Genomic DNA, 115,343 nt, shown 5'->3' with positions numbered 1-115,343 from the left:
CTGCACTATTATCGGCAGGGTTGGCTTATCACCTGCAAGAGAGCGAAGACGTGATCAAGCATGCAACACGTGCACTTGAGATCTCACGCCAGGTAGAGAATATGCGCCTTTCACAACGCTCATACCACTTACTCTCTTTGGGTTATGAACAAGCAGGTCGCCCACAACAAGCGTTGGCAAATCTTAAACAGTACAACAGTCTTGTCTCTTTAGAGCAGCAAAAACTTAACCGTGTTGGCGAAGATGCGTTCCGCCAACAGAAAGAGTTTGCAGAACAAACCCTGCACTACGCAGGCCAAGCGCAAGAGTTAGAGAAATACAAACTGGAACATCGTAAGTTCCAAAAGATATCGTTCGCCCTATTCCTGTTCAGCATTGTCTTGTTCTTCTTTGTGCTGCGCAGAGGCTACATAATTCAAACCTTGGCCAAAGAAGTGGACTCGCTGCGCACCGATCTCTTTACGCACTCACGTTCAAAACTTCCAAACCTTAGAATGCTCAATGCCAAGCTCTCAAATTCACTGGAACAAACCAGCCAAACCTTTGAACAATGGCAGCTTGGCGAATTGATTCATGAACCACTGAACGACCGTTTGCGCTTCGTGATGATCGACTTGCCGTTCCTACGCAATATGTACACGCAGAACGGTTACAAAGCCGGTCTAGAGCTCGAAGATGCGTTCGGTGAGTTCCTAAAATCTAAGCTTGAAGGTCCAGCTCGTGTCTATCACTTCTCGGATGCGAACCTTCTTTATATCGAGCCAAACGCGGACCGTGATTCATCGCCTGAGGCCATGTTTAGAAAGATTCAATCTTGGGTGAATGACTTCGAAACCGAACGCAATATCAACCGAACGATCCGTATGGGTATCGCTGACTATCCGTTTTTACCACGTGCTTACACCGCCATTAACGATCAAGAGCTGCTCGACGTATTATTAATGTCGACCAATCTAGCTCGTGAGATCAGTCTCAAAGAGCGCAGTAGCCAATGGGTCTATCTAAAAGCTATCGATAATGCGCCAGCAGCAAGCCTTGCAACTGGTAACATAAGAGAAGCGTGTAAACATGCGATTAATCAAGGGTTAATAAAAATACAATCGTCGTACCAGAATGAGGACAACATCAAAAAAATGCTAAAAGATGACTGATTTGCGAGCGGTTAAGAGCGGCAAGTCGTGACCTTATTTTTAGTTTTGTTATTATCGATGTAACGGAATTTCATCAAAATGATCGAGATCGATCTACGCGGCGCTAATTTATACATCTATGGGCATTCTTGAAAAAGACATTCAGGCGCAACTCCACCAGCTGAAATCTCAGTTGGAGCAGGTACGTTTGACGCAAAGAGACACCTCGTTCAAATTTATTAGAGAACAAAAAGTTCTAAAGCGTATCGTCACATCTTTAAGTGATGCATGTGTTGGCAGTAACAGCCATTTAGATGAAAACCTCATTGCCCTTAGGGAAGAGCTAGAAAAGCAAAAAGACATTAGCTCGATGATCCCAAAGTTGGCAGTATTAGAAAGGATGCTTAAGCAGAAAACGTTGGCTATGGATAAACAGAACGGGTATCTGGACGATAGCATTAAGCACAGTGGGGAAACGCTACAGCGCATAACTGGCCTTCCAGCACAGCTAAAACGCGACCTACGAAACTTACTTAGCTTCTCCGAATGCAATGGCAGTCAGAAAGTTGACCATGCCATGAAACTTCTCGGTATTTATGAGCGTGCCATAAAGATTATGGCGAACAACTCACGCACGCATTTTGCTGACGCTGCATACTCTCCGGAACAAGAGCTCCTTTCCGACCTATCAAACGAATTACAACATCTGATCACTGAACTCGACTTCGAGGGTGAATCCGGTGATCTGCTGACCGATATTCGAGCGAAGCTACTGCTTGGTGTTTCCACACAAAACCTTCTTGAGCTGACACTTCAGATCCTCAAACTGGTTATTGAAGGCACTAACTTAGAACGTAAGAAATCTGAACAATTCATCGATCAGCTTAATTCTTCTCTAGCGTCCAGCATCAAAACGGCAGATCAAAATGCCGACCAAAGTCAAAGCTACTTTGAGCACCGCCAAGGCCTTAACTCTGAGTTAAGCGAACTTGTCACTAGAAGCCAAAGCTCGGTAGATAAAGCAAAGAATATTGATAGTTTAAAGCTGTCGATTAATCCACTACTTAGTGAGATCGCCTCTCTTTCGGAAAGGCTGAACCACGCTGAGCAAAAAGAACAAGCTCTTATAGAGAGAATGAGTTATGGAAAGACTCAGTTAGACTCACTCTATGAGGTCACTCAAGATTACCGTAAGCGTTTGGAAGATCAGGCTCAGCGCATGCTGCTTGACCCTCTGACTAAGGTTTACAACCGTACTGCTTTTACTGATCGCTTAGAGCTTGAGTATCGCCGCTGGATCCGCGCGCAACACTCACTGCGCGTAGTGCTGCTAGACATCGACAACTTCAAAGCGATCAACGATAGCTTTGGTTATACCGCGGGCGACAAAGCACTTAAGATCATCGCAAGAACCATCACCAAAGAAGCAGGCACTACGGATACTGTGGCTCGTTTTTCAGGTGAAGAGTTTGTGTTATTGCTACCAGAACAAACCGATGAATACTGCCATCAGGTGATTCAGAATATTCAAACTCAAGTAAGCCGCTTACCTTTTAAGTTCCGCGACCAACAGATCACGATTACTTTATGCGCGGCAAGTACTTCGTTTAAAGAGTCAGACACACCTGAAGAAGTGTTAGAGCGACTCAATACAACGCTAAATAAAGCAAAACAACGTGGTAACAACCAGCTTGTTTGGCACTAAGCCAACTGTAGATTTAATTTATTTCATTTTTTCAAATACTTATCACATACCATTTCTCTAAATGTTTGCTAAGCTAATGATTAACATTCGCTTAACAAGCATTCTTGGCAAGCAACGCTGTCGTATCCGTTTCGTCTGGTTAACTCTCTCCTATCTTTAACCAAACACTTTCAACGTTTGCTTCTCACTCTCGAGCCAGAGGGTCACTTCAACGTCCCCTGCTCTTTTCAAAAAGGAGGCACTATGATCACTCATATCAGCCCTGCCGGTAGCATGGATTTACTCTCTCAACTTGAGGTTGAGCGTCTTAAGAAAACCGCGTCTAGTGATCTGTACCAACTGTATCGTAACTGTACATTAGCGGTACTAAACTCGGGTAGCCACACCGACAACTCCAAAGAGTTGCTCGACAAATATCTATCATTTGATGTTGAGGTGGTACGACGAGAACGTGGTATCAAGCTCGAACTGAGTAACCCACCAGAGCATGCCTTTGTCGATGGTGAAATCATCAAAGGTATTCAAGAACACCTGTTTTCAGTGCTGCGTGACATTGTTTACGTCAACATGCACCTCGCAGATAACCAGAGGCTCAATTTAACTAATGCCACTCACATTACTAACCTTGTGTTTGGTATTTTGAGAAATGCAGGTGCGCTGACTCCGGGTATCGAACCTAACCTCATCGTATGTTGGGGTGGCCACTCTATCAATGCCAGTGAATACCAATACACTCGTGAAGTGGGGAATGAATTAGGCCTTCGTGAACTGAACATCTGTACCGGTTGTGGTCCGGGTGCGATGGAAGGCCCAATGAAAGGTGCTGCGATTGGTCACGCTAAGCAGCGTTACACCGATCATCGTTATCTGGGGCTGACCGAACCTTCAATCATTGCGGCAGAGCCACCAAACCCTATCGTGAATGAGCTAGTAATCATGCCAGACATCGAGAAGCGTCTTGAGGCGTTTGTTCGTATGGCACATGGCATCATTATTTTCCCAGGAGGCCCCGGCACAGCCGAAGAGTTGCTGTACATCTTAGGGATCATGATGCACCCGAACAACGCCGAGCAACCAATGCCGATTGTCTTAACCGGCTCGAAAGAGAGTGAAGCCTACTTCCGCTCAATCGATAAGTTCATCGGTGAAACTCTAGGGCCTGATGCACAGAAGCATTATGAAATTGTGATTGATGACCCAGCACGCGCTGCGAAAATCATGAAGCAGGCGATGCCAGATGTGCGCTCCCACCGTAAAGAGACCGGCGATGCCTACAGCTACAACTGGTCACTGCATATTGAACCAGAGTTCCAACTGCCATTCGACCCTACACACGAGTCTATGGCGGCGCTTGATCTTCATATGGATCAGAAAACAGAGAGCCTTGCGGCGAATCTACGTAAAGCGTTCTCAGGCATTGTGGCTGGTAACGTCAAAGCTGAGGGGATTTTGGAGATAGAGAAGCACGGCCCATTCATTATCGATGGTGACAAAGAGCTCATGACCAAAATGGACCAACTGCTGAATGACTTTGTTGAACAGCATAGAATGAAGCTACCGGGCGGTACCGACTACGTGCCTTGCTATAAAATAGCACCGAACGATTAGGCACACTCGTTCATTGATAACTAAACAAGTGATGACTAACAACTGATAACCAATTGGCAGACAAAAGTTAATCCGGTTATGACGTTTACATCACCAACGTTTCAACTCACCAACTGATACGTTACTATAAGGGGCTAGCAGCCCCTTTTTTATTGCCAATTTAGTGGAAACTTATGTCTATCCATCTTGTTATTATCGATGCCTTGAACCTCATCCGACGCGTGCACTCTGTTCAGCCGGATCCAACCGATATAGCAAGAACCATCACCACGACAACTCGCACTCTCAATAAGATTCTGACGGAATCAAAACCTACCCACATCATCGCGGTATTTGATCACCATTTACAAGATCGCGGTTGGCGCGCAAAAGTACTTCCCGCTTATAAGCAGAACCGAAAGCCGATGCCAGAGCCATTAATGAAAGGTCTTGATGCTATCCAACAAGCTTGGTGGGAGTTAGGCATTGATTCACTGTTATCTGATGGCGATGAAGCCGATGATCTAGTCGCAACACTGGCAAAGAAAGTGGCTGACCACGGAGAAACCGTCACCATAATCTCGACAGACAAAGGGTATTGCCAGCTGCTATCACCCACTCTGCAGATCCGTGATTACTTCCAGCACCGTTGGTTAGACAAACCCTTTATCGAAGCTGAGTTTGGCGTTAAACCTGAACAACTCGCCGATTACTGGGGGTTAACAGGCGTAAGCTCTAGTCAAGTACCGGGAATTCCGGGTGTCGGGCCAAAAGCAGCCAAAGAGATATTAACTACTTACCCAGATATTGAAGCAGCATACCAAGCGGAAGATCTACCGAAAAAGTATCGTAAGAAGTTCGACGAACACATCGAATCAGCTCGTGTGTGTAAGCAAGTATCGGCTCTCAAAACTGATATTGACCTTGGATTCAATCTGCAAGACATTCGTTACGAAGCGAACGCTTAAGTCCTGTGAGTCGACGGTATTGATATAAAAAATGCTCCTTAAAGGAGCATTTTTATCACTGAATCATCAACGCTAATATTAGTGCGGTGAGATGTTTGAGAGTGCCTGAATGTGAACCGTGATCTCTTCGCGATCGTGGTAAAGGTGCTTAGCCTGCATCTTGAACTTCACTTTATTCTCAATAAGGAACACTTTTAGGTTCTCGATATCTTGCAGTACTTCATCGTAACGGCCTTTCATTGGCAGTTTAAGGTTGAACAACGCTTCTTTCGCCCAGCCTTTGATGATCCACTCACCCATAAGGTGTGCAACGCGAGCTGGTTTCTCAACCATGTCACAAATAATCCAAGTGACGTTCTTACGGTCTGGTTCGAACTTAAAGCCATCCACCATGTGGTGCTTAATTTGACCCGTTTCCATTAGGCTGTCTGCCATCATGCCGTTATCAACACAGTGAACGAACATCGAGCGCTTAACCAATTGGTAAGTCCAGCCACCTGGACATGCACCTAAATCAACACCCCACATACCTGGAGCCAGACGCTCGTCCCACTCATCACGAGGGATGAATACGTGGAACGCTTCCTCTAGTTTCAATGTAGAGCGGCTTGGTGCATCTGATGGGAATTTCAGACGAGGGATACCCATAAAGAACTGTGAGTTATTGGTTGGGTAAGAGTAACCAACAAAACAGTGACCTGGTGCGATGAAACATAAATGAAGCACAGGCTTCTTAGTGTTATCTTTCGCGGTCATCAAGCCTTTACCACGCATAGCTTGACGCATCGGCACAGTAAACTTACGGCAGAACTTCAAAAGCTCTTTTGCTTCGTTGGTGTCTGGCGTTTCAATACGGATATCACCACAACGAGGGAAGCCTTCTTTCTCAGAAAGCGCCTCAAGAATTGGCGAGATACGGTCATCGGTTGGCAGGTCTTTGATTTCAACAGCCACTGCTAGCATTTGACGAGCAAAGATCAGTGATTGGAAATCGATCTCTTTGATCAACTTGTCCGCTTCACCTGCTTGGTAACATTCAAACAATACAAAGCCTGTATTGTTCTTTAAGCGAGGAAAACCAAACACTTCCAGTTGTGTTGCCTTGTCTTGAATTTCGCCAGCACATTCTTTTTCAAAACCAGAGCGACAATAAAGTAGTACGTGTTTCACTGAGTTACCTCTTTTATATTCAAAGCAGCGAAGGAGAAGACTCCCCAACCAATGATAAATAGTAGACCACCAAACGGAGTGATAGGGCCAAACCATTTTATTCCTGTCAGTGCCAGCGCATACAGGCTGCCACTAAAACAAAGGATGCCGATGATAAAGCAAATTGCCGCAATGAAAAAATATTTTTGTGATTTAGCGCCAAGTTTCATCTGTAGCAGAGCGCCACACGCCAATATCGCCAGAGTATGGATAAACTGGTACTGAACACCTGTTTCAAACACGCCTAGTAGATATTCAGGCAAGATAGCTTTCAAACCGTGAGCGGCGAAGGCGCCAAGCATTACAGCAATCGCGCCAGAGATGCCGGCAAAGGTAAGTAGGTACTTACTTTTCATTGAGCACCTCTTTGATAAACGCTGACAACTTCTCAACGGTTACGGTAATATTCTGCTGCTCTGTGTGACCAGAACTCTTACGAGGCTTGAAGCTATGGTCTCCATCGGGAATAAACTCGACTCGAATAGAATCAGATAAGTCGAAGTCGGCAAACTCTTCACGCTTACCAAAGGTATCACGCTCACCTTGTAAAATGAGGCACGGCTTTGCTAGCTCAGCCAGATGCTCACCTTTGTACTTCTCTGGTTTACCTGGTGGATGGAACGGAAAACCTAAACACGCCATTGCTGCCACTTTATCAACTTCAGACAAATGGCTCGCCATGCGCCCTCCCATCGACTTACCACCAATCACAAGCTTATCGGCATCAACTTGCTCAATAACCTCTTGGTAGGCTTCAAGTAGCTTAGGGGCTCTGTCAGGTGGACGACGCTTCCCATCTTCAGCACGCTTGACCATGTAAGGGAAATTAAAACGAATCACTCGTATCCCTTTAAAGGCCAATCCTTTTGCTACCGACTGCATGAATTCATGATCCATGCCTGCACCCGCGCCGTGAGCGAAGATAAAGGTGATGGGATTGTCTTCTCCATCAATGATGATGTTATTCATCCAGCAAATCCTCTTGTTCACTTTGCGCTTTTGCTAGCATCCAATCACGGAAGGTCGCGATACGGCCCATGTCGGCTTGTTTCTCATGACAAACCACATAGAAGGCGTTCTTACTCACCAACACTTCATCAAAAGGTGCTATCAAACGACCCGCTTCGATTTCAGGTTGTGCCAACACGTTGTTACCCAGAGCAATACCCTGCCCGTGAGCGGCCGCCTGCAACACCATAGTTGAGTGACTAAAGATAGGACCGTGATTAACATTAACCCCATCGATACCATTTTGTTTAGCGAACTGTTTCCAATCCTTTCGAGAGGTATCATGCAATAGAGTATGGCATGCCAAATCGCTGAGAGATTCTAATGGCTTAGCGCCCAACAGCACGGAAGGTGAGCACAGAGGGATCAAGTATTCTTGATAAAGCTTATCTGCTCTAAGCCCTGACCAATTACCTCGACCATAGTAAATAGCCACGTCGACATCATCGGTCAGCGAACCTTCATCCATATCTACCGCTTTGATCCTTACATCAATATCAGGTTCTTGCTGATTAAAGTCAGCAAGCCTTGGTACCAACCATTGAATAGCAAAGCTCGGCGGTAAGCTGATGGTCAATGCGCCCTTTTCACTTCGCTCAAGCACTTTATCCGTCGCTTCTGCCAATGATGTGAAAATATCTTTGATGTCTAAGAAGTAGCTTTGACCTTCTTCAGTCAGCAACAAAGAGCGGTTTCTTCGGCGAAACAGCTTCAAAGATAAGAACTCTTCAAGCGCTTTAATCTGATGACTGACCGCAGCTTGAGTAACAAACAACTCTTCTGCGGCACGCGTAAAACTCAAGTGTCGAGCAGCAGCTTCAAACACTCTTAACGAGTTTAATGGGGGTAATCGACGAGACATAGTTACTCTCTAAATAAGCATTAGTTTTTTTTATCTGAAACATTATAATTTGTCCATTGCCTAGCGGCCAGAGAAATTCTATATTTCATCCCGCAGCAGCTAGCCTGAACGGCTTGATTCTCTCTAGAATCAATTGGTTTAGCTCCTGCGATGTTGTGTTTGCAAACTCGTTCTTTTCGAGTTGGGTAGAGTTCTACCAAATGTTTTGTTGCAGTTTATACTGAAACGAGGCATGTACTTCCTGTATTTATTTTGACCTGTCTGTCAAATTTGTTTACACCGCCTTATGGGCGGTGTTTTTTTATGCCCAAAGAAATGTAACAACAAGTTTATCAATAGCTGTGCTAATTAATCTTTATTATTTTTCATCGCTAATCACAGAATCAGACACCCACTCAAATAATCAACTGAACACATACAAATAGCACCATTGAGTTGCACTAAAAAGTAACAGAATACTTCAAGATACTCACACTTCTTCGGTCAATTATAAGTCTCTTTAAAGACAACTATTTCTATAAATCACAACATCCAAGTTGAATATAAAGATAGTACGCTCGAATGCACGCCTCTGTCTGACTACTGTAAACCATTAAAAATAGAAAATAAAAAAGCCGCTTACTTTTCAGTAAGCGGCTTTGCAAAATGCTTAACGGTTGGTCAATACACCACTATGGGCGGTAAACCTTAACGTTATGGAAGCCTTGCTCTTGTAGGTAAAGTGCCTGTAGACGGCTCATTACACCACGGTCACAGTACAGCAAGTACTCTTTCGCTTGGTCTAGATCGCCAAACTGAGTAGAAAGCTTGAAGAATGGGATGTGTTTAATTTCAACACCCTCAATCTCTAGCGGGCTTTCGTCTTCTTCTTCTGGGCTACGGATATCAAGAACGATAGCGTGCTCAGCCACAGCTTGAACCTGTTCAACTTCAGGTGCTTGCTCTTGGCTCTCTTTCTCGATGTCACGGATATCCATAACACGAGCGTTCTCGATCACTTGATCCAGCACTTCAAAGTTAAACTTAGCTTCTTCTGCTTCTAGTTTGCCTTTCTTCGCTTTCACTGTTGGCTTCCTAGAGATAACACCACAGTACTCAGGCATTACTTTAGCGAAGTCTTCAGTACCGATGGTACGAGATAGATCGATGATGTCTTCTTTGTCCCAGTTGATAAGCGGGCGAAGAATCAAAGTATCGGTCACGTTATCGATGTGACGAAGGTTCGTTAGTGTTTGGCTAGAAACCTGACCGAGTGCTTCACCCGTTACCAGAGCTTCAATACCGAAACGTTCAGCAACCATACCACCAGCACGCATGAACATACGCTTAAGAACAACACCCATTTGGCCGTCTTCTACGTTCTCAAGGATTTCAGCAACCACAGGTTCAAAATCGACAGAGATGAACTTCACCTTTGCAGATGAGCCGTATTTATTCCATAGGTAGTGAGCCACTTGTTTTACGCCAATCTCGTGCGCAGGGCCACCAAGGTTGAAGAAACAGTAGTGAACTTTAGAACCACGTTTGATGTGCAGGTAGCTTGAAACACCAGAGTCAAAACCGCCAGAGATCAAACTTAGCAGATCTTCTTGCGTACCTAGAGGGAAACCACCTAGGCCTTTGTGACGAGCTAGAACTTGGTTCAGTTTGTCGTTCGCGACTTCAACTTTAACCGTTACTTCTGGATCTTTCAGCTTAACGCGAGCCGACTCAACCGCTTGGTTTAGACCGCCGCCTACGTAGCGTTCAAGTTCAATAGAAGTAAAGTCATGCTTACCACGACGCTTAGCACGTACAGAGAAAGTCTTGCCTTCAATTTCAGCACGGCTGCGTTCTAGTACTTGCTCGTAAATATCGTGTAAGTCTTTGAACTCAGACTGTTGAACTTCAAGAGAGTGGTGAATACCTGGAGTGTGAGTCAAAGCCTCTAACACTTCTGTGTAGTACTGGTCACTCTCAGACGTCACTTCGATATGGTCGCGACGGTTGAATACCGCAACACTTTCACAGCGACGCTGAATAACGTTACGAATGTTGCACTCTAGAATCCTTGTGAAGCGCTTACGCACCGATTCACTTTTTACAAAAATTTCCGGATGGGGCTTAACAATAAATTTCATAGTACTTTCACAACATTAATGTTCAAATTTTGAAAACGCTCATCGCTAAGTAAATTAAGAGAATTTACACAGCACTTGAAGCAAGAATAGATCATATCTAAATCTAAGGGCGCGAATTATACATGAGAAAGTAAGACAAGGAAAAGAGTGCTTGCTTTGGCACCAGTAATAAATACACACCTTATTAAAAATAGCATGCTTAGCCGCTGTCGTAGCCTTAGAGACAAACCAACTGCACGTCACTCCAACAAAAAGCCCAACCTTATATAAGGTTGGGCTTTTGATGCTATCTGAATACTACCGTGTGTATCTATCAGCTATTTATTAAAAGCTATTCATTGATAACAGGCACTTCGTCACTATAAAGCGGCTCACCCTGCATGATGCTGATTTCAACACGGCGGTTAAGGCTACGTTGCCATTCAGTATCATTCGGCTCTACAGGCTCTGTATCGGCCATGCCACGTACTCTCAAGCGTTGATGAGAGAATCCACGAACCTTTTCCATCTCTTGAGCAACAGACACCGCTCGCTGTGATGACAAATCCCAATTAGAGCGATACAGCTCAGAATCAAGACGTTGGTTATCGGTGTGCCCAGAAATTCGAACAATACCCGGAACATCTTTCACTAACTCAGCCACTTGTCTTACCAATGGGCGGAACTTAGGTTGTAAGAAAGCAGAACCTGATGGGAATGCACCTTTTTCACGGATTCGAATTACAATCTGCTGGCCAAGGTTTTCCACCTCAATCGCGCCTTGGTCGATCTCTCGTTCCAACGCTTTCTTGATGCTTTCCATCAAGGTTTCCATCTCTTGCGATTGAGCTTCAGCTTGTTGTTGCTGTTGGTCTGACTCAGAGTTTTGATTGTCGTGAGTCGATACCTCTGGCGACTTTCCTCCGGTCATCTTACCTTGGTCACGCATCGTACCGCCCGCTCGATCAGATTCACCTTCATGAAACTCAAGCGTTTGCTGCGTAATATCAATAGTCTGCTGCATGATCACATCAATCGGTGTCGGCTCTGGGCGACCAGGGCGAAACTCTTGTGCAATGATGCTGGTGCCTTTAGGAATATCTTTCACTTCCAAGCGGTTTTGTACACCAAACGCGAATTTCATCGAGCCAGCGATCTGTTTGAACTTCAGTACGTCCATCTCTGAGAATGAGAGTAGCAGTACGAAGAAACACATCAGCAGTGACATCAAGTCAGCAAATGTCCCCATCCATTGAGGTAACCCCGGAGGAGGACATTTACATGGATTATCTTCATCCATCTTCAACTCCTCTTACGCAGGTTCACCATCAATCGTGCGCTTACCTTCGTTTAGGTAGCTCTTGAGGTAACCATCAATAACTCGTGGGTTTTGACCATCTTGAATAGCCAATACACCGTCCATAACTAGGCGACGGTTCAGTGTCTCTTGGTCACGACGCAGTGCAAGCTTGTCTGCAATTGGGAAGAACACCATATTAGAAAGAATCGCACCGTATAGGGTTGTCAAAAGTGCTACCGCCATCGCAGGACCGATCGCTTTTGGATCATCCATGTTCGAAAGCATCGCAACCAAACCAACCAAGGTACCAATCATACCCATCGCGGGTGCTACATCACCAAATGCAGAGAACACTTTCGCGCCCTGTTCGTGACGTTCTGTAGTTAATGCAATGTCTTTTTGCAGTGCAGCACGCACCACATCACCATCATGGCCATCCACTAATAAGTCGATGCCCTTTTGCATGAAGCTGTTGCTGATTTCCATCTCTTCCAGAGCTAAGAAGCCACCTTTACGAGCTGCGTCCGCCATCTCAACAACTTTTGCGATCAGATCTTCAGGCTCGTCGGCCTTAAACATAAAGGCTTTGCCTGCGATTTTAGTCGCACCAAAGAACTGTCCCATGGTGAACTTCATTAGAACAACAAAGGTTGAACCACCAACTACGATCAAAATGGATGTCGTGTCATAGAACATCCCGAGGCTTCCACCTAGGATCATTGCCATGATTACAAAGGCAAATCCACCAATCAAACCTATTAGGGTTGCTAAATCCACTGAGCACTCCTCATGCTTTTTTGTAGCTCTATGTCGACGATAATCTTTGTATCGGCAAGACTATAAGATCTTTTAGTAAATTCTTGGCCTAAGTATCACACTTTTCGTTTTTGAATCACAACTATTGGCTTACTTTGGACTTATACGTAGCGCATAAACTCGATAAAGCTAAGGTTATTCGACCAAAGTGAGTTGAAGCCCCTTAAAAACGAACTTTCTAGCAAAATTTCTTGGTTACATTTGACCATCTCAGCGGCCTAGGGTAACGTTCGTTCATCTTTCCAAACGCAGATTTATTATGGCTACTAAGAAACCTGAAAATATGAGCTTTGAAGCAGCAATCGAAGAGCTTGATGGCTTGGTTGATCAACTAGAAAACGGTGATCTAGCTTTAGATGATGCGCTTAAAAAGTTCGAACGAGGCATCTCCCTCGCTCGTGCCGGTCAAAGCAAACTAAACGATGCTGAACAGCGTGTTAGCATCCTACTGCAAAATGATGAAAACGCAGAACTTAGTGACTTTAACCCACAACCAGAATAACGAATTGTATGAGATCCCCTATGATCGAGACTTTATTGTCTTATCAAGCACGTAATAACGAGCAACTGAACCTTTGGCTTGATCGCCTGCCACACCAAAATCAGAACCTAATCAACGCGATGCGTTATGGGTTACTTTTAGGCGGCAAACGCGCACGTCCATTTCTTGTCTACATTACAGGGGAAATGCTCGGCTGCACCGCTGAAGAACTCGACACTCCAGCATCTGCAATCGAATGTATTCATGCCTACTCTCTGATTCACGACGACCTTCCAGCAATGGACGACGATGAACTGCGTCGTGGCCATCAGACTTGTCACATCAAATACGATGAAGCAACGGCAATTTTAACTGGCGATGCTCTACAAACTCTCGCGTTTACTATACTTGCGGAAGGTACATTAAGTGCTGACGGTGAAAGCAATCGCGTTCGAATGATTCAACGCCTAGCCGAAGCCTCTGGTGCGCAAGGTATGTGTATTGGACAAGCACTTGATATTGAAGCTGAAAACCGCTCTGTCACACTAGCAGAACTGGAAGAAGTTCACCGCAATAAAACGGGTGCTCTAATGAAGTGTGCGATTCGTTTAGGTGCACTTGCTGCTGGTGAAAAAGCGTTGGAAGTGATGCCTCAATTAGATAAGTACGCCGATGCCATTGGATTAGCATTCCAGGTTAAAGATGATATTTTAGATATCACTAGCGATACTGAAACTTTGGGTAAACCACAGGGTTCTGACCAAGAATTGAACAAAAGCACCTATCCTTCTTTGTTAGGTTTAGAGGGCGCTCAAGAAAAAGCGCAAACTCTGCTACAGGAAGCGCTTCAAGCTTTGGCTGCAATCCCATACAATACCCAGTTACTCGAAGAGTTCGCCCGATACGTCATCGAGCGCAAGAACTAAGACAATAAGCGCGCATTACCTATGACTCTTGATATATCAAAGTACCCAACTCTTGCTTTAGCTGATAAGCCAGAGGATTTGCGTCTCCTCCCGAAAGAGACGCTTACACAGCTTTGTGATGAATTACGTACCTATCTTCTTAACTCAGTGAGCCAATCAAGTGGTCACTTAGCGTCAGGCTTAGGTACAGTAGAGCTAACAGTGGCTCTGCACTACGTGTACAACACACCTTTTGACCAGTTGGTTTGGGATGTTGGCCACCAAGCATATCCACATAAAATTCTTACAGGTCGTCGCGACCGCTTATCGACTATCCGCCAAAAAGATGGACTGCACCCATTCCCATGGCGTGAAGAGAGCGAATACGACACTCTTTCTGTTGGTCACTCTTCAACATCGATCAGTGCTGCACTTGGTATGGCTATCAGTGCGAAGAAAGAAGGCAAGAACCGTAAAGTTGTGAGTGTGATTGGTGATGGCGCGATTACTGCGGGCATGGCATTTGAAGCCATGAACCACGCGGGCGATATACACAATGACATGTTGGTTATCCTGAACGATAACGAGATGTCGATCTCTGAAAACGTAGGTGCGCTAAATAACCACCTAGCTCAAGTTCTTTCTGGCAGTCTTTACACGTCAATTCGTGAGGGTGGCAAGAAAGTGCTATCAGGCGTTCCGCCGATTAAAGAGTTGGTTCGTCGTACAGAAGAGCATCTAAAAGGCATGGTTGTCCCTGGCACCATGTTCGAAGAGTTAGGCTTCAATTACATTGGTCCAATTGATGGTCACGATGTCAATGAGCTGATTAAAACACTGAAGAACATGAGAGACCTAAAAGGCCCTCAGTTCCTGCATATCATGACTAAGAAAGGCAAAGGCTACGAGCCAGCTGAGAAAGATCCAATCGGTTACCACGGCGTACCGAAATTCGATCCAGCGCACTCAAGTCTGCCGAAGAGCACCAGCTCGAAACCAACTTTCTCTAAGATATTTGGTGACTTCTTATGTGATATGGCCGCACAAGATCCTAAGCTAATGGCGATCACGCCTGCAATGCGTGAAGGCTCTGGCATGGTGCGTTTCTCTAAAGAGTACCCAGAACAGTACTTTGACGTAGCGATTGCTGAGCAGCATGCTGTGACGCTAGCAACAGGTATGGCGATTGCCGGTGATAAGCCGATTGTGGCTATCTACTCGACATTCCTACAGCGTGGCTACGATCAACTGATCCACGATGTGGCTATCATGGACTTACCAGTGATGTTCGCAATTGACCGAGCAGGTCTTGTTGGTGCTGATGGTCAAACACACCAAGGCGCGTTCGATTTAAGCTTCATGCGCTGCATTCCAAATATGGTGATCATGGCGCCAAGCGATGAAAACGAATGTCGCCAAATGCTTTACACAGGCCACCAGCACACAGGTCCTAGTGCCGTACGTTATCCTCGCGGTAATGGTATGGGTACTGAGATTCAAAGTGAGTTTACCGCGCTTGAGATTGGTAAAGGTCGTATCGTTCGCGAAAGCAAAAAAGCAAAAGATGGCTCAAAAGTCGCTATCCTAAGCTTCGGTACTTTCCTTGAGAACGCACTCCAAACTGCTGAAGCTATCGATGCGACAGTTGCAGATATGCGCTTTGTGAAGCCTCTAGATGAAGCACTGATTAAACAGCTTATCGCTGACCACGATGTACTTGTGACTATCGAAGAGAATGCGATTGCAGGTGGTGCTGGCGCGGGTGTGATCGAGTTCTTGATGCAAGAGAAACAGCTAATGCCTGTATTGAACCTTGGTCTACCAGACAAGTTTATTGCTCAAGGTACTCAAGGCGAACTGCATGAAGAGCTTGGCTTAGATGCGAAAGGGATTGAGAAGTCTATTTCTGACTACCTTGCTAAGTAGCCTTAATCCGTAAGCTCGTAAGCTCGTAAGCTCGTAAGCTCGTAAGCTCGTAAGCAATAAAAACAAAAAAGGTTGGCCCTAGGGTCAACCTTTTTAGTTTCTGCTAATTAGCTTAATGTATCGCGAACTAAACCTTAATCGTTCAGCCAGCTTAAACTAACCAACCTGCGAAATGTGCTACGGCATACAGCGAAATCGCCGCCATAATACCCGCCACGATATCATCAATCATGATACCTAGGCCGCCATGAACTCGCGCATCTAACCAACCAATCGGCCATGGTTTTACCATGTCAAAGAAGCGGAAAAGCACAAAACCAGTCAAAAGCCATTTCCAGTCATCGGCAGGGATATTCAGCATAGGCACTAAGCTCATGGTGATCCAAAAGCCCGCGAACTCATCCCACACGATAGAGCCGTGATCATGTACGCCCATATCATCAGACGTCACTTGGCAGATTTTAATACCAATAATGCAGCTTACTACCACAACGGCAACATAAGCAGGAAAAGGCAACTGAACTAACAGCAGGTACAACGGAATTGACGCCAACGTGCCCATTGTACCGGGAATAATCGGCGATAAGCCACTACCAAAACCTGTTGCCAATAAGTGCCAAGGGTTTTTAAGAGAAATAAGAGAAAGTGGGTTTGTCATCAATTAACCTTAAAGTGATCGTAACCAGTTAAGTTCCATCTTAGTGGTTCACCATTATTGTGTAATTCAAAATATTCTACAGGTCTTATCTGGCCAATGCAGGTGACTTTTGTACCTGTGTGCGACAAAGCACTTTCCAACGACCCTTTATTCTCTTCAGGCACAGTAAAGCACAGTTCGTACTCTTCACCACTGGTAAGCGCATACTGCTGAGCTGAAGCGATATCAGGGGCGAACTGGCGTAGTTCTGAAGAGATAGGCAGAGTGCTTACATCAATACTCGCCCCTACCTGAGAGCGCTTAAGGATATGTTTTAGATCAGCAATAACGCCATCTGAGATATCAATAGCCGATGAAGCAAGATTCACGAGCGCTTGACCTGCGAGAACTCGTGGAGCACTAATGTAATGCCTCTCTTCAAGCTCTCTTGCATAAGGCTTAGCGTTGTTTGCCTCTGGGTCTAGCAACACCTCTAGGCCAGCCTTGCTATCGCCTAGATTACCTGTCACGTAAATCCAATCTCCGACTTTGGCACCGTCTCTACGTAGCGCTTTCCCTTCCGGCACAAAACCTTGCACCGTCAATGTCAGGCTTAATGGCCCTTTCGTTGTGTCGCCACCAATTAACTGAATACCAAAGTAATCTGCGAGCTTAAAAAAGGCGTCACAGAAGGGAGCAAGCCATGCCTCATCCACCTCTGGCATAGTTAAAGCAAACGACACCCAAGCAGGCGTAGCCCCCATAGCAGCAAGGTCACTGATGTTGGAAGCCAAAGCCTTGTGTGCCACCCAAGCCGGATTCGCTTCAGCTAAAAAATGAGTACCAGCCACTAAGGTGTCCGTGCTGATCGCTATCTCAACATTGCCCGGCGCTTTTACCAAAGCACAATCATCGCCAGCAGCCAGAAGAACGTCTTTACGTTGTGGTTGTCGATTTACAAAATATTTTTCAATCAGGTTAAATTCGCCAGACATCACATGCCCTATCTTTGGTATTACAGAAATTGAGTTACAAAAAAGGCCAGCATAAAAGCTGACCTTTAGATTCAATATACGAACGTCTTATTTCTTACGAACGTGCGGTGCAGCTTTATCAAGCACACCGTTAACAAACTTATGGCTGTCTTCTGCTGCAAATACTTTTGCAAGCTCGATAGCTTCGTTGATAACCACTTTGTATGGTACATCTTCGCGACGAGTCATCTCGTACATAGCTAAACGTAGAAGCGCTAGTTCCATCAGATCCAGATCTTGCATAGGGCGAGATACGAATGGACGAAGCTTGCTATCAAGTTCCATGTGGCTAAGAGCAACACCAGTTAGTAGGTCGCGGAAGTATGCAACGTCTGTTTCTGGCATAGCAAGAGCAGGCTCTGCAGCATGATGCTCTTCTTCATCATACTTACCACCAGATAAGAACTGTTCTTCAACGGTAGCAATATTTTCTTTAGTAATTTGCCAAGAATAAATTGCTTGTAGAGCAAATTGACGTGCGTTACGACGTGCGGCTGGTTTCACACTGGCCCCCATTAGGAATCGATTTCAGAAAGAACGTTGATCATCTCAAGTGCGCTAAGTGCTGCTTCTGCACCCTTATTACCAGCCTTGGTTCCTGCGCGTTCAATAGCTTGATCGATCGTATCAACAGTAAGGACACCAAACGCTACTGGAAGAGAGTATTCCAGAGACACTTGTGCCAAACCTTTATTACATTCACTACAAACATAGTCAAAGTGAGGTGTACCGCCACGAATTACTGTACCAAGAGATACAATCGCATCGAACTTGCCTGTTTTTGCAACGCGCTGCGCTACAAGTGGAAGTTCAACTGCACCAGGGCAACGAACAACTGTGATGTTGTCTTCGCTTACTTGTCCATGACGCTTTAAAGTATCGATTGCACCAGAAAGTAAACTTTCGTTAATAAAACTGTTGAAACGAGCAATAACGATAGCAATTTTTGCATTTGGCGCTGGGAAGCCACCCTCGATCACTTTCATAAGCCTTCCTTTAACTATTTTCATCAAGTGAGAATCGCCGGATTCTAGCACAAAACTGTGAGCAATATCTAATGGTAATTTAGAAGAACAGACACCGGCAATGTAAAGATGATAATGCAGCGCTGCTCCCAACCATATTGGAACAGCGAGTAGCCAAGTTTGTGTATTGAACACGTTTTGAGTCGAACTTGGCTACTTTGCTCTTTTAGCAAGATTTATCACCAAAAGAGCCACTGAAATCATCGGTAAATTATGTTGCTACAAACGGAGAAACATCTGCTCGTTAACACATGATTTATTCGCAAACATACTCAACAACGTTAAGACCAAAACCACCCAATGCGTGGTAACGCTTAGTGCTCGAAGAAAGCAGACGCATATCGTGCACGCCTAGGTCTTGAAGAATCTGAGAACCGACCCCAACACGACGAGAAGTACCTTGCTTCTTAGCCATGGTTGGTTGCTCGTTTTTATCTTGCGCTTCGAATGTCTTCACTTTGTGAATCAAAGAATCAGAAGACTCTTCGTTGCCAAGAATAACCAACACGCCGCCTTCGTCACCAATGCGCTTCATCGCTTTATCTAGTGACCAGCTACGCTCTGTACCACGATCTGAGTGAAGCAAATCAGTGAACGTATCATGCAAGTGAACACGCACCAAAGGAGCACCTTCAGTTAAGCTGCCTTTTTGCATTGCATAGTGGATCTGGTTATCAATTGTGTCGCGGTAAGTCACAAGCTCAAAATCACCAAACTCTGTTGGTAAATGACATTGTGCAACGCGCTCAATCGTTGTCTCTGTGTTGTTACGGTATTCAATCAAGTCAGCAATAGTACCTAGCTTGATGTCATGCTTTTCTGCGAACACTTCAAGGTCTGGGCGACGCGCCATAGTGCCGTCGTCATTCAGGATCTCAACGATAACAGATGCTGGCTCACAGCCTGCTAGACGAGCTAAATCACAACCCGCTTCAGTATGACCTGCGCGAGTTAATACGCCGCCTTCTTGAGCCGTCAATGGGAAGATGTGACCCGGTTGAACAAGATCAGCCGCTTTCGCATCTTTCGCCACAGCCGCTTGAACCGTCACCGCGCGGTCTGATGCAGAGATCCCCGTCGTTACGCCCTCTGCTGCTTCAATCGAAACCGTAAAGTTAGTGGTGTATTGAGCATTGTTGTCTTGAACCATAGGCGCAAGACCCATGCGATTTGAACGCTCTTTTGTTAGCGTAAGACAGATTAAACCACGGCCGTACATTGCCATGAAGTTAATCGCTTCTGGCGTAACATGTTCTGCTGCCATAATCAGATCGCCTTCGTTTTCGCGATCTTCATCATCCATCAGGATAACCATTTTTCCTAGGCGAATGTCTTCAATAATTTCTTGAGGAGTACTAATTGGCATTGTTCTATATCCTTTGAAATGGTTCTGCTTCCTAGAACCGACACTATTTAAACCTGATGATATTGCTTCGCTTTACAAAGTCTCGCTTAACGCACTTTGTACAAACTGTTAGGCAAAACCATTCTGCTGTAAGAATTCCATCGTTAATCGAGATTCAGGCTCAGACTCTTGTTGCTGACCTTGTAGTAAACGCTCCATGTAACGCGCTAATACATCGACTTCTAGATTCACTTTACGACCGACATTGAATTGATCAATGGTCGTTTCTGAAGAAGTATGAGGAACGATAGTCAGCTTAAAGGCATTCTTGCGTAAATCGTTCACCGTAAGACTGATACCATCGACCGTTATTGAACCTTTTTGAGCCACGTACTTTGAAATTTCTGCTGGCATTTCTACCCAAAACTCAATCGCTCGACCGACTTGGTTACGTTCAACAATCTCACCCACGCCATCAACATGACCCGATACAATATGACCACCGAAACGCGTGGTCGGGAGCATTGCTTTCTCAAGGTTTACCTTATCGCCCGCTTGGTAATCCACAAAACCCGTTTTTTTCAGGGTCTCAAGCGAAAGGTCTGCACTGTAGCTGTGGTCGTTAAATTCAACGACCGTCAAACACACACCATTGGTTGCGATACTGTCGCCTAACTGAACGTCAGCCATATCAAGCTTGCCAACGTTAACCGTTACGGTGATGTCTTCTCCGCGGGGAGTGATTGCACTCAATGTACCTACGGCTTCTACAATTCCTGTAAACATTTTAAAACTCTTTTTGTTGTCAACGACACGTATGTAGTGAGCGGATTTATTTCCACTATGGTTTCGTTACTATGGGGTTCGCTACTATTGGTTTCGCAACGATACGGATATCCACACCAACCTGTCGAACATCTTTAATTTCTAAGTCAATAACGTCAGACATTGAAGTGAGCCCTAATGCGCCCATCAAACCTCGTCCGTCACTGCCCATTAGTTTAGGTGCTAAATAGAGAATTAGCTCATCCACTAGCTGCTCTTCAATCAAGCTTTTGGCCAATGTAGCGCCCGCTTCGACCCAAATATGGTCGATATGATTCGCAGGTAATTGACGCATTAGATCGTGCAAATCGAGCTGACCTGCATCTGTGGTTCCGACTTCAATATCTGCAGACGCTTCAGCCACTCTTAACACTGGTGTTGGCGACTGATATAACTTGAGTTCAGGACGCAATTGGTTTTGACGATCAAGAATCACGCGAACAGGCTGACGAAGTTCATCTTCAGCGTAATGAGCTTGTGCACTACTTGGCAACTCTGCCCAACGAACATTCAACGACGCGTTGTCTTCTATCACCGTCTGGCTGGTTGATAACACCGCGCCTGATTTAGCTCGGTAGTTCTGAACATCACGACGCGCTGCTGGCGATGTTATCCACTGGCTTTGACCATTTTCCAATGCCGTTTGGCCATCAAGGCTAGCAGCCATTTTTAACTGAACAAAAGGCATGCCGGTTTGCATACGCTTGATAAATGCAGGGTTCAAGTCGAGAGCGTCTTGCTCTAGCAAACCGATTTCAACCTCAATACCCGCATCGCGTAGCATTTTGATACCACGACCTGCGACTTTTGGGTTTGGGTCCTGCATGGCACAAATTACTTTTGAAACTTGAGCCTTAATCAAACCTTCAGCACAAGGTGGCGTTCGACCGTAATGAGAACAAGGTTCTAGCGTGACATAAGCTGTTGCACCTTTTGCCTTATCACCGGCTATTCGCATGGCATGCACTTCAGCATGAGGTTCGCCTGCTTTTGCATGAAAACCTTCACCAACGATCTGACCATCGGCTTGTACAATGACACAACCCACATTCGGATTTGGCGCAGTGGTATAAATGCCGCGTTTCGCTAATTGAATAGCACGCGACATCATTTGAAAATCTAGGGGAGTAAAATTAGACATGATTGAGGAGTTAATCCTCTAATTTAGCGATTTCTTCGCCAAACTCTCGAATGTCTTCAAAGCTACGGTAAACAGAGGCAAAACGGATGTATGCCACTTTATCCAATTCTTTCAATTGGCCCATCACAAGATTACCGATCATCTCGCTTGGTACTTCACGCTCACCAGTTGCACGGAGTTGTGACTTAATCGTACTGATCGCAAGTTCAATTGCGTCAGCACTCACTGGGCGTTTTTCTAGGGCGCGCTGAACACCACCGACCATTTTATCTTCGTTAAATGGTTCGCGGTTTCCATTCGACTTAATTACTTTAGGCATCACAAGTTCTGCCGATTCGAACGTAGTAAAACGTTCGCTACATGCAAGGCATTGACGGCGACGACGAACCTGATGGCCATCGGCTACCAGTCTTGAATCGATTACTTTAGTGTCGTTCTCTGAACAAAAAGGACAATGCATATCACCTCCAAATAATTGAATATCAGTGTAACGGAATTGCCAAACGTTAGGAAAGAAAAAGGGCCAATTAAGGCCCTTTTGTGTGGTGATTCATTGATTATTGCTACTCGATCGCCATTTCAAAAATGAGCTGAGGAGTAAAATTAACGACCAGCGTTAACCACGAACTAAATAGTTCGCTTTACCTACCCACTTATAACTTGTCAGCTCTTCTAAGCCCATAGGGCCGCGAGCATGCAATTTCTGAGTAGACACTGCAACTTCAGCGCCTAAACCAAACTGTGCGCCATCAGTGAAACGTGTTGATGCATTTACATAAACAGCCGCAGAACCGACTGAGTTAATAAAGCGCTCAGAACTTTCTAGGCTGTTAGTCATGATTGCGTCTGAGTGACTCGCGTTGTGTACGCGCATGTGGTCGATCGCTTCTGCAACGTCTGCAACTACTTTTACGCCTAGCGTGTAGCTTAGCCATTCAGTGTCAAAGTCGCCTTCAACTGCATCACGTTGATCTTCAAAACCTGTAAGCAATGATTTTGCACTCGCGTCAGCAACCAAGGTTACTTTGCCCGCCAAACGCTGTTTCAGCTTAGTTAGGAAAGCTTCAGCTACTGCTTCATGAACAAGCAAAGTATCTAGAGAGTTACATGCAGATGGACGTTGTACCTTTGAGTTTTCGACAACATCTACAGACTTTTCAAGGTCTGCGCTTTCATCAACAAAGATATGGCTGATACCAAAACCACCGATAATTACAGGGATAGTGCTGTTCTCTTTACACATCTTGTGCAAGCCAGCGCCACCACGCGGAATGATCATATCTACGTAGTCATCTAGCTTAAGCAATTGAGAGACAAGTTCACGATCCGGTTTCTCGATGTACTGAACAGAAGCCGCTGGAAGTTCCGCTTTCTCTAGTGCAGATTGGATAACTTTAACCAATTCCATGTTCGAGAAAAACGTCTCTTTACCACCGCGTAGAATGCTTGCATTACCGGTCTTCAAACACAGTGCTGCAATATCGATGGTTACGTTCGGACGCGCTTCATAGATAACACCCACCACACCAAGTGGTACACGTCGGCGCGACAGTGACATACCGTTTTCCAATACCTTGCTGTCAATTTCGCTGCCCACAGGATCGTTAAGGCTGATCACGTTACGCACATCGTTAGCAATGCCGCTTAAGCGCTCTTCATTCAGAAGCAGGCGGTCAAGCAGTGCGTCAGTTAAACCGGCTTCACGGCCAAGTTCGATGTCTTTTGCGTTCGCTTCTAGAATATCTGCCGCGTTTGCTTCTAACTCATCAGCGATGATCGCCAATGCCTTGTTCTTTTGCGCCGTTGATGCGGTCGCTAGGTGAAAAGCAGCGTCTTTTGCTGCGATGCCCATGTTAGTTAAATCCACGTTTAACTCTCCCTAAATTCTGCTGTCTTTGGATGTAAAAAGGCGATTCGCGATGTCTAAACTCGCTGCTCATCGCCTTATCATCACGAGCTATTCTTGGATTACAACCAGGTCGTCACGGTGAATGACTTCTGACCCGTAGTCGTAACCAAGGATGGCACCAATATCTTTACTATGCTTGCCTGCAATTTTTGCTAGGTCTTGGCTTGAGTAGCTAGCGATACCACGCGCGACTACTTTGCCTTTGCTGTCTGTAACTTGGGTGACTTCGCCACGAGAGAATTCGCCTTTCACTCGAACAACCCCTTTCGCCAACAAGCTACTGCCCTTGGTGTTGACTGCGTTGACTGCGCCGTCGTCGACCACGATGTCACCGGCAGAAGCTGGGCCCGCTAAAATCCAACGTTTACGGTTTTCAAGCGCTTCGGCTAAAGGCAAGAAACGTGTGCCTTGTGGGTTGTCGCTCAAAGAGTCGAACACCACGTTTTCAGCACTGCCTGCTGCAATAATAACTTCAATACCGGCACGACGAGCAATATCCGCCGCCTGCAGTTTTGTTGCCATGCCGCCAGTACCCAACGTTGTACCGCTGCCGCCTGCGATCTTGCGCAGTGTGTCATCAATCGTTTTCACTTCTTTGATGAGCTCAGCATTCGGATCTTTACGAGGGTCTGCCGTAAACAGGCCTTTTTGGTCAGTTAGCAGCAAAAGCTTATCAGCACCGCACAAAATACCCACTAGGGCGGACAAGTTATCATTGTCGCCAACTTTAATTTCGTTGGTTGCTACTGCGTCATTTTCGTTTACTACCGGAATAATATCGTGCTCAACGAGTGCGTTGATCGTGTCACGGGCATTCAGAAAACGCTCGCGATCATCCAGATCAGCACGAGTCAGTAGCATCTGGCCAATCTTAAGGCCATAGATAGCAAATAAAGACTCCCAAACTTGAATCAACTGGCTTTGCCCAACTGCCGCAAGCAACTGTTTGCTCGCCATTGAGTTGGGAAGTGCGGGGTAACCAAGGTGCTCACGTCCTGCTGCAATTGCGCCAGACGAAACCATAACCACAGAGTGGCCTTGTTTTTTTAATTCAGCACATTGACGAACCAGCTCAACCATATGAGCACGGTCTAATGCCAATGTTCCACCAGTTAAGACACTGGTACCCAGTTTAACAACGACAGTTTTACGCTGCGCTGTTGTCCCGCTTTGATGATTTGTTGTCATGAAGTCTTTTATGGATAAAACAAATAAGAGGTGATGTTTTAGCAATCAACAGGGGAATTCACAAGCAGAAAAGGTGCGAAATCGCACCTTTTTGCTTTATATAGAAGAGTAACCTTTAAAATCAGACGAATTCGACAGACTCTTCGTCTAATTGGATGCTGATTTCAAACTTACTTTGAAGTTCATCAACCAGTTTTTTGTGGAAGGCTTCTTGAGTTCGAGAGACCTCAGCGACCGCCTTTTTAGGTAACGGTAGAGAATCCCAGTTGCCTTCGATGTTGTACTTGCCGATATTGTATTTAGCCGAATATCCCTCGTCCGACTTGTCCAATTCCAGCCACCAGCCCCAAAACTCACGTTCTTCTGGTGATTTTTTATCGTTTACACATACAGACAAGCAATCAAAGATATAGTGGCCTTCTTCTGATTGCGGCTCCCTCAAGTAAGGCCCAATAGCCTTTAAAACATTCAACAAGCGGTAATGCGTAGGTTGTTGTGTCACTTCTGACATATTGAATCTCCATTTTCAATGTTAAGAATGACGTTACTCAGACTGTTATACGTAGAAACTACGCAATTGGATTTTATAAATTATCTCTGAGTATCAGGTACTTAGTTTGTACGCTTTTCATGCTTAACTAATTTAGGAGAAATGTCATCTAAATAATTCATCCTCAAGCCACTTTATCGCCAATTCGAGGGATTGCTCATAACCTTGTGTAATTGACTTAGCTTTGATTTTCTTTGCTTTTCCGTAATCACTGTAAATAGCAACCAGTTGATTATCCATTGGTGGTGAAACAGGGTCGCCCTCCAAAGCCAATGCCAGGATAGGAACACTGGTTTTACTGTTTGATAGCAAACCTTGAACTTTGAGTGACCACGCCATCAACTGCCCAGAAAGACTGTTAATATCAACCGCCCCTTTACCAAGACGCGAGGCCAACACATCTAAATGCATCTTAGGCATCTGTTTCAGTTTGTCGGTATGAACAAAGATATCGTGAATTGGCGCGCCTAATGAGATACACGCTTTAACCTTGTGCTGTTCAAGGAACGATAGTCTCACCATCGCATTGCCGCCGAAACGAAAGCCAAACAAGCCGACTTTGTGGTGATCGACCCATGGGATATTAGGTAATTCATTCAGCACAGCTTGGTGAAGACAAGACGAATCTTCCGTTAACGGCCAATGTGCACTGTGCCCTATCGACGGCATATCTACCGTTAACATGGCAATGTTCTTTGGTGCCAAGTAATCCCTAAATAGGCGCCACATATCGGTTTGTAAGCTATCTAGACCCGCGCTGACAATCACAACCGGTTGTGGTTTGTCAGTTTTGGTTAGATGCAAGTTCGCTTTGATCTTCTTGTTTTGATATGGAATATCAATCTGCTTAACGATCAACTTGGTGTGCTTAATCGCTTCAGAATAAGCTGCGTTTGCTAACACTTGAGCCTGAGCCGCCAAATTGTCGTTCTTGAGGTGTGGGTAACCCGCAATGCTGAAACATAACGATGCTGAAAACAGCTCTTCAGCCATTTCTTCACCGTTCTTTTCATTAGAACGATTTTGATGCTGCATACCTAGCTTGGTCCATTCGTATGCCCAGTTACCACTGCGGTAACCCATCACCGTATCAAGCCACTCATCGGTTGTACGAGAGTTATCTGATGACGCGATTCGAGCCAATACTGCTTCTTGTTCAATAGGATTAACGCCTTGCCATACCCACTGAAGACGTCTTAGGTTTCGATACCATGATGAGTTTTGCTGTTCACGCTTCTCATCCAGTAACGCTTCAGAGCTTGGCATGTATTGTGTCAGCATTGAGGTCTCTTTCGCCTGCTTGTGCTTAACAAACAAAGTTTCCGAAAGGTTCGAGCTCGTTTCTTCTGGTTCAGACATTGGCATACTTAATAAGAAATGGTTGTCACTAATAATATAAAAAAAAATGACCCTATAAAGGGTCATTTCTCAAAAAACTAAGTTTACACTTATTTTGACTTGCGATTTACTGGCTCAACGTAGCTTAGGCTAGTATCCCAAGGTTGCTCAATCCATGTGTCTTGAGCGATATCAACGATGTACTCGTCTAGCAAATCAGCACCAGATGGCTTTGCACATACAGCGATCAGTTTCGCTTTAGGGTACATCTCGCGAAGTTTGCGTGCAGTGTCACCACTATCAACAAGGTCTTCAACGATTAGGAAGCCTTCGCCATCACCTTCAGGTGCTTTAACTACTGTCATATCACGTTGGTGATCGTGGTCGTAGCTAGAAATACAAATCGTATCTACGTGACGAATACCTAGCTCACGAGCCAAGATTGCACCAGGAACCAAACCACCACGGCTTACTGCCCAGATGCCTTTCCACTGCTCTGCTGGCATTTGCTTTTCAGCTAGTTGACGGCAGTAAGTCTGCATGTTGTCCCAAGTGATAACGAATTTGTTGCTCATAGTATAAAACCTAATAATTTTGTCATGTTATTAGAGGCTATCTCAAACATAGCCTCTTCAGCGATTAAGCAGAAATCTAGACGATTAAGCGAAAATGTATTTAAGAATAAAGATAACCGACATTACCCACACAGCAGGTGAAACATCGCGACCTTTACCACTTAGCAGCTTAATTGCAGCGTAAGCGATGAAACCTAGTGAGATACCCTCAGCGATAGAGTACGTCAGCGGCATTAGCAGACATGTTACCACGACTGGTGCTGCTTCCGTAAGATCACGCCAATCAATGCCAACTAGGCCAGACATCATCAGAATTGCTACATAGAAAAGCGCGCCTGATGTTGCGTAAGCCGGAATCATACCTGCTAGTGGCGAGAAGAAAAGAGCCAGTAGGAATAAGATACCAACAACAACCGCTGTTAGACCTGTACGGCCACCTTCAGCGACACCCGCAACACTCTCAACATAAGAAGTAGTATTTGATGTACCTAGCAGAGCACCAATAGACGTTGCTGTTGAGTCAGCAAGCAGTGCTTTGTTTAAGCGAGGTAGTTTGCCGTCTTCTTTGATTAGGTTTGCTTTCGTTGCAACACCCACCAAAGTACCTGCTGTATCGAATAAATCGACGAACAAGAATGCGAATACCACTGAAATCATGCCGATTTCAAATACAGCAGAGAAATCAAGCTGCATGAATGTAGGAGCAAGGCTTGGTGGTGTAGACATGATGCCACCGTATTGAACGTCACCAATAACAATGCCAAGAGCTGTGATAGCTAGAATCGCAATCATTACTGCGCCTTTCACGCCACGGTGAACAAGAGCAATCGTTAGGAAGAAACCAAGTGAGCCTAGGATAGGAGCAATCGCGGTAATGTCGCCCAGTGAAACTTTAGTTGCTGGGTTAGAAACAACGATGCCCGCATTGCTCAGTGCAATAAATGCTAAGAAAAGACCGATACCCGCAGAGATACCAACACGCAGAGACATAGGGATTGAATTGATAATCCATTCACGGATCTTAAAGACACTTAAGAAGATGAAGATTACGCCTGATACGAAAACCGCTGCCAAAGCAACTTGCCACGTATAACCCATACCCATAACAACTGCGTAAGTGAAGAAGGCGTTCAAACCCATACCTGGTGCTTGAGCGATTGGGTAGTTAGCAACAAAGCCCATGATGAAACAGCCAATAGCTGCCGCTAAACAGGTTGCTACAAATACAGCGCCATGGTCCATACCAGCATCAGCTAGAATCATTGGGTTTACAAAAATGATGTAAGCCATTGTTAGGAAGGTTGTTAGACCTGCGATGATTTCAGTGCGCACATTGGTGCCGTTTTCACTGAGTTTGAATAGCTTTTCGAACATTATCGAATCCTATAAGGGTAAAAGTAAACGGTTGCGTAATCGATTGGCTGTGGATTATAAAGTTATCAAATAACAAATTCCAGATAGAATTAAGGCTCTAATCGATATTTATCAGAATGCCGTATGAAACAAAGCGATTAAAAATGAAAGGTTTGGTAGAAAATAGTAATTAAAAACAAACATTTAATGGCAAAACATCCAATGGAATTAATTGGTTGTTTTTTCTACCACCGGTTATTTTGGTAGATAATCTAGCCATTAAATTCTGAATTCAAACCCACAATAGTTATGTATTTTTCAACAGGATCAGTAATAAGGCGCAAATTGATATTTCGGCGTTTAAAAAACAACCATGCAGAACAGCGGGGAAAGTGACAAGCTAAAACGGTTTGGAAAAGTAGCAGGCAAAAAAAACGCCACTCAAAACTGAGTGGCGGTAGAATCTGTCAACCAAAAGGGTTGTAAAAGAATTCCAATATATAGGGGTGAACAAAACTGTTCGAGTTACATGCTTACGGTATTAGTAACCAAAGCTTGTAGGGTATGCAAAGTTGCTAGTGTAAACAGAGCTGTTAATCCAGAACATTGCAGATGGTAAACCTTTCATAACTATCACCTTAATAAATCAATAAAAAACGAATTTGATTTCTCGGTTCCTTGGAGGCGATAAAACGGACTCATCCTTTGAGCATTTACTCTTCATCTCAGAAGTTGGTTATTAATATACCTTAAAGAAAAAAGATTACAAGTATTTTTTGCTATAGGTCACACTTTTGGTTATTTGCGGTTATTTTGCAAACTTATTTCTGTAATTAAATTACAAAACAGATTTAAACAAACGTTTGCTTGCGTCATTTATAAGCATCAAGGCGCTTAACTATGATCAGGTAGACAAGATCGCTTTCAAAATTTGAGGTATTTGAGGTTTAGAACCGCTACTCGTCAAAACGCTCAAGTGGTATGCTGTTGCCATCAAAACAGACCCATATTTTAGATTTTTGTTCTAGATTTCTACCAATACAAAACCTAAATATATGGTTATTAAATAAAAAAGGAGTCATCCGTGTCTGAATTCCATTCTGAGATCAGTAAATTATCCCCTGCCCCTATTTGGCAGTTCTTCGATAAGATTTGCTCAATCCCACACCCTTCTAAGCATGAAGAAGAGCTTGCTCAATACATTATTGCTTGGGCAACAGAGCAAGGCCTAGATGTACGTCGCGACCCTACGGGCAACGTATTCATCAAGAAGCCAGCAACACCGGGTATGGAAAACAAAAAAGGTGTGGTGCTACAAGCTCACATCGATATGGTTCCACAAAAGAACGAAGACACCGTTCATGACTTCACTAAAGATCCAATTCAACCATACATCGATGGTGAATGGGTTACAGCAAAAGGCACAACGCTTGGCGCTGATAACGGCATGGGCATGGCTTCTTGTTTGGCAGTTCTTGCTTCAAACGAAATCAAGCACGGCCCTATCGAAGTTCTACTAACAGTAGATGAAGAAGCAGGCATGACTGGTGCTTTTGGTCTTGAAGCGGGTTGGTTAGAAGGTGACATTCTTCTTAACACCGATTCAGAGCAAGAAGGCGAAGTGTACATGGGTTGTGCTGGCGGTATCGACGGTGCAATGACATTTGAAATTGCACGTAACGCGATTCCAGCTGACTTCGTAACACGTAAGCTAACGCTAAAAGGCCTAAAAGGCGGTCACTCTGGTTGCGACATCCACACAGGTCGTGCAAACGCAAACAAACTGCTTGCTCGCTTCCTAGCGGGTCACGCTAAAGAGCTAGACCTACGCATCGTCGAATTCAAAGGTGGTAGCCTTCGTAACGCAATCCCTCGTGAAGGTTTCGTGACGGTTGCTGTTCCTGCTGCAAACCAAGAAAAACTGGCTTCACTGTACAACTATTACACAGAGCTTCTTTCAACAGAGCTAGGAAAAGTAGAAGACAGCATCGTGACTTTCAACGAAGAAGCTTCTGTAGAAATGGGCGCACTTGCATCAGCAGACCAAGCTCGCTTTATTGCAGCACTTAACGCATGTCCAAACGGCGTGATTCGTATGAGTGACGAGATTGAAGGTGTTGTTGAAACGTCTCTAAACGTGGGTGTTATCACGACAGAAGAGAACTCAATCACAGTACTTTGCCTGATCCGTTCTCTTATCGACTCTGGCCGTAGCCAAGTTGAAAGCATGCTTCATTCTGTCGCTGAGCTAGCAGGCGCGAACATCGAATTCTCTGGCGCTTACCCAGGTTGGAAGCCAGACGCTGATTCAGAAATCATGCACATCTTCCGCGACATGTACGAAGGTATCTACGGTCACAAGCCAAACATCATGGTTATCCATGCTGGTCTTGAGTGTGGTCTATTCAAAGAACCTTACCCGAACATGGATATGGTTTCTTTCGGCCCAACGATCAAGTTCCCTCACTCTCCAGATGAGAAAGTGAAGATCGACACCGTTGAGCTATTCTGGAACCAAATGGTTGCACTGCTTGAAGCAATCCCAGAAAAAGCATAATTCAAACTATTATGTTTTCGATAGATAGGGTTTCGCGGTAAACACTATCCATCGGCACAAAATAAAACAGGTACTCAATGAGTACCTGTTTTTGTATCTAATCTTTGTAATCGACTATTTGTGACGAAAGAAGCAATTAAGCGCGTGAAGCCGCGTAGCTCTCTAGCTCATCAATTGACGTTTGTGCTACCACTTCGCCATCGATGAAGTACGTCACCATCTCGCCATCACGAACACCGATTAATGTTGCGCGCTCACCAGATTGGTAAGTAATGTCCATTTGGATAGTGTTTTCATCAATTTGTTGCATTTGACCTTTCTCGATCATATCTGCACTTGTGATTGGTCCTACAGGCGCTTCAGTCAGTGACGGATCAAGTTGGTGGTTGATATCAAGGTAGGTATCAACTTTAGTATCAAAGATATGCGGTGCACCTGTTAGTGGGTTGCTACCCGTCCAAAACTCTAACGAGTTGAATACCAAGTAATCGGCAGCAACCGTTAAGCCGTAAGCTGGAGCTAACAGTAAGTTTAAGCCGCCACGAGCGTAACGGTTATCAACGGCTTTAAGGTTAAACTTCATTAGGTAACCCGTTACTGCGTTGCTACCAACACAGCCAAATAAAGCAACAGATACCACTGCAAGTGCTACAACTTTTGAAATTGTTTTTTTCATTTTTATCTCGATATTTAAATTTGGCCGCCAGAAAATGGCGATGGATAATAGCAAGTACAAAAACCACAATTATCAGAGTTAAATCAATAAATTGTCAGAAATATTGCAAAGTTCTAGCGAGTTCCAAACCGGCTATTATCAATTGAAACCCATTCCCCACACCTCTCAACAAAAAAGTTTTGTCGTCACCGTAAAGCGATTGATTCGTACTAAAAATCAACGATTGCTACATTCCGTGTTAACGAATTATCATCATGTTGAGAACAACCTAAATGGCAAGACTAAAACCTAATCAACCATTCGAATTACTTGGTTATACTGTTCAGCCAGGACAACGAATGGAGATTGAACTGCAAGCTGCTCAGCTTTACACACACTCTCCACTTTCGATCCCAATTGAAATTATTCACGGTCGCCAAGCAGGCCCAACACTGATGGTTAATGCGGCGATCCACGGCGATGAGCTAAACGGTGTTGAGATTGCACGACAACTAACGAATGCGATTGATCCAAAGAAACTGAAAGGGACACTGATTGTTGTGCCTATCGTTAACGTGTTTGGCTTTATCCATAAGTCTCGTTACCTGCCAGACCGTCGCGATCTAAACCGTTGCTTCCCTGGCAGTGAGAAAGGTTCGCTAACGTCACGTATCGCTCACACCTTCTTCGAGAACGTAGCGAAACACTGTGATTACATCTTAGACCTACACACGGGCGCGATTCACCGCACCAATCTGCCACAGATTCGTGCGAACCTATCAAACCCAGAAACACTGCGCATCGCAAAAGCGTTCGCAACACCAGTGATCATTGACTCACCACTGCGTGACGGTTCACTGCGTAGCGAAGCAGAAAAACTTGGTATTCCAGTATTAACTTACGAAGGTGGTGAAGCGCTGCGTTTTGATCACCTAGCGATTCGTGCGGGTTACCTTGGCGTGCATCAAGTGATGAAAGAAATTGGCATGCTGCGCCCTAACCGTAAAAAGTTGCCAGAGCCAGTATTGAGCAAATCCACCAGCTGGATCCGCGCCGAATCAGACGGTATTTTGCGCAACATGGTAAGGCTGGGCGAACAAGTTGAAGCAGGACAAACCCTTGCTTACATCAGCTCTCCATTGGGTCACCAAGAAGGCCAAGTGATCACAACCAAAGGCGGTATCGTGATTGGTCAGCAAACTCTACCTTTGGTAAACGAAGGTGATGCTGTGTTCCACATTGCTTACTTTAAGCAAGATGATGAAGAAGTAGGACAATCAGTAGAAAGCTACATTGAAGAAGTAGCGGAAGACGATTGGCTAACTGCGCTGAACAACTGATCAGGTAATGCTTATAGTTTAAGAGCTCAACGTTAGAAGCTAACAGCCAAAACGGTCGCTCTTAAACACAATAAAACAGAACTCCACAAACTAAAAAGCCCCAATATACTTTTCACTAAAAAGAGAAAAGCGATATCGGGGCTTTTTTTTACAAATCCCTTATCTTACAACTAAAGGACTCATAACTTAATCATGCACTGAATTACTCAGCGTCTTCTTGCTCTTCTGCACGAGCTTTAGCGCGTGCTTCACGTGCTTGCTCAGCTTTAAGCTCTTTAGTGTGACGTAGTTCGTCACGCTCTTTACGCTGCTCTGATTTACGCTCGTTACGTTCAGCTTGGTTAGCGATGAAAGATGCTAGCTCTTTCTCTGCCCACTCTTGTGCTAGAGCTTCAGTTTCGAAACCAGATTCACGCTTAGATACTGTCGTGCTGCGAGACGTTACTTGACGAGTAATCTCTGCACACCAACCGTTGCGTTTTTCTGTAAGGCGGATATCAAATTTTTTGTTCTTAGACATGTTCTATTTTTCCTAAGGGAGATCATTAAGGGATCGGTCAACTTTGATAACTCCATCTAAGTGAGCATCTTTTAACACCATCCCTTGGTAAGCGCGGTATTAGAGCACAAATCAATGAATATTGCTGCAAATATTTGCAGCGGATCACACTCCAATGCTGCAAATCGTTTGCGCTTGATTTCAATTCGTTCTTCACTCTCGATTCGTCATCAACTAATGCTCTTTTTTATCAACAGCAATGAAATGAACTAAGCTCAAACAGAGATAAATGAAAGAGGTAACCTGCAATCTCGGGTTACAGATTCTATTTCCTCACCTACTCCGCCCATAATTAGAATAGCTAAGGAGTTGCTATGGATAGCTTCATCAAAAATTTACCTAAGGTTGAACTGCACTTACACATAGAAGGTACGTTAGAACCAGAGTTAATGTTCCAACTCGCCAAGCGCAACAACATCTCGATTCCCTTTGAGACCCCTGACCAAGTTCGAGATGCCTACCAGTTCCACAATCTTCAGTCCTTTCTCGACATCTATTATCAAGGCGCAAACGTGCTGATCCATGAGCAGGATTTTTACGACCTGACTTGGGCGTATCTATTGAAGTGCCGACAAGATAATGTGGTTCACACTGAGATATTCTTCGATCCTCAAACCCACACTGAACGTGGTATTGCCTTTGAGACAATCATTGGTGGGATTACTCGAGCTTTGAATCAAGCGGAGCAAGAACTTGGTATCAGCAGCCAACTGATCATGTGCTTTCTACGTCACCTTGATGAAGACAGTGCTTTCGAAACACTCAAACAAGCTCTTCCCTATAAAGATAAAATCATTGCCGTTGGGCTCGATTCATCAGAACAGGGCAATCCGCCAGAGAAGTTTAAACATGTGTTCCAAGAAGCGATCAACCAAGGGTTCCTGACCGTAGCTCACGCAGGAGAAGAAGGCCCTGCACAAAATATTATCGACGCCTTGAGTTTGTTAGGCATTACCCGAATTGATCATGGTGTCCGCTGTGTTGAAGATGAAGAACTAATGGAACAGCTAATAGTTAAACGTACCCCACTGACGGTCTGCCCGCTATCGAATACCAAGCTCAAGGTCTTTGAGACCATGCAAAAACACAACATCGTCGAGTTGCTGAGAAAAGGGCTGTGCGTCACCATCAATTCCGATGATCCGGCTTACTTCGGCGGTTATATGAATGATAACTTCCTCGCCGTCGCTAATGCTCATCCACTGACGAAAAACGAATTAGCACAATTCAGTGTTAATGCCATCGAAGCCAGTTTCATCTCGCCTCACGCCAAAGAAGAGTTCATAACACGGGTACGCCAATATCTTGCTGCAAATACTTAATGAATGAATGATTAATTGAGAACTGTATTTTTCAACACGATCAAAAAAGGGAAGCTCAGAGCTTCCCTTCCAGTATTAGTCGATAACCAATTGGCTTAGCCCGGATGACCATCCACTCTTGGCGTTAACAGCATCATGCCGAACTTCCAGATAAATAGCCCGAATGCTAACGTCCATAAACCCGCACTGATGTTGACCATCTCAAATAAATACGCAGGGAAGAAAGTCACACCTAAGCTACGAACGAGCGCCGCGATAAAAATAGCCGAGAACGCTAAAGCCATACTTGGCCCTTTATAGATAGCACGGCCGGTATGCCCCATAGTCACACGGGTAATCATCGCGAGAATTAATCCACTCAAACCACCAATCGCAAACAAGTGCAGCATGTTGTGGCTCGCGAACGGGTTGTCTAATAACCCTCGTAGTAGCAAGCTTAGAGGGATACATAGGTAAGCCGCATGCAATGACCACACCAAGGGTTCAGATAACGTTGTCCAAGGTTTCCAGCGGATAAAGCGTACCAACTGAGCCACACCAGCAAACACCATCAGCTCATTACCGACTTGAGCAAAGGTCAATGGGAAGAAGCTCAATACAAATAAGCCAACCAAAGGTAGATTTGCTAGCCATTCCAACCAAACCAAGGGTTGTGCTTTCTCAAAATCAAAGCGACGAGCAGTGAAGAACGGAATCACTCGTCCACCCATTACTGACAGCAACAAGGTAAACCACCACAACATGGCCTGCCAAACTGCAGACGATGGGAATGGAGGCATTCCTTTAATCGTTGCGTAACTCGCGAAGTTGGCCACGATAGCCAGTATAAACAATGGGACAAAGAACAGGTTCTTCCAGCCTTTCGACTTCACGACTCGGAAACCAATTTCGTAAGCGGCAAAGATTAAGAACAGCGCCTCAATCGATGAGATCAGCCATAACGGAGCTGGGGTCCAAAACAGAATACGAGGTGCCAACCATAAGCCAACAAGAGCTGCCAACCGATAGTGCTTGGTTCCGTTGACTCCCGTCCACGTTTGTACCGCCGTTAACACAAAGCCGACCACAATCGCCATTGAGAAACCAAATAACATCTCATGCACGTGCCACCAAAGCGCCGGCACTTTTAGCATTTCTGGCTGACCGTTTTGGAACATGATGACCCAAGCCACAATCGCGATCACGGCATAGAGACTGCCTAAAAAGAAGAAAGGTCTAAAACCTAAGCGAAGATATGCAGGAATCGCATCTTCTACACTTTTATCTGTGATATTTAACAAACTCGTTCCTCATTTCAGATAACGGCCAAGAATGGCTTATATGGAATTGGTATAAATAGCCAAATTCATGATGCAGTCATGATAACTGCAGTATTGCTTTCGACAATGCACGAAACGCGCCAACCAAGGAAACCTTTTAAAAACAACAAACAACAAGCTTTTCCAAACCAAAAACGTGTCAATTAAACACAACGCAAAGAGTCAATTTAACTCTTAAGTGTATAAAAATAAAAACGGCTGACTTTTGATGAAACGGCACATATAGTAAGACTAGACTTAAATGGAACAACTCAGACAAGGAATGCGATGTATATTTTTGGTTATGGTAGCTTGATCAACTCATCTTCACGCCAGCTTACCGGTCAGACTGGGCAAGCGATCCCTGCGATTGTTCATGGCTTAATTCGCCACTGGAGTAAGATCGATGACAGCTATGTGTTATCCCCTTTGATCGTCAATCTTGGCGAGGGACAAGTGAATGGTGTTTTGCTTGAGGTGGATGATATTGCACTGGCTGAGTTTGATCGCCGTGAGCGTGGCTATCACCGAATCGAGTTAAAGGCTTCACAGATAGAAAGCCAAAATGAATTCAAACAAGATCAACCCATCTGGGTTTACATCAAAGACGAGATTGAAGCACCTTGCGAAAACAGCCCTATCGTTCAAACCTATGTCGACACAGTATTGGCAGGATGTTTAGAGGTGTCTGAAAGCTTTGCGGCGCACTTTGTTAAACATACCCAAGGCTGGCATCATCCATTAGAGAATGATCGCCACCAGCCTAAATACGGCAACCTTGCTGGGGTTTCTGATCATCACCACAGTGTGATTGATGGCTTGATACTGACCGTACGCAGCTAGTGATGTACACGCTCATTGATCAACATATCTCATTGATCTAAAAGCTGGCTAATTTAGGTTGGTGAACACATTGCCTCACCAACCTAAAGCGAGCTTAAACGACACGAATACCCGCAGGCATCGCACGTTCTGGTGTCAGTAATACACTTTCAGATTCATCTTCTGTTTCTGCACATAGCAACATACACTCAGAAGTGTGGCCTCTCATCTTCGCCTTCGCTAGATTACACAAAACAACAACCTGTTTACCCATCAACTCTTCTTCTGTGTAGTAAGGTACTAGGCTGGTCACCGTTTGTAGCGTCTTCTCACCAACGTCCACTTGCACGATGTACAGCTTGTCTGCGTTTTCATGACGCACAACCTCAATGATCTTACCCACACGCATTTCTAACTTAGCAAAGTCACCATAAGAGACAGTATCCATTTCTCACTTCCTATATTGATTTATTTTCACCTATTAAATCTTTTACTAAAATTAAGTGAAATGTAAATGTTTACACTAGCATTAAGCCTAATAATTACAAGCGGTAAAGATCTCATTAATGGAAGTAAAATGAGAGTTTCATTGCCTTACAATCATTGTCGGTGTTAAATAGATGCAGCAATGTATAGAGGTTAAAAATGGCAACAATTAAAGATGTAGCAAAGGAAGCTGGTGTTTCTGTTGCAACCGTATCTCGAGTGATCAACAAATCTCCCAAGGCGAGTGCAAGCTCGGTCGAGTCTGTAACTAAAGCGATGTCTAAACTCGGCTACCGCCCGAATGCCAATGCTCGTGCGCTGGTTAGTCAAAGTACGAACACAGTTGGTGTATTGGTCGGTGACATCTCGGATCCCTTTTTTGGCACGCTGGTTAAAGCGGTCGATAATGTCGCTCGTGAGAACGGGAAGCATATCCTTGTCGGTAATGGCTCTCACGATCGTGAAGAAGAGAGACAAGCGATTGAGTTGCTGATTAATAGCCGTTGCGACGCCTTGGTCATTCACTCAAAAGGCCTGACAGACGAAGAGCTGATTGCCTATGCAAAAGAAGTCAAAGGCTTAGTACTGATCAACCGTTATATTGCTGAGATTGCCAACCGTTGTATTTTCTTGGACAACAAGAAAGGCGCGTATCTTGCGACTGAATACCTGATCCGCCATGGCCATAAGAACATTGCCTGTATCGCCTCATCGCATAGCATTGAAGATGCCGATGAGCGTATCCAAGGTTACTTAGCGGCACTCTCAGATTATAAAATCGAGTTATCTGATAGCTATATTGAATATTCAGCGCCCACCAGTGACGGTGGCGAATACGCCATGACCAACCTTCTGACTAAGTCACTGCCAATCACAGGCATTGTGGCGTACAACGATTACATGGCAGCAGGTGCTTTATCAGTCCTTGATGAAAACGGTATTCAAGCGCCGGACAAAATGTCGATCATCGGTTTCGATGATGGCTTGATTGCACGCTATGTTCATCCAAAGCTAACCACTATTCGCTACCCGATTCAGATGATGGCAGAGAAAGCGACACGACTCGCGTTGCACTTGGCCAAGGGTGAAAACACCTCAACCGAACCAATGATGTTCTCTCCGACTCTAGTGCGCCGTAATTCGGTAGAGAAAGTCTAAGTTCTAGTCTACTCACCAAGCAATAAACAAAAAAAGCCCTAACAGAATCGCTTCTGTTAGGGCTTTCCTACCTTACTCGGAGACTCAACAATCGCGCGTAATAAACCGCACTCTTGTTGAGCGCCACTTTTGCTCATCCCCCAAGAACAACGCGATAATTCACATCGTCCTATTCACAAGCAAAAGAATTTGGCGTAACCGCTTTGAGCTAGAGCGTACTAGTTTGAAGAATCCCCCGAAAATTCAAACTGGTAACAGGTACTGTAGTTATATTCTTGTTCAGGCTTGAGAATACAACTGTCCTGCTTCCACTCTGGGTGGTTAGGAGAGTCAGGTAAGAACTGGGTTTCTAGCGCCAAACCAGCGTAGTCTTCATAGCTGCCACCACTTCGGTTTGGTGTACCACCAAGCCAATTTCCGGTGTACAACTGCATCGCAGGTTTGGTTGAAAATACTTTTAGTGTCACTAATGCATCTGGTGACGTTACGGTAGCGGCGCATTGAGTGCGCTTGCAGCCGTCAGACAATAAGAAAGAGTGGTCGTAGCCCTTTGCTGCTTTCTGCTGCTCATCACCTAACAAGCGCTCTGAGATCATCATAGGCTGATTGAAGTCGAAGCTGGTCGATTTCACCGATTTCAAGTTACCTAACGGAATACCTACCGAGTTCGTCGGTAAAAACTGATTAGCATTGATGCTCACAATGTGTGACAAACAATCGTGTCCGGCTTCTGCGCCAAGTAGATTGAAGTATGCGTGATTCGTTAGGTTGACCACGGTCGGCTTGTCGGTGGTTGCAGAGTAATTAATCGAAACTCGATTGTCTTCGGTGATGTCATAACGCACCGACACATTCAAATTGCCCGGGAATCCTTGGTCGCCATCAGCAGACTCAAGAGTAAACACCACGGATGTTTCGGTTTGCTCGGTAATATTCCAACGACGTTTATCAAAACCATCAGGACCACCATGTAAGGTATTGCCTGCTTGGTTGGTTTCCAGCTTGTAGCTCTGGCCGTCAATTTTGAAACGACCATTGGCAATGCGGTTAGCATAACGGCCAACGGTTGTGCCCATATAACTAGCTTGTTTCTCGAAGTTCTGCATTGAGTTAACACCCAACAAAACTTCTCTTTGATTTCCCTTTACTGGCAGGATACAGCTCAACCATGTTGCACCAATATCCATGAATGTGACTTGCATACCATGCGTATTTGATAGCGTCACTAACTGAGCGGACTGGCCATCATAAGCTGGAGTTTGCGTCATGGATTGATGTAGGTTTTGCTCTTGTGTCATTCTAAATTCCTTCTAGTGCCAGTAAAAAGCCTCTACCTAAAGTAAAGGCTTTAGCATTTGGCCTACTATGATCTTTTTGCTTAGTAGGCCTTATCTTTAAAACGCTAAATTGCGAAGCCGTTAGATTACTTCAACTAAGCCAGCTCCGTCTTTCGCTTGGCACACATAAATAGATTCTTTTAGGCCCGTCGCCGCTTGATATTTCTGCTCAACGGTTGTTTTAATTTCATCAACCAATGCAGGTGGAACCAATGCCACAATACAACCACCGAAACCGCCGCCAGTCATACGCACGCCACCTTGGTCACCGATCACTTCTTTGACCATATCAACCAGCGTATCAATCTCTTTCACTGTAATTTCAAAATCATCACGCATTGATGCATGAGACTCAGCCATCAGTTCACCCATACGCTTCATGTCGTGAGTACGCAGAGCTTGTGCCGCTTCAACGGTACGGTCATTTTCAGTAATCACGTGACGAGCACGTTTCGCGACCATTTCATCTAACTCAGACTCTTTCGCTTGGAACTGCTCAATAGTCACGTCACGAAGTGCTGGAACACCAAAGATACGTGCCGCTTCTTCACACTGTTCACGACGAGTGTTGTACTCACTGTCAACCAAACCACGTTTCTTGTTCGAGTTGATGATAACCACAGCCATATCTTCAGGCATCGAAACCGCTTGAGTTTCTAAGCTACGACAGTCCAAAAGCATCGCGTGGTTTGCGCGACCTTCTGCAGAGATCATTTGGTCCATGATGCCACAGTTACAACCAACGAACTCGTTTTCAGCCTGCTGACCATTAAGCGCAACTTCAGCTTGGCTGATTTCTAGGTTGTAAAGCACCTTGAATGTTTGGCCAATAACCACTTCCAGTGCCGCAGAAGAACTTAAACCCGCACCTTGAGGCACGTTGCCCGTTACAGAGATGTCTGCACCTGTGAATTCAAAGCCACGACCTTTCAGGCACTTCACCACACCACGAATGTAGTTAGCCCACATCTTGTCTTGTTGGAATGTGATCTCTTGAGTTAGGTCGAATTCATCCACTGCATTGCCGTAGTCCACAGATACTACGCGTACGATGTTGTCGTCACGTTTAGCCGCTGCAACAACCGTTTGATAGTTAATGGCACACGGTAGAACAAAACCATCATTGTAGTCAGTGTGCTCGCCAATCAGGTTCACACGACCTGGCGCTTGAATAATATGAGTCGCTTGGTAACCAAGGACTTGCTCAAAAGATGCTTTCACGTTTTGGATTAGGTCAGACATAAGTAAACTCTCTGGTTAAACTCTTTGTTCAATTGGTTATGGCCCCTTTTACGGCACCACTTTAATTCTTTTAGATTCCCTATCTGGTTCGCACCTCAAGGTAGAGAATGACAACATCAGCTTCTAATCTAGCAAGCTTCTAAGTCCTTAAGCTCCTAACTTATAGGCCTCTCACCTGTCGTCATTCCAGAATTGAGGGACGAGATATCAGGAATCTCGCTCGTTATCTAAGAACCCGCGTATTACTGCTCTTTATAGTGAACGTCACTCAAATCACGTAGACGCTGCGCCGCTTGTTCTGCGGTTAAATCACGCTGAGATTCAGCCAACATTTCGTAGCCCACCATGAACTTACGAACCGACGCACTGCGTAACAGTGGCGGGTAGAACAGAGCATGCAGCTGCCAGTGATCGATGTCAGTGCCTTCTTCAAAGAACGGCGCGTAGTGCCAGCCCATCGAGTAAGGAAATGAGCATTGGAACAAGTTATCGTAACGACTGGTCAGCTTCTTAATCGCAAGCGCTAAATCGTCACGCTGCTCGTCAGTTAATTCACTCATACGACGGATGTGTGTTTTTGGTAACAGCATGGTTTCAAATGGCCACGCCGCCCAGTAAGGAACTACAGCAATCCAGTGTTCCGTTTCAACGACAGTGCGTGAACCGTCTTTCATTTCGGCTTCAACGTAATCCACTAACAGGTTTGAACCTTGTTGCTCAAAGTACTCTTTCAGTAGCTTTTCTTTACGTTCAATCTCGTTTGGCAGAAAGCTGTTCGCCCAAATTTGACCGTGCGGGTGTGGTTGAGAACAGCCCATGGTCTCGCCTTTGTTTTCAAACGCTTGAACCCAAAGGTAGTCTTTACCTAGTTCTTCAATCTGTTCATTCCATGTATCAATCACACCACGGATTTTGTTTATTGGTAACTCTGGCAACGTTTTGCTGTGGTCCGGAGAAAAACAGATCACGCGGCTCAACCCACGTACACCTTGAGTCTTGAATAGAGGGTTATCAGACTCTGGAGCGTCAGGTGAATCAGGCATCAACGCCGCGAAATCATTACTGAATACATAAGTGCCGTCATAATCTGGGTTTTCATCCCCCGAGATACGTGTGTTGGTTGGGCACAAGAAACACTCTTTCTCATACGCAGGAAGCTGCGCTGTCGATGGTTTTTCATCTTGGCCACTCCAAGGACGCTTTGCTCGGTGCGGTGATACTAAGATCCACTGACCCGTTAATGGGTTATAACGACGGTGCGGATGGTCTACTGGGTTAAATTCAACTTTTGACATACTTAGATTACTCTCAAATTTTGTGTCTTGGTCAATTCACCAAGATGAATAATTCTTCTACAAGGAGATTCCCTATCACGCTCGTTCCTCGCTGTAGGGAATGACGTGCAATCTCGTTATGCTAATAGTGCAAAGGCAACCGCTTCGTAGCCTTGTGCTCATTCGTCATTCCAGAATCGAGGTACGAGATATCTGGAATCTCTCTTTTCTCATCTCTTATCTCTGCATTCCCCATGAAATTGGAGTTGCAGTTAGGTAGCTTCAATTACGCAGGCTAGTAGCCATTCGGGTTCTTCGACTGCCAATTCCACGTATCTGCCGTCATCTCCATCACGCTACGTGTCGCTTTCCAACCAAGCTCACGTTCAGCCTTTTCAGTGCTTGCCCAACATGCGGCAATATCGCCAGCACGACGCGGGCACAACTCGTAAGGAATCTGCTTGCCCGATGCTTCAGCAAAGGCTTGCAGCATTTCTAGAACACTCGAACCTTTACCTGTACCCAGGTTGTAAATATGTAGGCCAGCCTTTTCGCCAACCGCTTTTAATGCCGCTACGTGGCCATCCGCTAAATCCATTACATGAATATAGTCACGAACGCCTGTTCCATCCGGTGTTGGGTAATCGTTTCCAAAAACAGCCAGCTTTTCGCGGCGACCAACAGCAACTTGAGCAATAAATGGCATCAGGTTGTTTGGGATACCTTGCGGGTCTTCACCCATAGTGCCTGATGGATGTGCACCTACTGGGTTAAAGTAACGCAGTAAAGTTACGCTCCAATCGTTCTCCGCGTTGAACAGGTCGCTTAAGCACTCTTCAACCATATATTTGCTGCGACCATAAGGATTGGTAGTAGCGCCAGTTGGTGAAGCTTCAGTAATTGGCACCACTTCTGGATCACCGTAAACGGTAGCCGAAGAGCTAAATACGATGCTTTTCACACCCGCTTTCTTCATGCTTCGAGCTAACACAAGTGAACCATTAACGTTGTTATCGTAGTATTCCAAAGGCTTAGCCACTGACTCGCCAACCGCTTTCAGGCCTGCAAAATGAATCACAGCTTGGATATCATGCTTGGCAAACACGCTATCTAAAAATGATTGTTCACGAATGTCGCCAAGATAAAAAGTTGGTCGCTTACCAGTCAACACTTCAATTCGCTCCAGCACTAGCTCTTTGCTGTTGCAGAGGTTATCAACAATGATCGGCTCCATACCTGCCTGTATCATTTGAATGCATGTATGACTTCCGATGTAACCCATGCCGCCCGTAACCAGTACTTTCACAATCAACCTCTCTTTGTCGTCATCCGTGGGCTAACTCGAACTGATATTCAGCCCAGTAGCACCGTATGACAGAAATAGTAGCAGCCATTTTGCCTATAATTCTGTGATCAAAACCACGAAGTGTAAACGTTTACACTAACTTTAATCATTGGAACTGCTCATGACATAGAGATAATGTATAACCATCAACTTCTAATTCATTGAATTTTAATAAGATAATTATAGATAGTTAGATTTGAGACATCATAGGGGAGTTGAGAATTTATTTTACTAAAAGTTAATGCAATGACTTCCAGTTTGATTACAATAGGTCTGTAAAATAAAGAGGTGCATTGCTTTTTACTAAATACCAATGTCAAAGCAGCGCAATGTTCCAATAACAGGAAGTGATTATGGCAACGTTAAAAGATATCGCGACTGAAGCAAATGTATCATTAGCTACAGTTTCAAGGGTTCTCAATGAAGATCCAACATTAAGCGTCAAGGAAGAGACCAAAAGGCGTATCTTTGAAATTGCAGAGAAGTTGGAATACAAAACCAGCAGCTCACGAAAAACCGTTAGCAGTAAAAAACAAAACCATCACTTCCTAGCACTGTATAACTACAAGCAAGAAGCTGAGGTTAACGACCCTTACTACCTATCGATTCGCCACGGGATTGAAACCCAATGTGAAAAGATGGAAGTTAAGCTAACTAACTGTTATGAAAGCAACATACAAATAAGTTCAGCGCCGATCACCGGTGTTTTGCTGGTAGGAAGAATGACACCAGAGGTTATCGAGCAAGCTAAAAAGCTGAGCGATAATATCTGTTATGTCGATTTCACCGATCACTCAGAACCTTATGACTCTGTCGATATCGACCTGGCTTTGATCAGTAAAGAGATCACCAACTTCTTTATCAACCAAGGCTATCAACGTATCGGCTTTATTGGTGGGCAAGACGACATCAATACCCCTGATATTCGCGAAGTAGCCTTTGCTGAATACGGTAGCCTCAAGAACGTTGTTAGTGAGCAAGACATCTACCGAGGTGACTTCTCTAGCTCTTCAGGTTATAAGCTTGCAAAACAAATGCTAGCCACGGGCGACTACCCTAAAGCCCTGTTTATTGCGTCAGATTCCATCGCAATTGGCGTTTTACGAGCAGTTCATGAGCATGGATTAAACATTCCTGAAGATATTGCGCTTATTAGTGTAAACGACATCCCAACAGCTAAATTTACCTTCCCATCTTTATCAACGGTTCGTATTCACTCTGAACTAATGGGAATTCAAGGCGTTAACCTGCTAATTGAGAAAGTACGCGACGGCCGCACTATCCCACTGCGCGTCTATGTACCAAGCAAACTCAAGCTGCGCAACACAACAAAATAATCATATATATCAAATAGATAAATAAAGGCTACCTTTATTAAAGGTGGCCTTTTTTGTGCCCATCACATACATCAATCTCCACATATATCCCTCTTTAACCTACTGCATAAATCAGCCAATAGCATTCTTTTAAGTGGATCACACAGCACCGTAAAAAGAGCACAAAAAACGTGATGAAGTTAAAGTAAAACGTTTTCACCAATTTCATTTAGTAAAACTTTTACTAATAATTACCTCAGTCCAAAAATACTCGTATTCACTACGACCCAATTACGCATAAGAACGTCGGTCAGCAAACTACATTTAGACCGAGAGAGAGGCAACGTGAACAACTGGGAAAACTTCCTGAACTTACATGAGAATCGTATGGCACCGCGTGCATACTTCTTCTCGTACGCATCAGAAAAAAATGCAAAAACGTTTCAGCGTGAACTGAGCAGCCACTTCCAACTATTGAGTGGCCAATGGAATTTCAGCTATTTCACCAACCCACTATTGGTTCCTGAAGAGTTCTACTCTCAGGAAATGAGCGACTGGGGCAACATCACGGTGCCAAACATGTGGCAAATGGAAGGCCACGGCGATCTTCAATACACAGATGAAGGTTTCCCATTCCCAATTGATGTACCTTTCGTACCATCAGACAACCCGACAGGTGCTTACCAACGCTCTTTCTTCCTTGGCGAAAGCTGGGACGAGAAACAAACCATCATCAAATTTGATGGTGTTGAAACTTACTTCGAAGTTTACGTAAACGGCGAATATGTAGGTTTCAGCAAAGGTAGCCGCCTAACCGCTGAGTTCGATATCTCTAGCCAGGTAAAAGCAGGCAACAACCTACTTTCTATTCGTGTGATGCAGTGGGCCGACTCAACTTACATTGAAGACCAAGACATGTGGTGGACTGGCGGTATCTTCCGTGATGTTTACCTTATTGGTAAAGAACAGTTGCACGTTCAAGATTTGACGGTTCGCACTGACTTCGATGACGCTTACCAGAGCGCTACCCTATCGTGCAAAGTGGAACTAGAAAACCTAGCAGCAGCGGCAAACGCAACCCTTGAGTACGCATTGCTTGATGGCAGCCAAGTTATCTCGCAAGGCTCAGTAGATAACCTCACTGTCGACGGCAATGTAGATACTCAATTCTCTATTGATGTGGTTAACCCAGTTCAATGGAACGCTGAAAACCCATACCTTTACCAACTATTGCTAACGCTAAAAGACTCTGACGGCAAAGTGCTGGAAGTGATTCCGCAACGTGTTGGTTTCCGTGATATTAAAGTTCGCGATGGTCTGTTCTACATCAACAACAAATACGTAATGCTGCATGGTGTTAACCGTCATGACAACGACCACCTAAAAGGCCGTGCTGTCGGCATGGATCGCGTAGAGAAAGATCTAGTGTTGATGAAACAACACAACATCAACTCAGTACGTACTGCGCACTACCCTAACGACCCACGCTTCTACGAACTATGTGATATCTACGGCCTATTCGTGATGGGTGAAACCGATGTCGAAACACATGGCTTTGCTAACGTTGGCGATCTAAGCCGCATCACGAACGATGCTGCATGGGAGGCGGTGTTTGTTGAGCGTATCGAACGTCATATTCACGCTCAGAAGAACCACCCTTCAATCATCATGTGGTCGCTAGGTAACGAGTCAGGCTACGGCTGTAACATTCGCTCTATGTACGATGCAGCAAAAGCGATTGATGACACCCGCTTAGTTCACTACGAAGAAGACCGTGATGCTGAAGTGGTCGACATCATTTCAACCATGTACTCACGTGCTCAATTGATGAATGCCTTCGGCGAGTTCCCACACGAAAAACCACGCATTATCTGTGAATACGCACATGCGATGGGTAACGGCCCGGGCGGTTTAACCGAATACCAAAACGTGTTCTACAAGCATGATGCCATTCAAGGTCACTATGTTTGGGAATGGTGTGACCACGGCATTCTAGCGCGTGATGAAGCGGGTACAGAGTTCTACAAGTATGGCGGTGACTACGGTGACTACCCGAATAACTACAACTTCTGTATGGATGGCTTGATCTACCCAGACCAAACACCTGGTCCAGGCTTAAAAGAGTACAAACAAGTGATTGCCCCTGTGAAGCTTCGTGATTTCGATGCTCAAACTGGCACCTTCACCGTTGATAACAAGCTGTGGTTCTCAAACATTGATGACTACACCATCACTGCGGAAATCCGCGCTGAAGGTGAAACCATTGCAGTGCAACACATCAAGGTTGAAGAGCTAGCTGAAAACTCTAGCCGTGAACTGACACTTAACTTGCCACAACTTGATGAGCGCGAGGTATTTGTAAACTTTACTGTGCGCAAAGACTCTCGCACGCCTTACAGCGAAGCGAACCACGACATCGCGTTTTACCAGTTCCAAGTGAAAGAGAACACTGCACAACTAGAAGCCTTCACGAACAACAATGCAACAGCACTGAATGTTGAAGAGTCTCGTCTCGCTTACCTAATCAAAGGCCATAACTTTGCACTGAACTTCTCGAAAGTGAACGGCAAGCTGACGTCATGGTTGGTCAATGGCGAAGAGATGATTAAGTCAGAGCCACGAATCAACTTCTTCAAGCCAATGATCGATAACCATAAGCAAGAGCACGATGGTTACTGGGAGCCTGCACACCTACAGATCATGCAGGAGCACTTCCGCACGCTTAACGTTGAACAGCTAAATGGCAAGGTAGAGATCACCACCACCAGCATCATTGCTCCACCAGTATTTGATTTCGGTATGCGCTGTGAATATCGCTACCAGATCAGTGCAGAAGGTCAGCTAAACGTTGAACTGAGCGGCGCACGCTACGGTGATTACCCACACGTGATTCCAGTAATTGGCTTCGACATGGGCATCAATGGTGACTTCGACCAAGTTCAATACTACGGCCGCGGCCCTGAAGAGAACTACCAAGACAGCAAGCAAGCCAACATGATTGATGTGTACCAATCAACCGTTGCAGACATGTTCGAGAACTACCCGTTCCCACAAAACAACGGCAACCGCCAACACGTTCGTTGGGCTGCGCTTTCAAGCCGCGCTGGCAATGGTATTGCTGTGAAACCGCAGCAGGAAATTAACTTCAGCGCATGGTTCTACACCAACCAAAACCTGCATCAAGCGCAGCACACGGTTGAGCTAGAGAAGAGCGGTTACATCACGCTAAACCTAGATCACCAAGTGATGGGCTTGGGCTCAAACTCTTGGGGCAGTGAAGTGCTCGACTCTTACCGTGTTTACATGGATGAGTTCCGCTACGGCCTAACGCTAGTGCCATTCAAAGCGGGCGACTGCAACGCACAGGCATTGGTTAATCATAACTTTGGTGACGAGTTCTTCACGGCGAATACGCCAACAACTCAACCACAACAGAACGAGGCATAAGCGATGATCGTTTTAGACAACCTAGAGCAATTTAAAGTCGTTTACCGCGACGGTCGTAAATGGCAACGCTGTGTAGAAGCGATTGAAAACATCGGCAACATCAAAGATGGCGTGATGTATTCCATTGGTGACTCACTGGCTTACATGATTGAAGACGGCGTGGCTCGTAACACAGAAAACTTCACCGGCAACCGTCGTTACTTTGATGTGCACTACTACCTAGAAGGTCGCGAAACGGTTGAGTTCGCAGCGAAATCAGAGCTAGAACAAATCCAAGCTTACAGCGATGAAACCGACCGTGAACACCTAATGGGTAACGGAGAGACTCGCGAGTTAGTGGAAGGCCAAGTGGCGATCTTTGATAACAGCAAAGCGTACCGCTTCCATGGTGATAACCGAGTTCGCAAAGTGGTGCTGAAAGTGACCATTGAAGACGGTTACTTCCTCAATAAATAGCCAAGTTTGAGCTACCGAAAGTAGCAACAACAAAATCTATTCCCAGTGTGCACTGAGGCTTGCCGTTCAAGGCTCAGTCACACTGTAAACGCCTTTATGCTTCTTCCCTACAAGGAAGCTTAAAGATATAACGACTATAATTACGTGACCCTTGGAGGACACTATGTCTGAATCTGTACGCGGTAAGTTAGGCAAATTTGCCCTACTCTCCATGACATTTGCAGCGGTATTTAACGTTCGCAACATCGTAAACAACAACATCGAATTGGGACTAAGTTCTGCTCCTATCTTTTTGCTTGCGACCCTTATTTACTTCATTCCATTCGTGTTCATCATTGCTGAATTCGTATCGGCAAATAAAAATTCTGAGTCAGGCATGTATGACTGGCTTAAAAAACCATTAGGAACAAAAGCGGCCTACCTAGGTTCGTTCCTTTACTGGTTCGTAAACCTTTTCTGGTTTGTATCGCTACTACCCAACGTTATCGCCTACGCATCGTATGCGATGTTGGGCTATGAATATGCCTTCTCACCAGTCGTCACATCGGCTATATCGATTGCTCTATTTGCAGCAGCGACTCATATCTCAACCAAAGGCGCGAGCTGGTTAGGTAAGATTGCAGAGATCGTGGCATACGGTGTATTTGCTCTGTTCGCAATTTACGTTATCGGTGCTCTGATGGCACTGGGCGGAAACCATGAGCCAGTAGAACCAATCACACTAGAAGCAATGACACCGACCATCAACTGGGCAACGCTGGGTATCATGTGTTGGATCTTCCAAGCAGCCGGTGGTGCAGAAACCGCAGCGGCATACCTAAACGATGTGAAAGGTGGTCATAAATCTTTCATCAAGGTAATTATTGGTGCAGGTATCGCGATCGGCGCAATGTACGCAGTTGGTTCTCTATTGGTAAACGTATTCGTTGCACGTGATGAACTGACTTACGCCGGCGGCATGGTTGAAATCTTCACAGGTATGGCGAACTACTTCGACATTTCACAATCTCTAACAGGTCGCTTCGTTGGTATCGTGCTGTTCGTTGCCATGTTCGGCTCGATGATGATGTGGACTGCGGCTCCGGTAAAGATTCACTTCTCTGAAATTCCTAAAGGTGTTTACGGCGAGAAGACAACAGAGCTCAACGAACACGGCGTGCCAGTACGTGCAGCTTGGTGGCAGTTCGCGTTTGTATTCGTGATGCTTGTGGTTAACGGCTTCGGCTCTGAGTCTGTACAAGACATGATGAACACAGCAATTAACCTAACGGCAGGGACCGCAATGCTTCCGCCTATCTTCATCATGGTGGCTTACTTTGTGTTCCGCTTGAAGCATGACGACACGCCGCGTGATTTCCGTATGGGTACACGAGTTCAAGGTATGGCTGTGGTTTCTGTGCTAATCGGTATCTTCGTTGTGAGCATGACGGCGTCTGCATTCCCAACAGGTGTTGATCTCGTTCAAGCCTTCTTTATCAACGTATTCATGACCGCAGTATTCTCAGGTATCGCTTGGTGGTGGATTTCTCGCTTCGAAAAAAAGCAGGCAGGTAAAGACGCAAAGCTAGAAACGGCTAAGCAATCGTAACATTCAGCACTCGCTCAAATTTTAAAAGCGCCTATCAAGGCGCTTTTTTTGTTTTAAATCAGGCAATTAAATAACAAATCGAAAAATAAAAACGGTATTTCGTCAAGGCTTCAGTTCACGAAAAACACCAATTAACAGGTAATAAAACTCGAATAAAAACCAAGGTAAAACATTAACTAAATTTATTTACTCAAGGTCACATATTTGATCAATTTCGATTAACTTCCCGCCGCTTAATCTTTAATCTTCTTGCTGAAGAGACAAACTAACTCATATAAAAAAGCGACACAAAGCCCCTACAAGCCTTATAAATCGTCGATTATGAAACAAGCAATCTCTTCAATGAACTTCTTAATCTCTAACTCTTTGTTTTGGTAATAAATTTACTGAAAACAAAGAGACAAAGTATTAATAAGTCCGATCGTAAATCTATAAAAACAACAATGAGCCAACCCTGACAAAACAAAGCGGGTGTTTGCCAAACCAACATAACAATAAAAGTGCGGCCTAGAGCTTCCCTCTCTAGGACCAAGTTATAACGATCATCAACGTGATTCACCGGAGAACATCATGTCCGAAAATAAACGCAGTACGATAGGCAAATTTGCCCTACTGTCTATGACCTTCGCGGCGGTATATAGCTTCAATAACATCATTAATAACAACATCGAGATCGGCCTTTCTTCGGCTCCGATGTTCTTTCTAGCAACCATCTTTTACTTTGTGCCATTTTGTTTGATCGTTGCAGAGTTTGTGTCACTGAATAAAGACTCTGAAGCGGGTGTTTATTCTTGGGTTAAAAGCTCGCTAGGCGGTCGCTGGGCGTTTATATCGGCTTACACATACTGGTTTGTTAACCTGTTCTTCTTCACCTCTCTGCTACCTAGAATCATCGCTTATGCGTCGTATGCGTTCTTAGGTTTTGAATACATATTCACGCCAATGACCACCGCAATTCTAAGTACCATTTTGTTTGCGGTCGCGACTCATATTTCTAACAACGGCGCGAAATTACTGGGCCCTATCACATCACTAACATCATCACTGATGCTGCTACTAACGATGTCTTACATCTTGCTATCTGGTGGTGCTTTGGTAGGCGGTATCGAGCCAGCAGACCCAATCACCATCGAAGCCATGACACCAAGTTTTAACTGGGCGTTCCTTGGTGTAATCACTTGGATCTTCATGGCGGCAGGCGGTGCAGAATCGGTCGCGGTTTACGTTAACGACATCAAAGGCGGTCACAAGTCTTTCGTTAAAGTGATCATCATCGCGGGTATCTTCATCGGTGCGCTTTACTCGGTAGGGTCTGTGTTAGCGAACGTATTTGTTGCTCGTGAAGAGCTTAAATTTACAGGCGGCTCTGTTCAGGTATTTGAAGGACTAGCAAGACACTTTGGACTGTCTGAAATCTTGATGAACCGTTTCGTGGGTGTGGTTTCATTCACGGCAATGTTGGGCTCTCTACTGATGTGGACGGCGACACCGGTTAAGATCTTCTTCTCTGAAATCCCTAAAGGCATCTTTGGCGAGAAGACTATCGCGCTTAACAAACAAGGTGTACCAGAGCGTGCAGCTTGGGTTCAGTTCTTCATCGTGATTCCATTAATGTTCATCCCAACATTGGCATCTGACACAGTACAAGATCTGATGAGCACCATCATCAATATGACTGCAGCAGCTTCTATGCTACCGCCACTGTTTATTATGATCGCGTATCTTCACCTGCGCGTGAAACTGGATCATCTACCTCGTGATTTCCGCATGGGTTCTCGCCGAGTTGGTATCACTGCGGTTTCGATTCTTATCGCGATTTTCACCGTTGGTTTCTTTGCATCAACCTTCCCGACTGGCGCAGACATCATGACCATCATCTTCTACAACGTGGGTGGGATAGTAATCTTCCTTGGCTACGCATGGTGGAAATACGGTCAATACGAGAAAAGCTTATCTCCAGAAGAGAAGAAACTAGAAGCAAAGCCGGAAACTGCTAACGCCTAGTGTTCTCCTTACCTTGGTCTTAATCTTGATTTGAACTCTCTTAGGCACTCACTATTTGGCGAGTGCCTTTTTATTCGCTTCCCTTTTTTCTTATCGCTGCGCCTTACATCCTATTTACCGAGTTACTCCTTTCATCAAAATTAGATTCACAACACCGATATATCCCTTGCCTGATATTTGTTTATACATTCAACTAAAACTCAAAACAAATTGTAAGTAAACTTTTACTAAAAATAGATCACACTTTTAAGCTTATTTAATTTTAAACACAAAAATAATCATTAATATTGGTTTTGCGATCGTAAGTGACCTGACCATATACGCCTTGAAGAGCACCCCATATTAGAAGTCAGAACTGCTTACGAAGCTTCATTTATAACCCCGACACAGAAGTGAACAAAATGAAAAGTAGTTTTACTAAAAAGACTCTTATTACAAGTTGTATTCTTGCTGCCCTTACGGCTAATGCGCACGCTGATGAAACCGCGGCTAACCACAGCGACACTCAGCCCCCTAAAACAGAATCAGAAACGCTGTTTAACTTTTACGGAGAGCTTGGCCTTGGTGGCCACGTAGCGCTAGAAGGTGATGATAAAGGCCGTTATGCAGACGGCACTTACATCGAAGCAGGTTTAGCTATCGAGCACGGCAATTGGTTTGGTCTTGCTTACATGGAAGGTTGGACAGTGCAAGCCGACGACGAAGGTAATGCATGGGCAACTGGCCATGGTTGGGGCGGCTTTGAAGGCGGTTTTAACCGTTTTTACGCTGGCTACCGCACCGATGCCAAAACTGAATTTATTGTCGGCCGTATGGACTCATCCCTTGATGACGTTCAATGGTGGGGAGACCCAACCGTCGAGTACGGCTACGTGATCTCAAATACACGCGACGTCAATGTTGGTGTGAAGTTCCAAAACCTAGAAGGCAAGCTTCGCTACAGTGTTTCATTCGCGCCAGAGTCTGACTTCTCTGAAGATGATGCTCTCGTTCACTTCGGTAAATACGATAGCTTCGCAGACCAATGGAAAGACAAGAACGCCATGGTCAATGGTTACCTCCAATACGATCTGACTGACGATTTAACCCTAATGGGTGGTGGTGAAGTTCGTAACAACGATGGCGGTGAACTATTGCTATTTGGTGCCGAGTATAAAAATGTTGCTGCTAGAGTTTGGCATGACACGAACAAAGGCAATCAGAATAACGAACAAACTGGTGAGGAAAATGGAACCGAAACAGGCTTTCAAGCCAGTGGTTGGTATGAAGCAGCACAAGGCATTTACCTATCGGCAGCCTACAACTATGCGAATAACGAAATTGACAGTGCTAAAAATAAAGTCACCTCTTACATCAATGCCGGCGTTTGGTACGAATACGGCAACGGCGCGTTTGCGACAGCTTTCGACAGCCGCTTTGGCGTAGGCAGCGACACTGAAATCGGCGACGCGCAAGTGTTCGCAATGCAATACTTCTACTGGTAATAACAGGAACTCATCATGAAACTGAATAAATCATTCGCAGCTCTCGCTATCGGCGCAGCACTTGTTGTTACTGGCTGTACATCAAACTCATTCTCAGGCTCTGACACAGAGCAACTGCAAGCAAACGAATTTAAGAACGTTATCGACCGTACAGGTTCGCCAGAATACATGCGAGATTACGACTTCGATGACCACCAGCGCTTCAACCCATTCTTCGACTTAGGTGCATGGCACGGTCACTTGCTGCCAGACACAACGGAAGGAATGGGCGGATTCCCAGGTACAGCACTACTTACCGAAGAATACATTAACTTCATGGCAGATAACTTTGACCGCCTAAGCGTGTTCAAAGATGGCAAAGAAGTCGCATTCACCATGGAAGCTTACAGCCTACCGGGCGCATTGGTTCAGACACTAAAATCTGACAATGTGACAGTAGAAATGACGATGCGTTTTGCTTCAAACCGTACCTCTCTGCTAGAAACCAAAATCACTACCAACTCACCGGTTGAATTGGTGTGGGATGGTAAGCTACTGGAAAAGACCCACGCGAAAGAAGGCGTGGCGCAAACCGACAAAACCATCGCTGAAACTTACCCTGAGTATGACCGTCAAATCGTCGCAACCGACGATGGCCTGAAAGTCACCTTTGGTAAGGTACGTTCAACGTGGGATCTGCTGACCTCAGGTGAGTCTGAGTACCAAGTTCACAAATCAATTCCAACGCAAACTACAGTTGATGGTTTAGCATTTACTTCAACGGCAAACATTGAAGCATCGACGACTATCTACACCACATACTCGCATGTTCTGACGGCCGAAGAAGCACAAGCGGAACAGCCTGAAATCAAAAAGATCATGGCAAACCCTACCGACTTCTTAGCGGCATCAGCAGAGCGTTGGGAAGGCTACCTAAAGATGGGTTTAACCAACCCGAACGCAACACCAGAACAAGAACGTGTTGCGGTAAAAGCGATGGAAACCCTAAACGGTAACTGGCGTGGCGCTGCAGGTGCGATGGAGTTTGATTCAGTGACACCATCAGTGACTGCACGTTGGTTCTCAGGCAACCAAACTTGGCCGTGGGATACATGGAAACAAGCTTACGCAATGGCGCACTTCAACCCAGACGTAGCGAAAGACAACATCCGTGCAATGTTCGCCTACCAAATTCAAGCAGACGATACAGTTCGCCCTTGGGATGAAGGTTACGTGCCAGATCTATTGGCTTACAACCTAAGCCCAGAACGTGGCGGCGACGGCGGTAACTGGAATGAACGTAATACCAAACCGAGCTTAGCAGCATGGGCGGTAATGGAAGTTTATAAGACCACCAGCGACGAAGCTTGGCTAGAAGAGATGTATCCAAAGCTAGTGGCATACCACGATTGGTGGCTACGTAACCGTGATAACAACGGCAACGGTGTTCCAGAATATGGAGCAGCGCGTGATAAAGCACACAACACACCTGAAGGTGAAATGTACTTCACTGTGGTTCGTGGCGACAAACATGAAACAGTCGTAGGTCAAGCAGCACTCGATAAAGTCGTGGCTGAAGGTAATTACGATTACATCGAAAGCCCGGCTCAAACCGCCGCATCTTGGGAGTCAGGTCGTGACGATGCAGCCGCCTTTGGTTTTATCGATAAAGATCAGCTAGACGCGTATGTCGCAAATGGCGGAAAGCGCAGTGATTGGGACGTTGAATTCGCTCAAAACCGCGCGGAAGACGGCACACTACTGGGCTACTCACTGCTGCAAGAGTCTGTTGACCAAGCAAGCTACATGTACAGCGATAACAAGTACCTAGCGGAAATGGCTGACATTCTGGGTAAAGACGCTGAAGCAAAAGAGTTCCGCGAAAAGGCGGAGCACCTATCGAACTACATCAATACCTGTATGTTCGATGAAGGCACTAACTTCTTCTACGACATTCGCATTGAAGATAAACCACTAGCCAACGGCTGTGCGGGTAAACCGATAGTAGAACGTGGCAAAGGCCCTGAGGGTTGGTCACCGCTGTTCAATGGCGCAGCAACGCAAGATCACGCTGATGCGGTTGTCTCTGTGATGAAAGATACAGGAGAGTTCAACACTTACGTTCCACTGGGGACTGCGGCGCTTTCTAGCCCAGCATTTGGCCCAGATATTTACTGGCGTGGACGTGTGTGGGTAGACCAATTCTACTTCGGCCTAAAAGGCATGGACAGCTATGGCTACCGTGATGACGCGATTGAAATGGCAGGCGCTTTCTTCGACCACGCTGATGGCTTGGTGCAAGACGGCCCTATCCGTGAGAACTACAATCCATTGAACGGTGAGCAGCAAGGTGCGCCAAACTTCTCTTGGAGTGCAGCTCACTTGTACATGCTTTACAACGATTTCTTTACTGACGCGGAGTAAATCAAATCTATACCTGTCTTCTGAAATTCAATGAAAATGTAACCTCATAAATTTCAGGTTTTGGCACTCAGTATCTCACTGAGTGCCTTTTTTATGGTTGGAGCAAAAAAAATTAACAAACAAGCACTTAGACTATTTGGCCTATCATGATCCTTTTACTCAACTTGCTGCACGTTAACCATTCTCACCACAATAGAAACGCACTCGGTAATGGTAGTGATCTTTCAATAACTTGAATTCATCATGGACACTTGGCGTCCATGAATCATCACCACCGACGCCCATATGAAAGCCATCCACATAAACAAATAACTGTTCTTGTTCGGTTAAATCACAAGTGTGTTTTGCCTTCTGTAATTGCTGTAACCCAAAACGACTGACTGAAAAGTGGAAGTCTCCTTGCAGTTCAAACGCGCCCAATTTTGCCTCACGAACATCACAACGTAAGCCGCACTCTGAAGGGAAAATATACGGAGTATGCATCTGCTCGATACTCTGTTGATATTGCCCCATATGTGCTGACATTTTTCTATCTGGGTAGTTTTCATGTGGCCCACGACCAAACCATTCCACACCATCAGGCGCATTCTTCAAAGCAAACTCGAAACCGACTCGTGGCAGAGATGGCAAACCTTTCGCTGCTTGCACATCCACATCTAACGTAACCTCACCATCGGCAAACAGTTGGTACCGCCAAGTCGACAACAGACGAACCTGTCCTTCTGCCGTATGAGCAATTTTTGCTGTCACAGACACCGTGTTTTTCTGAGTGATGTATGAAAATTCGATGCACTCTGGAGTGAGTCTGTCCAACTTCATTGCCTGCCAGCGGGCTATCCATGAATTAGGGTCGACTCGATTGGCTTCACTGACACCGATATCGTTGTCTAATGGTGCACGATAGAAGTTATCTCGAAGACCACTGGCCAGTTGTTCAACTCCTTTGATTGTCCAACTCTCTAATGTCCCAGACAATCGGTCGAACTCAACTTGGTAAGCATCACCAGTCACGGTCAGTAACTCATCCGTTTCAGTCACTTTCGGTGGCAATGGTGAGAGGTTAGCATCCAACATAAGTTGCGGTTGTGTAGGTAAGCTAAGCTGCTCCGTCGCCGTCACATGACCTTTATTCGCCCACGCTGTATTGGTGTTTAACACCACTTCAAGATTGAGGTAATTGAGCGCATTGGCTGTATTAGGGAGCGTCACACCATTGAGTTCTATCTCAACACTCTCACCCGCACCTACCATCAATTCGATACATCCATCGCACGTCACCACACCATTCTGAGTAACCGCCCAATTCAATGTTTCAACCTTGCTAGTCACAAACAAGTGTTCGCTGCGCACCTCGATCACCAAAGGCGAATCAGAAATTAATCTGAACTGGTAAAACTGCTGCGCTTTTTTCACTTCATGTAGCGTTGGATGAACCGTTCTATCCGGGAATACCAAACCATTAATACAGAACTGGCGATCGTTAATATCATCACCAAAATCACCACCGTACCCCCAATATTCAGTGCCGCTCGAATCGGTTTTAGTAATACCTTGATCGACCCAATCCCAGATAAATCCGCCCTGTAATCTTGGGTTGTCTCTAAACGCCTGCCAATATTTGTCAAAGCTCCCCAGACTGTTACCCATTGCATGGGCATACTCACAGAGAATCAGAGGGCGGTGCTCGTTCGGCAAAGCTATCGCTTTGCGAATGCCGACACGAGGTGTCACCTCAGGTTGACTCTCGACAACAGGTAAATCCCAATCAACACGCGCATACATTGGGCACAAAATATCGGTCGCTGCTGTATCTGCGCCACCACCTTCATACTGAACGGGACGTGTAGGATCAGTTTGTTTGACCCATTGATACATTGCGTGGTGATTGCGACCAATTCCTGACTCATTACCCAGCGACCAAATGATCACGCTGGCGTGGTTTTTATCGCGTTCCACCAGCCTTGTCATGCGCCTCATGTACGCATTCAACCACGATGCATCATCGGACAAACGGCACATAGGAAATTGACCATGAGTTTCCACATTCGCTTCATCGACCAGATACAGGCCATACTCATCACATAGCTCGTACCACAATGGATGATTCGGATAATGGGCGGTTCTAACGGCATTGAAGTTATTTTGCTTGAGCAGTTTGATGTCTTGAATCATCCCCTCACGCGTCATGGTATGCCCGAGTTCAGGGTGATGTTCATGGCGATTCACACCACGAATCAGCAACGGCTTCCCGTTAACTTTTAGCAAACTATCGGTGATTTCCACACTTCGAAATCCGACATCGTAAGCCTCACAATCAATGAGCTCATCGTGTTGATTCAGTAACGACACCACGCAGCGATATAAGTAAGGTGATTCTGCACTCCACTTGTTCGGATTCACGATTGAAATACTATGTTCAGCGACTTCAGACCAAGCGCCTTTCTCATCCACAATTCGCTCACCCAAGCCAACGATTTGAGGCTCAAAGATGAGTTGTTCCTGAGCGTCAAACAGCTCAACTTTAACTCGATTTACTTGTTGAGTTTGGTCATCTTGATCGAATGATTTTGGTTTTGATATTTGTGTAGAAACCTTTAAAACCGCATCGCGATAACAAGCATCGAGCTGAGTCTCAATACCAATATCTTTGATGGCGATCTTGGGCTTTCTCAACAACGTCACATCACGAAAGATACCGCTCAACCACCACATATCTTGATCTTCAAGATAAGAACCATCAGACCAGCGCAGTACCATCACCACGAGTGTGTTCTCGCCCGATTGTAAGTATTCAGACACATCAAATTCAGCTGGCAATCGGCTGTCTTGCGAATAACCAACCCACTTGCCGTTACACCACAAATGAAACGCTGAATTCACGCCGTCGAAGGTCAGCCTATGGGTGTCTAATAACTCTTGCTGCGTGCAATTAAAATGCGTTCGGTAGATCCCTGTCGGATTATCGCTAGGGACGAAGGGAGGGTTATCAGCGAAAGGGTATTTCACATTGGTATAGATCGGTTTATCAAAGCCTTGCATCTGCCAGTTGCTTGGCACAGTAATCGACTTCCACGAGGAATCATCAAAATGTTCAGACACTACCTCTTCACAGACCAACTCTGGTGAATCGAACAGCTGAAACTTCCAAACGCCATTGAGAGACGTAGCACTCGACGAGTTCTTTGTCATCGCCTCAACTAACGAAGTGTAGCCATTCAAGGGAGCATGAGCCTCAACAACATTATGATGGGTAATATGTTGATTTTCCCACTCACGGGCAGAGATGATTTGAGAGAAAGTTCTCATGACGTGTTCCTTACCAAAAGCCGTTCACATGAATTACTGCAAGTGATACTCAGCGCCAAATCGCGTTCAAACATAACGAACGCTAACCAAGCCGCACTTGCAGTAATCCCTAAAGAGAAAAAAGAAAAGCCGCAGCCAGAACAGCTACGGCTATTGAGATATTACTTAAAGGTACGCTTGCTCACCTTATCGAGCTTCTTCAAGATTTTATCGATTCGTTCAGGGTGAACCATAAACTCTTGGAAGCCTTTCATGCCTTCTTTAGCCATCGCAGGGTCGGTGTCTCGGTCATAGAATTGAGCCGTACCATCACTGGCAGCCAACATCGCAACGCCTTTGTCTAAGAACGGATCAGACTTTGCTTTGGCTTTGTTGTTGGTTGGGATCTGTAACAGCATCTCATTGATCAGCTGTTGGTTTTCAGCGCGAGCTACAAACTCTAGGAACTTACGTGCATCTTCTTTGTTCTTCGCTTTTGAAGGGATGTGCAGCGTGTCCATTGGCGCATCTTCAGACATAGGCACACTTGGGTCGATCACCGGGAATTGGAAGAAATCCATCTTGCCATCTAATTCCGCTGGGAAGTTTGGCGTAATGAAGTTACCCATCAAGTACATCGCTGCTTTACCGTTGTACAAGAAAGGCTGAGCTTCTTGCCAAGAGTAAGATGCGTGGTTCTCTAGGTAGTAACCTGGCTCAACAAGCTCTGCCCAGTTGGCGAACGTTTTCTTCACGCGCTCGTCAGAGTAAGGCACCTTGCCTTCCATCAACTGAATATGAAAATCCAAGCCGTTGGTACGCATGTTGATGTAATCAAACCAACCTGCCGCGGTCCAAAGATACTTAGTACCAATCGCAAACGGCGCCACACCATTTTCTTTAAGTGTTGCAGACGCAGATTTCAAATCTTCCCACGTTTTCGGTTCTGCGATTCCATATTGCTCAAAGATGTCTTTTCGGTAGTAGATACCCCATTGGTAATACGTGTACGGCACACCAAACTGCTTACCTTGCACTGTCATCGCAGGAGCGGCAGCCGCAAAGTCTTGCTTCATGTTGTTGTCTGCCCAAATATCACTGACATCTTCGAACAGGCCGCGGTCAACAAAGGCTTTCATGCGGTTACCCGCATACCAAAAAACCACATCCGGCGGCGAAGTGACCAACCAATTACGAATCGTTGTTTTGTACGACTCATGATCGTACAAGTTGTACTTCACCGTAATATCTGGGTTCTCTTTCTCAAAGCGGTTAATAATCTCACCCCACGCCTCTTTTGGCGCGGGATCAGAAGCATCAGAGTTGATGACTAAGGTGCCTGCAAACGATGTTGCAGACATGGAGGCAGCGAGCACTGCAGAAGCAGCGATATGTTTCACGTATTTCATATTAAGGTCCTTGTTATGGAGCTAAGCTCTCTAAGTCCAATTCTTATTGTTTTGTTATGTAGGGTTTTCGTGATTTTTTACTCTTTTAGTGAATCCAAGTTGGATTTGTTCAATTAAGGCGGCTAACGTCGAGCCACCTCGCTTGATTCTGTTTAAGTCTTCCTCACCATTCTAGAAGAACGTTTATCCTTTCGTTGCTCCTAATGTCAGGCCAGCAATAAAGTGTTTCTGCATAGTGAAGAACAGAACGACTGGTGGAATGGCGGCCACGACCGCACCGGCAGACATAAATTGCCAAGATGCCAACCATTGCCCTTGCAGTGAACTAAGACCAGCAGTCACAGGGCGGACTTCGTCACTCTGAACCAATACCAATGCCCAGAAAAAATCGTTCCAGATAAAGGTAAACACCAATACTGCTAACGCCGCTAAAGCTGGGCGAACCAGAGGTAATACGACATGCCAGAATATTTTCCATTCACTCACCCCTTCAACACGCGCCGCTTCGATTAAGGCATCTGGGATCCCGACAATAAAGTTACGCATGAACAAGGTGCAGAAACCGGCTTGGAAGGCGATATGGAAAAAAATCAACGCCCAGTGGGTATCGTACAAACCGAGCCCAATCGTTAAGTCACGCACTGGAATCATCAGGATTTGGAACGGCACAAAGTTACCCGCGATGAACATCGCAAAAATCCACACATTGGCTTTGAAGTTGTATTTCGCCAAGGCGTATCCGGCCAAGGTAGATAACGCTACAGCACCGGCTACGGCTGGCAATGTGATGATTAAACTATTGATGAGGTACTGTCCCATCGACGTTGAAGTAAAAACTTGGGTGTAGTTTTCAATGAACTGAATATCACTCGGCCAACCCCAGTAATTACCTTTGTTAATGTCTTCCATCGAACGAATCGAGGTCATCATTACGGCGATGAGTGGTAATAACCACATCACAATGGAGATAGGCAGCGCGACTCGGTAGCTAATATTGGTAAAGCGACCGGCTTTCTGAATTGGTTGCGGATACATTATTTTTCACTCCTTAACATGCGCCACAAGAAGTAAGCGATATAGACATCCATAATCAGGAACAACACAACGGAAACCGCCGCGCCGTAACCCATTCGATAGTTAAAGATAGACTCTTCATACATCTGGTAAGCAAGTACTGTCGAGCTGCCCCAAGGGCCACCGGCTGTCATGGTCGCGACCAAGTCGAATGAACGCAGAGCACCGATCACGGTGACCACCACAGCGATAAAGGTTGCAGGTCTTAGTTGTGGAAGCACCACGTACCACAACATGCGCCACTTCTTCGCACCATCAAGACGAGCCGCTTCTAACTGTTCAGGGTCGAGGTTATTCAGCCCCGTTAAATATAAGATCATGCAATAAGAGATCTGAGGCCATAAGCCTGCAGCGATGATTCCGTAGGTCACATAGTCTTCATCAGCAAGTATTGAAATAGGTTCGAAGCCAAGCGATCCAAGTGCAATATTGAAAAGACCAAAAGAAGGGTCATAGAACCAGGCAAATACGAGGCCGACCACCACTTGAGAAATAACAAACGGGAAGAAAAATAGAGATTTGACGACACGAATGCCTTTCACTTGTTGGTTGAGGAAAAGGGCAATCGCCAAGCCACAAGGTGGCGCAAGCATAAAGAAGATCAACCAAAGAAAGTTATTCGTTAACGAAGTATAGAAAGCATCTGAGTCAAAAAGCTCACGATAGTTCTCAAGCCCAACCCACTCTTTTTCACCGAGCCCGTCCCATTCAAAGAAGCTCAGCCAAATACTGTCCAAAATTGGATAGATAACATAGAGAGAGAAGATAGCGATGGCAGGAGCCAAGAACAGCCAAGGCGAGACCTTAGAGCTGATGCGCCTTCTCTTTTTCGCTGATGGGGTGCGATTTTCTGGGTATATCGTTTTCACAGATTGCTCCATTTCCCGAAATTCCTTGTATTAAAAGCTTCGTTTACTACTTGGTTTATTTCCACCTAAATTTATAAATCCCAATCAGTAGCTCAGCATTTATAATGATTACGTTCAAATATTAGGCTTATTGATAACATTAAGCACAGTTATGTTTTATTTATGTAAACGTTTTCACAAAAAACACTATAGATCGTTAAATTTATATGACCCGGATCAATAAATCATGCGAGGCATCTAACAAATTTCTGATGAAAGCGTATGTTTTAAAGGCAAAGTGATGTAGTCCAACGAAGCAAGGAGAGAGCATGGCTGATATCAGCTTAAAACAGGTCATCAAACGATATGGTGATGTTCAAACGATCCATGGTGTTGATCTAGAAATAAATAATGGCGAGTTCGTTGTATTCGTTGGTCCGTCTGGCTGTGGTAAATCAACCCTCTTGCGCTTGGTTGCTGGCTTAGAAGAGATTACTGAAGGGGATATCCATATCGGAGACGATCTCGTTAACGATGTCGATCCTGCTGAACGTGGTGTCGCGATGGTATTTCAATCCTACGCACTCTACCCACACATGACTGTGGAAGAGAACATGGGCTTTGGCCTCAAAATGAATGGTGTCGCGAAGGAAGTGGTTGAAAAGCAAGTCACCAGTGCGGCAAAGACGCTTCAACTAGAACCTTTATTGAAGCGAAAACCTAAAGAGCTGTCAGGTGGGCAACGTCAACGCGTAGCGATCGGCCGAGCGATAGTTCGCAACCCTCGCGTATTTTTATTCGATGAACCGCTCTCGAACCTAGATGCTGAACTTCGTGTCGATATGCGCTTACAAATCGCGAAATTACACCAAGATCTACAAAACACCATGATTTACGTTACGCACGATCAAGTTGAAGCGATGACGCTTGCTGACAAGATCGTGGTACTAAGAGACGGTCGCGTTGAACAAGTCGGTTCACCATTAGAGCTGTACCATTCTCCACAAAATGAATTTGTGGCAGGCTTTATTGGTTCGCCGAAAATGAATTTCTTACCGTGTGTCGTGAACAGCACCTCAGAAACACATGCCCAACTATCGGTCAATGGTGTTAGCCAAATCACCCTCCCCTTGCCAAGTGATGGACTACAAGAGGGGCAAAGCATCACGCTAGGTATTCGACCTGAACATTTAGAGATTAACAGCGGCTCTGATATCACCATTGAGTTTCAAAGTGAAGTGGTTGAGCGACTAGGGAACAGTACTTATATGTTTGGCCAGTCTTGTGGTGTGGATAGTTTTAAGGTGCACCTACCTGGAGATCAAGAGGTGACTCGTTACCAATCACTTGAACTGAGTTTCTCCTCAAAAGATTGCCACCTATTCGATGATCAAGGGCAACGAATTAACTAAGCTTTTAAAACGGTAGAGCTAGCTCGATATCGCTAGCTTTGCCACTTTTCAAACTCATTTCCCAGTTGTTTCAAGCAGTCACTAACTCCCACTCCCACTCCCACCCTGCTTTTCTTTGTCTTATGAAATTTCTTTCAAAAATTTCATCGCTCACACTCAAATCCTGGGTTCTGAAGACTTATTCGAATTTTATTTATCCTTATTAGTCTTCCGGACATTAATTTGATAGTCGTTTACTAAATAATCGCTAAACTATAGTGTTGCTTACCCCTTTTTGAGAAAACCTAAATGCCTAATGCTGATTCCACCCTAAATAAACGTATGGGAATCGTTGCGCTCACCTGGCCAATTTTTATCGAAGTTCTTTTAAGAACAGCACTCAACACCAGTGATGTATTCATGTTATCCGGATACTCGGACAAAGCCGTTTCAGCGGTTGGTGTTATTTCACAGATATCCTTTTTCTTGATCATTGTCTCGACTATGGTCAGCAGTGGTACGGGAATTCTAATCGCGCAATACAACGGCGCCTCTCGTGAACAAGAGAGCGCTCAAGTTGGTGTCGCCAGTATCATCTTGGCGCTTATTACCGGTGTGTTACTCAGTATTTTGGCGGTTCTTGGCGCGGAGTACTTCATTCCTCTCTATCAGCTTGAAGCTCAGGTAGAGCAGTACGCGCAAGAATACTTGTTCATCAGTGGTGCCTTAACTTTCAACGTCACGATAGGCGTAGTGCTTACCACTATCCTACGAAGCCATGGCTATTCAAAGTCACCCATGGTGATCAACATGATTGCTGGTGTCATCAACGTATTCGGCAACTACTGCGCTTTATATCAACCATTTGGACTGCCAGTATATGGCGTACAAGGGGTGGCAACCGCGACCGTAATTAGCCAAGTGATCGGCATGTTTATCTTAATTGGTGTGGTGCGAAGCAAAGGCATTGACCTGCCGTTGAAGCAATTTAAATTCGTGCCTAAGGCTATCTATCAAAAAATCATTAAAATTGGATCAATGAACGCTGGAGAAGTCCTCTCATACAACATGGCACAGATCACCATCATGTTCTTCGTCGTACAAATGGGTACCGCTTCGCTAGCCGCGTTTACTTACGCACAAAACATCGCCCGTCTATCTTTTGCTTTTGCGTTGGCGATTGGTCAAGGCAGCCAAATCCAGACGGGGTACTACATAGGTAAAGGTTGGATTGATGAGATTGCGAGTCGGGTTCAGCGTTATTTTGTGGTCGGTTTTATCGCCTCAACTACGATTACCTGTTTGGTGTATCTGTTCCGCTTTCCGATCCTCGATGTATTCACGCAAGATCCTGAAATTCTGGCTCTTACCGCTTCTTTAATTGCAGGTTCGATCATTCTTGAGGCTGGCCGCGTATTTAACCTGATCTTTATCTCTTGCTTGAAGGCCGCAGGTGATATCAAGTTCCCGGTTAAAATGGGCATTCTCAGTATGTGGGGCATTGGGGTTCTAATGAGCTATTTGCTCGGCGTGCATTGGGGTTATGGTGTGTTAGGTGCTTGGATGGCAATTGCGATGGATGAGTGGTTCCGCGGATTGATCATGGTGCGTCGCTGGCGCGCTAAAAAATGGACGCGTTTTTCTTTGTAAACGCCACTTCAGCAATCAATTACATAAAATAGATACAGCAAATAAATTAGGCATCTCATTCATTACGATTGAGATGCCTTTTTAGTTATTAGCCTACGATGATCCTTTTACTTATCAAGCTCTGCAATACCAATCACAGTATGTAAGTGATCAGAAATAGCGCCGGAAAAAGGCTTGAGAACAAGGCATCATTTTTTGATAAGTAGTTATTCTACAATCAAAAATTATAACGCAGTTATCGAGCATTTTAACCAGCTAGGCTGACCAGTTATTTACTACGATTGGTATAAAGGCTAACTAGCAGGTTCAAACCAAGATTATGCGGTAGCTTGAAGTGCTTTCTTACGCTTCGCTAATCGACCCAAAATGCCGACTAACATTACGATGCCACACACGCCATAAACTTGCATGATAGTTGGATCATCAGATACAAAACCAACATCAGAGAACATCACGTAAGCACCAAGCACCATGTATAGGATGATCGCTGAAGCCTCAAAACGGAACTCCCAAGGTGTTACATCAATGTTCTCGTTAACTGGCATGATGTACTCAGATTCACGCGGCATAAAGTGACCAATAATGAACATCAGAGCAGTACACACCACGAACAGAATCGCTAGTTGGTGTAAGAAGTGAATCGGGGTTTTGAACACCAACTGCATTGCAGCGTATGAACTTACAAACACCACCAATGCCACTTTTGCCGCTAGAGCTGGTACACGCTTAGAAATGTAACCAACAAACACGATAGTGAAAATTGGCACACTGAAGAAGCCCGCTACCATTTGTAGGTATTGGAATAGACCTTCAGGAGCGTACATGATGAAAGGTGCAATACATACAGAGATAATCGCAATCACGACACCAAAGATACGTCCTTTGCCAACCAATTCTTCATCAGTTTTGCCCTGACCAAATAGTGGTTTGTACACGTTCAATGCAAACAGAGTTGTCGAGCTATTCAATACGCCGTTAAAAGTACTCAGAATCGCACCAAACATCACGGCAACAAAGAAACCCACCAGCGGCTTAGGCAACACTTCGTTCACCAAACGAGTGTACATGGTATCTGGATTGCCCGCGTCAGCGCCAAACATATGGAAAGCGATGATACCCGGAATGATCAAGAATAGCGGAGAGATAACCTTAATCGCACCAGCTAGGATTACCCCTTTTTGACCTTCTTTCAGGTTCTTAGCACCCAATGCGCGTTGAATGATGGATTGGTCGGTACCCCAGTAGTACAAGTTCACTAGAAGCAGACCAGTAAACAAAGTTGAGAACGGCAGTGGATCGGTCTCAGTACCGACCGATTGCAGTTTCTCTGGCGCGGCATAAAGCAGAATGTCTAAGCCTGCACCAAAGCTACCTTCGCCCAGTACCATCAAACCGAATACTGGAATCATCATGCCGCCAACAATCAAGCCAACGCCATTAATGGTATCTGCAATCACTACCGCCTTTAGGCCGCCATAAATCGCATAAAAGAAGCCAAGTAAGCCAATCGTCGCCGAAATCAATGCAATTGAACTGAACTCTGAAATATTAAGCAGAGCCTGAACATCGAAGATTTCACCCAAAACAACGGCACCGGCGTAAAGTGTGGTAGGCAAAATATTGATCACGTATTGGCACAAGAAAAGTAACGTCACAAACTTCTTAACCGACATGTCATAACGGCTCTCTAAGAAATCTGGAATGGTGGTGATACCTTGTTTTAAATAACGAGGTACAAGCATCAGCGCAATGATCACCAAGGTGACGCCTGAGGCTACTTCCCACCCCATCACACTCATGTTATGAGTGTAAGATTGGGCGCTCATGCCCACAAAACTGGTGGCGCTCAAGTTAGTTAAGATAAGCGAGCTTGCAATCAAACCGCCGGTTAAGCTTCTTCCACCAAGAAAGAAACCATCTTGTGAGGTGTTTTTGTCATTCTTTACTTTGTTGTAGGTAAACGCGACTACAAACCCAGTAAATAACAAAAATGACAGTAGAACTGTAATAGACATTTTGTTTTCCTTAAGTTGAGTTATTGCGGCAGCAATACCTCGCTGCCGATTATAATTTTTATATTTAGATTTTTATTTGTAGGGGTACTCAGAGTCAGCGATTCACATCTTTTTCAAGTGCACAATCAAGGCAGACTCTGGGTCGAGGATAGGTAAGGTCAATCCAATCTCTTTGAGGTTATCGCCGCTTAAGGTTAGAGTTTTATCTAACCATTGAGGACGTTGCTTCATGAGTTGGAAACTGGTTTGTGGCATTTCCACCAACTTCACTTGATACAGCGCATTATCTTCCACGCAGCTAATACGAAGTGGTGATGGAAGAGCATATTCAGGCATTGCCAACTGGCATACGGTGATCAGCATTTCATCATCATTCTGCACACCATAGATGTTCTGGTTTTTGTCCGCAGGGTCCATGCGGAAACTACGCCCTGAATGCAAGATATGGCGGAATTGCTTATGTAGAGAAATGTAGTGAGAGAAAGCTTGTTTCTCTTGTTGCGACTCTTTAACCGGATCAAGTTCAACACCCATGTGCCCCATCAAAGCGGTGACACCACGCATATTGATGCTGTGACGACGATTTGTTGAGTGGCACTCGGCAGGACCAATGTGTGCACCCATCACTTCTGGTGGGAAGAAGTAACTCATGCCTTTTTGAATCGCTTGGCGTTCTAGTGCATCGTTACAGTCAGACGCCCAGAATCGGTGTGTTCTCTTGAGGATTTCAAAATCGATACGACCACCACCTGATGAGCAAGATTCAATCTCGACCTTAGGGTGTGCTTGATTCAATTGATCAACAAGACGGTATAAGGCTTGAGTTTGACCGTGTACTGCCGGCTTACCTTGGTGGCCAGGCTGAACCAATTCACGGTTCATGTCCCACTTTAAGTAGCCGATGTTATAAGTCGTTAGAAGCGAATCAATACGAGAGAACAAATAGTCAAAACACGCTTCATTCTGCAAGTCTAAAACATACTGCCAACGACCAGACGGTTGATGATACCCTTGCAAACCTAGTACCCAATCAGGGTGGTTACGGTATAGGTTTGAGTCTTGGCTGACCATTTCAGGTTCAACCCACAGTCCAAATTCCATGCCCTGTTGGTTTACATGTTCAATGACAGGTTCTAAACCATTTGGGTATTTCACTTCATCGAGATACCAATCACCTAAAGCCGTTCTTTCACCATCACGACCAATAAACCAACCATCATCAATAATGAATCGTTCAACGCCCATCACACCAGCTTCTGTTGCCATCTGCATGATGTATTCAGGTTTATGGTCGAAGTAGATCCCCTCCCAAGTATTTAAATGCACAGGGCGAGGTTTATCGGTAGGGAATTGAATAATATTGTCACGAACAAACTGCTGAAAACGCTGAGCAATGCCGTTCAAACCAGAATTGCTGTAACAGCCATAGAGCCAAGGTGTTTGGTAAGTACTCTCAGGATCTAGAATCGATTCACCCGCTAGCAATAACTCTCCTGCTTGTACAAAACGACGACCATCACTGCGGACATCAGCACGCATTTGGTGGTTACCACTCCAGCCTAAATGAAAGCCCCACACCAGGCCATTTTGCTCGGAGAAACCTTGCGTACCTGCAAACATGCCTGGGAAGTTTTCATGTGAAGTACGACCGCGACGGTTTTCTTGCATGAAGCCACCGTGTTCAAAACGCTGACGCTGAGTTTGGAATTCATGACACCAACGACCATGAAACGTAATTAACTCATTGGCATGATTTGGAAGCGGTAAGGTTGATGACAGCTTGTTTAAATAGTATTTACTGTCCCCTTTGTTAGTTACTGTAACGCGCTTTTGAACCACATCAGACTCGTAATCCAATCTGATTTCGACCGTCAATTCAAGTTTAGCTACGGTGTCTTCTAGCACAAAGGTAGCTTGCTGATCCTGACCTTCTAGATACGTGGTATTCGCCTCTACGCGGACGGTATTAAAGACAGGAGCCCAGTCAAAACCATCACGATGCCCTTCTATTCCCGGTGCATTAAAATGACCACTACCCAATTCAGGGCAAAGAGAAAGCGGTACATCAACATCAAGGCGAGCTTGGGAAATCGGCCTCTCGGTTGATAACAAAAGGTCCTCATCAATACTGGCGATCTTTGCGCCCCAATGAAGAACCTCTGGAGTACGGCCCGATTTGATGATCAAACTGTGGTTTTTACTTGTTAGATGAATAAATTCGCTCATAGCCAATCTCATATTGTTTTCGTAAACATAAACTAAGATTAATTGTGAACCTAAAGACTAAAATTAGTACTAAAAACGCCAAACAACGTGATCCAACAACGATTATTCGTTGCCAAAATTTGCACAAGATCGACTGTTTTCGGAAACATATTAAATGTTTCTAATGACATTTTTTTGAAAGGGAGCAGAGTTTCATTTCGCTAAATTAGATATGCTCATCGAAAGACTGGAATATTTGATGGACGGAGTGATGAGTGTAACTTTTAAAGATGTGGCAAAGCTGGCTGGCGTATCGACTCAAACAGTATCAAGAGTGACAAACGGTTCACAGGATGTGGCAGAGTCCACTCGAAACAAAGTGAATGCAGCGATAAAAACGCTTGGATATGTGCCCAATAAAGGTGCCCAAATGCTCAGCCGCTCCAAATCCACCAGCATAGGGTTAGTGACTCTCGATATGGCCTTACACGGCGCCGCGATGATCGCCAACGGCGTACGAATGCAAGCTCACGATATGGGATATGGAACTACTTTTTCAGTCGTATCTGAGCCGAACCTCACCAACACCCGAGAAGCCATTCGTGAGCTGATCGCCCAACAGGTCGACAGTATTATTCTCAATGTGCCCTTAAAGAGTGACGAAGCTGAGCTGTTGGTAGAGCAGTATCAGAACCTCAACCTTATCTTCATTGATGTCCCTTCTAACAGCCAAGTTAACTATATATGTGGCGATCATGCAGAGGGCGCGAAGCTGGCAGCTCAACACCTTATTGAAACTGGTCGCAATGAATACCTGTTGATCACAGGGCCAAATGAGTCCAGTGCCTCACAGATTCGTCATCAAAGTTGGCTCGAGACATTAACAAGCTCGGATTGCCGTGTTCAGTTTCAACACCAAGGAAACTGGCAAGCAGAAAGCGGCTACCTTGGCATTCGAGACGCCGTCGCGAAACAAATCCAGTTTGATGCAGTGTTGGTTGCGAGTGACCAAATGGCATTAGGGGTGTTACGCGCACTGCAAGAGTTGCAAATACCAGTACCAGAAAAGGTCGCGGTTGTCGGTTTTGATGGCATAGAAGACAGCGCATTCTTCAACCCGCCTCTTACAACCGTCAAACAAGATTTCACAAAAATAGGCCAGCAGGCGGTGAGACTTGCAGAGAAACTCAACGCCAACTCGCAAGATGCCTTATTACAACATCATATCGAAACCACACTGCTTCCGAGAGAAAGTAGCGAATCTAAAGTTGCGGTCAATTATGAAAAACAAGAGATCGAAAAACTGCTGAAGAAGATTCAGAGCCTGTTACCGGAATCCAACTAAAAGAAAAAAGCGCTAGGGGGAGCTAGCGCTTTTAAGACCAACTAAGTCCGTTTAGCCTGGTAGATTTTTAAGCTATATCATGAGGATATAACCAATTTTTTTACTTAGGTAAATCAAAAAGCCTATTCTTTACGACTGCTTCGAGTCGTAAATTAAGTATAGTCGGGTTCTTATAATAAGCTGGATTTTTCTACAATTAATTCATATAAAATTAGCGACTAACAGGCACAATAGACTATTCAGAAACCACAGATGAGACCGCATTAGTAATCAATTCTCTAAGTAGCTTATTTTTATCATCTAAATGCTTAGCTTTCCTATAAACAAGCTGGATATCAAAATCTGGAACATCAATCGGAGGCTTCAAAGCCAACAAGTTTTTTTCGTTATTAAGATCCTTGCGCGCGACAAGCTTGGGAACAATACAAAGCAATTCCCTGCCATGAATAAGCCGTTTTACTGTTAAAAAGTTACTGGAAGCTACAGCCACTTCTCGGGTAAGCCCCAATTCAGCCAAACGAGTATCGACGCCCGTCTTTAAAGCGCCTGTAGGAGAAACGAGTGCGTGCTCAACAGCAATAAACTGCTCTAGCGACATGGGCTCCTCAATAGTTAAAACCGATTGATCAAATAAACAAACATGTTGCTCCGTGTACAAGTGCTTTGTTTTATATAGCTTTGGGACCTCACCAAAGCTTCCTATCGCAATATCCAGTTTCGCCTCTTCAAATACCTTCTGATAATTGGAGCGATTGACGTTAAAAAACGCGACTTGAGAACTCGGAGAGGCTTGTTTAATAAAGTCGAAGATCATTGGGCCAAACATCTGTTCTGCGTAATCCGTAAGCCCTATTTTCCAACTACCTTGGAAACTTTCAGTATCAAAACGTTTAGATAATAGAACTTCCGACTGAATGGTATTAAGTAGCGCGTCCACAGTACTCGATAATTCAATGGCTCGGTCGGTCGCTTCCATCTTGCTACCTACACGCTCAAACAAAGGATCATCAAACAACTTTCGTAGCCTTTGTAAGCTATGACTCATCGCAGATTGGCTGACATAACAACGTTCAGCAGCTTTACTCACGCTGTTGGTTTTATACAAAGCCTGCAGTGCAATCAACAAGTTAAGGTCGATCCCTTTCCAATTAAAATCAGCCACGCCAAACAACCTATTTCATTCATAGTTATAATTAAAACAATTAATTTGAATCATAGTTTAACTCCACCTAAATTACGCTAAACATTTATCTGGAATCGATCATGCTTTCAATTTTTAAAACCTTTTTCTGGCTTGGCTGGATTAGCTTTGGTGGACCAGCTGCACATATTGGTTACTTCCGTAAAACCTTTGTTGAGAAACTGAATTGGTTGTCCGACGAAGAATACGGGCAGATTGTCGCTCTTAGTCAATTTCTACCGGGCCCAGGTTCAAGTCAGGTTGGCTTTGCTGTTGGCTATAAGAAAGGTGGCTTAACAGGTGCTATTGCTGCATTTGTCGGCTTTACTTCCCCATCTGTCATTCTGATGCTGATTTTGGCGCTAGTCAGCAATCAATTGTTGGAAGCCCCGCTTTTCAATTCAATTATTCACGGGCTTAAGTTATTAGCGGTTGTGGTTGTGGCGGATGCTACCTTTGGTATGTACAAGAACTTTTGCCAATCGAAGATAGCAACCGCCTTATGTGTCATTACCGCGATTGTTCTGCTATTGATTCCTGGCATCTGGCCTCAAGTATTAGTGCTTCTATTTGCAGCGATCGTTGGCAGTAAGTTCTTGACGTCGCAAGAGCTAAAAACGACACCTTCAACACAAAAAATATCGGTAACACCTCTCGTGATTTTTGTTGCGTTACTGGTTGGCCTGCCTCTATTCAGTGCTTATTCTCAAGGTATTGAGGTATTTGGCCTGTTCTACCAAGCAGGTAGCTTAGTATTCGGTGGCGGCCACGTGGTACTTCCGCTGCTACAAAATGGTATCGGTGACCAACTGTCTCAAGATGCCTTCCTAACAGGTTATGCAGCAGCACAGGCAGTTCCAGGACCGATGTTTACACTTGCGACTTACTTAGGTTATGTATTGATGCCATCGGCACCGATCACAGGTGCACTACTCGCAACGATCGCTGTGTTCTTACCGGGCTTCTTATTACTACTCGGTGTGTTGAAAAACTGGCAGGCAATTGCGAGTAAACCTTTAGTGGCTGGCGCTCTTACTGGTGTGAATGCGGCGGTTGTCGGTCTACTGCTTGCAGCTCTGTATCAACCGATCTTCACAAGCGCAGTAAGCAGCGGTATAGACTTCGCTCTGATCATTGTTGGCGTGTGGCTATTGAAAACAATGAAGATGCCGATTGTATGGATGGTAGCTACGTTTATTGCAATAGGGTTTGTACTTGGAGTGATTTAATATAATGCCCACTAATTAGGGTTAGTGGGCATTACAACTCTCGGATCATGTGACCTTTGAGATAGTGGCTATTCTTCTACCTGTGTAGAGGCTGAATTGGCTTCATCTGGGTTAAAAGACTCTGGGGGAATATACACATCAGCACGTCTGTTTTGAGCTCTACCTTGAGAAGTTTTGTTACTTGCGATTGGCTCTGACTCACCCAAAGACTTCAATGTCATCTTCTCTTTTGAAACTCCATAAGTGAAAAGCTGTTCAGAAGTGCTTTTAGCTCGGTCTAGCCCCAAACCTTGATTGTAGCCTTCACTTCCCACCCAGTCGGTATGGCCTTCAACCGTCACTAAGTAGTCATTGTCTGCGAGATGTTTTGCCACATCAACAAGCACTTCACGAGCAAGAGGGGTCAGATAATAACGATCAAAGGCGAAGTTAACACGCGCAACAAGCTGCCCTTTGTCACTATCGAAGCTAGCAATACCAAGGTTTGATATATAAGTGAGACAGTCACTAGGATCAGTGATCAACTGTGAGCGCTTGAGGAGCTCCCACTTGAGAGCTGGATCATGACTTCCTTCATGAATTTGCCAATAGCCATCACGATGACTAGCCACCCCTTGAACTTCACCAATTTCGATTGTGTGAGAATACTCTGAAAAAGTATTTCCACAATATTCTACTACCTGATCACTAATCTCCTGCCCATAACTAGAGAAAGAAACAAACATACTTATTGCTAGCATTGTATTTTTCATCTTTACTCACCCGTATAGTCTCGATACGCCAGTACCTCGAGATCCTTTCTCAATTAAATTTTGAATACGTTCAATCAATTCTTCGCGACTACGTACATCGATAATATCTTCATCAGGATTCAAGACACACTTCTGAAATCCATTTTGTTTAGTCGCATCAAAATCAACACCTATAACACCGATATACAGGCTGCCATCCTCTGATTGAAAGTGCTCTCTTGCAGCATTACACATATTGGCATCAACTAAGTCGGGTAGAATACTCGTATATGGATATTCTTGACCATCACTCAAAATAATCATAATTTTTACTCTTTGACTGTATTCATCAATCTCCTGCTGACTGGCCGAATTACTTGGCATACCATCATTAAGTACTTGAAGCCCTCTTAAAATACCTTGATATGAAGCGGTATTGCCTCCTGAATTCATATCCTGCATTTCTTCAATCAATTCAGAATCACTGGTAAGAGGAATCACATAGTGACCTATGCCATTAGTCATCGTCATTGAGCTATTGTAAATAACATTAGTATCCGCTCTAAAGTCAAATTTTAAATCTGTGTTATCTCTTTTATAGTTAAACATATCATCAACAGATTTCTGATAATCTATATACTCTGGTATTTCAAGGCGTCTAGATTTAATCTTTAAAACATCTAACACTCTCTTCGCTTGTTTATGCTGATTATTACTCCCAACTTTAGGGCAATCAAATATATCATCGGCACAATCTTCGACTTCACTTAATGTTCTTTTTGACCAAAAACGCCAATTGACTTTTTCATACGTTTTAGATGAAACAGAAGAGTGGTAATCACTTCTATACCTCAACTGACTTCCTGAGAATAAATTGTTATTAATTTTATCCTGAACTCTGAGGTTAAAAGGAACAATCGCTAGACGGTTAAGCACTGTAGAATCACCTTCACGCACAACCAAAATATTATCAGCAAGATCTGAAACAGCTAGTTTGAGAGTTTGAATCTTTGTATTTACATCACCACTTGCCCCACTCCAATCCCGATTCATTGATCCTGAAAAGTCAGTGACTAGCACAATGTCTACTAGTTTATCACCTAGGTAGTAAGGATATTTCGCGGCGAGCGCTGAGCCCGCAAGCTTTTGACTTTCATCGAATGAGGGGATTAAATTACTCGCAAACCACGAATTATGAGTGGTTAGCGCTGTAACTTCATATTGAATTTTCTCAGTATCATCATTCGCTGCTGTTGGCTCCTCATAAGTCCTTACCGTCGTAATATCTATATGTTCGATACTACGCACATAATCATCAACATATCGAGTCGCTAAAGCATCTGCTTCATTCGATTTATCATCAATTGTTATTGCAAGGGCAGCGGCTTGGGCAGCATCTCTCAAACGACTTGTTTCTTGAATATATCGAGTTCCCTCGAGTGCAAAAACTGACACACCTAACAAAGGTATTAACGTCAGTCCAAGCCAAATTGCGGCAATACCTCTCTGACGATGAGGGCCGCGATTAAATGTATTTGGGTTTATCATATCTACCTCCCAACCATCACCGAACTCGATGAAATGGTTATTTCTGATAAATTAGCAATCCCCAACAAACGCGCAAACCAAGATGAATTACTTTCACATAATGACACTTGGTAAAGAGGGAAAGAGATTCCGTTCTCTACAGGAACCAAAGCCTCTTTCGATGAAATTAATGGTACATTACAACCTAAGTTGTTGAACTGGTCACTTTCGAATGAATCAATATTTGCAGCAGAGCCATCGTGCATAGCTTCAACTCTCAGCGCTACGCTTTCTGGAGCTGTGTTTAGCAGACGAGCGGCAACAATGACCATCTCGTCTCTATCACCACCAGTTAAGATGACATTTTCATCATAATATCGAGTGCGCTCTTTCAATACATTAACCAGAGCAAAACTCACTCGGTCGAGTTTTGCTCTAACCAATAACTTATGACTCACGTCACTCATAAAATAAAATATGGCTATAACGACAAATAAAATGAGTGCTAACTCAATGGTAAAGGCGCCACTCTGCAGTGTTGAGTTGCGTTTTTTTCGAAAGCCTCCATTGTTTGTTAATTCCGATATGTTCATCGAACACTCTCCCAACCTTCGTGCTCAAGAGTAAGTAACACTGAAGATGAAATGATTTCAGAATTTCCACCAAGCAAAGGTAAAATAGGTTCATATTGATAACTCAATGATATTTCGGCAAAGGAATATCCCGAATCATCAATCAGCATATCGCCATCATTAAGATAATTATCAGATAAAAGATCCTCATAACTCACATAATATTTGCCTGCCATTGAAAAGTTATCAACAGGTGTCAGTGAAGACCATAATTTACTTTCATCATTCATCACGTTGAAAAAGCTGGTATTATAACTGGTGTATGAATCATCTCCCTGAAAAACAGTGGTTGACCTGACCGATTCTCTGAGCGCAAACTCAACCAAATTTGAGACGTAAATCCGATACGCCATTTCGAATATCATTACCGTCGCCGTGATGAGAATGATGATGCCTAAAGCCACCTCGACGGTTAGAGACCCCTTAGCATACTTAACTATTCTTCTCATATTGAACTCCCAGCGCCTGAAGATAGGCGTTTAGACATGGTTGTAACTTCATTGATTGAATAGCGACTTCCCAAAATATCACTGGCCTGCTCAACATAGCCCAACTTAATCAAAGCAATAGCTAAATTTGCCTGAACCTTTTTATTTTTAGGATCAGAAAAATATAATGGCAGTAATAAATCTACAACATCTTGGTATCTTCCATCTGCAAACTTAACTAATGCCAAGTTGTTTTTTATGGCGGCATCGTTGTAACCTTTAATCCTAGCATTATTAAAATATCGTTCAGCTAATTCATAATGACCAAGCATACAATTTGATATTCCTAATAGAACATTTACTTCTGCTGTCTTGTTTCCCAACTCAATAGAATGTTGATAAAACTCTACAGCCAAGACATCTTCCTGATCTGCGTGGTAAACTTGACCACGTAGTTGAGATAACTCCCAATTGACCATATTCAAACCCAAAAGGTAATCACTATAAAATCTAGCAGATTCAATATCACCTTTATCAAAATAAACTTTAGCCAACTCCTGCATAGAAGCCGTATCATTTGGTGATATTTCAATCTTATTTTTATAATATTCAACTAAACCATCATAATTACCAACCCGTTCCATACTATCGACTTCATCGTCTAATCTCAGCTCAGCATTATTTGAAGCGCAGCCGATTAATGACACCAATAAAAGAGTAAAAATAAAATACCTAGCTCTCATAATTCACTCCTAAACAAGACCCATCTGGACGACTCCAGGTGCTAAAATTAAGATGACAATAGGCATCATAATAAGTAAAATTAAAGGTATACTCATTTTAGCGGAGAGTTTACCCATCTTTTCCTCAACGGTAAGCAACTGCATTTTACGCATATCCTCGGCCAAATCAGATAAGATCATTGAAATAGAAGATCCGTATTGAATATTTTGAATAATAGTCAAAACAAAGCTCGACATTTCAGGGGAAGGAACGCGTTCAGACAAGTTGTATAAAGCTTTATCGATCCCTTGAATCTTGCCAAAGTCTGACGTTTTTTTTATCTGATAGCATAAATCACGATCAAAGGTTTCTAATTCTTTTGACAAATAGGCAAAAGATGCCTCTATTGTCATACCGGTCTGCACACAAACAGACATCATATCTAGTAAATAAGGAAGATTTATCGAAATCTTTCTGACGACCGCCTTTTGCTTTAAACTTAAGATAAGATCAGGGAGGAGTACAGCTGTGATCACACTAATAACCACTAATATAAACTTAGTTTCTATAGCAATGTCCATTATCCAAACAAAAAACAAGAGAACAGCGAAAAATAAAACTTTAATTGGAAAATAATAAATAGCCAGTTGAGGGCTGTGAATACCAGCATCCCTAACTTTCTGCTCTAACTCCCCTCGGTGTTCTTTACCAAATTTGACAATAAATGAATTAATCCTAGAGGATTTATGCTTTTTTTGTGTTGCACTTAGCAGAGCTTCTATTCTTTTTTCTCTCTTAAAATCAACGAACATATTAATTGCTATATACAAAACAAAAACAAAAACAAAAACAAAAACAAATAGTGTAATAATAATAACATTCATAATTTCACCCTTTTAACAAGGATCCACACTATAAATAGGCCTAACAATTCACTACCTAACACATAATAAAGTATCCATTGACCTTCTGGATCGTGGAGAATAAATTGAATATTATCTGGATTCAAAAAATTCAGCATTATTGCAAAACACAATGGTATGGCTGCCACTATTTTTGCTGATATCCTCGCTTCAGATGTCATCGCCATTTTTTTTCTTTCCATTGCACGTGCATCGACTAACACTCTAATCAGCCTAGCTAATACTCCCTTAAGTTGGCCTCCACGATTCAGATTGGCTCTTATTGCAATCGTAAAAAAAATGTATTCTGGGTAGGGAAAAACCTCACAAGATCGCTTTAAAACATCCTCAGAATTTTCACCTAGACGAAGTCGGTCGCCCATTAACTTAAACTCTCGTCCAACTTCGCCATCCATATTCCCCCCAACAAATGAAAATGCCTGCATCAGGCTTTCACCAGCAGTCACTGCACTCATTAATATATTCAGCGCATCAGGAAATGTCCGTTGAAATGTTTTTCTTCTAACCATTTTAAGCCTAAAGTAACCGAAGAATAATAAACACAAGATCGAAACAATCATAATAAAAATTGAACGAATATAAAAAAAATGATAAATTACATAATAAGATATTAAAACACTGAAAATAACATAAAATAAAACTATTAGTTTTGCTCTTGAACCTAATATACCTATAGTTGGATGTAAGTCTCTTCTAATATTTCTCCAACTTGCTCTAGGCAGCAGTCCTCTGATATCAATAACCGAAATATCATCTTCTTTTTGCGCATTTTTCAATTCTGGAAAATAATTAACTACTTTTGATTTTTTATCATCAAAAAGTAAAAATATGGCAATCCCAAATAAAATAAAAGATATCCAAATGATCATGTCCCTACCCCTTTAAAGGATTCCATCAGTTCATTATATAAACCGAAAAAATGGGCTTTTCGTACCAAGTGGGATCGCTGCATGATACCTTCTGTAACAAACTTACCTTTTACATTCTCACCATAATTGACTTCATCATATTGGAAGGAAAATATCTCTTCCATGACAACACTATCCCCTTCAATTCCGACAATTTCTGAAATACTTGTTACTTTTCGAGAGCCATCTCGTAAACGGTTCACTTGCACAACCAGTTCAATTGAGCTGACGATAGCCTTACGAATAGCATCCAATGGCTGGTTTAAGTTTGCCATCATAATCATAGATTCGACTCGGCTGATAGCATCTCTTGGTGTATTAGCATGTAGGGTAGACATAGACCCTTCGTGACCGGTGTTCATCGCCTGCAGCATCTCAAACGCTTCTGAACCACGACACTCACCAAGAATAATGCGATCAGGTCGCATACGAAGCGCATTAATCACCAAATCTCTCTGTGTCACTAGGCCAGTACTTTCAATACTCTCAGTTCGCGTTTCAAGTCGAACTAAATTAGGCTGTTGAAGCCGAAGTTCAGCAGCGTCTTCTATTGTTATCACCCTCTCATCATCACTAATATAATGTGATAAAGCATTGAGTAACGTTGTTTTACCTGAACCTGTACCACCAGAAATCAAAATATTCAACCGACAACGCGAAGCAATCGATAGCGCCCTTGCCATATCTAAAGACATAGAATTAAATTCGACCAAAGATTCCATCGTGATATTTTGCTCACGGAACTTACGAATAGAAATCGTCGTACCATCTAACGCAATCGGAGGAATAACTATATTTACTCGGCTACCATCTTCGAGTCGGGCATCTACAGTAGGGGATAGCTCATCAACTCGGCGACCAACTCGAGAAGCAATTTGTTTAGCAATATTGAGAAGTTGGCCTTCATTGACAAAAGTAATATCTGAACGTTCCAATTTACCGTACTTTTCATAAAATACTTCATTTGGGCCATTAACAAGTATGTCAGTTATCGAAAAGTCTTCAACAAGCGGTTGAATAGGTCCTAATCCAAATAGCTCATCTAGCATACTTTTAACGATACTTGACCGCATCATTGCCGTTACTGGACGCTCATTATTGCTAGAAAGTACATCAACAGCACTTCTAACTTGTCCCTCTAAATCATTGCGATTCATGGTTTGAATCGCTTCGACATCAAGCGCTTCAAAAATCTGAGTGCGAAAAGATATATATAGCTCTTTAGTTGTACTCATCGTGCCACCAGTCTATTTAACCAACCCTGATGTTTTTGAACTGATTGACCATTTATTAAGTTTGATAAGTCCTCAATCGTTTTACGAATGCTTTTCTCATGTTTATGTGCTCGCTTACCTTCTACGATTAAATGAGACAGCCTTTTACAATAAGGCATATCAATATCAACTTTTGATTCAAGGTATTTTGTTATATCACTTTGTCCAATAACGAATGTACTCTCTGGTCTATGATGGTTGGCCAAGGTAATTATTCGAGTTCGCCGACTTTGTGACGCTTGATTTTGTTCAAGTGCTGATAGCAATGCACGTGCATTTCTTACTGATGAAACGGAAGGTTCTAGGACTACGATGATTACATCATAATTTTCTATTAATGCATGTGGGGAGATTTTAAAATCGATACTTCCAGAAAAATCCTCGATAATAAAATTAGCACTTCTATTTAATAGTTCACATAATGTTTGATTATAATCAAAAATAAATTTTTGCTCTTGCTCTCCTTGCAATGACAGCAATCTAAAATTTTTTCTAACTTGTGTTAAATAACTTAACGCTCCGTCATTATCTAATTCATGAATTGGAACAGAATATTCATCAATCAATCTAGATTGAAAATTTTCTAAACCAATTAACACATCGATATTTGAGTCACTGTATTGGTGATCGACTAATATTGTATCAATACTTTGCGTAGATAGCATTGAACTCAACTCAGTGGAAATCAGTGAAGTACCAACCCCACCTTTGCTGCCCACAACAGCAACGCGCTTTGCCTTACGCTTTTCACTCACACCAGAAAAAGATTCTAAATTTGCTTGAACATTTAGTATAAAGTCAGAAAATTCAAATTTATTAATTGGCCAATATAGATAGTAAAATCCCATTTCTTTTAATTCACGAAGCTTAACTATAGAGTCCAGCTGCCCTATAATTATTAACCCTTTTCGAGTAGGAAGATGACTAGCGAAATTTTGAGCATCGTCCGCCATTGTTTCTGAATCACATAATTCCAGTAAAACAATGTTTGATTTTTGTTCTTCATAGAACTTTTTATCTACATCCGCATTTTTAATAAATTGTGGTTCATCCCAACCTTCAAATTGAAACATTTCTTTTACGAGATCAACACACTCCTGCGATTGATACACTAATACGCAATCAGATGGACCATTATTAATGCCTGATAAATCTTCCGCAGCTGCGGACTCTCTCATTGTTTTAACTAAATCAAACATTACAATCCCTCCACGAGCCTTTCCTTGTGAATAACCTGCCCCACTCTTGCCGCTTCCACAAAGCAGTTTTGGCTCACATCAACACCTTCTACAGAAGCAAACTTACACTTTTCCTGTAATAGAGAGTGGTAGATCACTGTAATTTTAAGATCTTTGTCTAATTCGATATTTTTATGCACACTGAATGCCTCAGCAGACAGTGGTAACTTTTCAAATTCATTCACAACATTGTCAATCAAATGTTTTGAATTTCGATTCCTATACTCAAATTTATAAGAAGCTCCGGGATCTATATCGTTAACTTTAGCGATAAGATTACTTAACTGTTCTTTGGTTGCAGGAATAGATTTCACACTAAACTTATAAACATGAGTTTCTGGATAAACTAAGTATTCACTACCTTTGCCACTCAGGTAACGCTCAGCACACCCAGATATAAGAAACATCATAACCACCATGACAATTAATTTTTTCATTGTATAAACCCTCCTTGAGATAGCAGTTCAATTGTAGGATCACTACCACTGTTTGCTTCAGCTGGAGAATCGATATTGAGCCAACGATGAAATGTAGAAGTCTTATGCATTTGAGGCAGCTGTACCTGCTTACTTTTTATTGGTTGAACCAAATTCACTGTCGCGACAATTAGCAGTTCGGTTCTTCTTCTATCCGTCGAAGATTTTCTAAATGCCGCGCCTAAAATTGGAATATCACCGAGCAGGGGGGTTTTCTGTAACTCTTCCAAGTCAGAGCTACTCATTAGCCCGCCCAGTACGAAACTGTCGCCATCACCCAACTCGATCGTCGTCATGGCTCTACGCGTTGCCAATTGTGGCACCTCAATTCCTGCAGCTCGGATATAGCGTTCTACTTCGCTTACCTCAGGAAGCAACTGCATCCGAATCCGTTCTTCACTCATCACATTGGCCGTCAAACTCAAACGAACACCGAACTCTTTAAACGTAATGTTTATATTATTGTTTGTGGTTACGATTACGGGAATTTCCCCCCCCACCAAAAAGCTCGCAGATTCACCGGAAATAACGGTCAGATTTGGTTCTGCTAAAATTTGCGCGACATTTTCATTGCCCAACGCTGTAATAACAGTTGTAAGGTCAGCAGCGTCGAACTGTTGGAATAGAAACTCTCCGACACCCGCCCCCACGCTTGACCAATCAACACCGACTGTCTGCGCAAAATTCTCAGTTACCTGAGCGACCGAGATTTTGACATTAACCTGCTGCGCTGTTGCGACCTCAAGTAGCTCTAATATTCCATCCCAAGTCATATTTCTAGCAAAAATCATATCTTGTGGTTCTGGAATATCGATAAGATCGGTTTCTATTTCAAGCAACCGAGTGGCTTCATACCTTGCTACTTTCTCACGCCCCAGCAGGGTTGCGACCATCCGATATATATCATCACGCTGCTGGTTTGAATCAACCACACCGCTTACCGCAACTTGCATCCCGACGGACTCTAGCTTAATGTCAAGCTTTGGATAATGGAGTTTGATCTGGCGACGAACTTGGCTCAGATCCACATCGACGATGATTTTCTCGGACAATAGTAATGTATTGTTTTTGCCATAGATTTCGAGTCGCGCTTGCCCCACTTCTTTCGCAAAAACGACAATTGTTTTTTCATCGATAACATTATAATCGGCTATATCTGGCGCGCTTATAAACACTGTTGTGATCGTTTCATTGAGAGAGATATGCTGTCCTTCAAATTGAGTAATATATCGCTGTGAAGCAAATACCATTGAGTTTATCAACAGCAGGTTCATCACTAATACCAATACCCATCTCGCTATCTTTACTGTTATACCCATTACAATTCGCCCCCTTGAACGGTCTGACGTCTTGAACCTCTTAACTCCGACACTCCACTATAATTTTCAATAACATTTCTGACGTCAGCATCAATCGGAGCTTCGTAGCTATTGCTGCGGTACACCTCTAAATGCATCGTTTTCTCAGCAAGTGACACCCTTGCGATATCTACCGGATCAATCTCAATAATGACAACAGCTTGCCCGGTCTCCTCACCTGCAGATGCCGCAGGCTGAAACGTAGAGTCGAGGTTACCATCATCACCTCTGCTACCACTCGACGTACCGAGCACCTTAGCTCGCTTAAGAAGCAAATTGGCATTAACGCCATTAAAGCCAATACGTCTATCAAGGTCGCCAGACAGATTTTCCACCGGCGAACTTATTGATAGCACATCAACATATACTCCAGGTCTTATGTAATCTAATATTAAATTGGTACTACTGACTAATAGTGGGTAAGGCTCTTTACCTTCAGATATCAACAAATCAATATATCCTGGAGAACCTTTTTTATTTTGGTATTCGGGTAAAACCAAATCACCTTTGGCTAAATTTCTATTAAGTAATGTTGCTGGAGAAAAATCTAAATTTACATCAGCTTTAATCCCTTCCCCAATGGCCAAACTCTTAAGAATTTGCTCTCTCTTAACTAAAGAAGCATCGATCGGTTTCCCCTTAACGAGTTCGATGTTTGCTCGCCAGACCTGAACATATTCTTCAGGTTTTTCAACCGTAGGTTCACTCGTCTTATTTAGATTCTGATATATTCCATAACCGCCGATTGCAACAGCTACCAAAGCAACAAACAGACTGAGACTTTTTTTCATGAAAAACCTCCTGTTACAACATTTTTGAAAATGACCAGTGCAAAACCACTACAGATAGCAACGCCATAGGGAATGCCTTCATTCGTCGGTCTTAAAGTGCTCAAACCATCCCAAATGTTGGGACCATATTTCCCACAAAAATGAAGTAGTAGATAAGTAACAGAAACAACTCCGCCACTTAAAATAACCAATATAGTGGCTACAAAAATATCGTTCGCTGGTATCGCTAAAGAGAAGGCTAAAATAAGCTTAACATCGCCTCCACCAATCAAATTTGCTAACCAAAAGCTAATAAGAACAATGCCTAAAGAAATAATAACCAATATTTTACTGAAATCGGATGTTGTAAACCCTAAAGTAAAAGAAGCTATCGCAATAATTACGACATATAAGTTAGGTATTTCTCTCTCCGTTATATCTTTAAAACATATTATCAAACTAAAATAAATGAGAGTAATAAATGCGGATATATATAACATAGTTTACAAGTAATACCTTACCAAATAAAATCATTAGCTACCTAATGTTAAAAATCAGTCATATTAGGTAGCAAATTACACTTAAATTTAATCGCCAGCGCCAAGGCTTGTTTTAATATTTGCAAACGATGTTTCCAAAGTATCTACAAAACTAGTTGCATCTGTATAAAAAACTGCGATTAACATAGTCGCCATTGCAACAGCAATCAAACCATATTCAATAGCTGTAACACCTCTCTCGTCTTTTCTTAGATCAGCAATAAAATTTGTCGTATACACGTAAAGTTTAGTAATCATGATGCCATCCTTTTTTCATGCTTCTAGTGCAAAGCAATTAGATCTTAGTAATCAGATCACTTTCTCACATTCAGATACTATCGGTTTCCCCGATATCCACCTTAAAAGTACAAATATAATCATCATGTTTATTTTTTTTATATTACTTATCTATTTAATTATAAAGAATTTTGGCTGATAAATTTTTATTTTCATTTGATAATTAAGTTCATTACACCTAAAGTAAAAGCGTGACATCCATCACATTTTAATTTCAAACAATGCTAAATCCGCCTATGAGTATTAGCCTAATACTTATAATGCAAAGTCTGTAGGAGAGAGAGATGAAGCTCACTTTAGACAATTTAACCTCATTTCATACTGTAGCCTCTGAAGGTTCGTTCAGTTGTGCAGCGAGGAAACTAGGTAAATCGCAGTCAACGATAAGCGGAGCGATAAAAAATCTAGAGCAAGATTTAGGATATTTGCTTTTAGATAGGGATGGGCATACTGTAACGTTAACCGATAAAGGAAAGAAAATTTACGCACTAGCCACTCCAATAATAAGTAAACATAAGGAGTTGAATAACATTGCCAACGACTTATCAAATTCAAACTTAACAAAAATAAAAGTAGGTATTGATCTGCTAATGCTTAACTCAAACGTTAAAAATGCTCTTGTTGAATTTTCAGAGGAATTCCCAGAAGTTGAGATAAACGTTGTAACAAAACCAAGTTATATTTTAGGTGACTATATCAATCGAAAAAAAATTGATATCGCGATAGGGAACCCCTATCATAAAACCATCTACAACTTTAATATAGAAGAGCTATTTTTAGTAAATTGCATTTGGGTTGCGAATAAAGAAGTTGTTCAAGATTCAAAATTCAACTCACAAAAAAATCGATTACTATTGCTTGATGGATATAAAGATATCATTGATTTCTCGATAATTTCAAGCCATAACATTTGGGTACTAGATGATATTAGTACTATCCTTGAACTCTGCAGTGCGGGGAAAGGAATCGCCCTTCTTCCACAGCATATCATTGAATCAAAATCAGAAATGAACCAATTAATAAAAATACCCAGTGATACTCAATTGTTTGGTAAGCAAATATATGCATCTATGATCTGGCCATTGCACAGTGAGTTTGGTAAATATCATCAGTGGATTCACAACAAACTAAGGAGTACTTACCACCTATGAACAACAAACGACTGCTCAATTAAAATATGAAATATCTCTATTTTGCAACTCTACTGATATTCATCAGTTTTAATAGTGAGCTCTCAGCAAAAGTCACTTATATAAGAGAGCATCCAAACTCTTATGAAGAGCTGCAAGAAAATCAAAGATTGCAAAGCATTGTGGCTCCACAAAGCAAACGAATACACGAAATACGAGCTTCCCAAACCGAACCACCCGTACTTCTATCCCATAAAATCACTGACAGCGTCAGCAATAAATATACAATATATCAAACTCACATTGAGCGTTCTGCAACAAAGTGGAAAATTCCAGCATCATTAATCGTTGCTATGATACACGCTGAAAGTTTCTTTGACCCAAATGCGGTTTCCCACGCCTCAGCTATTGGATTAATGCAAATTCTTGTTAATGGTGGTGCAGCTGAAGTATCACGAGAACTTTATGACAATAGACCCATCAGAGCACAAGATCTCTTTATTCCTGAATTCAATATTGATGTAGGGACCGCTTATTTGCATCTGTTGGAGACAAAGTATCTCAACAATATTCGATCCACTAGCGCACGAAGACTATTAGCAATTGCCTCCTATAACTGCGGCTTGTCTAATCTAATGAAATACTCCTTCGGTGATAATAACCTCAGCGCATTCTCAACAAATATCAACAAGTTATCAGATGATGAGTTATACACAATGCTGACCACACAACTGCGTATCGCAGAAACAAGAACTTACGTAGCAAAAGTGTATAAACTAAACAAGCAATATCGAGCCCTGCTCAACTGATACATATATTCTTATATAACGATGGCGCTCATTAATTTTCTAACCTAAAGTTTGATTTGATGGCAACTCTTTCAATTGAATATAAAAGAAGGGCTATTTCGCTCACTTATTATAACAAATCATGGATTCACACGGACCGGATTTATCGATGACAACTTAACGCGATAACATTGCAGATACCGAATCAAAAATCGCTGTAATTTCTTATCAATGTGGCTACAAGGATGTGTCGTATTTTTCAAGAATTTTTAAGAAAAGGACAGGCGTAACCCCTGCAAGCTATAGACGTGCCTGTACAGATAACAGAAAACGCTAATTTTACTCCCTAAAAGAAAAAATCATGGTACATTTAACATGATTTTAACAAAAATAACCAAAAATAACTTAGCGAAAAACATGGAGTTAGACAATGATTCAGCCTAACGAGTTTAGCCAAGAACAAGCAACAGCTCTCCCTACACCCAATGACATGATTTTAAAATGGTCGAAAGAACGCCCAGATGAAGTCTATTTGAAACAGATTATTAATCGCCAATTTGTCGAATTTACTTATAAAGAAGTCGCCGACAAAGCACTGAAACTGGCGTCAGCATTAGAAGGACTCGGAGCCCAACCTGGCGATCGAGTCGCTCTCGTATCGAAAAACTGTGCAGAATGGTTCATCTGCGATCTTGCCATGATGTTAGGAGATTTTGTCAGCGTCCCAATCTTTCCTACAGCGGGTGCAGACACCATTCAATACTGTATTGAACACAGTGAAAGTAAAATTGTGATTGCGGGTAAGCTTGACGATCCTAAAGCCACTCAGAAAGTACTTGATGACAATCCGAGCTTGGTGAGTATTTCACTGCCATACGACAGCGCAGCGAAGTGCCAACACACTTTCGAACAACTCATCGATACATATGAACCATCAACCAAACGCCCTCAGCATCACGACGATAAGCTGATGTCGCTTGTTTATACATCCGGTACATCAGGGTTACCAAAAGGCGCAATGCTCACATACGGCGCGTTTACTTGGTCAGTTCAAAGGTTGATTGACCATATTGGAATCCAGCCTGGCGACCGCCTGTTCTCTTACCTACCGCTTGCCCATATTACTGAGCGTGTTTACATCTTTGGTTCTTCAGTGATGGGGGGCGTGGTGACGGCTTTCCCTGAATCTTTAGACACCTTTATTGATGATGTGAAAATGCATCGCCCGACTCTGTTTATTTCAGTTCCTCGTTTATGGACTCTGTTCCAGCAGCGAATCCAAGACAAATTGCCACAGAAAAAACTGAACTTCTTACTTAAGATCCCGTTCATCAACAACATAATTAAGAAGAAGCTTGCCGATGGTTTAGGGTTAGACCAAGCTCGCGTTCTTGGTTGTGGTTCTGCACCGGTATCACCCGCTCTACTCGCATGGTATGAAAGTGTTGGCCTGCACATTACCGAGGCATGGGGCATGACAGAATCTTTCGCCTACAGCACGCTCAACTACCCATTCAGAGCCGATAAAATTGGTACCGTTGGTAATGCAGGTCCGGGCATCGAACTCAAAATAGCTGAAGACGAAGAGATTCTAGTTCGAGGTAAAGGTCTATTCTCTGGTTACTACAAGAATGATATTGCAACCCAAGAGTCTTTCAACCCAGATGGTTGGCTTCACACTGGTGACATCGGTGACATTGATAGTGAAGGTTACTTAACGATCCGTGGACGTAAAAAAGATACCTTTAAAACCGCGAAAGGTAAGTTTGTTGCCCCTGTGCCAATCGAAAACAAACTGTTTGAGTATAGCCGTGTAGAAATGATGTGTTTGATAGGCCTTGGTTTACCAGGTCCAATCTTACTTGTGGTACCACATGACTTCCCTAATTTCGATAGAGCTCGCTATGAGAAAACGACAAAGCGCGTTATCGAGAAAATGAACGAGCAGCTCGCCTCTCACGAGAAGATAAAAGGTGTATTGATGATTAAGGAACCATGGAGCATTGAGAATGGTGTGTTAACCCCGACTCTCAAGATCAAGCGACATATCCTTGAACAGAAATATCATGAAGTTGGCCATAATTGGCCGAAGGATAAATTGGTGGTTTGGGAAGAATAATAAAATAGAGAGGGAGCCATTATGGCTCCTTTTTTGTAAGCTCAAATTATAAGTACTTCGTATAATCAGCAGTATCACTACTCTCGCAATCTAAACCGACATCATTTCTCATTCGATTACTTAACGATTTCGAGCAGATAACTTGTCTCGATTTAGTCGCCCTCCTAATCCTAGTATTATCATTGATTTTAAGTACCTGAGTAAAAAATCTTCCGACGCAACAGGTTACTGCTTTCATGTTCTCTCCCTTGTATTCCCTGTTTATTTATCGCTATTATGAAAACAACCTGTTCGATAATCGAACAACCATTATTAACAAGAACTATAAGCTGAGATTATGGACAACAGATTACGTCACCTTTCAGGTCTCCGTTACTTTGAAGTTGCGGCTCGCTTGAGCAATTACAGCAAAGCGGCTGAAGAGCTGTTCGTCACTCAAGCAGCCGTCAGCCAGAAGATTCGACAGTTAGAAGAACAGGTTGGATGTAAGCTCTTTATTCGTAAGGGGCGTGCAATGACTTTGACACATGAAGGGCACACACTTTTTAGACATGTCTCTGATGGATTTCAAGAGGTTCTACTGGGATTAAACAAGATCCAGTCAGAACCAATCCAAGGGCTACTTGTTGTTAGAAGCCCCCCTTCTTTTGCTTCTCGTTGGTTACTACCTAGATTGTGGAAATTCTCGGTAAAACACCCAGAGATCCCAATCAAAGTGCTAACAGGGTCTGATACCCCAAATTTTAAACATGGTGAGATCGATGTGGCTATTCTGCAGGGCGAAAATCTGTGTGTTGAAGAAGGCTTGACCCTTGAGATGCTAATCAACGAACCGGTTTACCCTTTTTGTTCCCCCGAACTCGCAAACTCTTTGAAATTCACATCGCCAGAGCAACTCCTCAAATGTTGGCTGATTCAGTTCGATAGCGGTTGTTTCCCGTGGGAGGAATGGTTTAGACAAGCAAACGTATCGATCCAAAGCAGCACCATTCAGTGGATGGAAGTCGGTACCTTTGATATGGGGTTAACTACGGTCATGGCCGGTCACGGGGTTTGTTTGGCGACAGACAGCTTGGCTGGTGACTTCATCGAACGCGGCTTGCTAGTTAAGCCCTTTGACATAGGCATGACACCTGGTGTTCAAGTCAACCTATGCTTTGATTCTAACTCCCCAAGAGAAGAACGCATTACTGCGTTCACCAATTGGTTGCATGAAGAAGTAAACGAGCTATTGGAGAATTAGGCCACACCTACCAATTTCTTAAATAGGGAATGAGGTCAAATAAGCAACAAGTCTAACTCAACATAGAACGGTAACGTAAACATCCCGACACCGACAAAACGATGTTGAGTAAAAGCCACATTGACTTATAAACTACGTTGCCCTGAATCACTCCCAAAAGGACTTCTTCAGTTCTTTTTCGACTTGTTCCGAAGTAATCCCGATATCTCTCAGTAAATAATCGGGGAGTTCAGACAGTTGCTTTCTGGTTCTACGATTTTGACAATACAGACCTAATTTAGAATAGAATTTCTTAATTGATAATGACGTTAAAAATGAACGGCTGGTATTTCCTGATGCTATGATCGTATTCATAGTGCTTCTCCTATTGATCTTTCGCTTTGTCATGGTCAATAATCAACCAACAGAGCAACATCGACAAACGATAGATACTGGCATTCAGTTAAGGAAAACTAATGTGAGAGAGCGAACCCCACCATTCCAAGGGATCTATTACTTTTACACTGCTGCTGAAACTGGCAGCTTTAAACTCGCAGCACAAAAACTATTTGTCACGGCTGCAGCAGTCAGCCAACAAATTCGCCAACTTGAAGAATGGTTAGGCGCAGATCTGTTTATTCGCCAACACCGAAAAATAGTATTAACTCATGAAGGTGAAGTGCTCTATCTGCAAGCGAAGAAAGGCTTTGCTCATATTCAAGATGGAGTAAGACGAATAAACCAAGACCCCAACCCTACTCAATTATCGATTTCTACCGTGCCCTCTTTTGCACAACATTGGTTAGTACCTAGGATTGGCGATTTTCGAGATCGCCACCCTGATCTATCCATGCTAATTGAGCCGACTAACAAGCTAGTCACGTTTGAAGATTCTAATGTCGATATCTGCGTTAGATATGGTCACGGAAATTACCCAAACATCGAATCACGCTGGTTGATGGACGAAGTCATTTACCCGGTTTGTCACCCTATTTATCAAGAGAAGCATGGTATTTATGACATCGATGACTTGCATAAAGCGGAACTTATTGAAGATCGTTGGCCTGATATGGATTGGAATCTATGGTTACAGGTCGCAGGGGTAAAAGCTGGTCGTACATCATTACAATTTGATGGCTCGCATTTTGTGTTAGAAGGTGCGCTATCCGTTCAAGGTGTCGCGCTCGTTAAGCACAGCTTGGTCCACCGCTATCTACAAGAAAAGAAACTGGTGCGAATTGGAAACATCGCATTAAGGCCCAAATATAACTACTTTCTATGTGCACCTGCAGGCTACTTTCGCAGAGAAAAGATAAAACGTTTCGAAGCATGGATGCAAAGTCAGGCTCAGCAATTTGGAAATAAAGGGCGGGAGGAGCTTTCTATTATCGATACCGACTACCGGCTTAAATGGTCCGATAATTCATAAAGCGAAACTGATATACTTAGATCAAATAAATGGCGAGAACACCTCATGACACAAGACAATAACCCACTTCACGGTATCACTCTTCAAAAGCTACTGACTGAATTGGTTGAACATTACGGTTGGGAAGAATTGAGTTACATGGTCAACATCAACTGTTTCAAAAAAGACCCAAGCATCAAATCAAGCTTAAAGTTTTTGCGTAAAACAGATTGGGCTCGCACCAAGGTAGAGCAGATTTACATCCAACTAAAAACTAACTAACCCTCTCATTAAGTAAACGCACCATTTCCGGCACTAAAGTATGAAGCCATTGGTGCGTATTCCAGTCTATTTCCTTATATTTCATTAAAAATCAACAGTTAAAATAAATAGCACATTTGACACATTGAATAATAAGTAATCAATACTAATATTATTTAACTAGAGTTAGTGGCATCACTCCCCATTAACCTACCGATTATTAAAGATTTTGTGTATGAGTAAATAGAGAGGTCAATCATGGAAGTTGATTCTGAACTCGCGTTAGACATTCACGTCCTTACCCGTAATAATTCATACTATAGGGTGATAAAAGACCTACTTTCAGTCTCTATTCCTAGTGCGCAGATCACCCACTCCCAATGCTTTGTTCAAATACCGAAGCTAGAACCTGAAACGGTTATTTTATTTGATATTCAAACAATGCCTTGCCCAAATAGATATGGATTCATCCTACATGAAAGAAACGAGTTTTGGTTAGCAGTCAATGTGAATGACAATACGTCTACTGTATGGCTAGAAAAAGGCTTTTCAGGTCAAGTAGGTCAGCACTTTGAGTTTATATCAAAAGCAATTCTATCGGTTTATCAAGAAGATATATGGTTCCCAAGGGCTGTGTTAAATAAACTCGTGACTTCCTATCAAAGCAATGAACCTAACTATGAATCAGCCTGCGAAAATATAATTAATTACAAAGAGTTAACTAAAAAAGAAAGGGCTACTTGCACATTGATGTTAAAGGGACTGTCAAACTCTCAGATCGCATCTCAGCAACACGTCAGTATCAATACAGTTAAAACTCACTCATCAAACTTGCTTCGTAAATTGAATTTACGATCGAGGTATGAACTCCTTGCTCAGGTAAAAAACTTTAATTAGATCCAAACAACATTGGATCACTATAAAGGTGAGATATGACAAAACTCATTCTAAACTCACCCTATGCAAAAGATATTTTTCACTCTATGTGATGAGGTTTGACTAACCGTTCCCTCTTAGTCTTTAAAAGTGATGCACGGGTATGCATCTTAACTAACGAGGGATTGAACGATGAAAAAACTAATTTTTGCGGCTATTATTTCGTCTGTGGCGTTTGGAGCTTCTGCTGAGAAGTTTAATAAAAAAATTAATTTCAAAAAATTAGAAGCGACCGACTCTTCAAAGATTGTGCTCAAGGGCAAAGTACCAGAGCGCTGCTTGCTTCGTATCAACAAGAGAGCGATGCCTAATAACATTTTAAAGTATGCTAAAAATGCACACGGTTCAGCTTCGAAGGCATCGAACAAACGCGTGGATATCGGTCATCTTAAAGCTTGGTGTAACTATGGTAGTGACTTAAAAATCACTTTCAGAGCAAGAGGTTTGGAAGGGAAAGGGACTCACAATGAAAATGAAATCATTAACTACAAAATTTTCTTAAATAACTCAGAGGTAATGAAAACAACGGGAACTAGGACCTCTGTGAGCAAAAAAGTCGAAAACAACGGTGTCCATCTAAAAAATAAAGTGAAAAAAATGGACCTAGCGGTAAAACCTCAAGGATCTGGTTTTGCTAAGGCAGGTAAATATCGAGACGTAATTCGAGTTCACTTGAAAGCGAAACTCTCAATGTAGGACTTAGTTTTTGGTGGCACAGACATGATTAAGAAAGCTTGGTTCACTGTCGAGCCAAGCCTTTTCAAGGAGAGAGCTATGAAAAAATTTGTGTGTGCACTATTTTCCTTTCTATTAATTACGTTCAATGTCCACAGTTACGAAGTCAGTCCGATGTACTTAGACCTTGAGGATACAGGTAGGTTATCTAGCGGTAACTACACGATAGGTAACGTCGAACAAAAAACCATTGCTGTAGAAGTAAGCGCCTTCAAAGTAGGGTTTATAGCTCAAGAAGAAGTACTGACTCCAGCCGAAGACGAATTTCTTATTCTTCCCCCTCAAGCGCAGATTCCAAGTGCAGCAATACAAAACTTTCGAGTTAAATTCATTCCTAAGGCACCACTTTCAACCACTGCCGTGTATCGAATTGTGTTTAGTCAGCTTGACCTTGACTCAGAGCAAGAAAGCGATGGCTCCTCTGTAAACATGCTCATTGATATATCGACCATAGCATTCGTTTCTCCTAGCGGAGGAAAACCGACACCGAAGGTATCTATAGCGGATAATAAAATTCAGGTGGAAAACCATGGCAACCGAATTCTAGATATGTACGACCTTGCTTTTGAAGTAAAAACCGATAGTGGCAACAAAACTCTTTTTTGGCGAGACATCAAAGAAGATTCAGGTTCTTGGTTAATGCCTGGATCAAAAGCACAATTCAACATTCCGATGAAGGTAAACAAAGCAGCTCAAGTCTCAATTGCTCAGTAACGGAGACAACCTATGTGCCGTTTTCTTTGCGTTCTGGTATTTTTTCTGTCAAGCACGATGACTCTTGCGCAAGAATTCCCATTTCCTTTTCCATTGTTTTGGTCAGAGCAAGAGATCGGTGAAATTACAACACTATCCGATGGTGTTTCAATCAGTGCAGTGAATACCATAGAGTTTGCAGAACTAAGCAAGAACTTTGCCTCAGAAGATACCCGTGAAGCGATTTTAAATACACGTAAGCCCTACCTCTCAATCGATGAACTCAAAGTACTAGGGATCACGTTAACATTTGATCAAGCCCAATTAATTGTGATGGTTAATGTCACTGAATCTGCATCTCGCCAACTCGATATTGCTTTTGGGGAAGAATATGTCCCAGCACAATACTCGGAAAGTGCCTTTTGGTTTTGGCAAAACAATTTTAATGCTTCAGCAACCTACGATTACAATGAAGGTCAGGATCTAGATAACCTTGGTACTTGGTTAGGCGAATGGATTTCATATGGCAATATAGGTGGTTATCATGGCGCGAATTTTGAGTATTCAGTCTTTGTTGCTGGCAGTGAGTTAGAAAGCACTGATTTATATCGCGGCGAAGTAAGACTGTTTTTCGACCGTCCAGAGTACCCATGGAGGGTCACTCTAGGAGATATGACACCACAAAGTCCCGGGCACCTCCCTAGCGTACCGATAGGAGGGGTTGCTTATGAGCGACTTTATCAAGACTTACAACCAACACGAAACATCCAAAATGGTGGCACTCAACCACTAGTACTGAATGAAAGTGCCAACATTGAAATCTATATCAATGACATTTTTTTAACGGAATTTCGGCTGCCTCCAGGCCGTTACAACCTAGATGATTTGCCACTATCTTCAGGTACTAATGATATTCGAATAGAGGTCGACTACCAATCAGGAAAGAAAGACACCATCGTCTACAGCCAATTTTTTAATTCTCGACTTTTGCGCGCTGGCATTTCAGATTTTGGCTTCTATACCGGATTACTTTCTATAATTGAAGACAACAAATTTGATTATGATACTAGTGAGTACATAGCTTCTGGTTTTTATGAATATGGTATAAACGATCATTTTACCGTTGGCTTGAACGGTCTTGGTCATCCAGAGGGGCAGCAACTTGGCCTCATTACTACGCTAGGTACTTCACTAGGCAACTTAGGAGTGAGAGCATCTGCTGTTAACAATAAACCGAATAATCAGGCAGGTGGTATTGCCAGTTTAGATTACTCTCACCAAATTTGGGGCACGGACAACTATAGTACGCCGAACCTTCGGCTTGGTTTTGAGTATCAACAAGACTATTTCTCCGTACCTTGGCAGGAAGACGAAGGCTCTACTGGCTATCGCCTGTTTGGCAATTACTTGATCAATCTTTTAACCGACCTCGATCTATCATTATCTGGCGAGTACGATGATTTTGACGAACAAGACATATCTTGGTTGGCAAGTAGCGAGTTTATATGGCGCTATGATGATTGGAACATCAACTTAGGTGTCGAACACGAAGACAACCCGAATCAAAACATAGATGAAACTCGCTTCTTAGTGTCTGTCGAATGGGATTGGAGTTCTATTGATGGACTGTATAGTGCCAACGCTAGCTATTCAAATGAGCCTGATACATATAGAGCTCAATTCCAAAGAAACTATGATGACTACGTAGGTAGTTACGGCTATGGTGCGACTGTTGAAGGAAATAATGAGTCGACAACTGGACGACTAGAAGGCAACTATGTAGGCAATAGGTTCCTAGTCGACACGGAGTACAATTACACACACTTTGATGACAACAGCTCAAATCAAAGCATTGCTCTTCGAACAAGTACTGGATTGACCTTGGCTGATGGGCATTTAGCGATATCACGTCCATTAACAGGACCAGTAGCGCTAGTGAACATACATGAATCGTTAGATGCGGATGTTGAAATCAATGCGTTTGCTCAAGATCCACCAGAAGCGATTTCAACACCAAGTATTAGTAATGCCATTGGATTATCAACGGGTCATATTACCTCCAGTACTTTCGTTACTGCCCCAGACGCCCCACCAGGATACAACATTGGAGAATATCAACGCACGATTGTTCCTGGATCCTCAACTGGACATCTAATACAAATCGGCTCGATGGCATCTAAAACCGTCATTGGTTCGATAGTCTCTAGCGTATCAGGCAAGCCCATAGAGCTAGCTACAGGTACATTAAGCGGAAATGGTACAAATTATCAGATATTTACAAATAGATCCGGAAGGTTTGTCGTTGAAGGCATAGCGCCCGGTAACTACTTGTTAAAAATTTATAATTTAGGTAGTTCAGGTGTATCCATTTCAATCCCTGACGTGAAAGATAATTTAATTTATCTTCCAGCACTAACATATGAAGAGGGTTAACTGATGAGAACACGATACAGATACCTCATACTCTTCCTTCTTTTTCCTATGCTCGCTCTAGCAGAGTGCAAAGGGAAATGGTCGGTAGATATCGATAAAAATAATATCCAATTTAATCAGGATTTAAGCGCAAATATTCCTGTTTATATTCAACTATCAAAAGGACTCCAGCAATGCAACCCAAGGTTAGCTTTTGTAACTCTGGATAATAAGAAAGAGGGAGTCCTAAAAAGCAGAGCATCAAATTTAGAAACTCAGTTGTTAGATAAAAACTTTAGGCATCTTCGTTATACACCACAATTTGGCTTTGGATTACCATTAGAAAATAGTCCAGTAACACGAATGTGGATAAAAGTTCCAAAAGCAAAACTAGCCAATGCTGGTCATTATTCCGCTCAGTTAGACACAAAATTAGTCTTAGACAATGATACTAAGCGTCTAAGAAAAACCGTTAAGCTGAACATCCCTGCATTTGTATCATTGACGGCCTCAACGGGTTCAAGCTCTTTGAGGGGAATGGGATCAAACGCATACACCCTCGCGTTGGGAGTGATAGAGAGTCATAAAAAATACCGAGCAGAGTTAAGTCTAGTATCTAACTCCAACGTCAAAGTGAAGGTGAAACAAAAGTATGGGGCACTCACAAACAAATCATCAAAAGAGTTGAGAATCCCCTACACTTTTCGCATCAATAATGTAATGGCTAGTAATAACTCTACTTTCTCTTTTTCAAATAAAGATGGAGTGAAATACTGGGGAATACCGTTTGAGGTGAAGATTGGCAACGCGGATTTCGCAAACGCAGGCAAATATCAAGATACGATAACGGTTGAAGTCAAAGCTATGCCATAGAGACTTGTGATGAAGAAATCTACGGTTTGGTGAGTGGGTAAGGGAAAACACCCTCAGATTTTCATGCACAATACATGCTAATTTACCACTATCAAACGAGGAGAAACTGATGCATTCTCTGAAAATTAAATGTTTAGAGAAGCACTTAAGATAGAAGAGAAATATTTGTTTAGTTGATAATAAAAAGCCCCGCAAGCTTTCACTTGCGGGGCTTTTTTAGTTACTTGAGAAAAGGGCTAATTACTTACCAGCTTCTTTTTCTGCTTTAACTTTTGCAATCACTTCGTCAGCAACGTTAGTTGGACATGGTGCGTATTGTGCGAATTCCATAGAGAATTGGCCACGACCAGAAGTGATAGTACGTAGGTGACCGATGTAGCCGAACATCTCAGAAAGAGGTACGTCAGCTTTAATACGAACACCAGTTACACCAGCTTGTTGATCTTTGATCATGCCACGACGACGGTTAAGGTCACCGATAACATCACCAACGTGATCGTCTGGAGTGAACACGTCAACGTTCATGATTGGCTCAAGAAGTTGTGCGCCAGCTTTAGGCATAGATTGACGGAATGCGCCTTTCGCTGCGATTTCAAATGCGATAGCAGATGAATCGACTGCGTGGAAACCACCATCGAACAGTTCAACTTCAACGTCTAGAGTTGGGAAGCCAGCTAGTACGCCGTTTTCCATCATAGATGCGAAGCCTTTCTCAACTGCAGGCCAGAATTCTTTAGGAACGTTACCGCCCACAACTACAGAGTTGAACTTGAAGCCAGAACCTGCTTCGCCTGGTTTGATACGGTAATCGATCTTACCGAATTGACCAGAACCACCAGATTGCTTCTTGTGCGTGTAGCTATCTTCAATTGCTTGAGTGATAGTTTCACGGTAAGCAACTTGAGGAGCACCTACAGTTAGGTCAACGCCGTATGTACGCTTAAGGATATCTACCTTGATGTCTAGGTGAAGTTCACCCATACCTTTCAGGATAGTTTCGCCAGTCTCTTCGTCAGTCTCAACTTGGAAAGATGGATCTTCTGCAACCATTTTACCGATCGCGATACCCATTTTCTCAGAACCGCCTTTATCTTTTGGAGATACAGCGATTGAGATTACTGGAGTTGGGAATACCATTGGCTCAAGCGTTACTTGGTGCTTAGGATCACATAGAGTGTGACCAGTTTGCACGTTCTTCATACCAACGATCGCAATGATGTCACCAGCTTGTGCGCTAGTTAGTTCGTTACGGTCATCAGCTTGCATCTCAACCATACGGCCAACACGTTCTGTTTTGCCAGTGAATGAGTTAAGAATCGTGTCACCTTTGTTCAGTTTACCAGAGTAAATACGAACGAAAGTTAGAGCACCGAAGCGGTCATCCATGATTTTGAATGCAAGCGCTTTGAAAGTTTCATCTGTAGAAACGATAGCGTGTTCGCCAGTTTCTTCGCCGTTCTCATCCATTAGAGGCTGAGGATCAACTTCAGTTGGTGCTGGTAGGTAATCTACTACAGCATCAAGGATAAGTTGCATACCTTTGTTCTTGAACGCAGAACCACAGAACGTTGGGAAGAATGCGATATCACGAGTACCTTTACGGATACAACGCTTGATGTCTTCGATAGAAGGCTCTTCACCTTCCATGTAAGCTTCCATTAGGTCATCGTCTTGCTCTACAGCAGTTTCGATTAGCTCTTCACGGTATTGCTCAACGTCATCAACCATGTCCGCAGGAACATCAGTGATTTCGTAGTTTTCAGGAAGACCAGTGTCATCCCAAACGTATGCTTTACGGCTTAGTAGGTCTACAACACCAACGAATTCGTCTTCACGACCGATTGGTAGAACCATAACTAGAGGAGTAGCACCTAGAACGTTTTTAACTTGGTCAACAACGTTGTAGAAATCTGCACCCATACGGTCTAGTTTGTTAACGAAGATCAGACGAGATACTTCTGATTCGTTAGCGTAGCGCCAGTTAGTTTCTGATTGAGGTTCAACACCACCAGAACCACAGAATACACCGATACCGCCATCAAGAACTTTAAGAGAACGGTATACTTCAACTGTGAAGTCAACGTGTCCAGGAGTATCGATAACGTTTAGACGGTGATCGTTCCAAAAACAGCTTACAGCTGCTGATTGGATAGTAATACCGCGCTCAGCTTCCTGTTCCATGAAGTCAGTCGTTGATTCGCCATCATGTACTTCACCAGTCTTGTGGATTTGACCAGTTAGCTTAAGGATACGCTCAGTGGTAGTTGTTTTACCCGCATCAACGTGCGCGAAAATACCAATGTTTCTGTATTTCGATAAATCTGCCATTGTCTTACTCTGTTAATAGGATATAAAATGCGCGCAGAGTATATCACAATCTGTGAAGACTGATAGCTTTGCATGCATTTGGGACTAAAAAACTTTGCCTTTTTCTAACATATAGAAAAAGGCAATCTATGAAAACAATCTAAGTGACTGTTTAGTTTAGTGCTAACTTAGGGCGAATATCATGCTCAAGTTAGACTGAATTTCTGCTGTATAGAGTAGCTGAAGTGAGCTCAATTACAACTCATCAAAAGCATTAATTGCTTCCGATAATTTTTTCACGCCGTGGATCTGCATTCCAGGAATGCCACCTTTAGGCATGTTTGCTGCCGGTACGATCGCTTTCTTAAAGCCGTGTTTAAATGCCTCATTCAGACGCTCTTGTCCACTTGGTACCGGTCGAATCTCACCCGCTAGGCCTACTTCTCCAAATACCACCACATCTTTTGGCAATGCGCGATCTCTGAAACTTGAAAGTAGAGCCATCACCAACGCAAGATCAGCACTGGTTTCGGTTACTTTAACACCACCGACGACATTCACAAACACATCTTGGTCAGCCATTTGTAAGCCGCCGTGTTTATGCAGCACCGCCAATAACAACGAAAGCCTATTTTGCTCTAGGCCGACAGCGACACGACGTGGGTTCGCCAGCTGTGAATAATCCACCAGCGCTTGAATTTCGACAAGAAGTGGACGAGTCCCTTCCCACACTACCATAACCGAACTGCCCGAGGTTTCTTCTTCACCACGAGACAAGAAGATAGCCGATGGGTTACTGACTTCTTTGAGCCCTTGGCCAGTCATCGCAAATACACCCAGTTCATTCACTGCACCAAAACGGTTTTTGTGGCTACGCAGTGTTCTAAAGCGGCTATCGGTTCCGCCATCCAATAGAACTGAACAGTCAATGATGTGCTCAAGCACTTTTGGCCCCGCTAAAGTGCCGTCTTTAGTTACGTGTCCAACTAAGAACACGGCAACGTTATTCTGTTTTGCGTAGCGCGTTAATGCGGTTGCCGATTCACGAACCTGTGCAACACTGCCCGGAGAGGATTGAACATCCGCAACGTGCATAACTTGGATCGAGTCGATAACCATGATCTTAGGTTGTTCTTTTTCGGCAACCTGACAGATCTTATCCACGTTGGTTTCTGAGAGCATCTTTAGGTGCTCTTTCGGTAATCCAAGTCGAGAGGCGCGCATTGCAACCTGCTGTAGAGATTCTTCTCCTGTGACATAAAGAGTCGGTAGTTGAGAAGAAAGCAGACACATGGTCTGTAACAATAACGTTGATTTGCCCGCACCTGGGTTACCACCAATCAGGATCGCAGCACCTGGTACCACACCACCACCAAGTACCCGGTCGAGTTCTTTGAAACCACTGCTAAAGCGTGGCACTTCTTGCAAGTCGATTTCCGACAGTGTTTGAACTGAAGACTCGGTTGCACCACCAGCATAACCACTCAATCGTTCATTGCGCGCGACCTGAGGTGAAGCGGCTAACCTAACTTCTGTAATCGTGTTCCAAGCACCACATGCGTTGCACTGCCCCTGCCAACGTGGAAAGTCAGCACCACAGTCATTACACACATAAGCTCGTTTTGCCTTAGCCATAAAACCTCAATTATTTACTCAGTTACACAATGATGTTGTCAATTTGTGACTTATTTGACCGTACGGATAAAAATAAACGTTGCAGTCATACCACTTATACTTAAAGATCGATTTAAACTAGCCGATAACATAAATGCACCGTCCATTCTAACAAGAAAAGTATGCAGCAATCTGAAATTCTATCTGTAGCAGAACGTCTTATCCCGGCCTACCACGCCGAAGATTTCGAATTCCTTCTTTCTCAAATGACAGAAGGCGAATCTCCGTCTCTAAAACTGCTGGTTAAAATGGAACTGAATCGTATCATGGCTCCGTGTACAAAGAGCATTGATTTACGCGGGCGCATTGATACTGAATGTCGTCAGTTCACGTTAGACGGCCGTAAACACTGGCTCGATGATATTGCCTTAAACGCGTATCAACGTGGTACTAAAAAGTTTAAAGGTTACACAGAAGGCGCATGGGAGTTAGTTATGACTCCACGCACTCAACCACTGAGTGTTGTGAAAACCTCTTCTCAAGGTAACCACGACATTACTAGCGCCAATAGCCCGTATGAAGCGGAAGCTATTAACCTAGGTTACGACCTAAAACGTCAAGAGAACAGACTCAAGATTAGCTCGCAGGTTGAGATCACAACATCAAAAGGGCAAAGCCTACACGGTGTCACCGTTGATATCTCCCCATCGGGTGCAAAGTTCAAGGTGCCGAGTGCCTTTCGATACAACCTTGGCGAGATCATCAGCGTAAAGTTCACAGAGCTTGTCGAGAAATCCCAAGAGAACGATGTTAACCAAGCGATTGAATTTCGCGTTTTGGGTATCGACGAATCTTACGAGAACAACGCAGTCAAATTCCTAAGAACCATCAAGGTAAGCGACAACAATATTGTGGCTCGCTTGCTCGATGAGTCTTTAAATAGTACCAGTAAGAAAACCAGCCATGAGAATCAAGATAGGATCATTCGAACTCGTACTCGAGGAATCGAACACACCTATCTAAAGCATACTTGTAATCTTCCCCTGTTCTTCAGCGGTAGCGAACTCAAGCTTGCCCTATTGACTGATAACAACCATCCGTTATGGCAATACTGGCACGACGAGCGAAACCAACAAGCTCTGGGAACTCTGTTCAACGAGCAGCGTATGAACTTATTGGTTAAACCTGGCGTGAAGGGAACCAGTAACGTTATCTACTCATTTACCCATGAACACCAAAACAAGACCTTGTTCTATTCAATGATGCTCCCTGAAGCCTCTCGTGAACAAAGACAGCTGTTTTGGCATATCGGCGGTAAGCGTAAAAGTTGGAAGGCGTTCAAGTTCTCAGTATTCGAGCTTTCAGACACAGAGCGACAAGCCTTAGCGACACACTCAGACACACTGGCGCAAAGCTCAGCTCAGTTGACGCATTGCGGTATCTTACAAGAGATCGGCGATCACGAAAGCGCAGCAGACTATCTATTGAGTGAAAAGCCACGTATTCCAAGCAGTGAACTGAACCGCTTCCGTCACCCGCGTACGGTTGTCGGCAATATTAAAAGTATCTACTTTGACTCGTCGACTCGTCGTAAAGAGCCGAGATACCAATTTAAATCTCCGTTGCAATTAACATCACAAGATGGCGCAGCCGCAAACGGGCACACCTTAGATATCTCAAAGCGTGGACTGAGCATTAGCCTTGAGCACCCAATGGTACTCAAGATTAATGACCCGGTATTAGTGAACTTCAATGAACTGCAGCTCTATGACAAAAACCTACCACTGAGCACTGTGCCTTACCATGTAATTCGAGTGAGCCCCAATGGCCGTAAAGTGCAGCTGGTTATTGCCGAGAACGCTAAAACAATGCGTACCATCGCTTTCCTTAATGGGCTTATCGATCAAAACCAAAGTAAGCTGATTAGGAAAAAAGAGATACTGCCAACACATTCGCTGCTCGAATCTCTGCACAACATTTTGTTGAGCAAGATGGTCAGTAACCCAATATTCATTGATAAGCCAAGTTCAACACTGCGTTGTAAGATCATTGGTGTAAATTTCCCACTGAATAAGCATCTAACGTTACTCGCTAAGCTTGGCCACAACCAAAAGTTCTCACTCGAACCTATTTTCAAAGGGCACACTAACTCACTGTTGGCTGAACCATTGAAAAGAATTGAAGGTGCAGAGCCTAAACACCATGACGTGTACATTGCTGCGGTTAAGTTTGGCGACAAGATCCAATCAGTACACACTAAGTTGGTTAAAGACTTCGCCTCAGCAAAGGAACGCATCTTATTTATTAAGAAAGCACAGCACTTAGGTGACGTGTATGTATTGCGAGTAACTACTGCACCTATCTTTAATCCACTAACGAGTTTATTCCAGTCGGATTTAGAAGAGCTTTCACGCATCAGCATGCACCAAGCTAAGAAGCTAGAAAATGAGGTTACTGCGTTTATCGGTTACGGTGAAATTGAAGATATTACCGATGAAGTGTTGATTCGATTGGAGCTTACTCGTTAGATCTGCATCAATGTACCAGATCTGAAAATAGAAAAAGCAGGCTCATCACCTGCTTTTTTTGTATCTGAGCTCTACTATAATTTGCGACTAATAGAGCTTATTAAGCAACGCTAAGGTTTCGCTTGCCAGCTGATCTTCTGTTGCTTAGCTAATACACCCGACAAGATACACAGCACCCCGCCTAAACCTGCGTAACGCACAGCGGTTTGAGCTTGTTGCTTTACTTTTGGTTTCGCGTGGTAAGCAATGCCTAAACCTGCAGAGCCCATCATCACCAAGTCATTAGCACCATCGCCAACGGCAACGGTATTGTGCAGTTCCAATTCGTACTCTTCAGCTAACTCTACCAAGATATCCGCTTTAGTCTGCGCCGAAACCACATCCCCTAGGACTTCACCCGTCAACTTACCATTGATGATCTCAAGCGTATTTGACTGAGCGTGGTCTAGATCCAGGGTATCTTTCAGGTAGTCAGAGAAGTAAGTAAAGCCGCCTGATGCAATCGCTGTTTTCCAACCAAGCTTATTCAGAGTATTCACCAGCCCGACCAAGTCTGGCATGAATGGCAATGATTGACGCACTTGCTCTAATATCGACTCATCCGCACCTTTCAGTGCTCCTACTCGTTGACGTAGGCTTTGTTCAAAATCGAGTTCACCTTGCATTGCTCGCTCTGTTATTTCAGAGACTAACTCACCGACTCCAGCCAGCTTGGCAATTTCATCAATGCATTCAATCTGAATCGCAGTGGAATCCATATCCATTACAATCAAACCTGGCTTAGATAAGTCTGGGACCTCGCTAAGGCAAGCATAATCAAGCTTTAGCGCTTGGAGGATTTCTTCATGTGCTGGTGTTAGGTTGCCTGACATCAGCGCCACTTCATAATGCCCAACCTTCCACGTATCGAGGATGGTGTTGTAAGTGCCAGTGAAAAAGTCGATGTCATCGAAAGATTGTGGAGATAGGTACTCACCAAACACAATCCAATTAGCTTTGGATTTAGCGAGTTGAGAAGCAAAACGAGTCTCGGGGAGTCGAGTTAATAATGTGGTATGCCTTTTTATCGGCAGATATTTCTGAGCGTCCATGTGTATGATTCCTAATTAACTATGCTAAACGTTAACCTATTGCAATTTGAAAACGCAAGTCTCAATATGTCTTAATCATAACATTTGTTTATTTCAGGCTTCGTGAAACATGAATGAATCATTGTTCTCAATACGTAACGCTTTACGAATGCTAGCCCTCATTTTGTTGGCTACCATGTTCGTTGTAACGATTAAAAATACAGTCGTGATCAGTAAAGGTAACGAGAAGATCCAAGCGAAACAGCTGGAAACTCTTACCAAGCTGCTTATCTCTCAGGCATCACTTTCAGCCAGCAAGATGATCACGCAACAAGACCAAGAACGACTGCTTGATCTCACTAATCAGCTATCTCAAGATCGACTGGTGTTCGATACCACCATCTATGATGCAGAGGGTATTCGACTGGCTTCGAGTGAAAAAGCCCTTTCGGTACGCGAGGTTCTTGGCTTAGATACACCACTTTCAACAGCAAGTATCGGCAGACAACAATTGGTTGAACCGATTTATTCACCAGAGAAAACGATCATTGGTTTTATTCGAGTGACTTTTGAAACCGGTAAAATGACGGCGATTTCTGATCACCACTACCGCAAAAGTGATCGCTACATGATTGGTATGGTGTTGATGGGGTTTGTGAGTGGCGTGTTGTTCATCATGCTGATCCGCAGAAGACCAACCAAGTCTGGTGAGAACTTACTGTTGAAAAATGTAAGCTCATAATGAGCTAATTCAGAAATACAATAAAAAGCCCCGATGCTCAGGCAGCAACGGGGCTTTTTGTTATCTGTTAACTTATCAAGCTAAGACAATTTAATATTATTCTTGGTCACCAAGAAGCACTGAATCTAGTGCGATAACCATCATGTCATTGAAAGTCGTTTGACGTTCATCTGATGTGGTTTGCTCACCCGTTTTGATGTGATCAGAAACAGTACAAATCGTTAGAGCTTTTGCGCCGTATTCAGCACATACACCATAGATGCCTGCCGCTTCCATCTCTACGCCAACAATGCCGTACTTGTCCATCACTTCGAACATCTCTGGATCTGGCGTATAGAACAGCTCAGCAGAGAATAGGTTACCGACTTTTACATCAACACCGCGAGCTTTGGCTGCATCTTCTGCCGCACGTACCATTTTGTAGTCTGCGATAGCTGCGAAGTCGTGACCTTTAAAGCGAATACGGTTCACTTTAGAGTCGGTACATGCGCCCATGCCAATAACCACATCGCGCACTTTGATATCTTCGCTCACTGCACCACAACTACCAACACGAATGATCTTTTTCACACCAAAGTCTTTGATCAGCTCAGTCGCATAAATAGAACAAGATGGAATGCCCATACCATGTCCCATTACCGAAACCTTACGACCTTTGTAAGTACCGGTGTAACCAAACATGTTACGAACGTCGCACACTTGAACCACTTCTTCTAAGAAGGTTTCAGCGATGTATTTAGCACGTAGCGGGTCACCTGGCATGAGAACTACGTCAGCGAAATCACCCATTTCAGCATTAATATGTGGAGTAGCCATTGAAAATATCCTTAATCTCAAAACAAAAAAGAAGAGAGAGGTTTCCCTCTCTCTTAGTTAACTATTATAGGAAGCTTGTACCGTGTCCCATTGGCGATGTACCAAAGTATGACGCCAAGCTTTGGCCGATATCTGCAAACGTATCACGACGGCCTAGAGAACCGGCTGGGACCTTCTGGCCGTAAACAATCACAGGGATGTGCTCACGAGTATGATCTGTACCTGGCCATGTTGGGTCGCAACCGTGGTCAGCCGTTAGGATAAGCACATCATCTTCTTTCATCATATCGATGATTTCATTGATGCGACCATCGAAGTACTCAAGTGCCGCTGCGTAACCCGCAACATCACGGCGGTGACCGTAAGCTGAGTCGAAGTCTACGAAGTTAGTGAACACGATAGTGTTGTCGCCCGCTTCATTGATCGCTTCTTTAGTCGCTTCAAATAGCGCAGGGATACCTGTTGCTTTGGTTTTCTGAGTGATACCACAACCTGCGTAGATATCAGAGATCTTACCGATAGAGTGAACGTTACCGCCCTTCTCATCAGCAAGTTTCTGTAGGATAGTTGCCGCTGGTGGCTCAACAGAAAGATCACGACGGTTACCAGTACGCTCAAATTGACCTTTACCTGGGCCAACGAACGGGCGCGCGATAACGCGACCAATGTTGTAGTCTTCTAGCTCTTCACGAGCAATCTGACAAAGGTCTAATAGGTTTTGTAGGCCGAATGTCTCTTCGTGACAAGCGATCTGGAAAACAGAATCTGCAGAAGTATAGAAGATTGGTAGGCCAGTCTTCATGTGCTCTTCACCTAGGTTGTCTAGGATTTCAGTGCCCGATGAGTGGCAGTTACCCAAGAAACCAGAAAGACCAGCACGCTCAAGAATGCGGTCAGTCAGCTCTTTAGGGAAGCTGTTCTCTTTGTCGGTGAAGTAGCCCCAGTCAAACAGTACAGGAACACCTGCGATTTCCCAGTGACCTGATGGTGTGTCTTTACCAGAAGACAGTTCAGCAGCGTGACCGTAAGCGCCAATGATTTCAGCGTCTGCATCCATACCAGGAGCAAAACGACCTGTAGACTCTTTGTGAGCCATAGCTAGACCTAGCTTAGACAGGTTTGGCAGCTTCAGTGGGCCTTGACGATCTGCATTGTCTGCAAGACCTTGGTCACAATGATCTGCGATGTGACCCATAGTGTCAGAACCTACATCACCGAATTTGTCCGCATCCGCTGTTTCACCGATACCGAATGAATCTAAAACTAAAATAAATGCTCTTTTCATTTTCTTCACCAACTTATTGCTCTTTGCACCAGAACTCTGTTTATCGGCATACACTAGGTATGCCGATACCTGTTATTTACACGTCTTCAGAACGAATCTGACGGTAAACGTCTGGCGTTGCTGTATATTCTCCGCCCACAGTGATTGCATTTTGTAATGCTGTTGCAGCTTCTTGCCACTGTTGTTCGTTGCGAGCATGAATCATTGCTAATGGTTTCTCTTCATTTGCCACTTCGCCAAGGCGAATGAAGTGATCAAAACCGACTGCGTAATCAATGCTGTCAGTTGCTACGCGGCGACCACCGCCCATGCCAACCACAGCCATACCAATTGCACGAGTATCCATTGCTGATACCACACCGCTTTCTAGCGCGTACACTGGCTTAACAATTTCTGCTTTTTCTAGGTAGTTATCGTAGTTCGTTACGAAGTCTGCTGGGCCACCAAGGCCCGCTACCATTTTACCGAAGCACTCTGCTGCTTTACCGTTATCCAGTACAGCCATCAGTTTTTCACGCGCTTCATCTGAATCTTTAGCCAGGTTACCCAACACCAACATTTCAGCACACGATGCTAGAGTGATCTCTAACAAACGTGGGTTACGGTATTCACCCGTTAGGAACTGAACCGCTTCACGAACTTCTACTGCGTTACCCGCTGAAGAAGCCAGAACTTGGTTCATGTCCGTTAGGATTGCTGTTGTCTTAGTACCTGCACCGTTTGCTACAGCAACGATAGATTTCGCTAGCTCTTCAGAGGCTTCGTAAGTCGGCATGAATGCGCCTGAACCTACTTTGACATCCATCACTAGAGAATCAAGGCCAGCAGCCAGTTTCTTAGATAGGATTGAAGCTGTGATTAGCGAGATGTTGTCTACTGTCGCTGTGATATCACGAGTCGCGTAAACACGCTTATCAGCCGGAGCTAAATCGCCTGTTTGACCGATGATCGCAACACCAGCATCTTTAGTTACTTCACCGAACACATCGTTGGTTGGTGTAATGTTGTAACCAGGGATAGATTCCAGCTTATCTAGCGTACCACCGGTATGACCTAAGCCACGACCAGAGATCATTGGAACGAAACCGCCACATGCTGCCACCATAGGGCCAAGCATCAGAGAAGTTACGTCACCAACACCACCAGTCGAGTGTTTATCAACGATTGGGCCATCAAAGTTCATGTGGCTCCAGTCAATCACCATGCCTGAGTCACGCATTGCACACGTTAGTGCGATACGCTCTGGCATTGTCATTTCATTAAAAAAGATAGCCATTGCAAATGCTGCAATTTGGCCTTCAGAAACCGTGTTTTTAGCCACGCCTTGAATGAAGAAGTTAATTTCTTCGGTGGTCAGTACTTCGTTATCACGTTTTCTGCGAATAATTTCTTGAGGTAGATACATTAGTGCCTCCCAAACTCTAGTGAGTATGGTTTGTAGGGAAAGAGGTAATATGGAGTGACTTAATGCCACTCCATCAAACAGACTAAATCTTGTTACACCCGATTGGGATATTAGTATGCTGCTGGATCAGCAGTTTGGTCTGTCACTTCTAATGTATTAAGAAGGTTAGTTAATAGGCTTGAAGCACCAAAACGGTAGTGCATGTTGTCTGCCCACTCAGCGCCTAGTAGCTCATCAGCCATTGCTAGGTACAGTGCTGCATCTTCAGCAGTACGTACGCCACCAGCTGGTTTGAAACCAACTGTTTTAGCAACGCCCATGTCACGAATAACTTCAAGCATCATGCGTGCGTACTCTGGAGTCGCGTTTACTGGCACTTTACCTGTTGAAGTTTTGATGAAATCTGCACCCGCTTCGATACAGATTTGAGAAGCTTTCTTGATCAGTGCTTCTTCTTTAAGCTCACCTGTTTCGATGATCACTTTAAGCGTGATATCACCACAAGCTGCTTTACACTGTTTAACTAGCTCAAAGCCAACTTCTTCGTTGCCAGCGATTAGAGCGCGGTATGGGAATACTACGTCAACTTCATCTGCGCCGTACGCTACTGCTGCTTTTGTTTCTGCAACCGCAATTTCGATGTCGTCATTACCATGAGGGAAGTTAGTTACAGTCGCAATGCGTACTTCTGGAGTACCTTGCTCACGCAACGCTTTCTTAGCTGCTGGGATAAAGCGAGGGTAAATACAGATTGCAGCGGTGTTGCCTACTGCAGTCTTCGCGTCATGACAAAGTGCCACTACTTTTTCAGTAGTGTCGTCGTCATTTAACGTAGTTAGGTCCATAAGTTTAAGTGCACGTAGAGCTGCTGCTTTTAAATCGCTCATTTCTATCTCCGATCAATATATTCAAATAGTTAACTACTTCGCCCTCCATCCAGTATAGATGGATATTTTAGTAATGCTCAGTAGTCACAAATGAACGGACTTGGTTCCCTGAAGACTTGATAACTTTCGCTACCAATTGCAATCCTTGTCACCGCACAGTACCAGTTTGGTCTATGGCACAACAAATCAGTCATGTTGTGTCTAACATCTATAGCGTATCGCTAATTTTGGCTTAATCCCAGAAGAATAACGTTCGAGTTGGTTTCGAGGTTACTTTCTTGCCAACAGAGACATCCTATCCCTTTAGCTTATACATTATAGGTATCCATCAATAAATTGTAGTGCTCCTTAGAACGCAAACGGTTTGTATCTCAAAAAAACATTCTAGCCCCATTACCGACTTCAAGCTGATACTTATGCTCGAGCCAAAGAATCACTAGGCCTAAAAACAAAAAAGCCCCGCAGCAATTTCTTGCTACGGGGCGATATTATTATGGCGTCTATATATCTAAATCTACTTAATTAGAAAGATAGGAAGAAGCCAGCAATTGTTGCTGCCATCAGGTTAGATAGAGTACCAGCAATTACCGCTTTAACACCCATACGTGCGATGTCGTGGCGACGGCTTGGTGCAATACCACCTAGACCACCTAGAAGAATCGCAATAGAAGAAAGGTTTGCGAAACCACATAGTGCGAATGCGATGATAGCTTGAGTCTTCTCAGACATCACTTGACCAGTTGCTGCAACAACTTGAGCGTTTTCACCAACGTATGGTACGAAGTTTAGGTATGCAACGAATTCGTTAACAACTGTCTTCTGACCAATGAAAGAACCAGCGATAGTTGCTTCTTCCCATGGAACACCAATGATGAATGCTAGCGGTGCGAAGATCCAACCTAGAAGCAATTCTAGAGTTAGGTTTTCCATACCAACCCAACCACCGATGCCACCTAGGATACCGTTGATTAGAGCAATTAGACCGATGAATGCTAGTAGCATTGCACCAACGTTAAGTGCTAGTTGTAGACCAACTGATGCGCCACCTGCTGCTGCGTCGATAACGTTAGCTGGTTTGTCATCGCCACCGTCCATTTCGTCAGCGATGTTGTCGTCTGGCGTATCTGTTTCAGGCTTGATGATTTTAGCGAATAGTAGACCACCAGGTGCTGCCATGAATGACGCTGCAACTAGGTACTCTAGAGGTACACCCATAGATGCGTAACCTGCTAGTACACCACCAGCTACAGAAGCCAAACCACCACACATTACTGCGAATAGTTCAGAGTTAGTCATTTTAGGAACAAATGGACGAACAACTAGAGGTGCTTCAGTTTGACCAACGAAGATGTTTGCTGCTGCAGACATAGACTCGGCGCGAGAAGTACCTAGAGCTTTCTGAAGACCACCACCAAGAACTTTGATTACAATTTGCATAACACCAATGTAGTAAAGTACAGAGATAAGAGCAGAGAAGAAAATCAGAGTTGGTAGTACTTGGAAAGCAAAGATGAAACCGATACCGTCAACTGAGAAGTTAACTAGGCTGCCGAATAGGAAACCAGTACCGTCTTTACCGTAGTCGATCACGTTTGCTACACCAGCAGAGAAACCTGCAAGTAGATCACGCCCCCAAGGGATGTAAAGTACGAATGCACCAAGTGCGAATTGGATAGCGAAAGCGCCACCCACTGTTCTTAGATTAATAGCTTTGCGGTTGTCAGATAGTAGTACTGCGATTGCGATCAGTGCAACCATTCCGACTAGGCTCATAAACAGGCTCATAGTTTATGACTTCCTTATTAGTTATTTATTGGCGTGTTACAAAATGGGGCTATAAAGCGGGGGCAATTATACTCATGCGACCACTAATAAAGTAATGCCGTCCTCACACTTTCGTAGAAGATTCATGTACCATTCACACGCAAATGTGAGCCAAATCACAAGCCCAGTGCAATTTACGCAAACGATAAACAAAAACCTTCGATTTTATTCACATATACCGAATGCGCGATGGCTATTTTGCCAAATTTGCGCTGCAATCGATTGCTTTGGCTCTTTTCTAAGCAAAAAAAGTTCATTTAAGATCGTAACTAAATATTTGGAATGATTAACATTTCCTTGGTTTCCATACATGGGCATGTCTGGTGCATCGGTTTCCAATACTAAGCTTTCAAGGGGCAATTTTGCGATGGTTGTGCGTGTTTTTTGCGCTCTTGGGTAAGTTATCGTTCCACCGACACCAATATAGAAACCGAGCTTAATCCACGCCAAAGCCTGCTGTTCACTCCCTGAAAAACCATGAATCACACCACCTAATGTGAACTTGTGCTGCTTTATTAGCTCAATAAGTCGGTTGTAAGACTTTCTCTCATGGATGATTAAAGGCAGGTCAAACGCCTTCGCAATCTCCATTTGTTGGATAAAAAAGCGCTCTTGTTTCTCTCGTTCAACGTCCACAAAAAAGTCGAGCCCGCACTCTCCTATCGCGACACATTGGCTGTTTTTTGCAGAGAGTAATTGGCGAAGTTCTGAAAATTGCTCGTCATTAGCTTGCTCTAAAAAGTACGGGTGAAAGCCTAATGCATAGTAAATACTGGGATGAGATTGAGCGATTTCATCGAGTTTTTTCCAGTTACTTTGGTCAATAGAAGGAATGATTAACTTCTCTACTTGGGCTTGTTTCGCGTCTTTTAGGTAGCCATCAATGCTCTGCTCAACTGAAATACCGCTGTCAAAGGCGTCAAAGTCCGCGTGGCAATGAGTATCAAATAGCGAAAAATCACTGAACTCTGGTGTCATCTTCCCCACTCTCTGTTTGTTGTTCTTGAGGATCACGACGATGAGGCACACAGCTGCGCTTATTCTCAGGTGTTAAACCCAGCTCTTCACACCACTTATCATATCTTTTAATCCAAGCTTTTATCCAACCCAACATACTTACCTCAAGCCTCGCCTCAACGCTCACAAAAAAAACACATAAAACCGGACATCAAAACTACACATACAAATTAAATTTAAGCTCAACAATTAACCTAAAAACCGCAAAGTATAAATTAAATTTATACATCAACACTAGCTGGCTATATTGTTGAAAACCTCGTCAGCACAAATAATAGACGTACTTGCCAAGGAGGCACTGATAGCAAGACGCCTAATTAAACGACGAGATCCTACATTATGAAAGCATCACTCTTAGCCATTTCAATTTCTAGCGTGTTAGTTGCACCAGCTTTTGCTGCTGCACCTCAAGTTGATGTAGAGCTAGCGAACCAACAAACACTCCAGCTTATTGATGGACAAATGAAAGCTGTTGATGCTTCTGTTCAGTATAAGTTAAACGAACAATACGCGAATGCAACTCCAGGCACGACAGCCACAATCGATGACGTAACTTACGAGAAACAGTCTAACGGTACTTGGGCTGCTGTTGGTGCGGCTTCAGCTGCATTGGTTGCAGGGTTGCTTTCTGGTACTGCAAGCTCTTCTTCAAATGACGAAGCTACTCCAACTATTCCCGCCCTTCCAGACAACGATTTACCAACGACTCCAGGTATCGTTAACCCCATTGAACCAGTTATCGAAAACCCTATCGAAGATGACACAACGATAGATATGCCTGAGCATAATGAGCGCACTGTTTCTGTT

The 115,343-nt window shown here is 43.7% G+C and carries 97 protein-coding genes and 2 pseudogenes (1 of these 99 running past the window's edge); 38 read left to right on the top strand and 61 right to left on the bottom strand.

All coding sequences use genetic code 11. The annotated features are described in order from the left end of the window. The 4 genes from BCT34_RS09240 to xni form a co-directional block, all read left to right on the top strand. On the top strand, positions 1-1,151 hold the 3' portion of the coding sequence (locus BCT34_RS09240) for a tetratricopeptide repeat protein (protein ID WP_076652414.1). The gene continues 1,108 nt to the left of window position 1, outside the view; only the last 1,151 of its 2,259 coding nucleotides appear in the window; its start codon lies off the left edge, out of view; the stop codon is at positions 1,149-1,151. Positions 1,152-1,269: 118 nt separating this feature from the next. Next, entirely contained in the window at positions 1,270-2,835 is a 1,566-nt protein-coding gene (locus tag BCT34_RS09235; protein ID WP_076652411.1) for a GGDEF domain-containing protein, read from the top strand. A gap of 243 nt (positions 2,836-3,078) precedes the next feature. Then, positions 3,079-4,443, top strand: coding sequence for a nucleotide 5'-monophosphate nucleosidase PpnN (gene ppnN / locus BCT34_RS09230; RefSeq protein ID WP_076652409.1), 1,365 nt, complete (start codon positions 3,079-3,081; stop codon positions 4,441-4,443). 173 nt (positions 4,444-4,616) lie between these two features. Continuing rightward, entirely contained in the window at positions 4,617-5,390 is a 774-nt protein-coding gene (gene xni, locus BCT34_RS09225; RefSeq protein ID WP_076652407.1) for a flap endonuclease Xni, read from the top strand. A gap of 78 nt (positions 5,391-5,468) precedes the next feature. On the opposite strand, the gene rlmM is transcribed toward xni, so the two are convergent. The 7 genes from rlmM to pomA form a co-directional block, all read right to left on the bottom strand. Continuing rightward, positions 5,469-6,560, bottom strand: a complete 1,092-nt coding sequence (gene rlmM / locus BCT34_RS09220; RefSeq protein ID WP_076652405.1) for a 23S rRNA (cytidine(2498)-2'-O)-methyltransferase RlmM — start codon at positions 6,558-6,560, stop codon at positions 5,469-5,471. Further along, entirely contained in the window at positions 6,557-6,955 is a 399-nt protein-coding gene (locus BCT34_RS09215; protein WP_076652402.1) for a DUF423 domain-containing protein, read from the bottom strand. Before BCT34_RS09215 ends, rlmM begins: the two co-directional genes overlap by 4 nt. After that, complete coding sequence (locus BCT34_RS09210) at positions 6,945-7,568, bottom strand: alpha/beta fold hydrolase (RefSeq protein ID WP_076652400.1); 624 nt, start codon at positions 7,566-7,568, stop codon at positions 6,945-6,947. The genes BCT34_RS09215 and BCT34_RS09210 overlap by 11 nt, the downstream gene beginning before the upstream one ends. Next, positions 7,561-8,469 carry a transcriptional regulator GcvA gene (locus BCT34_RS09205; protein WP_017063339.1) on the bottom strand — a complete coding sequence of 303 codons (909 nt, stop codon included), beginning with the start codon at positions 8,467-8,469 and terminating at the stop codon, positions 7,561-7,563. Before BCT34_RS09205 ends, BCT34_RS09210 begins: the two co-directional genes overlap by 8 nt. 671 nt (positions 8,470-9,140) lie before the next feature. Then, complete coding sequence (gene thiI, locus BCT34_RS09200) at positions 9,141-10,589, bottom strand: tRNA uracil 4-sulfurtransferase ThiI (protein ID WP_076652397.1); 1,449 nt, start codon at positions 10,587-10,589, stop codon at positions 9,141-9,143. Between the two features lie 331 nt (positions 10,590-10,920). Continuing rightward, on the bottom strand, positions 10,921-11,868 hold the full coding sequence (locus BCT34_RS09195) for a flagellar motor protein MotB (protein WP_076652395.1): 948 nt from the start codon (positions 11,866-11,868) through the stop codon (positions 10,921-10,923). Between the two features lie 12 nt (positions 11,869-11,880). Next, positions 11,881-12,645 carry a flagellar motor protein PomA gene (gene pomA, locus BCT34_RS09190; RefSeq protein WP_004734406.1) on the bottom strand — a complete coding sequence of 255 codons (765 nt, stop codon included), beginning with the start codon at positions 12,643-12,645 and terminating at the stop codon, positions 11,881-11,883. 298 nt (positions 12,646-12,943) lie between these two features. On the opposite strand from pomA, the gene xseB reads away from it, so the two are divergent. From xseB to dxs, 3 genes are read left to right on the top strand one after another with little or no spacing between them, the layout of a single operon-like run. Beyond that, positions 12,944-13,186: an exodeoxyribonuclease VII small subunit gene (gene xseB, locus BCT34_RS09185; protein ID WP_004734405.1), complete on the top strand. Its 243-nt coding sequence runs from the start codon at positions 12,944-12,946 to the stop codon at positions 13,184-13,186. A 20-nt stretch (positions 13,187-13,206) separates the two neighbouring features. Then, positions 13,207-14,091 (top strand): (2E,6E)-farnesyl diphosphate synthase, encoded by an 885-nt coding sequence (gene ispA / locus BCT34_RS09180; RefSeq protein WP_076652393.1) that lies wholly within the window; start codon positions 13,207-13,209, stop codon positions 14,089-14,091. A 21-nt stretch (positions 14,092-14,112) separates the two neighbouring features. After that, a complete protein-coding gene (dxs, locus tag BCT34_RS09175; protein WP_076652390.1) occupies positions 14,113-15,996 on the top strand; it encodes a 1-deoxy-D-xylulose-5-phosphate synthase in 1,884 nt (627 codons plus the stop codon). A gap of 151 nt (positions 15,997-16,147) precedes the next feature. On the opposite strand, the gene pgpA is transcribed toward dxs, so the two are convergent. The 14 genes from pgpA to BCT34_RS09105 form a co-directional block, all read right to left on the bottom strand. Beyond that, on the bottom strand, positions 16,148-16,654 hold the full coding sequence (gene pgpA, locus BCT34_RS09170; RefSeq protein WP_076652388.1) for a phosphatidylglycerophosphatase A: 507 nt from the start codon (positions 16,652-16,654) through the stop codon (positions 16,148-16,150). Beyond that, complete coding sequence (thiL, locus tag BCT34_RS09165; protein ID WP_076652386.1) at positions 16,654-17,628, bottom strand: thiamine-phosphate kinase; 975 nt, start codon at positions 17,626-17,628, stop codon at positions 16,654-16,656. The genes pgpA and thiL overlap by 1 nt, the downstream gene beginning before the upstream one ends. An 87-nt stretch (positions 17,629-17,715) precedes the next feature. Continuing rightward, complete coding sequence (nusB, locus tag BCT34_RS09160) at positions 17,716-18,183, bottom strand: transcription antitermination factor NusB (RefSeq protein WP_004734399.1); 468 nt, start codon at positions 18,181-18,183, stop codon at positions 17,716-17,718. Further along, positions 18,183-18,653, bottom strand: coding sequence for a 6,7-dimethyl-8-ribityllumazine synthase (gene ribE, locus BCT34_RS09155; RefSeq protein ID WP_004741508.1), 471 nt, complete (start codon positions 18,651-18,653; stop codon positions 18,183-18,185). The genes nusB and ribE overlap by 1 nt, the downstream gene beginning before the upstream one ends. Before the next feature lie 295 nt (positions 18,654-18,948). Beyond that, complete coding sequence (ribBA, locus tag BCT34_RS09150; RefSeq protein WP_017096788.1) at positions 18,949-20,058, bottom strand: bifunctional 3,4-dihydroxy-2-butanone-4-phosphate synthase/GTP cyclohydrolase II; 1,110 nt, start codon at positions 20,056-20,058, stop codon at positions 18,949-18,951. Between the two features lie 108 nt (positions 20,059-20,166). After that, positions 20,167-20,823 carry a riboflavin synthase gene (locus tag BCT34_RS09145; protein WP_048658105.1) on the bottom strand — a complete coding sequence of 219 codons (657 nt, stop codon included), beginning with the start codon at positions 20,821-20,823 and terminating at the stop codon, positions 20,167-20,169. Between the two features lie 55 nt (positions 20,824-20,878). Continuing rightward, positions 20,879-21,973 (bottom strand): bifunctional diaminohydroxyphosphoribosylaminopyrimidine deaminase/5-amino-6-(5-phosphoribosylamino)uracil reductase RibD, encoded by a 1,095-nt coding sequence (ribD, locus tag BCT34_RS09140; protein ID WP_076652383.1) that lies wholly within the window; start codon positions 21,971-21,973, stop codon positions 20,879-20,881. A gap of 40 nt (positions 21,974-22,013) precedes the next feature. Continuing rightward, complete coding sequence (nrdR, locus tag BCT34_RS09135; protein ID WP_004734394.1) at positions 22,014-22,463, bottom strand: transcriptional regulator NrdR; 450 nt, start codon at positions 22,461-22,463, stop codon at positions 22,014-22,016. Between the two features lie 156 nt (positions 22,464-22,619). Then, positions 22,620-23,870 (bottom strand): glutamate-5-semialdehyde dehydrogenase, encoded by a 1,251-nt coding sequence (locus BCT34_RS09130; protein ID WP_076652380.1) that lies wholly within the window; start codon positions 23,868-23,870, stop codon positions 22,620-22,622. Positions 23,871-23,960: 90 nt separating this feature from the next. Beyond that, on the bottom strand, positions 23,961-25,145 hold the full coding sequence (gene proB / locus BCT34_RS09125) for a glutamate 5-kinase (protein ID WP_174571137.1): 1,185 nt from the start codon (positions 25,143-25,145) through the stop codon (positions 23,961-23,963). 76 nt (positions 25,146-25,221) lie between these two features. After that, on the bottom strand, positions 25,222-25,611 hold the full coding sequence (gene crl / locus BCT34_RS09120; protein WP_076652375.1) for a sigma factor-binding protein Crl: 390 nt from the start codon (positions 25,609-25,611) through the stop codon (positions 25,222-25,224). Between the two features lie 144 nt (positions 25,612-25,755). After that, a complete protein-coding gene (gene frsA / locus BCT34_RS09115) occupies positions 25,756-27,009 on the bottom strand; it encodes an esterase FrsA (protein ID WP_076652372.1) in 1,254 nt (417 codons plus the stop codon). Between the two features lie 89 nt (positions 27,010-27,098). Beyond that, positions 27,099-27,563: an oxytetracycline resistance phosphoribosyltransferase domain-containing protein Tet(34) gene (tet(34), locus tag BCT34_RS09110; RefSeq protein WP_009847475.1), complete on the bottom strand. Its 465-nt coding sequence runs from the start codon at positions 27,561-27,563 to the stop codon at positions 27,099-27,101. An 84-nt stretch (positions 27,564-27,647) separates the two neighbouring features. Beyond that, positions 27,648-28,937: an NCS2 family permease gene (locus BCT34_RS09105; protein ID WP_076652370.1), complete on the bottom strand. Its 1,290-nt coding sequence runs from the start codon at positions 28,935-28,937 to the stop codon at positions 27,648-27,650. A gap of 1,063 nt (positions 28,938-30,000) precedes the next feature. Between BCT34_RS09105 and BCT34_RS09100 the strand changes: the two genes are divergently transcribed. Then, complete coding sequence (locus tag BCT34_RS09100; RefSeq protein WP_076652367.1) at positions 30,001-31,473, top strand: aminoacyl-histidine dipeptidase; 1,473 nt, start codon at positions 30,001-30,003, stop codon at positions 31,471-31,473. Positions 31,474-31,609: 136 nt separating this feature from the next. Here BCT34_RS09100 and BCT34_RS09095 read toward each other — a convergent pair whose 3' ends face one another. After that, the gene (locus BCT34_RS09095) at positions 31,610-32,149 is read right to left on the bottom strand and encodes a DUF3332 domain-containing protein (RefSeq protein ID WP_076652365.1); all 540 of its coding nucleotides are present in this window, start codon (positions 32,147-32,149) and stop codon (positions 31,610-31,612) included. Between the two features lie 272 nt (positions 32,150-32,421). Between BCT34_RS09095 and BCT34_RS09090 the strand changes: the two genes are divergently transcribed. Next, the gene (locus tag BCT34_RS09090; protein ID WP_076652363.1) at positions 32,422-33,468 is read left to right on the top strand and encodes a succinylglutamate desuccinylase/aspartoacylase family protein; all 1,047 of its coding nucleotides are present in this window, start codon (positions 32,422-32,424) and stop codon (positions 33,466-33,468) included. A 202-nt stretch (positions 33,469-33,670) separates the two neighbouring features. Here BCT34_RS09090 and BCT34_RS09085 read toward each other — a convergent pair whose 3' ends face one another. After that, positions 33,671-33,988: a DUF3622 domain-containing protein gene (locus tag BCT34_RS09085; protein ID WP_017056240.1), complete on the bottom strand. Its 318-nt coding sequence runs from the start codon at positions 33,986-33,988 to the stop codon at positions 33,671-33,673. Positions 33,989-34,341: 353 nt separating this feature from the next. On the opposite strand from BCT34_RS09085, the gene BCT34_RS09080 reads away from it, so the two are divergent. Continuing rightward, positions 34,342-35,349 (top strand): adenosine deaminase, encoded by a 1,008-nt coding sequence (locus BCT34_RS09080; RefSeq protein ID WP_076652360.1) that lies wholly within the window; start codon positions 34,342-34,344, stop codon positions 35,347-35,349. 95 nt (positions 35,350-35,444) lie between these two features. Here BCT34_RS09080 and BCT34_RS09075 read toward each other — a convergent pair whose 3' ends face one another. Then, the gene (locus BCT34_RS09075; protein WP_076652357.1) at positions 35,445-36,629 is read right to left on the bottom strand and encodes an NnrS family protein; all 1,185 of its coding nucleotides are present in this window, start codon (positions 36,627-36,629) and stop codon (positions 35,445-35,447) included. 306 nt (positions 36,630-36,935) lie between these two features. On the opposite strand from BCT34_RS09075, the gene BCT34_RS09070 reads away from it, so the two are divergent. Continuing rightward, positions 36,936-37,490: a gamma-glutamylcyclotransferase family protein gene (locus tag BCT34_RS09070; protein WP_076652354.1), complete on the top strand. Its 555-nt coding sequence runs from the start codon at positions 36,936-36,938 to the stop codon at positions 37,488-37,490. Between the two features lie 94 nt (positions 37,491-37,584). On the opposite strand, the gene BCT34_RS09065 is transcribed toward BCT34_RS09070, so the two are convergent. Beyond that, positions 37,585-37,917 (bottom strand): tRNA-binding protein, encoded by a 333-nt coding sequence (locus BCT34_RS09065; protein WP_050711729.1) that lies wholly within the window; start codon positions 37,915-37,917, stop codon positions 37,585-37,587. A gap of 197 nt (positions 37,918-38,114) precedes the next feature. Between BCT34_RS09065 and BCT34_RS09060 the strand changes: the two genes are divergently transcribed. Beyond that, positions 38,115-39,113, top strand: a complete 999-nt coding sequence (locus BCT34_RS09060; protein ID WP_076652351.1) for a substrate-binding domain-containing protein — start codon at positions 38,115-38,117, stop codon at positions 39,111-39,113. A 218-nt stretch (positions 39,114-39,331) separates the two neighbouring features. On the opposite strand, the gene galM is transcribed toward BCT34_RS09060, so the two are convergent. From galM to galE, 4 genes are all read right to left on the bottom strand, one after another. Beyond that, complete coding sequence (gene galM, locus BCT34_RS09055) at positions 39,332-40,411, bottom strand: galactose-1-epimerase (RefSeq protein WP_076652348.1); 1,080 nt, start codon at positions 40,409-40,411, stop codon at positions 39,332-39,334. 120 nt (positions 40,412-40,531) lie between these two features. After that, positions 40,532-41,692: a galactokinase gene (gene galK, locus BCT34_RS09050; RefSeq protein ID WP_076652346.1), complete on the bottom strand. Its 1,161-nt coding sequence runs from the start codon at positions 41,690-41,692 to the stop codon at positions 40,532-40,534. Between the two features lie 242 nt (positions 41,693-41,934). Further along, complete coding sequence (locus BCT34_RS09045; RefSeq protein WP_076652344.1) at positions 41,935-42,987, bottom strand: UDP-glucose--hexose-1-phosphate uridylyltransferase; 1,053 nt, start codon at positions 42,985-42,987, stop codon at positions 41,935-41,937. 274 nt (positions 42,988-43,261) lie between these two features. Next, complete coding sequence (gene galE, locus BCT34_RS09040) at positions 43,262-44,272, bottom strand: UDP-glucose 4-epimerase GalE (protein ID WP_076652342.1); 1,011 nt, start codon at positions 44,270-44,272, stop codon at positions 43,262-43,264. Positions 44,273-44,664: 392 nt separating this feature from the next. Here galE and ebgR point away from each other — a divergent pair, with 392 nt between their 5' ends. From ebgR to ygjK, 7 genes are all read left to right on the top strand, one after another. Continuing rightward, positions 44,665-45,648, top strand: coding sequence for a transcriptional regulator EbgR (gene ebgR, locus BCT34_RS09035; RefSeq protein WP_076652339.1), 984 nt, complete (start codon positions 44,665-44,667; stop codon positions 45,646-45,648). 324 nt (positions 45,649-45,972) lie between these two features. Then, entirely contained in the window at positions 45,973-49,074 is a 3,102-nt protein-coding gene (gene ebgA, locus BCT34_RS09030; RefSeq protein ID WP_076652336.1) for a beta-galactosidase subunit alpha, read from the top strand. Positions 49,075-49,077: 3 nt separating this feature from the next. Next, positions 49,078-49,530, top strand: a complete 453-nt coding sequence (locus BCT34_RS09025; RefSeq protein WP_076652334.1) for a beta-galactosidase subunit beta — start codon at positions 49,078-49,080, stop codon at positions 49,528-49,530. Positions 49,531-49,693: 163 nt separating this feature from the next. Beyond that, on the top strand, positions 49,694-51,118 hold the full coding sequence (locus BCT34_RS09020; protein WP_076652332.1) for an amino acid permease: 1,425 nt from the start codon (positions 49,694-49,696) through the stop codon (positions 51,116-51,118). Between the two features lie 570 nt (positions 51,119-51,688). Beyond that, positions 51,689-53,122 (top strand): amino acid permease, encoded by a 1,434-nt coding sequence (locus BCT34_RS09015; RefSeq protein ID WP_076652329.1) that lies wholly within the window; start codon positions 51,689-51,691, stop codon positions 53,120-53,122. Positions 53,123-53,523: 401 nt separating this feature from the next. After that, the gene (gene ygjJ, locus BCT34_RS09010; protein WP_076652326.1) at positions 53,524-54,606 is read left to right on the top strand and encodes a protein YgjJ; all 1,083 of its coding nucleotides are present in this window, start codon (positions 53,524-53,526) and stop codon (positions 54,604-54,606) included. 15 nt (positions 54,607-54,621) lie between these two features. Next, positions 54,622-57,009, top strand: coding sequence for an alpha-glucosidase (gene ygjK / locus BCT34_RS09005; protein WP_076652323.1), 2,388 nt, complete (start codon positions 54,622-54,624; stop codon positions 57,007-57,009). Positions 57,010-57,183: 174 nt separating this feature from the next. Here ygjK and BCT34_RS09000 read toward each other — a convergent pair whose 3' ends face one another. The 4 genes from BCT34_RS09000 to BCT34_RS08985 form a co-directional block, all read right to left on the bottom strand. Beyond that, on the bottom strand, positions 57,184-60,315 hold the full coding sequence (locus tag BCT34_RS09000; protein ID WP_076652321.1) for a beta-galactosidase: 3,132 nt from the start codon (positions 60,313-60,315) through the stop codon (positions 57,184-57,186). A gap of 161 nt (positions 60,316-60,476) precedes the next feature. Then, positions 60,477-61,703 (bottom strand): extracellular solute-binding protein, encoded by a 1,227-nt coding sequence (locus tag BCT34_RS08995; protein WP_076652318.1) that lies wholly within the window; start codon positions 61,701-61,703, stop codon positions 60,477-60,479. Positions 61,704-61,886: 183 nt separating this feature from the next. Beyond that, positions 61,887-62,738, bottom strand: a complete 852-nt coding sequence (locus BCT34_RS08990; protein WP_076652316.1) for a carbohydrate ABC transporter permease — start codon at positions 62,736-62,738, stop codon at positions 61,887-61,889. Next, the gene (locus BCT34_RS08985; RefSeq protein ID WP_076652313.1) at positions 62,738-63,658 is read right to left on the bottom strand and encodes a sugar ABC transporter permease; all 921 of its coding nucleotides are present in this window, start codon (positions 63,656-63,658) and stop codon (positions 62,738-62,740) included. Before BCT34_RS08985 ends, BCT34_RS08990 begins: the two co-directional genes overlap by 1 nt. 296 nt (positions 63,659-63,954) lie before the next feature. Between BCT34_RS08985 and ugpC the strand changes: the two genes are divergently transcribed. Further along, positions 63,955-65,037 carry a sn-glycerol-3-phosphate ABC transporter ATP-binding protein UgpC gene (gene ugpC / locus BCT34_RS08980; protein ID WP_076652311.1) on the top strand — a complete coding sequence of 361 codons (1,083 nt, stop codon included), beginning with the start codon at positions 63,955-63,957 and terminating at the stop codon, positions 65,035-65,037. Between the two features lie 288 nt (positions 65,038-65,325). After that, positions 65,326-66,666 (top strand): MATE family efflux transporter, encoded by a 1,341-nt coding sequence (locus BCT34_RS08975; protein ID WP_076652309.1) that lies wholly within the window; start codon positions 65,326-65,328, stop codon positions 66,664-66,666. Between the two features lie 317 nt (positions 66,667-66,983). On the opposite strand, the gene BCT34_RS08970 is transcribed toward BCT34_RS08975, so the two are convergent. Together BCT34_RS08970 and BCT34_RS08965 are read right to left on the bottom strand one after the other, a co-directional pair. Next, on the bottom strand, positions 66,984-68,681 hold the full coding sequence (locus tag BCT34_RS08970; RefSeq protein ID WP_076652306.1) for a solute:sodium symporter family transporter: 1,698 nt from the start codon (positions 68,679-68,681) through the stop codon (positions 66,984-66,986). 102 nt (positions 68,682-68,783) lie between these two features. Beyond that, entirely contained in the window at positions 68,784-70,907 is a 2,124-nt protein-coding gene (locus BCT34_RS08965) for an alpha-galactosidase (protein ID WP_076652304.1), read from the bottom strand. Between the two features lie 250 nt (positions 70,908-71,157). On the opposite strand from BCT34_RS08965, the gene BCT34_RS08960 reads away from it, so the two are divergent. Further along, a complete protein-coding gene (locus BCT34_RS08960; RefSeq protein ID WP_076652450.1) occupies positions 71,158-72,231 on the top strand; it encodes a LacI family DNA-binding transcriptional regulator in 1,074 nt (357 codons plus the stop codon). Positions 72,232-72,466: 235 nt separating this feature from the next. On the opposite strand, the gene BCT34_RS08955 is transcribed toward BCT34_RS08960, so the two are convergent. Further along, entirely contained in the window at positions 72,467-73,393 is a 927-nt protein-coding gene (locus tag BCT34_RS08955) for a LysR family transcriptional regulator (RefSeq protein ID WP_076652447.1), read from the bottom strand. Positions 73,394-73,494: 101 nt separating this feature from the next. Here BCT34_RS08955 and chrA point away from each other — a divergent pair, with 101 nt between their 5' ends. Next, positions 73,495-74,640 (top strand): chromate efflux transporter, encoded by a 1,146-nt coding sequence (chrA, locus tag BCT34_RS08950; protein WP_076652301.1) that lies wholly within the window; start codon positions 73,495-73,497, stop codon positions 74,638-74,640. Positions 74,641-74,708: 68 nt separating this feature from the next. On the opposite strand, the gene BCT34_RS08945 is transcribed toward chrA, so the two are convergent. The 14 genes from BCT34_RS08945 to BCT34_RS08880 form a co-directional block, all read right to left on the bottom strand. Continuing rightward, positions 74,709-75,392 carry an OmpA family protein gene (locus BCT34_RS08945; protein ID WP_076652299.1) on the bottom strand — a complete coding sequence of 228 codons (684 nt, stop codon included), beginning with the start codon at positions 75,390-75,392 and terminating at the stop codon, positions 74,709-74,711. A 6-nt stretch (positions 75,393-75,398) separates the two neighbouring features. Beyond that, entirely contained in the window at positions 75,399-76,919 is a 1,521-nt protein-coding gene (locus tag BCT34_RS08940) for a pilus assembly protein TadG-related protein (RefSeq protein ID WP_076652296.1), read from the bottom strand. 2 nt (positions 76,920-76,921) lie between these two features. Continuing rightward, a complete protein-coding gene (gene tadF, locus BCT34_RS08935) occupies positions 76,922-77,491 on the bottom strand; it encodes a tight adherence pilus pseudopilin TadF (protein WP_076652294.1) in 570 nt (189 codons plus the stop codon). Then, on the bottom strand, positions 77,488-77,979 hold the full coding sequence (locus BCT34_RS08930) for a TadE family protein (RefSeq protein ID WP_076652292.1): 492 nt from the start codon (positions 77,977-77,979) through the stop codon (positions 77,488-77,490). Before BCT34_RS08930 ends, tadF begins: the two co-directional genes overlap by 4 nt. After that, entirely contained in the window at positions 77,976-78,701 is a 726-nt protein-coding gene (locus BCT34_RS08925; protein WP_076652290.1) for a hypothetical protein, read from the bottom strand. Before BCT34_RS08925 ends, BCT34_RS08930 begins: the two co-directional genes overlap by 4 nt. Before the next feature lie 9 nt (positions 78,702-78,710). Beyond that, on the bottom strand, positions 78,711-79,565 hold the full coding sequence (locus tag BCT34_RS08920) for a type II secretion system F family protein (RefSeq protein WP_102300468.1): 855 nt from the start codon (positions 79,563-79,565) through the stop codon (positions 78,711-78,713). Beyond that, positions 79,562-80,470: a type II secretion system F family protein gene (locus BCT34_RS08915; protein WP_198593469.1), complete on the bottom strand. Its 909-nt coding sequence runs from the start codon at positions 80,468-80,470 to the stop codon at positions 79,562-79,564. Before BCT34_RS08915 ends, BCT34_RS08920 begins: the two co-directional genes overlap by 4 nt. Next, the gene (locus BCT34_RS08910; RefSeq protein ID WP_076651484.1) at positions 80,470-81,747 is read right to left on the bottom strand and encodes a CpaF family protein; all 1,278 of its coding nucleotides are present in this window, start codon (positions 81,745-81,747) and stop codon (positions 80,470-80,472) included. The genes BCT34_RS08915 and BCT34_RS08910 overlap by 1 nt, the downstream gene beginning before the upstream one ends. Beyond that, complete coding sequence (locus BCT34_RS08905) at positions 81,744-82,985, bottom strand: chromosome partitioning protein ParA (protein WP_076651485.1); 1,242 nt, start codon at positions 82,983-82,985, stop codon at positions 81,744-81,746. The genes BCT34_RS08910 and BCT34_RS08905 overlap by 4 nt, the downstream gene beginning before the upstream one ends. Next, the gene (locus BCT34_RS08900; RefSeq protein ID WP_076651486.1) at positions 82,985-83,461 is read right to left on the bottom strand and encodes a hypothetical protein; all 477 of its coding nucleotides are present in this window, start codon (positions 83,459-83,461) and stop codon (positions 82,985-82,987) included. The genes BCT34_RS08905 and BCT34_RS08900 overlap by 1 nt, the downstream gene beginning before the upstream one ends. Next, entirely contained in the window at positions 83,458-84,774 is a 1,317-nt protein-coding gene (locus tag BCT34_RS08895) for a pilus assembly protein N-terminal domain-containing protein (protein ID WP_241902777.1), read from the bottom strand. The genes BCT34_RS08900 and BCT34_RS08895 overlap by 4 nt, the downstream gene beginning before the upstream one ends. Before the next feature lie 44 nt (positions 84,775-84,818). Next, positions 84,819-85,649, bottom strand: a complete 831-nt coding sequence (locus BCT34_RS08890) for a hypothetical protein (protein WP_076651488.1) — start codon at positions 85,647-85,649, stop codon at positions 84,819-84,821. Beyond that, positions 85,646-86,128 carry a prepilin peptidase gene (locus BCT34_RS08885; RefSeq protein ID WP_076651489.1) on the bottom strand — a complete coding sequence of 161 codons (483 nt, stop codon included), beginning with the start codon at positions 86,126-86,128 and terminating at the stop codon, positions 85,646-85,648. The genes BCT34_RS08890 and BCT34_RS08885 overlap by 4 nt, the downstream gene beginning before the upstream one ends. A gap of 87 nt (positions 86,129-86,215) precedes the next feature. After that, complete coding sequence (locus BCT34_RS08880; RefSeq protein ID WP_076651490.1) at positions 86,216-86,425, bottom strand: Flp family type IVb pilin; 210 nt, start codon at positions 86,423-86,425, stop codon at positions 86,216-86,218. A 323-nt stretch (positions 86,426-86,748) separates the two neighbouring features. Here BCT34_RS08880 and BCT34_RS08875 point away from each other — a divergent pair, with 323 nt between their 5' ends. The 5 genes and pseudogenes from BCT34_RS08875 to BCT34_RS08850 all read left to right on the top strand — a co-directional run bounded on the left by BCT34_RS08875 (position 86,749) and on the right by BCT34_RS08850 (position 91,744). Continuing rightward, the gene (locus BCT34_RS08875; protein ID WP_076656035.1) at positions 86,749-87,615 is read left to right on the top strand and encodes a LysR family transcriptional regulator; all 867 of its coding nucleotides are present in this window, start codon (positions 86,749-86,751) and stop codon (positions 87,613-87,615) included. Positions 87,616-87,641: 26 nt separating this feature from the next. After that, a complete protein-coding gene (locus BCT34_RS08870; protein WP_076656032.1) occupies positions 87,642-88,403 on the top strand; it encodes a transglycosylase SLT domain-containing protein in 762 nt (253 codons plus the stop codon). Between the two features lie 172 nt (positions 88,404-88,575). Beyond that, positions 88,576-88,719 (top strand): annotated as a pseudogene (locus tag BCT34_RS08865) (AraC family transcriptional regulator); the annotation flags it as partial. A 93-nt stretch (positions 88,720-88,812) separates the two neighbouring features. Then, positions 88,813-90,501 carry an AMP-binding protein gene (locus BCT34_RS08860; protein WP_076656029.1) on the top strand — a complete coding sequence of 563 codons (1,689 nt, stop codon included), beginning with the start codon at positions 88,813-88,815 and terminating at the stop codon, positions 90,499-90,501. Positions 90,502-90,838: 337 nt separating this feature from the next. Next, a complete protein-coding gene (locus BCT34_RS08850; protein WP_076656023.1) occupies positions 90,839-91,744 on the top strand; it encodes a LysR substrate-binding domain-containing protein in 906 nt (301 codons plus the stop codon). Between the two features lie 147 nt (positions 91,745-91,891). Here the strand turns inward: BCT34_RS08850 and BCT34_RS08845 are convergent, their stop codons facing one another. Next, entirely contained in the window at positions 91,892-92,098 is a 207-nt protein-coding gene (locus BCT34_RS08845) for a DUF1127 domain-containing protein (protein WP_076656020.1), read from the bottom strand. Between the two features lie 103 nt (positions 92,099-92,201). Here BCT34_RS08845 and BCT34_RS08840 point away from each other — a divergent pair, with 103 nt between their 5' ends. The 7 genes from BCT34_RS08840 (at position 92,202) to BCT34_RS08810 (ending at position 99,041) form a co-directional block, all read left to right on the top strand. Further along, positions 92,202-93,152, top strand: a complete 951-nt coding sequence (locus BCT34_RS08840) for a LysR substrate-binding domain-containing protein (RefSeq protein WP_076656041.1) — start codon at positions 92,202-92,204, stop codon at positions 93,150-93,152. Between the two features lie 45 nt (positions 93,153-93,197). Next, positions 93,198-93,413, top strand: coding sequence for a VF530 family protein (locus tag BCT34_RS08835; RefSeq protein ID WP_009847508.1), 216 nt, complete (start codon positions 93,198-93,200; stop codon positions 93,411-93,413). A gap of 237 nt (positions 93,414-93,650) precedes the next feature. Then, entirely contained in the window at positions 93,651-94,289 is a 639-nt protein-coding gene (locus tag BCT34_RS08830) for a response regulator transcription factor (protein ID WP_076656017.1), read from the top strand. A gap of 171 nt (positions 94,290-94,460) precedes the next feature. Next, positions 94,461-95,024 carry a hypothetical protein gene (locus tag BCT34_RS08825; RefSeq protein WP_076656015.1) on the top strand — a complete coding sequence of 188 codons (564 nt, stop codon included), beginning with the start codon at positions 94,461-94,463 and terminating at the stop codon, positions 95,022-95,024. Between the two features lie 78 nt (positions 95,025-95,102). Next, on the top strand, positions 95,103-95,777 hold the full coding sequence (locus tag BCT34_RS08820; RefSeq protein ID WP_076656038.1) for a hypothetical protein: 675 nt from the start codon (positions 95,103-95,105) through the stop codon (positions 95,775-95,777). A gap of 12 nt (positions 95,778-95,789) precedes the next feature. Further along, entirely contained in the window at positions 95,790-98,189 is a 2,400-nt protein-coding gene (locus tag BCT34_RS08815; RefSeq protein ID WP_076656012.1) for a fimbria/pilus outer membrane usher protein, read from the top strand. A gap of 3 nt (positions 98,190-98,192) precedes the next feature. Next, positions 98,193-99,041 (top strand): hypothetical protein, encoded by an 849-nt coding sequence (locus BCT34_RS08810; RefSeq protein ID WP_076656009.1) that lies wholly within the window; start codon positions 98,193-98,195, stop codon positions 99,039-99,041. A gap of 240 nt (positions 99,042-99,281) precedes the next feature. Here BCT34_RS08810 and fusA read toward each other — a convergent pair whose 3' ends face one another. Continuing rightward, positions 99,282-101,369 carry an elongation factor G gene (gene fusA, locus BCT34_RS08805; RefSeq protein WP_019819832.1) on the bottom strand — a complete coding sequence of 696 codons (2,088 nt, stop codon included), beginning with the start codon at positions 101,367-101,369 and terminating at the stop codon, positions 99,282-99,284. Between the two features lie 234 nt (positions 101,370-101,603). Further along, positions 101,604-102,983, bottom strand: a complete 1,380-nt coding sequence (gene radA, locus BCT34_RS08800) for a DNA repair protein RadA (protein WP_076656006.1) — start codon at positions 102,981-102,983, stop codon at positions 101,604-101,606. Between the two features lie 161 nt (positions 102,984-103,144). Here radA and BCT34_RS08795 point away from each other — a divergent pair, with 161 nt between their 5' ends. Then, a complete protein-coding gene (locus BCT34_RS08795) occupies positions 103,145-105,490 on the top strand; it encodes a PilZ domain-containing protein (RefSeq protein WP_076656004.1) in 2,346 nt (781 codons plus the stop codon). 110 nt (positions 105,491-105,600) lie between these two features. Here BCT34_RS08795 and serB read toward each other — a convergent pair whose 3' ends face one another. Beyond that, entirely contained in the window at positions 105,601-106,581 is a 981-nt protein-coding gene (gene serB, locus BCT34_RS08790) for a phosphoserine phosphatase (RefSeq protein ID WP_076656001.1), read from the bottom strand. 109 nt (positions 106,582-106,690) lie between these two features. On the opposite strand from serB, the gene BCT34_RS08785 reads away from it, so the two are divergent. Further along, positions 106,691-107,302 carry a YtjB family periplasmic protein gene (locus BCT34_RS08785; RefSeq protein ID WP_076655999.1) on the top strand — a complete coding sequence of 204 codons (612 nt, stop codon included), beginning with the start codon at positions 106,691-106,693 and terminating at the stop codon, positions 107,300-107,302. A 96-nt stretch (positions 107,303-107,398) separates the two neighbouring features. Here the strand turns inward: BCT34_RS08785 and deoD are convergent, their stop codons facing one another. From deoD to BCT34_RS24325, 7 genes are all read right to left on the bottom strand, one after another. Then, on the bottom strand, positions 107,399-108,118 hold the full coding sequence (gene deoD, locus BCT34_RS08780; protein ID WP_004734474.1) for a purine-nucleoside phosphorylase: 720 nt from the start codon (positions 108,116-108,118) through the stop codon (positions 107,399-107,401). Positions 108,119-108,182: 64 nt separating this feature from the next. After that, on the bottom strand, positions 108,183-109,403 hold the full coding sequence (locus tag BCT34_RS08775) for a phosphopentomutase (protein WP_076655985.1): 1,221 nt from the start codon (positions 109,401-109,403) through the stop codon (positions 108,183-108,185). Positions 109,404-109,479: 76 nt separating this feature from the next. Then, positions 109,480-110,808 carry a thymidine phosphorylase gene (gene deoA, locus BCT34_RS08770; protein ID WP_076655982.1) on the bottom strand — a complete coding sequence of 443 codons (1,329 nt, stop codon included), beginning with the start codon at positions 110,806-110,808 and terminating at the stop codon, positions 109,480-109,482. 110 nt (positions 110,809-110,918) lie between these two features. Continuing rightward, positions 110,919-111,695: a deoxyribose-phosphate aldolase gene (gene deoC, locus BCT34_RS08765; protein WP_010436196.1), complete on the bottom strand. Its 777-nt coding sequence runs from the start codon at positions 111,693-111,695 to the stop codon at positions 110,919-110,921. Between the two features lie 522 nt (positions 111,696-112,217). Continuing rightward, a complete protein-coding gene (locus BCT34_RS08760; protein WP_076655980.1) occupies positions 112,218-113,480 on the bottom strand; it encodes a NupC/NupG family nucleoside CNT transporter in 1,263 nt (420 codons plus the stop codon). A 204-nt stretch (positions 113,481-113,684) separates the two neighbouring features. After that, complete coding sequence (locus BCT34_RS08755) at positions 113,685-114,497, bottom strand: TatD family hydrolase (RefSeq protein ID WP_076655977.1); 813 nt, start codon at positions 114,495-114,497, stop codon at positions 113,685-113,687. Continuing rightward, a complete protein-coding gene (locus BCT34_RS24325; protein ID WP_157934848.1) occupies positions 114,478-114,633 on the bottom strand; it encodes a DUF5363 family protein in 156 nt (51 codons plus the stop codon). Before BCT34_RS24325 ends, BCT34_RS08755 begins: the two co-directional genes overlap by 20 nt. A gap of 242 nt (positions 114,634-114,875) precedes the next feature. Here BCT34_RS24325 and BCT34_RS24415 point away from each other — a divergent pair. Continuing rightward, a pseudogene (locus BCT34_RS24415) lies at positions 114,876-115,343 on the top strand (hypothetical protein); the annotation flags it as partial.

It is taken from the genome of Vibrio sp. 10N.261.45.E2, assembly GCF_002875705.1.
GTDB lineage: Bacteria > Pseudomonadota > Gammaproteobacteria > Enterobacterales > Vibrionaceae > Vibrio.
This window is presented reverse-complemented; position numbering and strand designations above follow the sequence as displayed.

Coding starts and splice junctions, on each gene's coding strand:
- BCT34_RS09235 (WP_076652411.1), top strand. CDS start 1,270: ATGGGCATTCTTGAAAAAGACATTCAGGCGCAACTCCACCAGCTGAAA.
- ppnN (WP_076652409.1), top strand. CDS start 3,079: ATGATCACTCATATCAGCCCTGCCGGTAGCATGGATTTACTCTCTCAA.
- xni (WP_076652407.1), top strand. CDS start 4,617: ATGTCTATCCATCTTGTTATTATCGATGCCTTGAACCTCATCCGACGC.
- BCT34_RS09215 (WP_076652402.1), bottom strand. CDS start 6,955: ATGAAAAGTAAGTACCTACTTACCTTTGCCGGCATCTCTGGCGCGATT.
- BCT34_RS09210 (WP_076652400.1), bottom strand. CDS start 7,568: ATGAATAACATCATCATTGATGGAGAAGACAATCCCATCACCTTTATC.
- BCT34_RS09205 (WP_017063339.1), bottom strand. CDS start 8,469: ATGTCTCGTCGATTACCCCCATTAAACTCGTTAAGAGTGTTTGAAGCT.
- thiI (WP_076652397.1), bottom strand. CDS start 10,589: ATGAAATTTATTGTTAAGCCCCATCCGGAAATTTTTGTAAAAAGTGAA.
- BCT34_RS09195 (WP_076652395.1), bottom strand. CDS start 11,868: ATGGATGAAGATAATCCATGTAAATGTCCTCCTCCGGGGTTACCTCAA.
- xseB (WP_004734405.1), top strand. CDS start 12,944: ATGGCTACTAAGAAACCTGAAAATATGAGCTTTGAAGCAGCAATCGAA.
- ispA (WP_076652393.1), top strand. CDS start 13,207: ATGATCGAGACTTTATTGTCTTATCAAGCACGTAATAACGAGCAACTG.
- dxs (WP_076652390.1), top strand. CDS start 14,113: ATGACTCTTGATATATCAAAGTACCCAACTCTTGCTTTAGCTGATAAG.
- pgpA (WP_076652388.1), bottom strand. CDS start 16,654: ATGACAAACCCACTTTCTCTTATTTCTCTTAAAAACCCTTGGCACTTA.
- thiL (WP_076652386.1), bottom strand. CDS start 17,628: ATGTCTGGCGAATTTAACCTGATTGAAAAATATTTTGTAAATCGACAA.
- nusB (WP_004734399.1), bottom strand. CDS start 18,183: ATGGGGGCCAGTGTGAAACCAGCCGCACGTCGTAACGCACGTCAATTT.
- ribE (WP_004741508.1), bottom strand. CDS start 18,653: ATGAAAGTGATCGAGGGTGGCTTCCCAGCGCCAAATGCAAAAATTGCT.
- ribBA (WP_017096788.1), bottom strand. CDS start 20,058: ATGCCAATTAGTACTCCTCAAGAAATTATTGAAGACATTCGCCTAGGA.
- BCT34_RS09145 (WP_048658105.1), bottom strand. CDS start 20,823: ATGTTTACAGGAATTGTAGAAGCCGTAGGTACATTGAGTGCAATCACT.
- ribD (WP_076652383.1), bottom strand. CDS start 21,973: ATGATGTCGCGTGCTATTCAATTAGCGAAACGCGGCATTTATACCACT.
- nrdR (WP_004734394.1), bottom strand. CDS start 22,463: ATGCATTGTCCTTTTTGTTCAGAGAACGACACTAAAGTAATCGATTCA.
- crl (WP_076652375.1), bottom strand. CDS start 25,611: ATGTCAGAAGTGACACAACAACCTACGCATTACCGCTTGTTGAATGTT.
- frsA (WP_076652372.1), bottom strand. CDS start 27,009: ATGTCTGAACCAGAAGAAACGAGCTCGAACCTTTCGGAAACTTTGTTT.
- BCT34_RS09105 (WP_076652370.1), bottom strand. CDS start 28,937: ATGTTCGAAAAGCTATTCAAACTCAGTGAAAACGGCACCAATGTGCGC.
- BCT34_RS09095 (WP_076652365.1), bottom strand. CDS start 32,149: ATGAAAAAAACAATTTCAAAAGTTGTAGCACTTGCAGTGGTATCTGTT.
- BCT34_RS09090 (WP_076652363.1), top strand. CDS start 32,422: ATGGCAAGACTAAAACCTAATCAACCATTCGAATTACTTGGTTATACT.
- BCT34_RS09085 (WP_017056240.1), bottom strand. CDS start 33,988: ATGTCTAAGAACAAAAAATTTGATATCCGCCTTACAGAAAAACGCAAC.
- BCT34_RS09080 (WP_076652360.1), top strand. CDS start 34,342: ATGGATAGCTTCATCAAAAATTTACCTAAGGTTGAACTGCACTTACAC.
- BCT34_RS09070 (WP_076652354.1), top strand. CDS start 36,936: ATGTATATTTTTGGTTATGGTAGCTTGATCAACTCATCTTCACGCCAG.
- BCT34_RS09065 (WP_050711729.1), bottom strand. CDS start 37,917: ATGGATACTGTCTCTTATGGTGACTTTGCTAAGTTAGAAATGCGTGTG.
- BCT34_RS09060 (WP_076652351.1), top strand. CDS start 38,115: ATGGCAACAATTAAAGATGTAGCAAAGGAAGCTGGTGTTTCTGTTGCA.
- galM (WP_076652348.1), bottom strand. CDS start 40,411: ATGACACAAGAGCAAAACCTACATCAATCCATGACGCAAACTCCAGCT.
- galK (WP_076652346.1), bottom strand. CDS start 41,692: ATGTCTGACCTAATCCAAAACGTGAAAGCATCTTTTGAGCAAGTCCTT.
- BCT34_RS09045 (WP_076652344.1), bottom strand. CDS start 42,987: ATGTCAAAAGTTGAATTTAACCCAGTAGACCATCCGCACCGTCGTTAT.
- ebgR (WP_076652339.1), top strand. CDS start 44,665: ATGGCAACGTTAAAAGATATCGCGACTGAAGCAAATGTATCATTAGCT.
- BCT34_RS09025 (WP_076652334.1), top strand. CDS start 49,078: ATGATCGTTTTAGACAACCTAGAGCAATTTAAAGTCGTTTACCGCGAC.
- BCT34_RS09020 (WP_076652332.1), top strand. CDS start 49,694: ATGTCTGAATCTGTACGCGGTAAGTTAGGCAAATTTGCCCTACTCTCC.
- BCT34_RS09015 (WP_076652329.1), top strand. CDS start 51,689: ATGTCCGAAAATAAACGCAGTACGATAGGCAAATTTGCCCTACTGTCT.
- ygjJ (WP_076652326.1), top strand. CDS start 53,524: ATGAAAAGTAGTTTTACTAAAAAGACTCTTATTACAAGTTGTATTCTT.
- ygjK (WP_076652323.1), top strand. CDS start 54,622: ATGAAACTGAATAAATCATTCGCAGCTCTCGCTATCGGCGCAGCACTT.
- BCT34_RS09000 (WP_076652321.1), bottom strand. CDS start 60,315: ATGAGAACTTTCTCTCAAATCATCTCTGCCCGTGAGTGGGAAAATCAA.
- BCT34_RS08995 (WP_076652318.1), bottom strand. CDS start 61,703: ATGAAATACGTGAAACATATCGCTGCTTCTGCAGTGCTCGCTGCCTCC.
- BCT34_RS08990 (WP_076652316.1), bottom strand. CDS start 62,738: ATGTATCCGCAACCAATTCAGAAAGCCGGTCGCTTTACCAATATTAGC.
- BCT34_RS08985 (WP_076652313.1), bottom strand. CDS start 63,658: ATGGAGCAATCTGTGAAAACGATATACCCAGAAAATCGCACCCCATCA.
- ugpC (WP_076652311.1), top strand. CDS start 63,955: ATGGCTGATATCAGCTTAAAACAGGTCATCAAACGATATGGTGATGTT.
- BCT34_RS08975 (WP_076652309.1), top strand. CDS start 65,326: ATGCCTAATGCTGATTCCACCCTAAATAAACGTATGGGAATCGTTGCG.
- BCT34_RS08970 (WP_076652306.1), bottom strand. CDS start 68,681: ATGTCTATTACAGTTCTACTGTCATTTTTGTTATTTACTGGGTTTGTA.
- BCT34_RS08965 (WP_076652304.1), bottom strand. CDS start 70,907: ATGAGCGAATTTATTCATCTAACAAGTAAAAACCACAGTTTGATCATC.
- BCT34_RS08960 (WP_076652450.1), top strand. CDS start 71,158: ATGAGTGTAACTTTTAAAGATGTGGCAAAGCTGGCTGGCGTATCGACT.
- chrA (WP_076652301.1), top strand. CDS start 73,495: ATGCTTTCAATTTTTAAAACCTTTTTCTGGCTTGGCTGGATTAGCTTT.
- BCT34_RS08945 (WP_076652299.1), bottom strand. CDS start 75,392: ATGAAAAATACAATGCTAGCAATAAGTATGTTTGTTTCTTTCTCTAGT.
- BCT34_RS08940 (WP_076652296.1), bottom strand. CDS start 76,919: ATGATAAACCCAAATACATTTAATCGCGGCCCTCATCGTCAGAGAGGT.
- tadF (WP_076652294.1), bottom strand. CDS start 77,491: ATGAACATATCGGAATTAACAAACAATGGAGGCTTTCGAAAAAAACGC.
- BCT34_RS08930 (WP_076652292.1), bottom strand. CDS start 77,979: ATGAGAAGAATAGTTAAGTATGCTAAGGGGTCTCTAACCGTCGAGGTG.
- BCT34_RS08925 (WP_076652290.1), bottom strand. CDS start 78,701: ATGAGAGCTAGGTATTTTATTTTTACTCTTTTATTGGTGTCATTAATC.
- BCT34_RS08920 (WP_102300468.1), bottom strand. CDS start 79,565: ATGAATGTTATTATTATTACACTATTTGTTTTTGTTTTTGTTTTTGTT.
- BCT34_RS08910 (WP_076651484.1), bottom strand. CDS start 81,747: ATGAGTACAACTAAAGAGCTATATATATCTTTTCGCACTCAGATTTTT.
- BCT34_RS08905 (WP_076651485.1), bottom strand. CDS start 82,985: ATGTTTGATTTAGTTAAAACAATGAGAGAGTCCGCAGCTGCGGAAGAT.
- BCT34_RS08900 (WP_076651486.1), bottom strand. CDS start 83,461: ATGAAAAAATTAATTGTCATGGTGGTTATGATGTTTCTTATATCTGGG.
- BCT34_RS08895 (WP_241902777.1), bottom strand. CDS start 84,774: ATGAACCTGCTGTTGATAAACTCAATGGTATTTGCTTCACAGCGATAT.
- BCT34_RS08890 (WP_076651488.1), bottom strand. CDS start 85,649: ATGAAAAAAAGTCTCAGTCTGTTTGTTGCTTTGGTAGCTGTTGCAATC.
- BCT34_RS08885 (WP_076651489.1), bottom strand. CDS start 86,128: ATGTTATATATATCCGCATTTATTACTCTCATTTATTTTAGTTTGATA.
- BCT34_RS08880 (WP_076651490.1), bottom strand. CDS start 86,425: ATGATTACTAAACTTTACGTGTATACGACAAATTTTATTGCTGATCTA.
- BCT34_RS08875 (WP_076656035.1), top strand. CDS start 86,749: ATGAAGCTCACTTTAGACAATTTAACCTCATTTCATACTGTAGCCTCT.
- BCT34_RS08870 (WP_076656032.1), top strand. CDS start 87,642: ATGAAATATCTCTATTTTGCAACTCTACTGATATTCATCAGTTTTAAT.
- BCT34_RS08860 (WP_076656029.1), top strand. CDS start 88,813: ATGATTCAGCCTAACGAGTTTAGCCAAGAACAAGCAACAGCTCTCCCT.
- BCT34_RS08850 (WP_076656023.1), top strand. CDS start 90,839: ATGGACAACAGATTACGTCACCTTTCAGGTCTCCGTTACTTTGAAGTT.
- BCT34_RS08845 (WP_076656020.1), bottom strand. CDS start 92,098: ATGAATACGATCATAGCATCAGGAAATACCAGCCGTTCATTTTTAACG.
- BCT34_RS08835 (WP_009847508.1), top strand. CDS start 93,198: ATGACACAAGACAATAACCCACTTCACGGTATCACTCTTCAAAAGCTA.
- BCT34_RS08830 (WP_076656017.1), top strand. CDS start 93,651: ATGGAAGTTGATTCTGAACTCGCGTTAGACATTCACGTCCTTACCCGT.
- BCT34_RS08825 (WP_076656015.1), top strand. CDS start 94,461: ATGAAAAAACTAATTTTTGCGGCTATTATTTCGTCTGTGGCGTTTGGA.
- BCT34_RS08820 (WP_076656038.1), top strand. CDS start 95,103: ATGAAAAAATTTGTGTGTGCACTATTTTCCTTTCTATTAATTACGTTC.
- BCT34_RS08815 (WP_076656012.1), top strand. CDS start 95,790: ATGTGCCGTTTTCTTTGCGTTCTGGTATTTTTTCTGTCAAGCACGATG.
- BCT34_RS08810 (WP_076656009.1), top strand. CDS start 98,193: ATGAGAACACGATACAGATACCTCATACTCTTCCTTCTTTTTCCTATG.
- fusA (WP_019819832.1), bottom strand. CDS start 101,369: ATGGCAGATTTATCGAAATACAGAAACATTGGTATTTTCGCGCACGTT.
- radA (WP_076656006.1), bottom strand. CDS start 102,983: ATGGCTAAGGCAAAACGAGCTTATGTGTGTAATGACTGTGGTGCTGAC.
- BCT34_RS08795 (WP_076656004.1), top strand. CDS start 103,145: ATGCAGCAATCTGAAATTCTATCTGTAGCAGAACGTCTTATCCCGGCC.
- serB (WP_076656001.1), bottom strand. CDS start 106,581: ATGGACGCTCAGAAATATCTGCCGATAAAAAGGCATACCACATTATTA.
- BCT34_RS08785 (WP_076655999.1), top strand. CDS start 106,691: ATGAATGAATCATTGTTCTCAATACGTAACGCTTTACGAATGCTAGCC.
- deoD (WP_004734474.1), bottom strand. CDS start 108,118: ATGGCTACTCCACATATTAATGCTGAAATGGGTGATTTCGCTGACGTA.
- BCT34_RS08775 (WP_076655985.1), bottom strand. CDS start 109,403: ATGAAAAGAGCATTTATTTTAGTTTTAGATTCATTCGGTATCGGTGAA.
- deoA (WP_076655982.1), bottom strand. CDS start 110,808: ATGTATCTACCTCAAGAAATTATTCGCAGAAAACGTGATAACGAAGTA.
- deoC (WP_010436196.1), bottom strand. CDS start 111,695: ATGAGCGATTTAAAAGCAGCAGCTCTACGTGCACTTAAACTTATGGAC.
- BCT34_RS08760 (WP_076655980.1), bottom strand. CDS start 113,480: ATGAGCCTGTTTATGAGCCTAGTCGGAATGGTTGCACTGATCGCAATC.
- BCT34_RS08755 (WP_076655977.1), bottom strand. CDS start 114,497: ATGACACCAGAGTTCAGTGATTTTTCGCTATTTGATACTCATTGCCAC.
- BCT34_RS24325 (WP_157934848.1), bottom strand. CDS start 114,633: ATGTTGGGTTGGATAAAAGCTTGGATTAAAAGATATGATAAGTGGTGT.